100 protein-coding genes are annotated in these 101,199 nt (G+C 69.4%); 43 read left to right on the top strand and 57 right to left on the bottom strand.

What is annotated here, in order from left to right; translation table 11 throughout:
* Positions 1 to 528 precede the first annotated feature (528 nt).
* Positions 529 to 1,095 carry an AAA family ATPase gene (locus ACFWN2_RS41435; RefSeq protein WP_382436092.1) on the top strand — a complete coding sequence of 189 codons (567 nt, stop codon included), beginning with the start codon at positions 529 to 531 and terminating at the stop codon, positions 1,093 to 1,095.
* On the opposite strand, the gene ACFWN2_RS41430 is transcribed toward ACFWN2_RS41435, so the two are convergent.
* The 4 genes from ACFWN2_RS41430 to ACFWN2_RS41415 all read right to left on the bottom strand — a co-directional run bounded on the left by ACFWN2_RS41430 (position 1,028) and on the right by ACFWN2_RS41415 (position 4,754).
* Entirely contained in the window at positions 1,028 to 1,291 is a 264-nt protein-coding gene (locus tag ACFWN2_RS41430; RefSeq protein ID WP_382436091.1) for a DUF397 domain-containing protein, read from the bottom strand. The genes ACFWN2_RS41435 and ACFWN2_RS41430 overlap by 68 nt on opposite strands.
* Positions 1,292 to 1,380: 89 nt before the next feature.
* Positions 1,381 to 2,394 (bottom strand): ketol-acid reductoisomerase, encoded by a 1,014-nt coding sequence (gene ilvC / locus ACFWN2_RS41425; protein ID WP_382436090.1) that lies wholly within the window; start codon positions 2,392 to 2,394, stop codon positions 1,381 to 1,383.
* A gap of 21 nt (positions 2,395 to 2,415) precedes the next feature.
* Entirely contained in the window at positions 2,416 to 2,922 is a 507-nt protein-coding gene (gene ilvN, locus ACFWN2_RS41420) for an acetolactate synthase small subunit (RefSeq protein WP_030467896.1), read from the bottom strand.
* Positions 2,922 to 4,754: an acetolactate synthase large subunit gene (locus ACFWN2_RS41415; RefSeq protein ID WP_382436089.1), complete on the bottom strand. Its 1,833-nt coding sequence runs from the start codon at positions 4,752 to 4,754 to the stop codon at positions 2,922 to 2,924. The genes ilvN and ACFWN2_RS41415 overlap by 1 nt, the downstream gene beginning before the upstream one ends.
* 232 nt (positions 4,755 to 4,986) lie before the next feature.
* Between ACFWN2_RS41415 and ACFWN2_RS41410 the strand changes: the two genes are divergently transcribed.
* From ACFWN2_RS41410 to ilvD, 3 genes are all read left to right on the top strand, one after another.
* Positions 4,987 to 5,427: a PH domain-containing protein gene (locus ACFWN2_RS41410; protein ID WP_382436088.1), complete on the top strand. Its 441-nt coding sequence runs from the start codon at positions 4,987 to 4,989 to the stop codon at positions 5,425 to 5,427.
* The gene (locus ACFWN2_RS41405) at positions 5,424 to 5,849 is read left to right on the top strand and encodes a vitamin K epoxide reductase family protein (protein WP_382436087.1); all 426 of its coding nucleotides are present in this window, start codon (positions 5,424 to 5,426) and stop codon (positions 5,847 to 5,849) included. The genes ACFWN2_RS41410 and ACFWN2_RS41405 overlap by 4 nt, the downstream gene beginning before the upstream one ends.
* Before the next feature lie 77 nt (positions 5,850 to 5,926).
* Positions 5,927 to 7,771 carry a dihydroxy-acid dehydratase gene (gene ilvD / locus ACFWN2_RS41400; protein ID WP_382436086.1) on the top strand — a complete coding sequence of 615 codons (1,845 nt, stop codon included), beginning with the start codon at positions 5,927 to 5,929 and terminating at the stop codon, positions 7,769 to 7,771.
* Positions 7,772 to 7,798: 27 nt separating this feature from the next.
* Here ilvD and ACFWN2_RS41395 read toward each other — a convergent pair whose 3' ends face one another.
* The 4 genes from ACFWN2_RS41395 to ACFWN2_RS41380 form a co-directional block, all read right to left on the bottom strand.
* Entirely contained in the window at positions 7,799 to 8,851 is a 1,053-nt protein-coding gene (locus ACFWN2_RS41395; RefSeq protein WP_382436085.1) for a hypothetical protein, read from the bottom strand.
* 85 nt (positions 8,852 to 8,936) lie between these two features.
* Complete coding sequence (locus ACFWN2_RS41390) at positions 8,937 to 9,179, bottom strand: hypothetical protein (RefSeq protein WP_382436083.1); 243 nt, start codon at positions 9,177 to 9,179, stop codon at positions 8,937 to 8,939.
* A gap of 11 nt (positions 9,180 to 9,190) precedes the next feature.
* On the bottom strand, positions 9,191 to 9,922 hold the full coding sequence (locus tag ACFWN2_RS41385; RefSeq protein ID WP_382436082.1) for a DoxX family protein: 732 nt from the start codon (positions 9,920 to 9,922) through the stop codon (positions 9,191 to 9,193).
* 233 nt (positions 9,923 to 10,155) lie between these two features.
* The gene (locus tag ACFWN2_RS41380) at positions 10,156 to 11,100 is read right to left on the bottom strand and encodes a 2-hydroxyacid dehydrogenase (RefSeq protein ID WP_382436081.1); all 945 of its coding nucleotides are present in this window, start codon (positions 11,098 to 11,100) and stop codon (positions 10,156 to 10,158) included.
* Here ACFWN2_RS41380 and ACFWN2_RS41375 point away from each other — a divergent pair.
* Both ACFWN2_RS41375 and ACFWN2_RS41370 read left to right on the top strand, forming a co-directional pair.
* The gene (locus ACFWN2_RS41375) at positions 11,099 to 11,977 is read left to right on the top strand and encodes an alpha/beta fold hydrolase (protein WP_382436079.1); all 879 of its coding nucleotides are present in this window, start codon (positions 11,099 to 11,101) and stop codon (positions 11,975 to 11,977) included. The two genes, ACFWN2_RS41380 and ACFWN2_RS41375, sit on opposite strands and share 2 nt — an antisense overlap.
* Positions 11,978 to 12,013: 36 nt before the next feature.
* Positions 12,014 to 13,174, top strand: a complete 1,161-nt coding sequence (locus tag ACFWN2_RS41370) for a PQQ-dependent sugar dehydrogenase (RefSeq protein WP_382436078.1) — start codon at positions 12,014 to 12,016, stop codon at positions 13,172 to 13,174.
* 1 nt (position 13,175) lies between these two features.
* Here ACFWN2_RS41370 and ACFWN2_RS41365 read toward each other — a convergent pair whose 3' ends face one another.
* Positions 13,176 to 14,123 (bottom strand): LysR family transcriptional regulator, encoded by a 948-nt coding sequence (locus ACFWN2_RS41365; protein WP_382436077.1) that lies wholly within the window; start codon positions 14,121 to 14,123, stop codon positions 13,176 to 13,178.
* 146 nt (positions 14,124 to 14,269) lie between these two features.
* Between ACFWN2_RS41365 and ACFWN2_RS41360 the strand changes: the two genes are divergently transcribed.
* The 3 genes from ACFWN2_RS41360 to ACFWN2_RS41350 are packed head-to-tail and all read left to right on the top strand — an operon-like array spanning position 14,270 to position 15,515.
* Entirely contained in the window at positions 14,270 to 14,794 is a 525-nt protein-coding gene (locus tag ACFWN2_RS41360) for a hypothetical protein (protein ID WP_382436076.1), read from the top strand.
* Entirely contained in the window at positions 14,791 to 15,159 is a 369-nt protein-coding gene (locus tag ACFWN2_RS41355) for an SgcJ/EcaC family oxidoreductase (protein WP_382436075.1), read from the top strand. The genes ACFWN2_RS41360 and ACFWN2_RS41355 overlap by 4 nt, the downstream gene beginning before the upstream one ends.
* Positions 15,156 to 15,515: a VOC family protein gene (locus tag ACFWN2_RS41350; protein WP_382436074.1), complete on the top strand. Its 360-nt coding sequence runs from the start codon at positions 15,156 to 15,158 to the stop codon at positions 15,513 to 15,515. The genes ACFWN2_RS41355 and ACFWN2_RS41350 overlap by 4 nt, the downstream gene beginning before the upstream one ends.
* 99 nt (positions 15,516 to 15,614) lie before the next feature.
* On the opposite strand, the gene ACFWN2_RS41345 is transcribed toward ACFWN2_RS41350, so the two are convergent.
* From ACFWN2_RS41345 to gatC, 7 genes are all read right to left on the bottom strand, one after another.
* Positions 15,615 to 18,101, bottom strand: a complete 2,487-nt coding sequence (locus ACFWN2_RS41345) for a M14 family zinc carboxypeptidase (RefSeq protein ID WP_382436073.1) — start codon at positions 18,099 to 18,101, stop codon at positions 15,615 to 15,617.
* Positions 18,102 to 18,279: 178 nt separating this feature from the next.
* A complete protein-coding gene (locus tag ACFWN2_RS41340; RefSeq protein WP_382436072.1) occupies positions 18,280 to 20,853 on the bottom strand; it encodes a CHAT domain-containing protein in 2,574 nt (857 codons plus the stop codon).
* Positions 20,854 to 20,935: 82 nt separating this feature from the next.
* A complete protein-coding gene (locus ACFWN2_RS41335) occupies positions 20,936 to 21,223 on the bottom strand; it encodes a hypothetical protein (RefSeq protein WP_382436071.1) in 288 nt (95 codons plus the stop codon).
* A 281-nt stretch (positions 21,224 to 21,504) separates the two neighbouring features.
* Positions 21,505 to 23,007 carry an Asp-tRNA(Asn)/Glu-tRNA(Gln) amidotransferase subunit GatB gene (gene gatB, locus ACFWN2_RS41330; RefSeq protein WP_382436070.1) on the bottom strand — a complete coding sequence of 501 codons (1,503 nt, stop codon included), beginning with the start codon at positions 23,005 to 23,007 and terminating at the stop codon, positions 21,505 to 21,507.
* The gene (locus ACFWN2_RS41325; RefSeq protein ID WP_307790108.1) at positions 23,004 to 23,201 is read right to left on the bottom strand and encodes a hypothetical protein; all 198 of its coding nucleotides are present in this window, start codon (positions 23,199 to 23,201) and stop codon (positions 23,004 to 23,006) included. Before ACFWN2_RS41325 ends, gatB begins: the two co-directional genes overlap by 4 nt.
* Positions 23,198 to 24,682, bottom strand: a complete 1,485-nt coding sequence (gene gatA / locus ACFWN2_RS41320) for an Asp-tRNA(Asn)/Glu-tRNA(Gln) amidotransferase subunit GatA (protein ID WP_191301074.1) — start codon at positions 24,680 to 24,682, stop codon at positions 23,198 to 23,200. The genes ACFWN2_RS41325 and gatA overlap by 4 nt, the downstream gene beginning before the upstream one ends.
* Entirely contained in the window at positions 24,679 to 24,978 is a 300-nt protein-coding gene (gene gatC / locus ACFWN2_RS41315; RefSeq protein ID WP_189154510.1) for an Asp-tRNA(Asn)/Glu-tRNA(Gln) amidotransferase subunit GatC, read from the bottom strand. The genes gatA and gatC overlap by 4 nt, the downstream gene beginning before the upstream one ends.
* A 230-nt stretch (positions 24,979 to 25,208) precedes the next feature.
* On the opposite strand from gatC, the gene ACFWN2_RS41310 reads away from it, so the two are divergent.
* Complete coding sequence (locus ACFWN2_RS41310) at positions 25,209 to 25,862, top strand: ACT domain-containing protein (RefSeq protein WP_382436093.1); 654 nt, start codon at positions 25,209 to 25,211, stop codon at positions 25,860 to 25,862.
* On the opposite strand, the gene ACFWN2_RS41305 is transcribed toward ACFWN2_RS41310, so the two are convergent.
* The gene (locus ACFWN2_RS41305) at positions 25,859 to 26,542 is read right to left on the bottom strand and encodes a 3-keto-5-aminohexanoate cleavage protein (RefSeq protein ID WP_382436068.1); all 684 of its coding nucleotides are present in this window, start codon (positions 26,540 to 26,542) and stop codon (positions 25,859 to 25,861) included. The genes ACFWN2_RS41310 and ACFWN2_RS41305 overlap by 4 nt on opposite strands.
* 60 nt (positions 26,543 to 26,602) lie before the next feature.
* Between ACFWN2_RS41305 and ACFWN2_RS41300 the strand changes: the two genes are divergently transcribed.
* Together ACFWN2_RS41300 and ACFWN2_RS41295 are read left to right on the top strand one after the other, a co-directional pair.
* The gene (locus ACFWN2_RS41300) at positions 26,603 to 26,728 is read left to right on the top strand and encodes a hypothetical protein (protein WP_382436066.1); all 126 of its coding nucleotides are present in this window, start codon (positions 26,603 to 26,605) and stop codon (positions 26,726 to 26,728) included.
* A gap of 73 nt (positions 26,729 to 26,801) precedes the next feature.
* On the top strand, positions 26,802 to 27,026 hold the full coding sequence (locus ACFWN2_RS41295) for a hypothetical protein (RefSeq protein WP_093593770.1): 225 nt from the start codon (positions 26,802 to 26,804) through the stop codon (positions 27,024 to 27,026).
* Here the strand turns inward: ACFWN2_RS41295 and ACFWN2_RS41290 are convergent.
* On the bottom strand, positions 27,023 to 27,478 hold the full coding sequence (locus tag ACFWN2_RS41290; protein ID WP_382436065.1) for a GNAT family N-acetyltransferase: 456 nt from the start codon (positions 27,476 to 27,478) through the stop codon (positions 27,023 to 27,025). The genes ACFWN2_RS41295 and ACFWN2_RS41290 overlap by 4 nt on opposite strands.
* Positions 27,479 to 27,495: 17 nt before the next feature.
* Here ACFWN2_RS41290 and ACFWN2_RS41285 point away from each other — a divergent pair, with 17 nt between their 5' ends.
* Complete coding sequence (locus tag ACFWN2_RS41285; RefSeq protein WP_382436064.1) at positions 27,496 to 27,912, top strand: SWIM zinc finger domain-containing protein; 417 nt, start codon at positions 27,496 to 27,498, stop codon at positions 27,910 to 27,912.
* On the opposite strand, the gene ACFWN2_RS41280 is transcribed toward ACFWN2_RS41285, so the two are convergent.
* The 6 genes from ACFWN2_RS41280 to ACFWN2_RS41255 are packed head-to-tail and all read right to left on the bottom strand — an operon-like array spanning position 27,901 to position 32,834.
* Positions 27,901 to 28,407, bottom strand: coding sequence for a hypothetical protein (locus ACFWN2_RS41280; RefSeq protein ID WP_382436062.1), 507 nt, complete (start codon positions 28,405 to 28,407; stop codon positions 27,901 to 27,903). The genes ACFWN2_RS41285 and ACFWN2_RS41280 overlap by 12 nt on opposite strands.
* A 60-nt stretch (positions 28,408 to 28,467) precedes the next feature.
* Positions 28,468 to 28,971 carry a GNAT family N-acetyltransferase gene (locus ACFWN2_RS41275; protein ID WP_382436061.1) on the bottom strand — a complete coding sequence of 168 codons (504 nt, stop codon included), beginning with the start codon at positions 28,969 to 28,971 and terminating at the stop codon, positions 28,468 to 28,470.
* Positions 28,964 to 31,072 (bottom strand): NAD-dependent DNA ligase LigA, encoded by a 2,109-nt coding sequence (gene ligA, locus ACFWN2_RS41270; RefSeq protein ID WP_382436060.1) that lies wholly within the window; start codon positions 31,070 to 31,072, stop codon positions 28,964 to 28,966. Before ligA ends, ACFWN2_RS41275 begins: the two co-directional genes overlap by 8 nt.
* A gap of 33 nt (positions 31,073 to 31,105) precedes the next feature.
* Entirely contained in the window at positions 31,106 to 31,759 is a 654-nt protein-coding gene (locus ACFWN2_RS41265; RefSeq protein ID WP_382436059.1) for a hypothetical protein, read from the bottom strand.
* A 5-nt stretch (positions 31,760 to 31,764) separates the two neighbouring features.
* Positions 31,765 to 32,322, bottom strand: coding sequence for a YdeI family protein (locus tag ACFWN2_RS41260; protein ID WP_382436058.1), 558 nt, complete (start codon positions 32,320 to 32,322; stop codon positions 31,765 to 31,767).
* On the bottom strand, positions 32,319 to 32,834 hold the full coding sequence (locus tag ACFWN2_RS41255; RefSeq protein ID WP_382436057.1) for a hypothetical protein: 516 nt from the start codon (positions 32,832 to 32,834) through the stop codon (positions 32,319 to 32,321). Before ACFWN2_RS41255 ends, ACFWN2_RS41260 begins: the two co-directional genes overlap by 4 nt.
* Before the next feature lie 65 nt (positions 32,835 to 32,899).
* Here ACFWN2_RS41255 and ACFWN2_RS41250 point away from each other — a divergent pair, with 65 nt between their 5' ends.
* Complete coding sequence (locus tag ACFWN2_RS41250; protein WP_382436056.1) at positions 32,900 to 33,379, top strand: GNAT family N-acetyltransferase; 480 nt, start codon at positions 32,900 to 32,902, stop codon at positions 33,377 to 33,379.
* On the opposite strand, the gene ACFWN2_RS41245 is transcribed toward ACFWN2_RS41250, so the two are convergent.
* The 3 genes from ACFWN2_RS41245 to ACFWN2_RS41235 all read right to left on the bottom strand — a co-directional run bounded on the left by ACFWN2_RS41245 (position 33,366) and on the right by ACFWN2_RS41235 (position 37,482).
* A complete protein-coding gene (locus ACFWN2_RS41245) occupies positions 33,366 to 34,448 on the bottom strand; it encodes a hypothetical protein (protein ID WP_382436055.1) in 1,083 nt (360 codons plus the stop codon). The two genes, ACFWN2_RS41250 and ACFWN2_RS41245, sit on opposite strands and share 14 nt — an antisense overlap.
* Positions 34,449 to 34,486: 38 nt before the next feature.
* Entirely contained in the window at positions 34,487 to 36,340 is a 1,854-nt protein-coding gene (locus ACFWN2_RS41240; protein WP_382436054.1) for a glycoside hydrolase family 9 protein, read from the bottom strand.
* Between the two features lie 92 nt (positions 36,341 to 36,432).
* Positions 36,433 to 37,482, bottom strand: a complete 1,050-nt coding sequence (locus ACFWN2_RS41235) for a methionine synthase (RefSeq protein WP_382436052.1) — start codon at positions 37,480 to 37,482, stop codon at positions 36,433 to 36,435.
* Positions 37,483 to 37,622: 140 nt separating this feature from the next.
* Here ACFWN2_RS41235 and ACFWN2_RS41230 point away from each other — a divergent pair, with 140 nt between their 5' ends.
* A complete protein-coding gene (locus ACFWN2_RS41230) occupies positions 37,623 to 38,951 on the top strand; it encodes a cellulose binding domain-containing protein (protein WP_382436051.1) in 1,329 nt (442 codons plus the stop codon).
* Between the two features lie 274 nt (positions 38,952 to 39,225).
* Here ACFWN2_RS41230 and ACFWN2_RS41225 read toward each other — a convergent pair whose 3' ends face one another.
* Complete coding sequence (locus tag ACFWN2_RS41225) at positions 39,226 to 40,431, bottom strand: RNA-guided endonuclease InsQ/TnpB family protein (protein ID WP_382436050.1); 1,206 nt, start codon at positions 40,429 to 40,431, stop codon at positions 39,226 to 39,228.
* Positions 40,432 to 40,465: 34 nt separating this feature from the next.
* Here ACFWN2_RS41225 and paaI point away from each other — a divergent pair, with 34 nt between their 5' ends.
* Positions 40,466 to 40,852, top strand: a complete 387-nt coding sequence (gene paaI / locus ACFWN2_RS41220; protein ID WP_382436049.1) for a hydroxyphenylacetyl-CoA thioesterase PaaI — start codon at positions 40,466 to 40,468, stop codon at positions 40,850 to 40,852.
* Here paaI and ACFWN2_RS41215 read toward each other — a convergent pair.
* Positions 40,791 to 41,189 carry a hypothetical protein gene (locus tag ACFWN2_RS41215; protein ID WP_382436048.1) on the bottom strand — a complete coding sequence of 133 codons (399 nt, stop codon included), beginning with the start codon at positions 41,187 to 41,189 and terminating at the stop codon, positions 40,791 to 40,793. The genes paaI and ACFWN2_RS41215 overlap by 62 nt on opposite strands.
* 38 nt (positions 41,190 to 41,227) lie before the next feature.
* Complete coding sequence (locus ACFWN2_RS41210; protein WP_382436047.1) at positions 41,228 to 42,370, bottom strand: hypothetical protein; 1,143 nt, start codon at positions 42,368 to 42,370, stop codon at positions 41,228 to 41,230.
* Between the two features lie 36 nt (positions 42,371 to 42,406).
* On the opposite strand from ACFWN2_RS41210, the gene ACFWN2_RS41205 reads away from it, so the two are divergent.
* Positions 42,407 to 42,910, top strand: a complete 504-nt coding sequence (locus ACFWN2_RS41205) for a DUF6584 family protein (RefSeq protein ID WP_382436046.1) — start codon at positions 42,407 to 42,409, stop codon at positions 42,908 to 42,910.
* Positions 42,907 to 43,758, top strand: coding sequence for a pyridoxal-phosphate dependent enzyme (locus ACFWN2_RS41200; RefSeq protein ID WP_382436044.1), 852 nt, complete (start codon positions 42,907 to 42,909; stop codon positions 43,756 to 43,758). The genes ACFWN2_RS41205 and ACFWN2_RS41200 overlap by 4 nt, the downstream gene beginning before the upstream one ends.
* A gap of 213 nt (positions 43,759 to 43,971) precedes the next feature.
* On the opposite strand, the gene mnmA is transcribed toward ACFWN2_RS41200, so the two are convergent.
* The 7 genes from mnmA to ACFWN2_RS41165 form a co-directional block, all read right to left on the bottom strand.
* Positions 43,972 to 45,054 (bottom strand): tRNA 2-thiouridine(34) synthase MnmA, encoded by a 1,083-nt coding sequence (gene mnmA, locus ACFWN2_RS41195; RefSeq protein ID WP_382436043.1) that lies wholly within the window; start codon positions 45,052 to 45,054, stop codon positions 43,972 to 43,974.
* The gene (locus tag ACFWN2_RS41190) at positions 45,051 to 46,220 is read right to left on the bottom strand and encodes a cysteine desulfurase family protein (RefSeq protein ID WP_382436042.1); all 1,170 of its coding nucleotides are present in this window, start codon (positions 46,218 to 46,220) and stop codon (positions 45,051 to 45,053) included. The genes mnmA and ACFWN2_RS41190 overlap by 4 nt, the downstream gene beginning before the upstream one ends.
* Entirely contained in the window at positions 46,220 to 47,563 is a 1,344-nt protein-coding gene (locus ACFWN2_RS41185) for an MFS transporter (RefSeq protein WP_382436041.1), read from the bottom strand. Before ACFWN2_RS41185 ends, ACFWN2_RS41190 begins: the two co-directional genes overlap by 1 nt.
* On the bottom strand, positions 47,520 to 48,392 hold the full coding sequence (locus tag ACFWN2_RS41180; RefSeq protein WP_382436040.1) for a lysophospholipid acyltransferase family protein: 873 nt from the start codon (positions 48,390 to 48,392) through the stop codon (positions 47,520 to 47,522). The genes ACFWN2_RS41185 and ACFWN2_RS41180 overlap by 44 nt, the downstream gene beginning before the upstream one ends.
* Complete coding sequence (locus tag ACFWN2_RS41175; RefSeq protein WP_382436039.1) at positions 48,389 to 49,162, bottom strand: GNAT family N-acetyltransferase; 774 nt, start codon at positions 49,160 to 49,162, stop codon at positions 48,389 to 48,391. The genes ACFWN2_RS41180 and ACFWN2_RS41175 overlap by 4 nt, the downstream gene beginning before the upstream one ends.
* A gap of 183 nt (positions 49,163 to 49,345) precedes the next feature.
* On the bottom strand, positions 49,346 to 50,299 hold the full coding sequence (locus ACFWN2_RS41170; protein ID WP_382436038.1) for an electron transfer flavoprotein subunit alpha/FixB family protein: 954 nt from the start codon (positions 50,297 to 50,299) through the stop codon (positions 49,346 to 49,348).
* 13 nt (positions 50,300 to 50,312) lie between these two features.
* Positions 50,313 to 51,095, bottom strand: a complete 783-nt coding sequence (locus ACFWN2_RS41165) for an electron transfer flavoprotein subunit beta/FixA family protein (protein ID WP_382436037.1) — start codon at positions 51,093 to 51,095, stop codon at positions 50,313 to 50,315.
* Between the two features lie 215 nt (positions 51,096 to 51,310).
* Between ACFWN2_RS41165 and ACFWN2_RS41160 the strand changes: the two genes are divergently transcribed.
* Both ACFWN2_RS41160 and ACFWN2_RS41155 read left to right on the top strand, forming a co-directional pair.
* Positions 51,311 to 52,153 (top strand): DegV family protein, encoded by an 843-nt coding sequence (locus ACFWN2_RS41160; protein WP_382436036.1) that lies wholly within the window; start codon positions 51,311 to 51,313, stop codon positions 52,151 to 52,153.
* A 64-nt stretch (positions 52,154 to 52,217) separates the two neighbouring features.
* Complete coding sequence (locus ACFWN2_RS41155) at positions 52,218 to 52,367, top strand: hypothetical protein (protein WP_170176162.1); 150 nt, start codon at positions 52,218 to 52,220, stop codon at positions 52,365 to 52,367.
* On the opposite strand, the gene ACFWN2_RS41150 is transcribed toward ACFWN2_RS41155, so the two are convergent.
* From ACFWN2_RS41150 to ACFWN2_RS41135, 4 genes are all read right to left on the bottom strand, one after another.
* Positions 52,364 to 53,170, bottom strand: coding sequence for an isocitrate lyase/phosphoenolpyruvate mutase family protein (locus ACFWN2_RS41150; protein WP_382436034.1), 807 nt, complete (start codon positions 53,168 to 53,170; stop codon positions 52,364 to 52,366). The two genes, ACFWN2_RS41155 and ACFWN2_RS41150, sit on opposite strands and share 4 nt — an antisense overlap.
* A gap of 123 nt (positions 53,171 to 53,293) precedes the next feature.
* A complete protein-coding gene (locus ACFWN2_RS41145; protein ID WP_382436033.1) occupies positions 53,294 to 53,998 on the bottom strand; it encodes a hypothetical protein in 705 nt (234 codons plus the stop codon).
* 11 nt (positions 53,999 to 54,009) lie between these two features.
* Positions 54,010 to 54,564 (bottom strand): hypothetical protein, encoded by a 555-nt coding sequence (locus ACFWN2_RS41140; protein ID WP_382436032.1) that lies wholly within the window; start codon positions 54,562 to 54,564, stop codon positions 54,010 to 54,012.
* A complete protein-coding gene (locus ACFWN2_RS41135; protein WP_382436030.1) occupies positions 54,561 to 55,511 on the bottom strand; it encodes a hypothetical protein in 951 nt (316 codons plus the stop codon). Before ACFWN2_RS41135 ends, ACFWN2_RS41140 begins: the two co-directional genes overlap by 4 nt.
* Positions 55,512 to 55,826: 315 nt before the next feature.
* Here ACFWN2_RS41135 and ACFWN2_RS41130 point away from each other — a divergent pair, with 315 nt between their 5' ends.
* Entirely contained in the window at positions 55,827 to 56,669 is an 843-nt protein-coding gene (locus ACFWN2_RS41130; protein WP_382436029.1) for a DegV family protein, read from the top strand.
* Here the strand turns inward: ACFWN2_RS41130 and ACFWN2_RS41125 are convergent, their stop codons facing one another.
* Positions 56,670 to 57,308, bottom strand: coding sequence for a TetR/AcrR family transcriptional regulator (locus ACFWN2_RS41125; protein ID WP_382436027.1), 639 nt, complete (start codon positions 57,306 to 57,308; stop codon positions 56,670 to 56,672).
* 122 nt (positions 57,309 to 57,430) lie between these two features.
* Here ACFWN2_RS41125 and ACFWN2_RS41120 point away from each other — a divergent pair, with 122 nt between their 5' ends.
* The 6 genes from ACFWN2_RS41120 (at position 57,431) to ACFWN2_RS41095 (ending at position 62,959) form a co-directional block, all read left to right on the top strand.
* A complete protein-coding gene (locus ACFWN2_RS41120; protein WP_382436026.1) occupies positions 57,431 to 58,060 on the top strand; it encodes an SRPBCC family protein in 630 nt (209 codons plus the stop codon).
* 245 nt (positions 58,061 to 58,305) lie between these two features.
* The gene (locus tag ACFWN2_RS41115; protein WP_382436025.1) at positions 58,306 to 58,692 is read left to right on the top strand and encodes a hypothetical protein; all 387 of its coding nucleotides are present in this window, start codon (positions 58,306 to 58,308) and stop codon (positions 58,690 to 58,692) included.
* Between the two features lie 10 nt (positions 58,693 to 58,702).
* Positions 58,703 to 59,431 carry a class I SAM-dependent methyltransferase gene (locus tag ACFWN2_RS41110; protein ID WP_382436024.1) on the top strand — a complete coding sequence of 243 codons (729 nt, stop codon included), beginning with the start codon at positions 58,703 to 58,705 and terminating at the stop codon, positions 59,429 to 59,431.
* On the top strand, positions 59,428 to 60,894 hold the full coding sequence (locus tag ACFWN2_RS41105) for a 1,4-alpha-glucan branching protein domain-containing protein (protein ID WP_382436023.1): 1,467 nt from the start codon (positions 59,428 to 59,430) through the stop codon (positions 60,892 to 60,894). Before ACFWN2_RS41110 ends, ACFWN2_RS41105 begins: the two co-directional genes overlap by 4 nt.
* A gap of 4 nt (positions 60,895 to 60,898) precedes the next feature.
* The gene (locus ACFWN2_RS41100) at positions 60,899 to 62,146 is read left to right on the top strand and encodes a glycosyltransferase family 4 protein (RefSeq protein WP_382436022.1); all 1,248 of its coding nucleotides are present in this window, start codon (positions 60,899 to 60,901) and stop codon (positions 62,144 to 62,146) included.
* A 48-nt stretch (positions 62,147 to 62,194) separates the two neighbouring features.
* A complete protein-coding gene (locus ACFWN2_RS41095) occupies positions 62,195 to 62,959 on the top strand; it encodes an SGNH/GDSL hydrolase family protein (protein ID WP_382436021.1) in 765 nt (254 codons plus the stop codon).
* Positions 62,960 to 62,963: 4 nt separating this feature from the next.
* On the opposite strand, the gene ACFWN2_RS41090 is transcribed toward ACFWN2_RS41095, so the two are convergent.
* Positions 62,964 to 63,716 carry an acyltransferase gene (locus ACFWN2_RS41090; protein ID WP_382436020.1) on the bottom strand — a complete coding sequence of 251 codons (753 nt, stop codon included), beginning with the start codon at positions 63,714 to 63,716 and terminating at the stop codon, positions 62,964 to 62,966.
* A gap of 37 nt (positions 63,717 to 63,753) precedes the next feature.
* A complete protein-coding gene (locus ACFWN2_RS41085) occupies positions 63,754 to 64,245 on the bottom strand; it encodes an SRPBCC family protein (RefSeq protein WP_382436019.1) in 492 nt (163 codons plus the stop codon).
* A gap of 52 nt (positions 64,246 to 64,297) precedes the next feature.
* Here ACFWN2_RS41085 and ACFWN2_RS41080 point away from each other — a divergent pair, with 52 nt between their 5' ends.
* From ACFWN2_RS41080 to ACFWN2_RS41065, 4 genes are all read left to right on the top strand, one after another.
* On the top strand, positions 64,298 to 65,152 hold the full coding sequence (locus tag ACFWN2_RS41080) for a nucleoside hydrolase (protein ID WP_382436017.1): 855 nt from the start codon (positions 64,298 to 64,300) through the stop codon (positions 65,150 to 65,152).
* 58 nt (positions 65,153 to 65,210) lie between these two features.
* Positions 65,211 to 68,468, top strand: coding sequence for a GH92 family glycosyl hydrolase (locus ACFWN2_RS41075; protein ID WP_382436016.1), 3,258 nt, complete (start codon positions 65,211 to 65,213; stop codon positions 68,466 to 68,468).
* A 79-nt stretch (positions 68,469 to 68,547) separates the two neighbouring features.
* Entirely contained in the window at positions 68,548 to 70,377 is a 1,830-nt protein-coding gene (locus tag ACFWN2_RS41070) for a hypothetical protein (RefSeq protein ID WP_382436015.1), read from the top strand.
* A 24-nt stretch (positions 70,378 to 70,401) separates the two neighbouring features.
* Entirely contained in the window at positions 70,402 to 71,127 is a 726-nt protein-coding gene (locus tag ACFWN2_RS41065; protein ID WP_382436014.1) for a nucleotidyltransferase domain-containing protein, read from the top strand.
* On the opposite strand, the gene ACFWN2_RS41060 is transcribed toward ACFWN2_RS41065, so the two are convergent.
* The gene (locus tag ACFWN2_RS41060; RefSeq protein ID WP_382436012.1) at positions 71,063 to 71,452 is read right to left on the bottom strand and encodes a DUF4267 domain-containing protein; all 390 of its coding nucleotides are present in this window, start codon (positions 71,450 to 71,452) and stop codon (positions 71,063 to 71,065) included. The genes ACFWN2_RS41065 and ACFWN2_RS41060 overlap by 65 nt on opposite strands.
* A 92-nt stretch (positions 71,453 to 71,544) precedes the next feature.
* On the opposite strand from ACFWN2_RS41060, the gene ACFWN2_RS41055 reads away from it, so the two are divergent.
* Positions 71,545 to 72,132, top strand: a complete 588-nt coding sequence (locus ACFWN2_RS41055; RefSeq protein WP_382436011.1) for a TetR/AcrR family transcriptional regulator — start codon at positions 71,545 to 71,547, stop codon at positions 72,130 to 72,132.
* On the opposite strand, the gene ACFWN2_RS41050 is transcribed toward ACFWN2_RS41055, so the two are convergent.
* Genes ACFWN2_RS41050 through ACFWN2_RS41035 form a run of 4 tightly spaced genes read right to left on the bottom strand, consistent with a single transcriptional unit; the run spans position 72,091 to position 75,876 of the window.
* The gene (locus ACFWN2_RS41050) at positions 72,091 to 73,251 is read right to left on the bottom strand and encodes a class I SAM-dependent methyltransferase (protein ID WP_382436010.1); all 1,161 of its coding nucleotides are present in this window, start codon (positions 73,249 to 73,251) and stop codon (positions 72,091 to 72,093) included. The genes ACFWN2_RS41055 and ACFWN2_RS41050 overlap by 42 nt on opposite strands.
* Position 73,252: 1 nt before the next feature.
* On the bottom strand, positions 73,253 to 74,209 hold the full coding sequence (locus tag ACFWN2_RS41045) for a methyltransferase domain-containing protein (protein WP_382436008.1): 957 nt from the start codon (positions 74,207 to 74,209) through the stop codon (positions 73,253 to 73,255).
* On the bottom strand, positions 74,199 to 74,978 hold the full coding sequence (locus ACFWN2_RS41040) for an enoyl-CoA hydratase/isomerase family protein (RefSeq protein WP_093592942.1): 780 nt from the start codon (positions 74,976 to 74,978) through the stop codon (positions 74,199 to 74,201). Before ACFWN2_RS41040 ends, ACFWN2_RS41045 begins: the two co-directional genes overlap by 11 nt.
* Positions 74,979 to 75,033: 55 nt before the next feature.
* On the bottom strand, positions 75,034 to 75,876 hold the full coding sequence (locus ACFWN2_RS41035) for an ABC transporter ATP-binding protein (protein WP_382436007.1): 843 nt from the start codon (positions 75,874 to 75,876) through the stop codon (positions 75,034 to 75,036).
* 89 nt (positions 75,877 to 75,965) lie between these two features.
* Here ACFWN2_RS41035 and glgX point away from each other — a divergent pair, with 89 nt between their 5' ends.
* From glgX to ACFWN2_RS41015, 4 genes are all read left to right on the top strand, one after another.
* Positions 75,966 to 78,080: a glycogen debranching protein GlgX gene (gene glgX, locus ACFWN2_RS41030; RefSeq protein ID WP_382436006.1), complete on the top strand. Its 2,115-nt coding sequence runs from the start codon at positions 75,966 to 75,968 to the stop codon at positions 78,078 to 78,080.
* Positions 78,081 to 78,325: 245 nt separating this feature from the next.
* Positions 78,326 to 78,925: a cysteine dioxygenase gene (locus ACFWN2_RS41025; protein WP_382436005.1), complete on the top strand. Its 600-nt coding sequence runs from the start codon at positions 78,326 to 78,328 to the stop codon at positions 78,923 to 78,925.
* Positions 78,922 to 79,311, top strand: a complete 390-nt coding sequence (locus tag ACFWN2_RS41020) for a rhodanese-like domain-containing protein (RefSeq protein ID WP_382436003.1) — start codon at positions 78,922 to 78,924, stop codon at positions 79,309 to 79,311. The genes ACFWN2_RS41025 and ACFWN2_RS41020 overlap by 4 nt, the downstream gene beginning before the upstream one ends.
* Positions 79,312 to 79,345: 34 nt before the next feature.
* A complete protein-coding gene (locus ACFWN2_RS41015) occupies positions 79,346 to 80,473 on the top strand; it encodes a hypothetical protein (RefSeq protein WP_382436002.1) in 1,128 nt (375 codons plus the stop codon).
* Between the two features lie 76 nt (positions 80,474 to 80,549).
* Here ACFWN2_RS41015 and ACFWN2_RS41010 read toward each other — a convergent pair whose 3' ends face one another.
* The 5 genes from ACFWN2_RS41010 to ACFWN2_RS40990 form a co-directional block, all read right to left on the bottom strand.
* On the bottom strand, positions 80,550 to 80,873 hold the full coding sequence (locus ACFWN2_RS41010) for a hypothetical protein (protein ID WP_382436001.1): 324 nt from the start codon (positions 80,871 to 80,873) through the stop codon (positions 80,550 to 80,552).
* 240 nt (positions 80,874 to 81,113) lie between these two features.
* The gene (locus tag ACFWN2_RS41005; protein ID WP_382436000.1) at positions 81,114 to 81,665 is read right to left on the bottom strand and encodes a hypothetical protein; all 552 of its coding nucleotides are present in this window, start codon (positions 81,663 to 81,665) and stop codon (positions 81,114 to 81,116) included.
* Positions 81,666 to 81,963: 298 nt separating this feature from the next.
* Positions 81,964 to 84,552 (bottom strand): alpha-glucan family phosphorylase, encoded by a 2,589-nt coding sequence (gene glgP, locus ACFWN2_RS41000; RefSeq protein ID WP_382435999.1) that lies wholly within the window; start codon positions 84,550 to 84,552, stop codon positions 81,964 to 81,966.
* Between the two features lie 104 nt (positions 84,553 to 84,656).
* The gene (locus ACFWN2_RS40995; protein WP_382435998.1) at positions 84,657 to 85,937 is read right to left on the bottom strand and encodes a serine/threonine-protein kinase; all 1,281 of its coding nucleotides are present in this window, start codon (positions 85,935 to 85,937) and stop codon (positions 84,657 to 84,659) included.
* 98 nt (positions 85,938 to 86,035) lie between these two features.
* Complete coding sequence (locus tag ACFWN2_RS40990; protein ID WP_382435997.1) at positions 86,036 to 87,613, bottom strand: protein kinase; 1,578 nt, start codon at positions 87,611 to 87,613, stop codon at positions 86,036 to 86,038.
* Between the two features lie 242 nt (positions 87,614 to 87,855).
* Between ACFWN2_RS40990 and ACFWN2_RS40985 the strand changes: the two genes are divergently transcribed.
* From ACFWN2_RS40985 to ACFWN2_RS40965, 5 genes are all read left to right on the top strand, one after another.
* Positions 87,856 to 89,832, top strand: coding sequence for an alpha-1,4-glucan--maltose-1-phosphate maltosyltransferase (locus tag ACFWN2_RS40985; RefSeq protein ID WP_382435996.1), 1,977 nt, complete (start codon positions 87,856 to 87,858; stop codon positions 89,830 to 89,832).
* A gap of 32 nt (positions 89,833 to 89,864) precedes the next feature.
* Entirely contained in the window at positions 89,865 to 91,673 is a 1,809-nt protein-coding gene (treS, locus tag ACFWN2_RS40980) for a maltose alpha-D-glucosyltransferase (protein WP_382435995.1), read from the top strand.
* A gap of 8 nt (positions 91,674 to 91,681) precedes the next feature.
* Positions 91,682 to 92,992 (top strand): aminoglycoside phosphotransferase, encoded by a 1,311-nt coding sequence (locus ACFWN2_RS40975; protein ID WP_382435994.1) that lies wholly within the window; start codon positions 91,682 to 91,684, stop codon positions 92,990 to 92,992.
* Between the two features lie 3 nt (positions 92,993 to 92,995).
* Complete coding sequence (gene glgB, locus ACFWN2_RS40970; RefSeq protein ID WP_382435992.1) at positions 92,996 to 95,170, top strand: 1,4-alpha-glucan branching protein GlgB; 2,175 nt, start codon at positions 92,996 to 92,998, stop codon at positions 95,168 to 95,170.
* A 123-nt stretch (positions 95,171 to 95,293) separates the two neighbouring features.
* Positions 95,294 to 96,664, top strand: coding sequence for a neutral zinc metallopeptidase (locus ACFWN2_RS40965; protein ID WP_382435991.1), 1,371 nt, complete (start codon positions 95,294 to 95,296; stop codon positions 96,662 to 96,664).
* A 3-nt stretch (positions 96,665 to 96,667) separates the two neighbouring features.
* Here ACFWN2_RS40965 and ACFWN2_RS40960 read toward each other — a convergent pair whose 3' ends face one another.
* Genes ACFWN2_RS40960 through ACFWN2_RS40950 form a run of 3 tightly spaced genes read right to left on the bottom strand, consistent with a single transcriptional unit; the run spans position 96,668 to position 98,408 of the window.
* Complete coding sequence (locus ACFWN2_RS40960) at positions 96,668 to 97,384, bottom strand: hypothetical protein (RefSeq protein WP_382435990.1); 717 nt, start codon at positions 97,382 to 97,384, stop codon at positions 96,668 to 96,670.
* Entirely contained in the window at positions 97,381 to 97,827 is a 447-nt protein-coding gene (locus tag ACFWN2_RS40955) for a DUF6114 domain-containing protein (RefSeq protein ID WP_382435989.1), read from the bottom strand. The genes ACFWN2_RS40960 and ACFWN2_RS40955 overlap by 4 nt, the downstream gene beginning before the upstream one ends.
* Positions 97,818 to 98,408 carry a DUF6230 family protein gene (locus ACFWN2_RS40950; protein WP_382435987.1) on the bottom strand — a complete coding sequence of 197 codons (591 nt, stop codon included), beginning with the start codon at positions 98,406 to 98,408 and terminating at the stop codon, positions 97,818 to 97,820. The genes ACFWN2_RS40955 and ACFWN2_RS40950 overlap by 10 nt, the downstream gene beginning before the upstream one ends.
* A 181-nt stretch (positions 98,409 to 98,589) precedes the next feature.
* Between ACFWN2_RS40950 and ACFWN2_RS40945 the strand changes: the two genes are divergently transcribed.
* Entirely contained in the window at positions 98,590 to 100,032 is a 1,443-nt protein-coding gene (locus ACFWN2_RS40945; RefSeq protein ID WP_382435985.1) for a neutral zinc metallopeptidase, read from the top strand.
* A 33-nt stretch (positions 100,033 to 100,065) separates the two neighbouring features.
* On the top strand, positions 100,066 to 100,872 hold the full coding sequence (locus ACFWN2_RS40940) for a helix-turn-helix domain-containing GNAT family N-acetyltransferase (protein ID WP_382435984.1): 807 nt from the start codon (positions 100,066 to 100,068) through the stop codon (positions 100,870 to 100,872).
* Positions 100,873 to 101,199 lie beyond the last annotated feature (327 nt).

Here is a 101,199-nt window from a genome sequence, read left to right as displayed (position 1 = left end):
GTTCCAGCGGGGTTGGTCGCGTTTGTGGGGTCGGGTCGCGTTGCGAGGGTGCTTGCGCGGGTCTTGACGAGTTTGTGTGTGCGATTGGGGCTTGACCTTGAGCCTCTGGCGGGGTGCTTGACGGCCGGAAAGGCCGGGCTGAAAAGCGCCCGGCCGTGCCCAGAGGGGTAGCACCCCGCCCCTCAAGGTCAAGCCCCAATCGCCCTGGTTGGTGTGCACCGCTGCCCATCGCCTCATAGTTCGGACGGCTCGCTGCGCATCGCCACGCCAGGCCTCGTAGGTGGTCGGCTTGCGCCGTCGGCTGTCCGGGTGGCACCACGCGGAGGGCCTGCATGCGCGGTCGCCTTGCTCGGGCGGCCTGCGTCGGCACCGCGCGCCGGGCTTGCGTGCGTGGTCGTGTTGGGTGGGCGACTGCGGTTGCCACCGCGCGCCAGGCCTGCGTGCGCGGCCACCCCACCCCGGCGACCACGGCAGGACCGCGCCGAAAACCCCTCGCGCAGCCCCCACGACCACCACCATGCTGCTCGAATGCCACTGGTGTGGGTGACCGGCGCGTCCGGCGGCGGCAAGTCCGCCGTCTGCGCGGTGTTGAGTAAACGAGGAGAGCTGGCGGTCGACACCGACTGGGAGGGCTACAACCAGTGGGTGGACAGGGTGAGCGGGCAGCCAGTCGCGGACCCTCCCGACCCGGTGCCGCCGGGCTGGCTCGACCGGTACGCGTGGCGGATCCGTCGTTCGCTGGTCGAGGACCTCGCCGCGAAGGCGCTGGAGCGGGACGTGTTCCTCTGCGGGTACGTCGAGAACGAGGCAGAGGTGTGGGATCTGTTCGACCACGTTGTCTGCGTGGTGATCGACGACGAGACGATGCGCGAGCGGTTGCGGACTCGGACCACGAACTCCTTCGGCAAGCATCCGGAGGAGTTGGCCGCCGCGCTGGAGCACAACGCGCGCCTGGAGGCCACCTACCGGGCGCTCGGTGCGGTGGTCGTGGACGGGACGCTGCCGTTGGAGGAGGTGGCCGACGCGGTCACCAGGGCTCGTCGAACTCCCCGTCCTTCGCGCCCAGCACGAACGCGTCCCACTCCGCCATCGTGAACGTCAGGACCGGCTCTAGCTGCTTGGAGTTGCGCATCGCGACGTAGGTGGCGCCGTCGGTGTGCTCGATGAAGGCGATCTCGACGTGGCCGTCCTCGGGCTCTGGCTCCGGCGGGCGCTTCCACTGCGCGTCGCGGAGGTCCAGCTTGCCGCGCACGTGGGCCTTGTCGTCGTAGATCGGCGCACTCTCGGTCATGCCAAGAAGCTAGCGGATGGAACGAAACGAAAAGCGGAAAGGCCCGCTGAGCGTCACACGCGCTCTGCGGGCCCTCCCAGAGGAAAGACTCAGGCGGTCTCGGTGATCGGGCGGTCGACCCACGACATCATGTCGCGGAGCTTCTTGCCCGTTGCCTCGATCGGGTGGTTCTCACCCTCCTGCTGCAGCTTCTTGTAGTTCGCGCGGCCGTTGTCGTCCTCGGCCACCCACTCGTTCGCGAAGGTGCCGTCCTGGATCTCGCCCAGGATCTTCTTCATCTCCTCCTTGACCGCAGGGGTGATGACGCGCGGGCCGCGGGTCAGGTCACCGAACTCGGCGGTGTCGGAGATCGAGTAGCGCATGCGGGCGATGCCGCCCTCGTACATGAGGTCGACGATCAGCTTGAGCTCGTGCAGGCACTCGAAGTACGCGACCTCGGGGGCGTAGCCCGCCTCGGTGAGGACCTCGAAACCGGCCTGGACGAGGGCCGACGCGCCACCGCAGAGGACGGCCTGCTCGCCGAAGAGGTCGGTCTCGGTCTCTTCCTTGAACGTCGTCTTGATGACGCCGGCGCGCGTGCCGCCGATGCCCTTCGCGTACGACAACGCCAAAGCCTGGGCGTTGCCCGACGCGTCCTGCTCGACCGCGATGAGCGCCGGGACGCCCTTGCCGTCGACGAACTGGCGGCGGACCAGGTGGCCGGGGCCCTTCGGCGCGACCATGGCGACGTCCACACCGGACGGTGCCGTGATGAGGCCGTAGCGGATGTTGAAGCCGTGGCCGAAGAAGATCGCGTCGCCCTCGTTGAGGTTCGCGGCGATCTCGTTGGCGTAGATGTGGCGCTGCGCGGTGTCCGGCGCCAGGATCATGATGACGTCGGCCCACGCGGAGACCTCGGCCGGAGTACCGACCTCCAGGCCGGCTTCCTCGGCCTTGTCGCGGGACTTCGAGCCCTCCTTCAGCCCGATGCGGACCTCGACGCCCGAGTCGCGCAGGGACAGCGCGTGGGCGTGGCCCTGGCTGCCGTAGCCGATCACGGCCACCTTGCGGCCCTGGATGATGCTCAGGTCGGCATCGTCGTCGTAGAAGATCTCGACGCTCACAGTTACTTCCTATCTCTTGAATTAACGAACCGCGGTGGCGGTGATGGAACGAGCGCCACGGCCGATGGCGACCATGCCGGACTGGACGATCTCGCGAAGCCCGTAGGGCTCCAGCATGCGCAGCAACGCGTCGAGTTTTTCAGACGTGCCGGTGGCCTCGATCGTGACCGCTTCCGGGGACACGTCGACGACCTTCGCGCGGAAGAGCTGAACGGTCTCGAGGACCTGCGACCGCACCGTCGCGTCCGCGCGGACCTTGATCAGCACCAGTTGCCGCTGAACGGAAGCCGTCGGCTCCAGCTCCACGATCTTGATGACGTTGATGAGCTTGTTGAGCTGCTTGGTGACCTGCTCCAGCGGCAGCTCGTCGACCGACACCACGATCGTCATGCGCGAGATGTCGGGGTACTCCGTGCGGCCGACCGCGAGCGACTCGATGTTGAAGCCGCGGCGGGAGAACAGACCGGCGACGCGTGCGAGCACACCGGGCTTGTCCTCGACCAAAACGCTCAGCGTGTGCCTGGTCATCACAGGTCCTCATCGAACAGGGGGCGGATGCCGCGGGCGGCCATGATCTCGGAGTTGCCGGTGCCGGCCGCGACCATGGGCCACACCTGCGCGTCCTTGCCGACGACGAAGTCGACCACGACCGGCCGGTCGTTGATCTCCAGCGCCTTCGCGATCACCTCGTCCACCTCCTCGCGCGACTCGGCGCGCAGGCCCACGCAGCCGAGGGCTTCCGCCAGGAGCTTGAAGTCTGGGATGCGGTGCTTGTGCGTCCCCAGATCCGTGTTGGAGTACCGCTCGCCGTAGAACAGCGTCTGCCACTGGCGGACCATGCCCAGGTTGCCGTTGTTGATCACGGCGATCTTCACCGGCAGGCCCTCGATGGCGCAGGTGGCGAGCTCCTGGTTGGTCATCTGGAAGCAGCCGTCGCCGTCGATGGCCCACACCGTGCGATCGGGCTCACCGGCCTTGATGCCCATGGCGGCGGGAACCGCGAAGCCCATCGTGCCGAGGCCGCCGGAGTTGATCCACGTGCGCGGGTGCTCGTACTTGACGAACTGCGCCGCCCACATCTGGTGCTGGCCGACGCCCGCCGTGTAGATCGTGTCGGCCGGCGACAGCGCGCCGATCCGTTCGATGGCGTACTGCGGCGACAGCGTGCCGTCCTCCGGCCAGTCGTAGCCCAGCGGGAACGTCTCGCGCAACGACTTCAGCGTCGTCCACCACGGGGCGAGGTCGACGGCCTTGGCCGTCTCGCGCTCGGTGCGGACGGCGTCGATCAGCTCGGTGATGATCTCCTTGCAGTCGCCCACGATCGGGACGTCCGCTCGGCGGTTCTTGGAGATCTCGGCCGGGTCGATGTCGGCGTGGATGATCTGCGCGTCCGGCGCGAACGAGCCGAGCTGGCCGGTGACGCGGTCGTCGAACCGGGCGCCCAGGGCGATCAGCAGGTCCGACTTCTGCATCGCCGCGACGGCCGCGACGGTGCCGTGCATGCCGGGCATGCCCAGGTGCTGGTCGTGCGAGTCGGGGAACGCGCCGCGCGCCATCAGCGTCGTGACGACCGGGATGCCGGTGTCCTCCGCCAGGCGCAGCAGCTCGGCGTGCGCGTCCGCCTTGATCACGCCACCGCCCACGTAGAGAACGGGCTTGCGGGCGTTGACGATCAGCTTGGCGGCCTCGCGCACCTGCTTGCCGTGCGGCCGGGTCGTCGGCCGGTAACCGGGCAGGCGCATCTCGGGCGGCCACGAGAAGCTGGTCTGCTCCTGCAGCACGTCCTTCGGGATGTCGACGAGGACCGGGCCGGGTCGGCCGGTCGCCGCGATGTGGAACGCCTCCGCGATCGCGCGCGGGATCTCCGCGGCGTCGGTCACGAGGACGTTGTGCTTGGTGATCGGCATCGTGATGCCGCAGATGTCCGCCTCCTGGAAGGCGTCCGTGCCGATCAGCGGCCGCGACTGCTGGCCGGTGATCGCGACGACGGGCACGGAGTCCATGTTCGCGTCCGCGAGCGGGGTGACGAGGTTGGTCGCACCCGGTCCCGAGGTCGCCATGCAGACACCGACCTTGCCGGTGGCCTGCGCGTATCCGGTCGCCGCGTGTCCTGCGCCCTGCTCGTGGCGGACGAGGATGTGCCGGACCTTCGTGGAGTCCAGCAGCGGGTCGTACGCGGGAAGGATCGTCCCGCCGGGAATGCCGAAGACCACTTCGCAGCCGACCGCCTCAAGGGAGCGGACGAGCGACTGAGCACCGGTTACACGGATCGGTGCGCCCGTCGGCGGGGCCGGTTTGGGCCGCGGACCTGGACGTGGCGACGTGGGCTCGGAAGCCTGTCGCGATGGTGCGCTGGTCATCTCATTGCCTCGTGGGTATCGGGGTCCGGACACGAAAAAACCCTCGACAACCCGGAGACGGGTCGTGCGAGGGTCGCGCGTCGACGCAGGCTGTTCGGCTCAGGCGTCGACGCGCCTGAGAAGTACGAGAACGAGCGTGCGCTGCATGAAGCGGACGTTATCCCCTCGCGCAAGAGTGCGTCAACTCTGCGAGATGGAATTCCCGGATCGTGGACGTGGAACAATCGTCCGGGTGAAGAAGCTGGTCTTTCGCATCCCGGCAACGGCCCTGCTCGCAGCGGCTTTGATCGTCATCTGCGTCACCCCTGTGGCGTGGGTCGCTCCTGGGCTGCAAGCGCTCTACGTGCTGCCGCTCGCCTACGCGTACTGGGTGCTGCGCAACCGCACGACGGTCACCGAGGAGGAGATCGTCGCGCGCGGGGTGTTCGGCACGACGACGCTCCCGTGGTCCGACGTGAAGTCGATCCGGCTGGTCCAGAAGGGCTGGCTGCGCGCGGTCAAGGCGGACGACTCCGAGGTGACGCTGCCCGCGGTGCGGTTCATGCACCTGCCGGCGCTGTCGGTGATCAGCGGCGGGCGCGTGCCCGACACGACCGTTCCCGAACCGGTCGAGGAGCCCGCCGAAGAGCCTGCGGAGGAGAAGGGCGCTGAGGTCGTAGAGTCGGAGAAGTGATCAAACGAGTTCCGCTGCTGAGCCTGCTGCTGTCCATCGCAGGCCTGCTGACCTCGGCTTATCTGACGTACACGCACTTCGACGCGAACGCCCTGCTGTGCTCGGCGGACGCCGTCATCGACTGCGAGACCGTGACCACGAGCGAGCAGTCGGAGCTGCTCGGCATCCCCGTCGCGTTCCTCGGACTGGCGTTCTTCGCCTTCCTGACCGTGATCTGCCTCCCGTTCGCGTGGCGGGTCGACGCGCTGAAGTGGGTGCGTCTCGCGGCCGTCGCGATCGGCGTGCTGATGGTCGTTTACCTGGTGGCGGCCGAGTTCCTCATCATCGGCAAGATCTGCCTGTGGTGCACCGTCGTGCACGTGATCACACTCGCACTGGCGTATCTGCTGGTCTCGGCGAGCCTGCGCACAAGTAACCTTTGAGGCACCGCTCCCAGACTGGTGGACGCCTCACCCCCGCGTCCCGCGCGCATTTTTCTTGAACTGAATCTGGAGGAGCAGTGCCTCAGCTCCGCTCTCGCACCACCACGCACGGTCGCAACGCCGCCGGAGCCCGCGCCCTCTGGCGCGCGACCGGCATGACGGACAGCGACTTCGGCAAGCCGATCATCGCGATCGCCAACTCCTACACGCAGTTCGTGCCGGGTCACGTGCACCTGCGTGACCTCGGGGACATCGTGGCCGAGGCGGTGCGCGAGGCGGGCGGTGTCGCACGCGAGTTCCACACCATCGCCGTCGACGACGGCATCGCCATGGGCCACAGCGGAATGCTCTACTCGCTGCCCAGCCGCGAGATCATCGCCGACTCCGTCGAGTACATGGTCAACGCGCACCAGGCGGACGCGATCGTCTGCATCTCGAACTGCGACAAGATCACGCCCGGCATGCTCAACGCTGCCATGCGCCTCAACATCCCCGTCGTGTTCGTGTCCGGCGGCCCGATGGAGGCCGGCAAGGCCGTCGTCGTCGAGGGTGTCGCCGTCGCGCCGACGGACCTGATCACCGCGATCTCTGCGTCCGCCTCCCCCGCCGTGAGCGAGGAGGGGCTGTCCGAGGTCGAGCGCTCCGCGTGCCCGACGTGCGGCTCGTGCTCCGGCATGTTCACCGCGAACTCGATGAACTGCCTCACCGAGGCCCTCGGCCTGTCGCTGCCGGGCAACGGCTCGACGCTGGCCACGCACGCCGCGCGCCGCGAGCTGTTCTCCGAGGCCGGCCGGGTCGTCGTGGAGCTGTGCCGTCGCTGGTACGGCGAGGACGACGAGTCGGCGCTGCCGCGGTCGATCGCGAACCGCAAGGCGTTCGAGAACGCGATGGCGCTCGACATGGCCATGGGCGGTTCGACGAACACCGTGCTGCACATCCTCGCCGCCGCGCAGGAGGGCGAGATCGACTTCACGCTGCAGGACATCGACGACCTGTCCCGCCGCGTGCCGTGCCTGTCGAAGGTGTCGCCGAACTCCGACTACCACATGGAGGACGTCCACCGGGCCGGCGGAATCCCCGCCCTGCTGGGCGAGCTGTACCGCGCGGGCCTGCTGAACGACGACGTCACGTCGGTGCACACGCCGACTCTCGCGGAGTGGCTCGGCAAGTGGGACATCCGCGCCGCATCACCGTCCGCTGAGGCCATCGAGCTGTTCCACGCGGCTCCCGGTGGCGTGCGCACGACCGAGGCGTTCTCGACGTCGAACCGCTGGTCCTCTTTGGACACCGACGCCTCGAATGGTTGCATCCGCGACGACGAGCACGCCTACACCCGTGACGGCGGCCTGAACGTGCTGCGCGGCAACCTGGCCGAGCGCGGCGCGATCATCAAGTCCGCGGGCATCGACGAGGAGCTGTGGCACTTCGAGGGCCCGGCGCGCGTCGTCGAGTCCCAGGAGGAGGCCGTCTCGGTGATCCTGAAGAAGGAGATCCAGGCGGGCGAGGTCCTGGTCGTGCGCTACGAGGGCCCGTCCGGCGGCCCCGGCATGCAGGAGATGCTGCACCCGACGGCGTTCCTCAAGGGCTCCGGCCTCGGCAAGAAGTGCGCGCTGATCACGGACGGCCGCTTCTCCGGCGGCTCGTCGGGCCTGTCGATCGGCCACATCTCGCCGGAGGCGGCGGGCGGCGGCACGATCGGCCTGGTCCAGAACGGCGACCGGATCCTGATCGACGTGCACGAGCGCAGGCTCGAACTGCTGGTGGACGCCGACGTGCTGGCCGAGCGCCGCGCCAAGATGGAGGCGTCGGAACGGCCGTGGCAGCCGGTCGACCGCGTCCGCCCGGTCACGGCGGCGCTGCGGGCGTACGCGCGGATGGCGACGGACGCGTCCACGGGCGCGGTGCGCGACCCGAACAAGTAGAACGATGCCGTGCTGCCCTGACCCCGGTCAGGGCAGCACGGTGAAGATCCCGCGCGCCCACTGCCCGCCGTCCTGGCACTGCCCGACCACGTCGTAGTCGTTGGCCCCCGTGCCCGGCGGGATCGTGAACTGCGCGTCGAACGTGCCGTCGGCCTTGATCGGCGCCGTGGTGCTGAGTCCCATCGCGCTGATGCTGACGCTCACCGACCGGGTGCCGTAGTCGGGACAACCGTCGTAGTTCCTGCCCCGCACGCTGAGCACCTGCCCTGACCTCAGCTTGTTCGGACTCGCCGTGACGACGAGTGGCGGGGACACCGTGAACGTCGTCCGGCCGGTCAGTGCGGAGTCGCCGGCGCACTGACCGGCGAGCTGGTGGTCGCCGGTCGAGGCGCTCTCCGGCACCGTGACCCGCACGCCGAACCTGCCGTCCTGCTCGACCGGCACCGCGGACTCGACGACGGCGCCGTCCCACAGGACGTTGACGGTGCGGCTTCCCGGGCAGGCGTTGTAGCCGGTTCCGTAGAAGTTCACCGACGTGCCCGGCAGCCCGCGGGTCTGGGACGCGGTCGTCGCCAGTGAGGACCTGGGTTCCGGGGTCTTCGTCGGCGTCGAGGTGGAGGTGGCCGTCGGCGGAGTGGTGCGCGACGAAGGGATGAGCGGCGGGACCAGCGGCGCGCCACTGCCCGTCGGCGCTCCTGTGCCGGTGTCCGGCGGCGGGGTCGTGACGACTGCCGAGTGCCTGTTCTCCGACGGCGGCTCTGGCGTGCGGCCGGGCAGGAGCGTGATCGCGCCGAGCGTCCCCGCCGTGACCAGCAGCACCGCGACGACCACGATCGTCGTCCGCTTCTTGCCGCCCTTGCGCGATTCGCGCAGGACCTCGTGCAGCAGAGCGGTGAACTCGGCGTCCTTCGCGGCCCGCGTCTCCAGTTCGTCCGGGCCCGCGTCCTCACCGACGATGTCGACGAGTTCGCGCAACCGCGGCGGCACCGGCCCGTCGTCCCTCGCCGCCGCGATGAGTCTGGCGACCTCGCCCAGATCCGCGGCGCCCGTCACCTCGATCCTGATGTCGCCGAGCGCCACGAACGTCCCCTCGCCTTGCCGTCTTTCACCGAGATGTCGGCGTTCACGACGAGCGGCTTGAAGGGGAAACAGTGCCAATAAGCGGTCAAACGACGAACGCGAGCGCCAGGCAGACCCCGAACACGAGCCAGCCCGTCAGCGGTCCGCTGACGGGCTGTTCCGTTCTCTTGACCATGACCCCCGCGACGACCAGCCCGGCGAGCAGGCCGAGCGGCGGCAGCAGGGACTTCGCGGTGAGCCCGAACGGGAACGCCACCAGGTAGACGACCGGGATGCCGACCACCAGCAGGGCGAGCTGGAGCACCGCTCCCGTCACGTTCTTCCGCATGCTGGGGATTCTTACCGGAAGACGAAGTACGTGACGGCCGCGCCGCCGGCTCCGATCACCAGCGCGATGAAACCGGCCGCCAGCGGGTGGCGGAACCAGCTGCGGTTGTAGTCGAGCGCGGCCCGGCCGGGTCCGGCGAACAGCGCCGCGAACGCCATGCCCGCGAGGGCCAGTTCCAGTTCGACGCCGTTGGGGCCGAAGAAGCCGCCCTTGTACTGCAGCGCGATGACGTTGGCCATCACGGCGAGCAGGCCGGCCGCGGCCAGTGGTGTGAAGAGTCCCAGTACGAGCAGGCCACCGCCGGCCAGTTCGGTGATGCCGGTGACCCAGGCGAGCACCACGGACTCGCGGTAGCCCATCTTCTCGAGCGACTGCGCGAACCCGTTGATGCCGGGGCCGCCGAACAGGCCGAAGACCTTCTGCAGGCCGTGCAGCAGGAAGATGCCGCCGAGCACGGCGCGCAGGCCGAGCAGGCCGATGTCCGGACCGGCCGTCCAGCCGAACTTCCTGCGGTCGTCGTCGAACGGGTCGTCGTCGTCCCGCGGGTCCACAGTGGACGTCGCCAGCGGCGTGTAGCCCGTGTTGTCGAACGACTTCGTGGTGGAGTCGTACGACTGGACGGTGTCTCCGCCGACTCTGCCGGTGCTGTCGTCGAAGTGGTGTACTCCCCCTCCGCTGCCCGAGTAGAACGAGTCTTCGGAGAAAGCGCTCGAGCTGGTCGAGCCTTTGTCGTGAGTGGCCACGCCCGCACGCTAGGGGCACGCGTGCGGGCGCGCGAGAGCCGAACGGCAGCTCGGTTTCACCCGGATGGACTAGGGCCTGTGTCGAAGTCCGGTTCGATGACAGTCGCGCTTGAGGTGGTTCCTGGTGGTGCGGCCGGGACGGCCGCGTACCGGTGTTGTACGTGGTCGTCCCGGCCGTGCCGCCAGGGGCCGCCTCGGGCCCGGCTGTCGCGGACCGGGCTTCGACACAGGCCCTAGTAGGTGCCGTGCACGAGATTGCGGGGCTCCTCCCCCGCGACGAACCGGGAGAGCTCCGCGACGACGACGGCGTAGGCGCGCTGCGTGTGCCCCGTGCAGGACCCGGCCACGTGCGGGGTGAGCAGCAGGCCTGGCGCGGTCCACAGTGGATGGTTCTCGGGCAGCGGTTCGGGGTCGGTCACGTCGAGGGCCGCGCGCAGTCGCCCGGAATTCAGTTCGGCGAGCAATGCTTCGGTGTCCACGACAGGGCCGCGCGCGCCGTTGACCAGGATCGCGTTGTCCTTCATCGCGGCCAGGAACTTGGCGTCGACGAGGTGGCGGGTCTCCTCGGTCATGGGCGTGAAGACGACCACGGCGTCGAACTCCGGCAACAACTCCGGCAGCTCGTCCTGGCCGTGCACCCCGTCCCGCGCCGTGCGACCGACGAGCACAGCCGTGGCGTCGAACGGTTCCAGACGCCTGCGCAGCTGTTCACCGAGGTCACCGGCGCCGACGATCAAGACCTTCTTGTCCTGCAACGTGTCCGTGAGGTGGTAGTCCCACCGGCCCTCGGCGCGGGCGCGTTCGAAGACGAGAAGGTCTCGATATATGGCGAGGAGAGCGCCGATCGCCCACTCCGCGGTGCTGCCGCCGTGCGCGCCGCGGCACGTGGAGAGCAGCACGCCGTCGGGGATCTTGCCGACGAAGTTCTCGGCACCGGCGCTGAGCAGCTGCACGAGCCTGAGGTTCGGCAGCTGCGCGAACACGTCGCGCGGATCGGTGCCGGCGAGGAACCTCGGGATCAGGACCTCGGCGTCCAGCCCGTCGGAGGGCAACGGCTCGCCTGGCACGTACCGGACCGGCCGGACACCGTCCACCTGGGACAGCGCTTGAACTCCGAAATCATCTGGCACGAGCACGGTGAGCGTCACCTGAGCAAAGTACGTCAGAATGTCTGCCATGCGGGAGCACGACATCATCGCCTGGGACGGTACGAAGATCCGGACGTGGCAGGTGCCCGGCGAGGGGACACCGGTGCTGCTGTGCCCCGGCGTGGGCTCCGGCCCCGAGTCGTGGCCGTCGCTGACCGGCCGCGCCGGCCTGGTCAGCTGGTACATGCGCGGCACGATGGGGTCGGACCGGCCCGTCGACGAGCGCAACATCTCGCTGGACGACCACGTGTCGGACGCGATCGCCGTGCTGGACGAGGCGGGCATCGAGCGGTGCGTCGTCATGGGCTGGTCGATGGGCGTGACGGTCGCGTCCGAACTGGCGTTGCGTCATCCGGAACGAGTCGCGGGCCTGCTGCTCGTCGCGGGCGCGCCGGGTGACTCGTTCGACGCCATGCTGCCGTTGGTGCCGAAGAACGTGCGCCGGATCGTCGGGCTGACCGGCACGAAGCTGCTCCAGCAGGCAGGGCCGGTGCTCGACAAGGTGCTGCACCGCCTGCCTGTGACGGACGCGACGACATTCCTGTTGCGGCACAGCGGCGTGATCAAGCCGTCGAGCGACCCGAAGGACGTCGCGCACGCGGTGAGCCGGTTCCTGCAGCACGACTGGCGCTGGTACTTCACGCTGGCGCTCGCGCTGGGCGCGACGCCGCGCCAGGACCTCTCCTCGATCGTGTGCCCCGTCACACTGCTGGCGGGTCGTGACGACGTGCTGGCGACGACGGAGAGCATGTCCGGGCCTGTCGCCGCGTTGCCCCAGGCACGGCTGCGGGTGCTGCCGTGCAGCCACTACCTGCCGCTGGAAGCGCCCGAGGTCGTCAGCGCCGAACTCGACCTACTGCTCGGCCGCGTCGAGTCGGTCGACTTCGCCACGTCCGAGAGAAGTTGACTTCGGGTTCACGGTCGCGCGCCTAGCCTGGGTGCCGTGGTTCGTTCCGTTGCGTTGCTGACCGCCGCCTGCCTGCTGGCAGGGGGCTGCGCGAGCTTTCCCGACGAGCCGGCGCCGACGCAGTGGAGCGCGCAACCACAGCTGACCCCGCAGGCCGGTCCGCGTCCCGAGCTGCCGGGCGAGTACCGCCCGACGCCCGGTGACCAGGGCCGCAACCCGGCGCCGCAGAGCGTGCCGCCGCCGCAGGGCTGCAAGGACTACCACCCGGCCGTCGTGGCCACCTGCCTCAACACCGTCACGGGCGTCGCCCCGATCGGCGGGGACGCGCAGGGCGGCGTCGCGGCGTACGCGACCGAACGCGGCGGGCGCCTGCTCAAGGTCACCAAGGACGTCGACCCGGTCGTGATCTCCCAGCTGGAGGTCGACGCCTCGACCGACGGCGGGCTGACCGGTCTGGCGCTGTCGGCGACGTTCGCCGAGGACCAGCTCGCGTACGTCTACGTGACGACGGCGACGGACAACCGGGTGCTGCGCATCGCCCCTGGTGACACGCCCAAGCCGATCCTCACCGGCATCCCGAAGGGCCCGTCGGGCAACCGGGGTGTGCTGGCGAGCGACCGCAAGGGCGCGATCCTCGTCGCGACCGGTGACGCCGGGAACCCCGCGCTGGCCGCCGACCCGAACTCGCTGGCGGGCAAGGTGCTGCGCATCGACGGCTCCGGCCAGCCCGCCCAGGGCAACCCGACCGCCGGCACCGCCGTGGTGTCGTCCGGCCTGCGGCTGCCCGGTGGCCTGTGCGTCTCGGCCGACACGCAGAAGATCTGGGTGACGGACTGGGCCACGAGCGCCGACGTCGTCTACCGCGTCACGCCCGGCAAGCTCGGCGAGGCCGCGTGGACGTGGCCGGACCGGCCCGGCGTGATGGGCTGCTCGTCGTACTCGGACCAGCTGAGCGTGAACACGTCCAAGTCGCCCGGCTACCAGTCGCTGTCGATGAACGCCGCCGGCGCGTTCACGGGCAAGCCCGAGATCGCGATGGCCGAGGACGGCTTCGGCCTGCTCGGGCCGATGGAGATGCTGAACGAGTCGGCGTCGCTGGTCGGCACGGTCAACAAGAACGGTGGCCAGCCCGTCTCGTCCGACGACCGGGTCGTGATCATCGTGCGGCCGAACAACGGCGGCGGGACCAAGGACTGAGCTACGGGCTGAGGGCGAAAGCCTCCCCTCCGTCGCGCCACCACCGCGCGTAGACCTCGCTCTCCTCAACGAGTTGCAGGTAGCCCGCGGCGACCTGCTCGCACAGGTCGTCGACCTCGCCGGCAACCGGCGCGTCCGTGCGCCAGGCCAGCACGACCTCGCGGACCAGCGGGTTCCCGATGACCGGCAGACGGGCGACGCCGGACGGGGTGCCGCCGACCGGGTAGAGCGGGCACACCGCGCCGGACTCCCTGATCAGCGTCAGCGCGACGTGGGCCTCGCTGCTGAAGTGCGCGATCCGCTGTTCGAAGCCCTCGGCCGCGCACTCCCGCGCGAAGTGGGCGTTCATGCCGCTGTCGTCGGGTTCGGGCATGACCCACTTGTCGCCGGCGAGCGCCCCGAGCCCGATCTCCTGCTCGTGTGCGTGCGGGTGGTGCTCGGGCACTCCGACGAACAGCGGCTCGCGGGTGAGCAGGCGGTGTCCGACGTTCGGCGGAAAGGTCAGCGGAGTACCGGGAAATCGGCGCATCACCGCGATGTCGAGTTCGCCGGTGGTGAGCAACGCGGTGAGCGTGCCCGTCTCCTTGATGGTGCGGCTCGTGACGTTGTCCTTTAACGCACCGACGAGTAGTCCGAAGTGATAGGCGGGGATTCCGGCGAGCCTGGTGGGAGCACTGGGACTTTGCGCGTTACGGCGCGTTACGCGTTCCAGGGTGACCAGTTGACTGAGCATCGACCGGGCTTCCTGCACGAAGTCCTGACCGGTCGGCGTGAGCGTGACGCCATCGGCCGCGCGGAGGAACAGCACACCGCCCAGATGGTCCTCTATGCGTTTGAGCTGCGTCGTCACCGCGGGCTGGGTCAGGTGCAACCGCGCGGCGGCCTTGCGCAGGCTGCCGCAGTCGGCGATCGCCACGACCAGTTCGAGGTGCCGCACTTCCAGACGCATGCGACCGATGTTATCGCTGAATGTAATAGGGCCAATACCCTCCGGAATCTCGCGTGGTACGTCGTGGTCTCGATACGTTCGCTCGCGTGATGGAATTGGCCGAGCGCCCGGCGCGCACCGACGCGGTGCTGTTTTCGGATCGGGCCGTGAAAACGTTTCTGGAGGCCGCGTCCGCCGAATACTCGTTCATCACCGAGGACGAGCCGAGACCGTGTTTCGCGGTGCTGCTCGGCCGGTCCGCCGGCACCGAGGCCGTGGTGTCGGAGGTGGCGTTCGGCCGCAACGCGCGCCTGACGGACCCGTCGGCGCGCGAGGAGTTCGCGACGGCGATCGTGCCGAGGTTCGGCACGGCGTACGAGAACCCCGTGCGGGCGTGGTGGCTCGACCCCGCCGACCTGCTCACGATCACGCGGGCGGCGGACGCGCGGGACCTGGACGTGCTCGGCTCGATCCACCTGCACCCGGACTGGCACCGGCTCGGTCCCGAGTGCGAGCGCGACCGGCCGTTGAGCGACAGCCCGACGCCGATGGACGAGCACATGTTCCGCAACAGCGGATGGCCCGTGAACGTCGTCTGCTACCTCGAACGCCGCCACGGCGGCCTCTACTACTCGCTCGCCGCGTGGGACGCCCGGTGCCTGCGCCTGCCGTTGAGGATGAACCACACATGACCGAAGACATCTACGCGCTGTGGCAACGCATGGAGCAGGGCTGGGCCGTCGGGGACGCCGACGCGTTCGCCTCCGTCTTCGCCGAGGACGTCGACTTCGTGACGGTGCGCGGTGAGGAGCTGTTCGGACGGCGGGCCGTGGCTTCTGGACACGGTCAGCTCTTCGCGGGCCCGTACCGCGACACCAAGCTCACGACCGAGATCAGCCTGGTCAGGCCGTTGACCGACACCGTGTCGGTCGTGCACGTCACGTCGTCCATCGCCCCGGCGGGCATCACCACCCACGCGCAGGCCGTCGTCGTGCGGCGCGCGGACGGGTGGGAGATCGCCGCGTTCCACAACATGATCCCGAAGGGACGGTCATGACCAGGCCTCGGTTGCGGCACATCGCGTTCGTCGTGCAGGACGCGAAGGAGATGGCCGACTTCTACACCTCGCGGTTCGGGATGTCGTTGTTCCACACCGATCCCGACGGCAGCCACTTCGTCACCGACGGGTACATGAACCTGGCGTTGATCCAGCAGCGGCTGGACGGGGACGTGCCGGCCGGGTTCAACCACTTCGGGTTCCAGGTCGACGACGTCGCCCCGTACCTGGAGACGCTGGAGCCGCGGCCGGCGCTGCGGGGCGGCGACCGGCCGTTCGCGGAGTACCGGGCGATCGATCCCGAGGGCAACTGGTTCGACCTGTCGGCGCACGGCTTCCTGCCACCGGGGGTCTGACCAGGGGTTTCCTCCGGCGATCTTCCGGGTAACCCCGATGTGGGGTATTGCAGGAAGGGCGGGGAAGGCTGTCGGGGCCTCCCCGCCCCTAGCCCTTTCCTAGCGCGTTCCGGCCCAGAAGAGAGCCCGCGCGACCTGCGCGTACAGGCCCTTCGGGTGGTTGCGGAACATCGGCTCGGTGCCGAACAGGACCACCTTGGCCCCGTTGGCCGCCGTGCCCGAGACCACCGCCGCCTGGCCCGCTGCCGCGTCCTGGCCGCCCGTGCCGTTGTCCCGCGCGTGCCAGTGGCCCGCGGCGATCACCGTGCCGCCGTAGCGCTGTTCGACCGTCACGCCCGTGCCGAGGTTCGTGAACCACTGCGGCGAGTAGACGAACGAGTGCGGGAGCGCTCCCGTGCCGACCGGCCCGGCGCCGTTGACGACGTTCACCACGCCGTTCGCGTCCTCCCAGCCGGCGACCGGGGTGGCCTGCAGGAGCTTGGCGTCGGTGTTGAACCTGCTGCCCGTCGCGCCGCGCGTGACCACACCACCACGCTTGAGGAACTCGTCGAGTGACGCCTTGGCAGTGGCGTTGAGCTGGCTGTGGTTCAGGCCCGCGCCCACGTACAGCGCGTCGATCCGCGACCAGTCGAAGCCCGCGTTCAGCACGGCCGTGGAGATCGTCCTGACCTCGAAGCCGGACTCGCGCAGCACCTGCAGCTCGTCGGCGGAGACCGCGGCCGCGATCACCTTGCGCTGCAACGCGACGCCACCGGCCTTGGCAGTGCCGAACCGCACGCCGTAGCGGTCGGCGACCTCCTTCGCGGCAGCCCTTTCCCCTGCCGGGACGACGATCGTGCCGTCGTCCTGGCGGCGCAGCTCAAGACCGCGCGACAGCAGGTCGTTGACCGCGCTGACGTCCTTCTGGTCGGTGAGGGTGATGGCGAGGTCCTTGCCGGGTGCGGCATCGACGTCACCGATCGGCGCGGCGGCGGTGACGCGCTTGCCGTCGAACCGGAAGTCGCCGCCCTTGTGGATGTCGACCGACGCGCCCCAGAGCAGGCGGTGGCTCCAGCCGGAGATGTCGTACATGACCGGTGCCTTGTCGGAGATGTCGCTGCCCTGCTCCAGCATCACGTTCGCGAGGCCGCGCTTGGGCTGGTGCATGTCCACGACGTACGACCCGGCCGGATAGCGCTTGCCGCCCAGCGTGAACGACCTCTCGGCCCGTTCGACGCGGACGTCGTGCCGGACGAGCTGGTCGACGAGCCGTGCGGCGGCGGGCGCGGACCGGTCGTTCGTGATCACGTAGGCACGCGGGAACTCCGTGCTGAAGCGGTCTTCCGGCCCGAATCCGGGCACGAACCCGTCGGGGATGTTCCGCTGCTTCTCGCCCGCCGCGCCACGGCGGAACATCTCCGTCTGGTTCGCGATGAGGCTGCGCCGGTTGTCGTCCACGTAGTCGAGCGTGGTCTTGATGGTGGCCTCGACAACGTCGGTGTTGATCTTCGAACGCCGCTGCAGCTCGGCCACGGGCAGGGTGTCGTAGTCGCCCCGGTTGACGCGCATCGGGATCTCGATCGTGTACGAGACCGCACCGTGGTACATCGAGTACTGCGCGGTGTAGATCGGCGCCCAGCCGTCCCACTCGCCGACGGGGTAGTCGCGGAACGGGATCTCCGGCTTCGCCACCTCGGGGTGCCCGAGCGCCTGCACGGCCTTCTCCATCAGCAGGCCGCCCGCGTACCCGTGCTTGATGTACAGGTCGAAGTCGTAGTTCTGGCCGTGCGGCGGCGTGGTCGGCTCGATCAGCGTGTTCGCCACGTAACCGTGCTCGTCCAACATCATCAGCGGCTGCGTGCGTTCCACGATGTCCTGCATGGCCCGGTTCTCGGGCTGGGAGCTCGTGACGAAGTCGCGGTTGAGGTCGAAGCCCGCGTTGTTGGCGCGCGTGCCGGCGACGCGCCCGTCCGGGTTCGCGGTGAGGTTGAAGTAGATCCTGCTGCGCTGCAACAGGTTCCGCGTGTCCTTGTCGTTGCTCGTGGCGAGGTGCTCGATGACGCGCAACGCGCCGTCCGTGCCCTCCCACTCGTCGCCGTGGATGTTGTTGTTGATCCAGATCGGCGCCTTGTAGAGGCTCTGCGGAACGGTCCGTCCTTCTTCGATCGAGGCGCGGAACCCCTCCTGCAACCGGGTCTCGACCGGACTCTCCGGCGCCGTCAGCGTGACCAGGTACAGGTCGCGGCCGAGTCCTGACTGGCCGACGACCTCGACGGATACCCTGTTGCTCTTCCGCTGCAACGCGTTCAGCTTCGGCGCGAGCTCGTGGTAGGCAGCGAGACCGAGCTTGATGGACTTGTCGGCCGCGTTCTCCGGGTACGTCCGCAGCGTCGTCCTGCGCGGATAACCCTGGTATCTGTCGGCCCGGTTCTCCCCCTGGGCCAGTGCGGACCGCGCCTGGAAAGCGTTGTCCAGGGTGGCGATCTCGTTGCGCTCAGGCCCGTTGCCGGGCTCTCGGTCCGTACTCGACGGTTGCGCTGATCCGTGGGCGGGCGCCGCCACCACCGCGGCGGCCGCCAGGAGAACAGCGAGCAGGTTTCTGCGCATATGACCGTTTCTCGCACAACGGCCCGCGCATCGACTAGAGCCGATAGGCGGGCCGTTGTGTCCCCTCGGTCCAGTCCAAGATGGCACAGCCTCGGGGGAAGTTCACCAACCGCGTTGGCGGGCAGGCCAGAAATCACCACTGACCAGCGCGTTCCGCGGCATGATTCACTCGTTCGGTCTAGCCGGACCCCAGGCACAGGAACGGCCGCCGGAACGGGTCCTTCGCCATCGCCTCGGCCAACGCCACCGCGGGCGCCGCCCCGGCAGCCAGCGCGCGGTGGTAGTCGGCCATCGCCGCTGCGCTGACCTCGTCCCCGACCTTGCTGGCCGCCGCGACCACCGTCCGTGTCCCACCCGCGAGCATGGCGCCGGCGAAGCCGAGCGCCTCGTCGCCGGGCCGAATCCGGTTCAACGCCAGCGAACAGGCGGACAGCACCACGTGGGCAGGGGGTGTCCTGAGCCGACCGAGCTCGTGGGCGAACAACGGCCCGTCGTCGAGTTCGAGCCGCGAGAACAACGCGTTCTCGTTCTCGTGCTCCCCGTGAGCCGCCACGTGCACGAGATCGGCGCCATCGAGGTGCGCCAGGACCTCCGCCGCCGTCGCATCCTGCCCCGACAGCACCGTCGCCTTCTCGTGGTACGCAGCCAGCCGATCCAGTTCACCGTCCGCGAACTGCAGACTCGGCCCGCGGACCAGCAACACCCTGTCGGTCTTCGGCCGGTCCGCCTGGCTCGCGGCCAGCCACGCCGTGGCGCTGGGCGTCGTGACGACCGGTCTGCCGTGCAAGCTCGGAATGACACCCCAGGGCACCGCGTAGAGCGTGCCCGTCGGCACCACGATCAACTCGCGCTCGCCGATCAGGTGGATCAACGGCGTGATCAGCAGCGCGTCGAGGGCGTCAGCCTGCTTGCGCGCCGACGCCCCGATCACCTCCACCAGCGGCGTCGGCAAGTGGTCAGGCGCCAGTGCGTTGAGGTCGATGTGCAGCTTCTGCGCGCCTTCCAGCGCGTCGGCGGCGGCACCGAGCCGCACCATCCGCACCTGCCCGCCGGCGATCACGACGGCCACCATGTCCCCACCGGACACGACGAAGCTGACCATCGCGCGCTCGCCCAGTTCGGCGATCACCTCACTGATGGTCGCCATCGGACGTGTGCGTCCCCACCGCTGTGAATGCCAGCCCAGTCGCGTCGCCTCGCGCTGGGCCTTCAGCAGCTCGTTGCGCAGCTCGGTGGTCGGCCGTCCGTCGAGACCCGCGCGCATCAGCTCACGGCCGAGCCCGCGCACCTCTGCGATGCGCGTGGCCAGCTCGCCGTCCTCGATCAGTTCCTGCGGCTCGTAGCGGTACGCCTGTGCTCGCGTGCGTTCCAGCCACCCGAACACCTGGCGCGCGTTGTTGCTCTCCAGCGCCAGGCGGATCACGAGCTCCCGCAACTCGCGTCCGTGCACCGCGGTCGCGGACACCAGTTCCAGCCCACCGAGCTGGTCGCGCACCTGTCCGAGTTCGTCCAGACCCTTGCGCGCGTGCAGCAACGCGGTGCGGCGATCCCCTTTGGCGAGAGCGAGTTCCGCCAGCACGAGCCGGCGTTGCATGCGGTGGTCGAGCGGCGTGACGGCACGGGGAGCCGGCAGGCTGCTCAGCAGTTCCTCGGCCTCGGCGATCCGGCGCCGACGCACCTGAAGCCGGACGGCGAGCATGCCCGCGAGCCTGGCCTCGTCGATCAGGTGATTGGCCGCGAGGTGCTCGGAGAGCGTCAACGCCTTCTGCACCAACGCGTTCGTGACGCGCTTCACGTGCATGGAATGAGCCCACAGCTCGATCAGCGCGGCCATCATCCACCAGGTGCTGCCGCGCTTCTCCAGCTTGCGCATGGAGGCCTTCGCCATGCGACGGGCCAGGTCGAAGTGGTCGTCCAGCAACGCCGCCGACGCCCGGTACATCTCGACCTCGGCGATGTCCTGGCTGACCTTGTTCTTGCGCAGCACCGGCAACGCCTCGTCGAGCATCTTGCCGACGTGGTCGGACATGCCGACCATGAGCAGGCATTCCGCGTGCAGGAGCCGTGAACTGGCCAGCAGCGACGGCTTCTCGTGCGCGCGGTAGAGACGTTCCGCTTCCTCGTAGTGCCGCAGGGCCTCGACGACTCGCCCGCTCTGCTTGTAGGTGTTGGCGAGCGCGGCGATCACGTAGGGGTAGAGCCGGTCCAGGCTGTGCTCACCGCTGAGAACCGCCACCCGCTCCAGGTCGGTGACAGCGGCGTCACTGCGGCGGATGGCCGCGTTCGCGAGAGCCCTGGAGATCAGTGACGACGCGAGCCGGTTGACCCACTCCGCGTCGACCCGCTCCGGCGAGGTCCGCAACGCGTTCTCCGCGAAGTCGATGAACGGGTCGAACCACGGGACCGCCTGCTCGGGTTGCCCCATGCGCAGGACGATGCAGGCCTGGTAGTAGTCGGCGGAGCCCTTCAGCAGGACGCGCAACCACGGGTCCTCAAGGCGTTCGAGTTCCTGGCGCGCCCGGTCGAAGTACCCGACGGCGGCGGCGAGCCCGCTGGCTTCGCCCGTGGCGTCGCCGAGGCAGAACAGGATGCGGGTCCGCAGCTCTGTCCGTTCCGGACTGTCAGGCGCGCGATCGGCGTGCACGAGTGCACGCTGGTGAAGGCGGATGGAGGACGGGAACCGGTAGTGGTCCTGCTCCGTCCACCCCTTCTGGTACAACTCGCGCGCTCTTTCCAGGGCACGAGCGGGCATGTGATCATCACACCACATGCGCCCGAACGGCGCTGTCCGCCAACCAGGCGCAGAGCCCGGCGGCGGACAGCGCGGAGTGTGACTAGGCGGGTACTTCCGCGGCCGCGTTGTCCGGGTGGTTCGGGCAGTTCGCGTCGTGGTGCACCGAACCACCGGTCGTCAGTGCCGCGGCGGAAGACATGAACTTCGGAGTCTGGCCGCAGCACATCGGCGTGACTTCGGGGTCTTCCTTCTTGTCCGGCCGCGGCACCTCGGTCGGCGGCGCCGGGACCGGGTCCGGCTCGACGACCGGAGTGCCCTCGAGCACGGACTCGGCTTCCTTGACGACCTCGTTCGCCGCGTGGTCCACGTTCTCGCGCTGGAATGCCATGAGGTTCCCCCCTCGTTTGGACTATTACTTTCCATCCCCCCAGATGGATTGCACCGAGAGAGTCGCACACACAGCTACACACACGCGTCTCATTTAGCTAACAGCCACTCGTCTGGCCTAAGATCACCAACTTTGACCTGCACAAACAGGTGGCCGGTTGTGATTTTTATGTCCATTTTGTATCTGCGCGCAGTGCGACGGTACGCAGGTTCGTTTCTTTGCCCGCAAACGAAACAGGAGCTGGACACCGACCCGGTGTCCAGCTCCTGTTGCCGGAAGATCTACGAGCAGCGTGCGAGCACGATCTCGCGCACGCGGGCCGCGTCCGCCTGGCCCTTGGTGGCCTTCATGACCGCGCCGACGATGGCACCGGCCGCCTGGACCTTGCCGTCGCGGATCTTCTGGGCCACGTCCGGCTGGGCCGCGAGGGCCTCGTCGACGGCCTTCTCCAGCGCCGAGTCGTCCGAGACGACCTTGAGGCCGCGCTTCTCCACGACCTCGTCCGGGGAGCCTTCGCCCTCCAGGACGCCGTTGACGGCCTCGCGGGCGAGCTTGTTGGTCAGGGCGCCGGAGTTCACCAGCTCGATGACGCGCGCGACCTGGGCCGGGGTGATGGGCAGGTCGGTGAGCTCGACGCCGCGGGTGTTCGCCTGCTGCGCGAGGTACGACACCCACCACGGACGGGCCTCGTCCGGCTTCGCGCCCGCCTCGACGGTCGCGATGATGAGGTCCAAGGCGCCCGCGTTGACCAGGTCGCGCAGGACCTCGTCGGTGAGGTTCCAGTCCTTCTGGATGCGCGCGCGGCGCTCCCAGGGGAGCTCGGGCAGGGTGCCGCGGAGCTCCTCGACCCACTCGCGCGACGGCGCGATCGGGACCAGGTCGGGCTCCGGGAAGTAGCGGTAGTCCTCCGCCGTCTCCTTCTTGCGGCCCGGTGACGTGCTGCCCGACGACTCGTCGAAGTGACGCGTCTCCTGGGTGACCTCGCCACCCGACTCCAGCACCGCCGCCTGGCGCGTCATCTCGAAGCGCACGGCGCGTTCGACGCTGCGCAGCGAGTTGACGTTCTTGGTCTCGGTGCGGGTGCCCAACGCGCCGGTGGTCTTCGGCGACAGGGACACGTTCGCGTCGCAGCGCAGCGAGCCCTGGTCCATGCGGACGTCGGACACGTCGAGCGCCTTCAGCAGGTCGCGCAACGCCGTGACGTACGCGCGGGCCACCTCGGGCGCGCGTTCCTTGGTGCCCGGGATCATCTTCGTGACGATCTCGATCAGCGGCACACCGGCGCGGTTGTAGTCGAGCAGCGAGTGCTCGGCGCCGTGGATGCGACCGGTCGCGCCGCCGACGTGCAGCGACTTGCCCGTGTCCTCCTCCATGTGCGCGCGCTCGATCTCGACGCGGATGACCTCGCCGTCGTCCAGCGTCACGTCGAGCCAGCCGTTGAACGCGATCGGCTCGTCGTACTGCGACGTCTGGAAGTTCTTCGGCATGTCCGGGTAGAAGTAGTTCTTCCGGGCGAACCGGCACCACTCGGCGATCTCGCAGTTGAGCGCGAGGCCGATGCGCATCGCGGACTCGATCGCCTTGGCGTTCACCACCGGCAGCGCGCCCGGCAGGCCGAGGCACGTCGGGCAGGTGTTCGTGTTCGGCTCGCCGCCGAAGACGTTGGCGCAGCCGCAGAACATCTTCGTGTTGGTGTGCAGCTCGACGTGCACTTCCAGGCCCAGGACGGGGTCGTACTTCTCGATGACCTCGTCGTAGTCCATCAGCTCAACCAGTGCGGTCATGCCAGGTCGTCCTTCCGCAGAGCACGGACGGCCAGGGCCGCACCGGTGATCGCCACGGCGATGCTCGCGATCGCGTTCGCCAGGGCCAGCTTGTCGTTCTTCGCCCGCGCGTTCCGGAAACCGGAGAACGCGCCCGCGGCACCCGCGACGGCGCCGGCGAGGCCGAGCAAGCCCCTTGCCTTCTTGATGTTCACAGCGACGGGCCTCCAAACGCTCCGCGCGCCGCTTCGTAAGCCGCCGCGACGCGGTACATGCGGTGGTCCTGCAGTGCCGGGGCCATGATCTGCAGACCGACCGGCATTCCGTCCTCATCGGACAGACCGCTCGGCACGCTCATGGCCGGGGTGCCCGCGAGGTTCGCGGGGATGGTGCAGAGGTCGGCCTTGTACATGGCCATCGGGTCGTTCGCGCGCTCGCCGATCTTGAACGCCGTGGTCGGCGTCGTCGGGGAGATGAGCACGTCGAAGTTCTCGAACGCCTTCGCGAAGTCCTGCGTGATCAGCGTGCGGACCTTCTGGGCCGAGCCGTAGTACGCGTCGTAGTAGCCGGACGACAGCGCGTACGTGCCGATCATGATGCGGCGCTTGACCTCGGGGCCGAAGCCGGCCTCGCGGGTCAGCGACATGACCTCCTCGGTGCTGCGCGTGCCGTCGTCGCCGACGCGCAGGCCGTAGCGCATGGCGTCGAACCGGGCGAGGTTCGACGAGCACTCGCTCGGCGCGATCAGGTAGTACGCCGGGAGCGCGTAGTCGAAGCTCGGGCACGACACGTCCGCGATCTCCGCGCCGAGCTCCTTGAGCTGCGACACGGCGGCCTCGAAGCTGCGCGCCACGCCCTGCTGGTAGCCCTCACCGCTGAACTGCGTGACGACACCGATGCGCAGGCCGGACAGGTCGCCCGACAGGCCCTCGCGGGCAGCGGCGACGACCGGCGGCACGGGCGCGTTGATGGACGTGGAGTCCATGTGGTCGTAGCCCGCGATGACCTCGTGCAGCAGTGCGGCGTCGAGCACCGTGCGCGCACACGGACCGGCCTGGTCCAACGAGCTGGAGAACGCCACGAGGCCGTAGCGCGACACGCCACCGTAGGTGGGCTTCACGCCGACGGTGCCGGTGACGGCGCCGGGCTGGCGGATCGAGCCACCGGTGTCGGTACCGATCGCGAGCGGCGCCTGGAACGCCGCGAGCGACGCCGACGAGCCACCGCCGGAGCCGCCGGGGATGCGGTCGAGGTCCCACGGGTTGTGCGTGGGGCCGTACGCCGAGTTCTCGGTCGACGAACCCATGGCGAACTCGTCCATGTTCGTCTTGCCGAGGATGACGACGCCGGCTTCCTTGAGCTTGCGCGTCACCGTCGCGTCGTACGGCGGCAGCCAGCCTTCGAGGATCTTGGAACCGACCGTGGTCGGCACGCCCTCGGTCGTCATGACGTCCTTGAGCGCCAACGGCACACCGGCGAGCGGGGAGACCTGCTCGCCTGCCTTGACGGCCTCGTCGACCCTGCGGGCCTGCGCGAGCGCGCCCTCGGTGTCGACGTGCAGGAAGGCGTGGACCTTCCCGTCGGTCTCGGCGATGCGGTCCAGGTGGGCCTGCGTGACCTCGACCGACGAGACCTCACCGCTGTGGATCTTCGCGGCGAGCTCGGCCGCGGTGGCGTGGATCAGGTCGTTGGTCATGCTTCCTCACCCAGGATGCGGGGCACGCGGAACCGGCCGTCCTCGGCCTCAGGAGCGCCGGAGAGCGCCTGCTGCTGACCGAGGCTCGGACGGACCACGTCCTCGCGGAAGACGTTGGTCAGCGGAACGGCGTGCGACGTCGGCGGGATGTCGGCCGTGGCGATGTCGCCAACGGAAGCCACCGACTGGAGGATCACGTCGAGCTGGCCGGCGAACAAGTCGAGCTCGTCCTCGGACACAGCCAGCCTGGCGAGCTTCGCCAGGTGCGCGACCTCGTCGCGGGAGATGCTGGGCACTCCTGTCAACCCCCGTAGGGTCGGGATACGAATCGGGAACCCCGTGAGTCTATGGGCTGGTCAGACGCGCCTTCGAACGGGTTACCGCCACTACGGTTGACTGGCACGTCAACTTAACCGTTCCGCAACGCGGACAGCAGGTCATGCGTTGACTATGCGTCTGCGAGAATCACCGACCGGCAACGGCGCGAGACGCGGGGTCTCTCGCACGAGCTATGGAGGCGTTCACCTTGTCGTTCCTGATCCGGGTCCAGCTCCCGGACCGTCCCGGCACCCTCGGCGCGGTCGCAACGGCATTGGGCGAGATCGGGGCGGACATACTCAGCGTGGACGTGGTGGAACGCGGTTCCGGCCTCGCCATCGACGACCTCGTGGTGGAGCTCCCCTCCGGCCGTCTGCCCGACACCCTGATCACCGCCGCCGAGTCGATCGAGGGCGTCGAGGTCGACGCGGTGCGCCCGTACGCGGGCATCCTCGACACCCATCGCGAGCTGGAGCTGGTCGAGGAGATCGCCGAGGAGCCCAAGAAGGGCCTCGGGATCTTCACCGAGGGCGTCCCCAAGATCATCCGTGCCGGCTGGGCCATCGTGGTCGGCCCGAACGGCACCGGCATCAACCGCCTGACCGCGTCGTCGGCCGCCCCGGAGACCCGGATGGCGGACGTGCCGTGGTTCCCGCTGGAGCGCGCGACGGTGCTCGACGGCGAGGAGGAGTGGGTGCCGGAGACCTGGCGCGAGCTGGGCACCGAACTCGCCGCCACGCCGCTGGGCAAGCCCGACCGCGTGCTCGTCGTCGGACGGCCGGGCGGCCCGATGTTCCGCGCGGCCGAGGTGGCGAGACTGGCGCACCTGGCCGGCATCGTCGCGGTGGTTCTGCCCGACTAGCTCGGGGCCCTGGTTCGCTGACGTCTCCTGGCGAGTGCGATCAGTTCGGCGTTGTTCTTGGCCCGGCGGCCGTCGGGCAGGTGGAGCGTGTCCTCCAGCCCCATGCGCACGTGGTGTTCGAGCACCGCGGCGTAGTCGAGAACGGGCCAGGCGTCGCTGTCGCGGCCGTACAGCAGCACGGGTAGGCCGAGCGGTTCCACGACGCTGAGCAGGCTTTCCGCTGTCTCACGCGTCGCCGTGACGGTGAGGCGGGAGACGCCCGCGGGCAGGTCTTGCAGCTTCGCCGGCGCTTCCACGACGAGCTCGACCTTGACGTTGACCCGGTGCAGGGCCTCGGCGAGATCTCGCCACCCCGGTTCCGCGACGCGCACGCAGGCGACGTCCGGCCGCCCCGCCGCGAGCGCCGCCCAGCTGGCGATCAGGGGCGCTCGGTTGCCGGGCACGTCGGTGGACACGCTGATCTCGATGCCCGGCACGGCGGCGCGGACCGTGGCGATCGTCGTGGCCACCTCCGGCCCGACGAGCGTCAGTGCGCCGATGACGTCACGCGGACGGATGTGCACCGACGTGACGCCGAGCGCGGCGACGTCGGCCGCGTCCTCGGCGAGGCGCTCGGGGGACAACGGCAGGGCCGGGTGCTCCTCAGCTGTGCGGGAGCCGTTCAGACAGGCTTGCAGCACACCTCATACGGTCCCACACAATCCTCGGCGTGGCGTTGCTCCAAGGGTTACGTTGGGGACATGCGACTGGCCCTGGTGCTCGCCCAAGCCGACGACCTGGCGATCGGCGACCTGGCGCTGGGGGTGGCCGGGTTGCTCGCGCTGGTGACGGTGGTCGTGGTCGCGATCAAGCGCCGCAGGCCCTGACTCGCCCAGCGGGATTCCGGTTCTGACCCCAGAATCTGCCGTGATCGCCCCACTTCCCGGAGGTATGAAGATCATGGCCATCACCGTGAACCTCGACATGCTCCTCGACAAGGCTTACGAGAACCTCCCGCTCACCGAGATCCTGGACGCCCCGGTCGACGCGCTGCAGGGCGTGAGCCCCGGCGACGCGGAGAAGCTGAAGGCCGCGTTCAACATCAAGACGGTGCGCGACCTGGGCACCAACAAGTACTTCCGCGCCGCCGTGACGTTGCTCGACCTGGAGGCGACCGCCCGTTAGAGCACGATGCGGTAGTGGACGAACGGCGTCCTCTCCGCCACCTGGTCGTAGAGCCGGCGGGCCGTTTGGTTCGACTCGCCGGTGTGCCAGTAGACGCGGGCGCAGTGCTGCTGTTCCGCCCAGTTCGTGACCGCCTCGATGAGCGCGCGGCCTGTTCCCCGGCCGCGCGCCTCGGCGGCTGTGAAGAGATCCTGCAGGTAGCAGACGTCCGGGCCGGACGTGCTGGGGTGCTTGAAGAAGTGCGTGATGCCGACCACGCCGGTCTCGTCGCGGGCGCACAGGGCGTGCAGGGAGTCGCCCTTCTGGAACGCCTGCCACTTCTCGTCGTAGGTCTCGGCGGGCAGCGTGCGTCCGTAGAAGGTGTTGTAGCCCTCGAACAGGTGCTGCCACCTGGGGCGGTCCGCGGGTTCGAGCGGGCCGATCGCGATCATGTTGATCCTCTCTGCGGTCACCCGGTTGGATGACCCCCGTGTCGACGACCCTCACCACCGAGCTGCTGCTGCACCGCGCGGGCACCAAGTCGTACTGGCGCGGGCTGACCTATCGCGAGGCCGTGCTGTCCCTGCGGGTGCACAGCCGTCACGTGGCCGCGCGGGTGCGGGGTGGTGACGAGGACGCCTACGCGGTGGAGCTGTCGTGGTCGGGGACTCTGCTGGTGGGGTCGTGCAGCTGCCCGCACGGGTCCGAGGGGTTCTTCTGCAAGCACTGCGTGGCGGTCGGGCTGGTGCTGCTGGACCGCGGTGAGACGGTGCCGCCGCCGGACGCCGAGGACGTCGAGCTCAAGGACGTGCTGAGATCGCTGCCGCCCGAGGTGCTGCGCGACCTGCTGTACGAGCAGGCGGCGGGTGACCTCAAGCTGCGGGCGCGGATCATCTCAGCACTCTGAGGGCCGCTGGGTCTCCGGCAGCAGCGCGCAGTGCTTGTAGTGCCCGAGTGCGACGTCGGTGAGCACCCAGCCCTTGCCGTCGCGGGCGAAGGTGAGCAAGTGCGACAGGCCGTAGGCGGTGTGCGGCACCGGGCTCGGCTCGGCGAAGTGCAGCTCGGTGTGCTCGTGCACCCTGGCCACGACGGTCCGGCCTGTCTGGTCGGCGTGGAACCGTTCGGCGCGGGTCCTGACCACCGCCGTCCGGTAGCGCGTCACGGCCGACGCCCTCGCCGCGCCGAGCGCCGCCTCGTGGCCGGCCAGCCTCGTGGCCAGTGCCGGTGCGGCCGGCACGCCGAAGCCGGAGACCTGCGGTTCGTCCGTCACCTTGGCCGCCCGCCGTTGCAGGTACGTGTGGGCCAGCTCGGCGATCTGGCTCCGGTCGTCGTCCGGCAGGTGCGCCGGGGCGGCCGAGGCACCCGCCAGCAGGGCCGGTACGAGCAGGACGACCGGTCTCATCGGCGAACCCCCATCCGCGGCAACGTGCCCTGTGGACGCGCGGCCGCGGACGCGGGTTGCTCACAGCGGTATGCCGTAGGCGTACGCGACGAGCTGGAAGCCGGGCAACGGCGACCAGTCGCGGTCCGGCAGGCGCGTGAACCCCAGCCGTTCGTAGAGCCGGTGCGCGGCCAGCATCTTCTCCGACGACGACAGGACGACGTGGGTCGCGCCGGCCTCGCGGGCCTTGTCGATCACCGCTCGCACCAGGGTCTCGCCGACGCCACGGCCACGTGCCGCCGCCGTGACCGCCAGCATGCGGAACTCCAGCTCGCCCGGCCGGGAGATCTCCGCGTAGGGCGTGCCGGGGCGCACCACCGTCACCGAGCCCAGGACCGTTCCCGACTCGTCGTCCTGGGCGACGATCAGTTCGGCGTCGCGGAAGCGGGAGGCCGCGTCGGCGAGGATGGACGCGTAGTCGTCGTGGGCGCCCACGAAGCCGTCCGCCGTGTACGCCTCGACCGTGACGGCGCCGACCGCTTCCAGGTCGGCCTCCGTCGCCGGGCGGATGATCAGATCAGCCATCTGTGCCTTCCTCGGTGGGCAGGGCGACCTCCGCCGCCGCGTCAGGGCCCTGCTCCAGCAGGACGCGGAAGCCCGCCTCGTCGAGGACGGGGACCTTCAGCGAGACGGCCTTGTCGTACTTCGATCCTGGCGAGTCGCCGACCACGACGAAAGCCGTTTTCTTGGACACCGAACCGGCCGCCTTGCCGCCGCGGGCGAGGATCGACTCCTTGGCCGAGTCGCGCGAGTACTCCGTCAGCGAGCCGGTGACGACGATGGACAGGCCTTCGAGGTTGCGCACGATGGACGCGTCGCGCTCGTCCTCCATCCGCACGCCCGCGGCCCGCCAGCGCTCCACGACGCCTTGGCGCCACTCCGTTTCACGCCACTCGACCACGGCGGTGGCGATGGTCTGCCCCACGCCCTCCGCGCCGGCCAGTGCCTCCTCGGGAGCGTCGAGGATCGCGTCCATCGAGCCGAACTGCTGCGCCAGCGCGCGGGCCGCGGTCGGGCCGACGTGCCGGATGGACAGCGCGACCAGCACCCTCCACAGAGGACGTTCCTTCGCCTCCGCCAGGTTGTCGATCAGCTTCAGCGCGTTCGCCGACAGCTCGCCCTTCATCGTCATGAAGCGCTCGACCTGCCGCAACGCCTCCGCGTCGAGGTCGAACAGGTCGGCCTCGTTCTTGTAGACCGTGGACTCGGTGATCGCGGCCGCCGCCTCGTAGCCGAGCACCTCGATGTCGAGCGCTTTGCGGGAGGCCAGGTACGCCAGGCGTTCGCGCAGCTGACCGGGGCACGTCTCCGCGTTGGGGCAGCGGATGTCGACGTCACCCTCCTTCATGGGCCGCAGCACCGAGTTGCACTCGGGGCAGCGCGTCGGCATCTCGAACTCGCGCGCGTCGGCTGGCCGCGCGGCCAGCACCGGGCCGAGCACCTCGGGGATCACGTCGCCCGCCTTGCGGATGACGATCCTGTCGCCGATCAGCACGCCCTTGCGCTTGACCTCGGACCCGTTGTGCAGCGTGGCCCGCGCGACCGTGGACCCGGCCACCTTCACCGGTTCCATCAGCGCGAACGGCGTCACGCGGCCCGTGCGGCCGACCTGCACCTGGATGTCCAGCAGCGTGGTGGTGGCCTCCTCCGGCGGGTACTTGTAGGCGATGGCCCACCGCGGCGCGCGGGACGTGGTGCCCAGGCGCCGTTGCAGCGCCACCTCGTCGACCTTGATCACCAGGCCGTCGATCTCGTGCACCGCGTCGTGCCGGTGCTCGCCCCAGTACTCGACCTTCTCGCGCACGGCGGCCGGGTCGGTGAGCACCTCGGTGTGCGGCGACGTCGGCAGGCCCCACGCCTTCAGCGCCTCGTAGGCGAGCGACTGGCTGGCGGCGTCAAAGCCCTGCGTCTTGCCGATGCCGTGGCAGATCATCCGCAGCTTGCGCGACGCCGTGACCTTCGGGTCCTTCTGCCGCAGCGAGCCCGCGGCCGTGTTGCGCGGGTTCGCGAACGGCGGCTTGCCCTGCTCGACCAGCGAGGCGTTCAGGGCCAGGAAGTCGTCCACCGCGAAGAACACTTCGCCGCGCACCTCGACCAGGTCCGGCACCGGGAACTCGTCGGAACCCTTCAGCACCACCGGGACGTCCGCGATCGTGCGGACGTTCAGCGTCACGTCCTCGCCCGTGCGGCCGTCGCCGCGGGTCAGCGCCCTCGTCAGCCGGCCCTTCTCGTAGAGAAGGTTGATCGCGAGGCCGTCGATCTTCAGCTCGCACAGGAAGTGTGTGCCCTCGCCGATCTCCTTGGCGACGCGTTCGAACCAGCCCGTCAGCTCGTCCTGCGCGAAGACGTTGTCGAGGCTGAGCATGCGCTCCAGGTGGTCGACCGCCTTGAACTCGGTCGAGAACGTGCCGCCGACGAGCTGCGTCGGCGACTCGGGCGTCGCGAGACCGGGGTGGTCGGCCTCCAGCGCTTCGAGGCTGTTGAGCAAGGCGTCGAACTCACCATCGGTGACGATCGGATCGTCCAGCACGTAGTAGCGGAACTGGTGCGAGCGCACCTCTTCCGCGAGCACGGCATGCCGCTCGCGCACCTCTGCCGGAACGTCTTCAAGGCTCTCGCTGGTCACGTCCCACAGCTTAGTGACCAGGTCCGACAGTTTTCAGCGCTCGGCCTGCCCCGCGAGTTCGCGCACCAGACTCCTCAGCTCCAGCAGGCTGATCGTGCCCTGCGGCTCCAGCTCCGCGGTCTCCACGCGCCGCAGCCGCTCCCCCGCCAGCCGCTCGCCGAGAGTGACGTCCAGCGGCAGGAACGTCATCGTCTGCCGCTGCTGGTCGCTCAGGTCGGTGAGCGCCGGGTGGTAGACCGCGACGTCCACGACGTCACCGTCCACCTGCGCCACCACGCGGTAGTCACCGAGCCGCATCCTGACCTTCCCGAGGTTCACGATCACCTCGGTCGGGTCCGGCACGGGCGGCACCGAGTCGTGGAACTCCCACACCATGTCCGACGGCGGCGCGTCGTTGATCCACGCGTCCGTGTACGGGCGCAGCCTCGGGTCCTCCTGGCCGGTGATCACCAACGCGTACATGGCCAGGTGGCCCTGTTCGAGAGAGAACATCAGGTCCGGGTGCAACGCGCTCACGAGGTCTTTCAGGTCGTCCTCGACCCGGTGCGGCTCGCCGTCGCCGAGCGCCGCGCTGACCACCGGCACCAGCTCGAACCACCGCTCCCAGAACCTCTGGGCGGCTTCCTCGGCGTTCGGCAGGTGGGCGGGGACGACTTCTTCTGCTTTGCGGCGGCGGAACCACTTCATGATGCTCAAGAGTAGAGCTTTCGGCCCTCCGCCAGCATTTGAACGAACTGGGCGATGCGCTTCTGCCGCGTCTCCTGCCTCTTCGCGTCGTGGATGCGCAGCAGCACGGCATACCGGTTCTGGCTGTTGAGGGTCTTGAAGAACTCGGCGGCCGCGGGATTGGCGTTCAGGGCCTCGATCAGGTCGTCCGGCACCTCGATCGTCGCCGGGCCCGCGTAGGCCGCGTCCCAGCGTCCGTCCGCCTTGGCCTTCTCGATCTCTTTCAGCCCCGCCGGCAGCATCTTGCCCGCGGCGATCAGTTCCTCGACCTTGCCGCAGTTGCGCTTGGACCACTTGCTGCGCGCCTTGCGCGGCGTCCAGCGCTGCGAGTAGTAGGTCTCGTCCACGGACCGCACGAGCCCGTCGATCCACCCGTGGCACAAGGCGACGTCGAGCGCCTCGTCGTAGGTGATGGTCCTGAGCCCCGAGCCCTTCTTGGCGTACTTGATCCACAGCTCGGTCTCTTGAGCGCCGTTCTCGTGCAGCCACGCGTCGAACTCCGCGGGACCCTCGAAGACGATCAACGCACCCTCCTCAGGCAGAGCGTCATGTCCTCATAGGGAACACCGAGTTCGGCCTCTTCGGGGCAACTTCGCGCCGCGAGGTCCACGACCTGCACGTTCACCCGTGGCGCCGCGCAGTCGAACTTGGACACCACGGACCGCTGAAGGTCGTCGGTGTCGAACTCGAAGCAGTCGCCCCTGGCGGCGTTCGGCATCAGGCACAACGCGGCGTCGTGCCTGGTGTCGCGCAGCACCTTGTAGTCACCGCGCGGGCATTCGGCGCTGGTCTCGGCGAGGACCGCGCCCACCTTCAGCGCGGCCTTCCTCCCGCCGCAGTCGACGACGGTCAGGCCCTGGTCGTTCTCGCCGGGGCCGGTGAACCCGACGCAGTCACCCTTTCTGACCTTCGAGTAGTCGGTGACGAACGCCTGTGTCGCCTGTGCGGGTTCGTCTTCTTCGGTAGACAACCACCACACGGCGAGATAAGCCACCACGGCAAGCACGCAGACCATCAAGGTCCGTCTCACGACCACGTCGCGGAGTATGGCGGCGAAAACTGAGTGGCGCGCGGCGACGCGTTTGGCCACAGTGCGGGGTCATGCTGATCCGGCGGGAGACGCCCGCAGACATCGATGCCATCCGCGACGTCACCAACCTGGCCTTCGAGGACGGCCCGGAGGCTCCGCTGATCGACTGGCTGCGGGAGGACGAGGGCTGGATCCCGGAGTTGTCGCTGGTGGAGGACAACGTGCTCGGCCACGTCGTGTGCACGCGCGGGTACGTCGGCTCCACGCCCGCGCTGGGGCTCGGCCCGATCGCGGTGCACCCGTCGCACCAGCGGGCGGGCATCGGATCGGCGTTGATGCACACCGTGCTGGGCGCGGCCGAGGCCCGTGGTGAGCGTGCGGTGATCCTGTTGGGTTCGCCGGCCTACTACTCGCGCTTCGGCTTCCGGCTCGCGTCGGAGTTCGGCATCACGCCGCCGGACCCGTCGTGGACCTCGGCGTTCCAGGCGCGGCTGTTCGGGGACGTGGCTCCCGGCGCGTTCCGGTACGCGGAGCCGTTCAACCGACTTTGAGCACCTTGCCTTCGGCCGTGCGCGCGTAGACCGCGCCATCGGGTTCCGCGGACACCGTGTCGATGAAGCGGGCCTCGCTCAACGGTTCCCAGGTGGTGGTGAGGCGGTGCGGGCGGCCGTTGATCAGCGCGTGGACGGCGACCGTCCCGTCTGGACGGAGGACCGCCTCGGGCGAGGCGTCTAGGCCTGCGGCGAGTTCGCGCCAGGTGCCGGCGGCGCTCGCCATGAGCTTGTCGCCTGAGCGGACGTAGAGGGCCACGGAGCCGTCGGGGTGGGCGATGGCGGACGGTTTGCCGGTGGCGAAGGCGGGCGGGCTGAGCGGCTGCCAGCCCTGACCGAGCACGTTCACACTGCCGTCGGCGAGCACGGCGTACACCTCGACCGTCCCATCAGGACGCACCACCGCCTCGGGGTCACCGCCCACCCCCGACGCCACCACCCGCCAGGCACCGTCGACGACCACCCTGACCTCACCCCGAGCCGTCCGCGCGTACACGAGCAGCCCGGCCACCGAAGGCCGTCCGACGAAGTCCCCGGACGTGCTCAGCCGCCGCCCGCCGGACCACACGTCGCCGTCCTCCACCACGTGCACGACCCCGCCCACGACCTCGGGCCCGCCCTGCCAGGCCTGCCGCAGCATCGACTCCGCCCGGCCGAGCGCCTGGTCGTACCGCTCCGGGCAACAGGACCGCTGCACAGCGTCAGCGAGCAGCCCCGGTGACAGATCAGGCCGATCCACCCGGACCGCGTACTCGAAGAACCGCCGCGCCGCGTACGACACGTCCATGATCTGCTCGGGCGTGCCCCACCCCATCGACGGGCGCTGCTGGAACACGCCGAGGGAGTCGCGGTCGCCGCAGGCGAGGTTGTTCATGTGCGACTCGACCCAGCCCGCCTCGAAGCCCGCGAGCATCACCTTGTCGCTCACGCGCAGAGAAAGACCAACGGCGTGCACGGCGCGGATGACGTCCGCGTCGTGCACGCCGGGAACACGGCATTTCACGTCCAGAGGCAACGCATGTGCCGTACCCGACATGAGCAGCACGAAGACCAGCGCGAGCCTGAGCACAAGTCCGAATTGGACACCCCGGCCCGCGCCGGCGCCACTCAGGAGTTCGCGATCAGCGAGAAGCCGAGCACGCCCGTCGCCGTGAAGTCGATGGCCGGTTCGGAGCTCGGCCACGAGCGCAGGTCGTCGGCGAACACGGACTTCGCCGAGTTGAACTCCAGCGTGTACGGCTTGGTGCAGTCGACGGAACCCGGCGGCATCTCGCCGAGGTCGCCGAACAGGGAGGCGTCGTTCGGGCCGTTGATCACGGCGCCCACCAGCACCTTCGAGCCGCCGTTCGGAGAACCGGAGAGGTTCGCGGCCTGGTGGTGCGGGCACTCGGGGAACTTCGTGCCGACGCCGACGATCAGCGAGGTGCCCCAGGCGTTGGTGCCGAGGGCGAAGCCGCGCTGCTGCGTGCCGAAGGTCGCGTACTCCTTCGAACCGGTCAGCTTCTGGTAGAGCGCGGCGGTGGTGATGTAGCCGAACGTGCGCGAGCCGACGTCCCAGGTCTCGACGTTGGCGGCCGTGCGGAACGGCGAGGTCCGCGCCGCGTCGGCACCCTTGCGGAGCTGCCGCTGGATGTCGCCCACGACCTGCTTCTCGGTCACCTCGGCGCCGGGGATGCCCTTCTTGAGCAACGGGGCGAGGTCGGCGTGGCCCAGGGCGGAGATGTTGTAGACGTTCAACGTGTCGGGGTCGCCCGTGGCCAGGAACTCCTTGGCCCAGTGGGTCGCAGCGCGCGCGAACTGGCCGTAACGCTTGTCGTTCAACGCCTTCGCGGCCAGCGCGAGCTGGGTGGCGCCGAACTCCATGTCGTCGGTCCAGGACTCCTCGGGGTAGTACGCGTGCGGGAACGCCGTCACGAGCTCACCGACGTCCGTGGTCTTGGCCAGGGCGAAGAGCTGCGCGGCCTTGTCCAGGTACGAACGCGCGACCCGCGGGTTCTTGCGCGACTCGATCTGCGCGGCCAGCGCGAACGACCCGGCCACGCGGCCGACGAGGTTCGGGCTGATCTTGTCGCCGGCGACGTTCGCGCGGAACACCGGACGGTGCTTGATGTAGTACTCGCTGTCGCCCGGCTTCACGTTCAGCTTGTCGTCGGCCTCGGGCAGGCGCCACACGTCGTGGTCGCCGACGAAGCCGAACTCCTCGGAGCCGGTGCCGATGCCGACCTGCGCGTAGAGCGTGCCGGTCTTCTCGTCCCACGCCTTGTCGAGCCACTTGAGCCCGAACTTGGCCTCTTCGTACAGGGCGTCGTCGTGCTTGTTGCGCAACGCCAGCAGCATCGACGCGGTCGAGTACGACGAGGCGTGCGTGAACTTCACGAAGTCACCCGCGTCGAACCAGCCGCCTTCGAGGTCGACCTTCGCGCCCGTCGGCTTCAGCGGCGCCGCGATCTGGTCGCCGCCCTCGCCCGCGAACACCGGCGCCTCGTAGACCAGCGCTTCGCGGTCGGTGAGGTGCGCGGGCTTGCGGTTCAGCCTGCCGGGGATGACGTCGGCGCCGTCGCGCTGCGCCTGGAAGAACTCGACGGTGTTGTGCGCGACCGGCGCGAACAGCTTCTTCAGCGAGTCGACCTTGAACGCCGGCGAGGTCGTGGTGCCGACCTTGATCCGGTAGGTGCCCGACTTCTTGAGCTGGGAGAAGTCGATCGGGTGCACCGCCGGGTACTTGTCGCTCCACGAGCCGGTCGACGCGCCCGTCCTCCCGGTCAGCACGGTGCGGCCGCGGCTGTCCACCACGGAGAACTTCGTGTTCGCGGCGCCCCCGAGCACGTAGGCGTGCTTCTGCTCGGAGGTGCCGAAACCGACCTGGTCGAGCCTGATCTGGCCGCTGGGCGCGGCGTGTGCGGGCGCCACGACCACACCTGTGAGCACTGCGGCGACGAGGGCCGCACGTCTGATGCGCATGAGAGGAACTCCCGGTCCAGGCCTCGGCGTTCGGCCTTCGGTTAAGAAAGTTTCCTAATAGTTCGCAGCAGACTAGCCGCACAAACCGGACATCACCAGCCCTCGGGCGGCTCCGAGAACGCCGAGGACAGGTCACGGGTCAGCGAGAGCGCCCGTTTGACCCAAGTGGACGATGCGCCCGCTAGACCGCACGTCGGAGTGGGCAGCGCCTTCTCCGCGAGGATCGACCGGGGGAACCCGAGGCGGTCGACCAGGGTGAACGCCCGCTGCCCGACGTCCTTCAGCTTCACCGGGGTGCCGGGGTCGAGACTCGGCACCAGCCCGAGAGCGAGCGTCGTGCCCGCCTCCCACGTCTCGCCGATCTCGTCGAGCGCCTCTGCCCCCTTGATCAACGTGGCGTCGAACGCGATGGCGTTCGCGCCCGCCTCACGCAGCAGAGTCAACGGCGGGTGCGGCGCACAGCAGTGCACCATCACCTCGTGGTCCTTCAACGCCTCGATGACCGTCGCAAGGACCGCACGGGCGTCAGGTCCGGGCACAGCGGGCACGGTGCCGAGCTTCGACGGCGTCGGCAGCAGGCCCTGCAGCACGGCGGGCAGCCCCGGTTCGTCGAGCTGCACGACGACCTTCGCCTTGGTGCGCTTGGCGACCTCGGTCGCGTGCTGCCGCAGTCCCTCGGCGAGCGACTCGGCGAACTCCTTCACCGCGCCGGGGTCCGTGAGCACCCGATGGCCACGCATCAGCTCGATGTTGGACATGAGCGTCCACGGCCCGACGGCCTGCACCTTGACCGTCTCCGGCCGCGCGCCCGCTCGTTCCAACGCCTCGTCGAACGCGTCCAGGTCGCCGCGCAGCAGGTCGACGGCACGGCGGTGGTCACGGCCGGGGCGCGGGTTCACGCGGTAGCCGGAGGTGATGACCTCGATCGCGAGGTCGACGAGCAGGCCGGCGGTGCGGCCGATCATGTCCGCGCCGACTCCCCGCGCAGGCAGCTCCGGGACGTGCGGCAGCTCAGGCAGTTCTCCGACGACGACGCGCGCCGCCTCGTCGATGTCGGTTCCGGGCAGCGATCCGATTCCAGTTGCTCCACGCACCCACCGAATTGTTCCACTGTCCGGCGGACAGAAGAGGTCTAGACCCATTGACGCTATGGTCTAGGCCACTTACCGTGATTGAGCAGGCGCTGAACGTACGGGCGCCTCCCTGTACGTGGTGCAGGACCGCGACGCGCCCCGCGGTCCTGCACCACTCCCTTCCTCCCCTGCCGGAAGGACCACACCCGATGTCTCGCTTCGCCGTACTCGCGGCCGGGGCCGCCACCGCACTGGTGGCCGGACTCGTCGCGATCGCTCCCTCCGCCTCGGCCGCAGGCGAATCCGCCGCGTTCAGCCAGGACTCGAACTGGGGCTCCGGCTACCAGGGCAAGTTCACGATCAGCGCAGGCTCGACCGCGCTGACCGGCTGGAAGCTGGAGTTCGACCTCGCCGGCGCGACGCTCGGCTCGTTCTGGGACGCCACCGCGACCAGCAGCGGCAACCACCACACGTTCACCAACCGCGAGTACAACGGCAACCTCGGCGCGGGCGCGTCGACGAGCTTCGGCTTCCTGGTGAGCGGCTCGGCCCTGCCCACGAACTGCAAGCTCAACGGCGTCCCGTGCGGCGGTGGCGGCGGCACCACGACCACCACCACGACGACTGGCGGCCCGACCACCACCACGGGGTCTGATGTGCCGCCCACGCCAGGTAGCGCGCGCGTCGCCCCGTACGTCGACATCACGATGCCGACGCCGTCACTGATGGACGTGGCCAACGCGACCGGCCAGAAGCACTTCACGCTCGCGTTCGCCCTCGGCTCGTCCGCCGGCTGCGACCCCGCGTGGGGCGGCACGGTCCCGTTGAACGACAGCCGCATCGTGAACGACACCAAGGCGTTGAAGGCGGCGGGCGGCAGCGTCATCGTCGCGACCGGCGGCGCCATGGGCCCGTACCTGGAGCACGTCTGCTCGACCGCCGACGCGCTGTACAACGCCTACGTGAAGGTGCTCGACGCCGTCGGCTCGAACAGCATCGACGTGGACGTGGAAGCCACCATCCCGCAGGCGATCGTGAACACGGCGCTGAAGCGCCTCCAGGACACCCGCGGCACGACCGTCAGCTACACGATGCGCATCCAGGGCCAGGACTACGGCATGGACCCGTACTCGGTCGACGTGCTCAAGGACGCGGCCGCCAAGGGCGTCACCGTCCTCGTGAACCCGATGCTGATGAACTTCGGCTACACGGGCAACTGGGGCGACGCGATGGTCAACGCCGCGAACGCCACCCTCGGCCAGATGCGGGCCATCTGGCCGTCGAAGTCCGACGCGCAGTTGAAGGCTTTGCTGGGCCTCACGCCGATGATCGGACGCAACGACACGGGCCCGACGACCACGCAGGACGACGCGCGCAAGGTGCTCGACTACGCCAAGGCTAACCACGTGGGCCGCGTCGCGTTCTGGTCCGCCGGTCGCGACAAGGGCTGTCCCGGCGGCGGGGTTTCGCCCACGTGCAGTGGAATCTCGCAGGCCACTTGGGAGTTCACGAACCTGTTCAAGACCTACACGGGCTGATCCACCCTGCAGAGCGAAGGCCGTTGCGGGAACTTCCGTCCCCGCAACGGCCTTCCTCATGCCGTCAAGACGCTCAGCAGGAGCTGCAGCATCCGCAGCCCGGACCCGTGCAACCGCCACAGCAAGAACAACCACCCATGGTGCCCACCTCCGATGTTGAGCGATCAAGCCTTTCGGACAGTAAGGCCGCTCGAACGCTGCGTGACACCACCGCCAGGGTGATTAGGCTGCCACGATTGGCTTGTCCTCCGCCCGAGGACGGAGCTCACCTGGCTCACGCCAGGCAATTCCTGCTTCCTGTCCCACAAGCGGGAGTTCGCGACAGTTGCCTCGACGGCTCGCGCCGGCTCGGTCTGACACCGTCTCCACAGGCTGCGACCGCCAGCCCGGCGGCCAGGATGTTCTTCGCCGCGTTCACGTCTCGGTCGTGCACCGCGCCGCATGGACAGGTCCACGTCCGCACGCTCAACGGCAAGTCCCCGACCAGCTGCCCGCATGTCGAGCAGGTCTTGGAAGACGGGAACCACCGATCGATCGTGATCACCTCGCGGCCGTACCACGCAGCCTTGTACGTGAGCATGCGACGTAGCTCGGACCATGAGGCATCAGAGATCGCAGCCGCCAGCGAACGACTGCGCAGCATGCCGCGCACGTTCAGATCCTCGATCACGATCGCTTGGTTTTCGCGAACGAGCCGAGTGCTCAGTTTGTGCAGCAAGTCGCGCCGCTGGTCGGCGATGCGCACAGCCAGCCGCGCCACCTTGCGGCGGGCTCTCCGCCGATTGGCCGATCCCTTCTGCTTCGCGACGAGAGCACGCTGCGCCTTTGCCAATCGCTGCTGGAGCTTCTTCTCATGCCGAGGATTGGCGATCTTCTCCCCTGTGGAGAGGGTCACCAGTGCACTCAGTCCGACGTCAACCCCCACAGCGGAGGTGACAGGCGGGTAGCGATCCACACCGGTCTCGACCAGAATCGACACGAACCAGCGTCCAGCGCTGTCGCGGCTCACAGTGACGGTAGAGGGTTCGGAGCCCTCCGGCAGTGGCCGAGACCAGACGATCGCCAGCGGTTCGACCATCTTGGCCAGCGAAAGCCGGCCATCACGCCAGCGGAACGCCGATCTCGTGTACTCCGCTGACGCACGAGATCTCTTGCGCGACTTGAATCGCGGATGACGTGCTCGTTTGGCGAAGAAGTTTCCGAAAGCGCTGTTCAAATGCCGCAGCACCTGTTGCAACGGCACGCTGGACACGTCACGGAGGAACCCCAGTTCCTCCGTCTTCTTCCACTCCGTGAGCATGGCCGACGTGTCGTTGTAGGTGATCCGCCGCCGTTCGCAGTTCCACGCGGTGGAGCGAGCAGCCAACGCCATGTTGTAGACCAGACGCACACAGCCGAAGGTGCGCGACAACTCCGCCGCTTGCCCCTCGGTCGGGTAGAAGCGGTACTTGAACGCCCGCTTCACCTCCGTCTTGACCACAGCCCGCATTGTCGCAAAACCCCTGGAGTGACGAATGAATGGTCCTGCGGACATGCTGGCCGCCGACAAGGCCTCGTCCGGCCTCGGCATAGCGCTGATCGAGGTGCGCGACGGCTACGCGCGGCTGCGGATGACGGTCACCGAGAACATGATCAACGGCCACGGCATCGCGCACGGCGGCTTCGTGTTCCTGCTCGCCGACTCCGCGTTCGCCTACGCCTGCAACAGCGCCGGGTCCGTCACCGTCGCCGCCTCCGCCGACATCGACTTCGTCCTGCCCGCGCACGAGGGTGACGAGTTGGTGGCGGAGGCGGTGGAACGGACCCGGTTCGGCCGCAGCGGGATCTACGACGTCACGGTCAGGCGAGGGACTGAGATCGTGGCCGAGTTCCGCGGTCGCTCGCGGACGCTGCGCTCCTGAGGCCGATGAACTGCAGCACCGCGAAGCCGAGCACCGCGAGCCCCTGGGCGAGCACGAGTGCGACGCCGGCGTCGGTCAGCGGGAACCAGTCCATCGTCGCGGTGAGAACGCTGTCGAGCGCCCACACGCCGTTTCCGATGATGACGAGGAGAACGATTCGGCGGTCGGGAACGGCGCGGGTTCCCAGGAAGAACACGCCCACGCCGTAAACGACGCAGAACGAGCCGAGTCCGATCTGCCATCCCACCGGCATTCCTACTTCCGGGCGGATCAGCAGGGGCAGCAGGCCGAGGGCGAACGAAGCGACACCGTCGAGTTTCAAGGCGAATTTCAACATGGCCCGACGATCGCCCTCCCGACGCTGCCAAAGCCACGTCAAGCGCTGCCAACTCCTGCCATCAGGTCCGCCGCGACCAGGCGCGCGGCGGCGTTCTGCCAGTTGTGGAGGGTGCGCTCGGGCACCTGTGTCACGAACCACTGCAGTGCGCGGCGGTCTTCGGCGTCGAGGTCCTCGCGTTTGGTCCGGACCGAATACGGGCGGATTCCCTTGACGTAGTAGAAGTAGACGGCGTTGTAGTAACGCCATTCGTCGCTCGTGCCGAAATCGCCTTCCAACGGCTTCAGCCGTTGAATGCTCGCGAGCAGCATGCTCTTCAACTGCGCGGCCCGGTCCAAAGGCGGGCCTTCGTCGGTCAGGGCGATCAACGGGCTCGCGACGAGTTTCCCGAGATCGCCGTACTGGCTCAGCGCCTTGCGGGTCAGGCGGGCGAACTCGGCCTCGTCCTCGGTGACGAGCGGGCGCCTCTTGGGCAACGAGTCGGCGGCCTCGCGCAGTTCGGCTCGTTCGGCCGCGACGGCGGGCACGGCGAGACGGTCGGCCACGGACGCGAGGGGGTTCGCGAGCACCTGGACCGCGATCGCCGCCGCGACCGTCGTGAAGGCGAGCAGGTCGGGGCCGCCGAAGAAGACCACCTGCGAACCGAACAGCACCGCGGTGAAGGCGGAGATCACCAGCGACCGCAGCATGTCCGCGCGGATCGCCTCGCCCTCCTCGACGGCGTCCGTGACGGCGACCAGCACCCCGAACACGACGAGGTCGAAGCCGATCATCGGCAGCGTCACCACGTCCGGCAGGAGTTGCAGCAGGAAGGCGGCAGCCGAGAGGCCGAACATCACCCCTACGAGTGAAAAGTAAGCACGTTTCCTTATGGCCAGAGCCACGGATACGACCAAAGGGAGCAGCACGATCCACGGGAACCAGAACGACGCGGCGAAGAACACCACCGCCCCGCCGGTCCACCACCTGATCAACTCGGGCCTCGCGAGCAACAGGATCGCGCCCGTCCAGGCGAGCGCCGGCACCCCTACCACCACGGGATGTGGCACGACGACCGCCACCGAATAGCCGATCAGTCCCGCACCCGCCCACCACAGCAGCGGCTTGCGGGGATCGCGGGCGAGCAGGTAGAGCCCCAGCCACCAGGCGAGGCCGGAGACCAGCAGTGATAGGCCGAACACGGGTCAAAGCTAGCCCTACCTGCAAAACTGTTTCCCATGCCGGTAGAGCTGACGCTCCACAAAGCGGCCGAGGAGTTGCGACGAGGCGACCTCGCCAGCGTGCTTCGCGCACGTCAGCGCGTCGCCGGACTCGTGGGCACCTACCCGCGGCGGCTCGACCTCCGCGAACGCCTGGCCGAGGTCTACCGGGTGCTCGGCCAGCCGGCCCAGGCGGGCCGCTGGACCTATCTCTCCGACGAGCGCGACCCCGAGGAGCTCCAGGCGTTCGAACACGCTTACCGGCGCGCTGACGCCCGTCTGGTCGCGCTCTCATGGCAGGGCCGCATCGACGAGGCACCGACCGAGACCGCGCGCACGCGCCTCACGTCGTTGCACCAGGACGCCCAGCTGGAGCTGCAGCGCGAGCTCGACGCGACGCCGGACCAGGAGACGTCCTGGGGCGCCTGCCTGATCGTCATGGTCGGCGGCACGTTCGTCCTGGTGTGTTTCATCCTGGGCATCGTGACTCTCGTGCAGTTCTTGTGGAAGCTGGTCTCATGAGAACGCTGTCGCAGTACGTCCGCCGCACCCCGATCATGCGCGTCACGGTCGACGGGCGCCCGCTCGTGCTCAAGCTCGAGCACCTCCAGCTCACCGGGTCGTTCAAGCTGCGCGGCGCCGTCAACACCCTGCTGTCCCTGAACGTCTCCGAGGTCGTCACCGCGTCGGGCGGCAACCACGGCATCGCCGTCGCGCAGGCCGCCCAGCTCCTCGGCGCGCACGCCACCGTGTTCGTCCCGGTGACCGCGCCCGAGACCAAGACGAGGCGCATCGAGGCGTTGGGCGCCAAGCTGATCCGCCACGGCGCCAACTACTCCGAGGCCGCCGCGGCCGCCCGTGAGCTCGACCTGCCCTACATCGAGGCGTACAACGCGCTCACGGTCATCGAGGGCCAGTCCACGGTGACCCAGGAGATCGTCGAGGACGCCCCGGACGTGGACACGATCTTCGTCGCGGCCGGCGGCGGCGGACTGGTCTCCGGTGCCGCGCTGGCGTCCGGCGGACGCCACATCATCGCCGTGGAGCCGGAGAACTGCTGCGCGGTGCACAACGCTTTGGAGGCAGGCGAACCCGTCGACTCCGTGGTGGACTCGGTGGCGGCGGACGGTCTGGGCGCCACCCGCGCGGGCTCGTTGGCGCTGGAAATCCTTCAGCAGCACAAGGTTTCTTCACTGCTGGTGCCGGACGCGGAGATCCTCTCGGCACGCGACCGCCTGTGGGAGGAGTTCCGGATCGCCGTCGAACCGGCAGGCGCGACGGCGTTCGCGGCGTTCCTCAGGGGCGGCGTGACGACTGAGCTGCCCTGCGTGCTCCTGTGCGGAGCGAACTCGGAGTGGCGTCCCAGCTAGTCCGCCGGAACCGGCGCGCACCCAGCCTGCGCAACGGTGACACCACCCAGACCGGCATGTCGTCGCGACGGGCCTGCCCGCTCAGCTTCCGCCGGTCCGCTGGACTGACGAAGCACCGAAACGCGGTGCGAGCCCGCGCGGCGAGGTCGAACTCCGTGTCAATGAACGTCACGCGGCGAACGCTAGATCCGCTTTCCCGGCGCTACAACCGAATTAGCGGGTCGCGTCGATGGTTGCGCTGGCCAGGACGATGTCGCCCGCCGCGTCCTCGCGGTAGATCGCCACGGCCTGGCCGGGCGCCACGCCCTTCAGCGGCTCCCGCAACTGGACCCGCAGCACGCCGTCGACCAGTTCGGCGACGGCGGGCGCGGTGCCGCCGTGCGCGCGCACCTGGGCGACGCACTCCACGGGCCCGTCGAGCTCGACGTGCGCGACCGGTGCCGACGCCGAGATCTCCGTCACCGCGAGCTTCTCGACCGCGCCGACCCGCACGTTGCCGGACACCGGCTCCAGCGCCAGCACGTACCGCGGGCGGCCGTCTGCGGCGGGACCGTCGAGACCGAGGCCCTTGCGCTGCCCCACGGTGAACTCGTGCACGCCCGCGTGCCGGCCCAGCACCGCGCCGGTCGCGTCGTCGATCAGCAGACCCGGCTTGGTCTCCATGCGGCCCGCCAGGAACTTCTGCGTGTCGCCGTCCGGGATGAAGCAGATGTCGTGGCTGTCCGGCTTCTTCGCGACCGACAGGCCGCGCGACGCCGCCTCGACGCGGACCTCGTCCTTCGTCGTGTCACCGAGGGGGAACATCGCGTGCGAGAGCTGCTCCTCGGTCAGAGAGGCCAGCACGTACGACTGGTCCTTGCCGAGGTCGGCGGAGCGGCGCAGCTCGGGACGGCCGCCGACCATCTCCAGCCGCGCGTAGTGGCCGGTGCAGACGGCGTCGAAGCCGAGCGCGATCGCCTTGTCCAGCAACGCCTCGAACTTGATCCGCTCGTTGCAGCGCAGGCACGGGTTCGGCGTGCGGCCGGCCGCGTACTCCGCGACGAAGTCCTCCACGACCTCTTCGGTGAAGCGCTCGGCGAAGTCCCAGACGTAGAACGGGATGCCCATCAGGTCGGCGGCACGACGGGCGTCGTGCGCGTCCTCGATCGTGCAGCAGCCGCGTGCGCCCGTGCGCAACGTGCCGGGCTTCGCCGACAACGCCAGGTGCACGCCCGTCACGTCGTGCCCCGCTTCGACGGCCCGTGCCGCCGCCACCGCGGAATCGACACCGCCGCTCATCGCCGCGAGGACCTTCACTGCTTGACCACCTTCCGGGAACGCCTCATGCCTGCCAGTCCTGCCGTACGCGCGCGCTCGACCACCGGGCCAATGACCGCCGCGAGTTTTTCAACGTCCGCGTGCGTCGACGTATGCCCGAGGGAGAACCTCAGAGATCCGCGCGCCAACGCCGGTTCGACGTCCATCGCCAGCAGGACGTGCGAAGGCTGCGCGACGCCGGCCGTGCACGCGGAGCCCGTCGAGCACTCGACGCCCTGCGCGTCGAGGAGCATCAGCAGGCTGTCGCCCTCGCAGCCGGGGAACGTCAGGTGCGCGTTGCCGGGCAGGCGATCGACCGGGTCGCCGTTGAGGACCACGTCCGGCACGACGGTGCGCACCGACGCGATGAGCTCGTCCCGCAACGCCGCGATCTCCACGGCCCGGGAGGCCTGTTCGTCCACCGAGATCCGCACCGCGCGGGCCAGGCCGACGATCGACGGCACGTCCAGGGTGCCGGACCGCACGTCGCGCTCCTGGCCGCCGCCGTGCATCAACGGCGTGCACTTCACGTCGCGCGCGAGCAGCAGCACGCCCACGCCGTACGGGCCGCCGACCTTGTGGCCGGTCATGGTCAGCGCGGAGGCGCCGGACGCGGCGAAGTCGACCGGGATCGCGCCCACGGCCTGCACGGCGTCCGTGTGGAACGGCACGCCGCGCTCGGCGCACACGCGGGCGATGTCGTGCACGGGGTTGATGGTGCCGACCTCGTTGTTCGCCCACATCGTGGTGACGAGCGCGACGTCGTCGTCCAGTGCCTCGGCGACCGACTCCGCCGACACCCGCCCGAAGCCGTCGGTGGGCAGCCAGGTGACCTCGGCGCCCTGGTGCTCCAGCCACTCGACGGCGTCGAGCACGGCGTGGTGCTCCACGGCGGAGGCGAGCACGCGACGACGGCCGCGGGCCCAGTACATGCCCTTGACCGCGAGGTTGTCGCTCTCCGTGCCGCCGCCGGTGAACAGCACCTCGGACGGCCGGGCGCCCAGGGCGTCGGCGATGTTCTCGCGGGCCTCCTCGACGGCGCGGCGCGCCCGCCTGCCGGAGGTGTGCAGCGACGAGGCGTTGCCCGTGGTGGACAACGCCTCGGTCATGGCCGCGACCGCCTCGGGGTGCATGGGGGTCGTGGCCGCGTGGTCGAGATAAGCCATCAGGGCTCAAGGGTAGCCCGCATGCGGGGCCCGGTCAGAATCGCTCCCACCACCGCCAACGCCGCCATCGACAGGTTGAGCACCACCACGCCCGCGGTGGGCGCCGTCGCCAGGACGAGCACACCGCCGAGTCCGATCATGGTCGCGGAGAAGAGCATGTCCGAGATCTGCAGCGCGGCGGAGTTGAAACCCCGGTCGGCCTCGGGTGATGCGGCCATCATCAGCACGCCGACGCTGGACGTCGCCATGCCCATGCCCGCGCCCGCCACGGCCCACAGGACCGGTGTGAGGAAGGCGGGACCCCACGTGGGTGCGATGAGCGTCACGGCCGCGACACCGCCGGCCACGAACAGGAACCCGGTGCGCACGAGCGTGTGGCGTTCGATCTCGGGGTGCCGCGACGCCCACATCGACGCGCCCGCCCAGCCCAGCGCGCTCAGCGTGAGCGGAATGCCCGCTTCGAGCGGCGAGTAGCCGTGCACGACGCTCAACGTCAGCGGGATGAAGCCCTCGACCGCGAAGAACGTGCCCGCGAGCAGGCCGCGCGCCAGGATCGTGACGGGAAGGCCGCGCCGGGCGAGGAGCGTGCCCTTGGGCAGCAGAATCCGCAGTGCGGGAGCGATCAGCAGCAACGCCACCGCGATCAGCCACCACGTGCGGTGCTGCAGCCCCCAGCTCAGACCTGCCACGCCCAGCCCCACGGCCACCGCGGCGAGCGGCAGGTACTTCCTCGTCGGCGGGGTCTCGGCGTGCGGGGGGACCTTCCTGAGCACCGGCACGAGCAGCACGATGCCGAGAAGCACCAGCGGGATGATCGCGAGGAACACCCACCGCCAGCTCAGGTGCTCGGTCGCCCAGCCCGCGACCGCCGGCCCCACCAGCGACGGGATCACCCAGGCCGCGGACAGCGCGCCGAACACGGCCGGCCGGCTGTCCTCGGGGTAGGCGACCGCGATCAGCACGTACACGGCGACGATCAGGAAGCCCACGCCGAAGCCCTGCAGCACCCGGCCTGCGAGCAGCACCGCCATGTTCTCGGCGACGCCCGCGACCACGAGCCCGGCGAGGAACAGCACCACGCCGATCAGGATCGACGGCTTGGGGCCCCTGCGGTCCGAGAGCCGTCCGGAGAAGACCGTGGCCATGACGCTCGCCGCGAGGTTCGCGAGGAACGGCCACGCGTACAGCGCCTCGCCTCGCAGCTCGCGGACCATCGTGGGCATCGCCGTGCCGACGCCCATCGCCTCGAAGGCGAAGAGCGTGACCAGCAGGAGGATCCCCGTCGTGGGCCAGCGGCGTTCAGGCGACCAGAGGCGTGATGGTGCGGGCTCGGTGAGTGTCACCTGTAGATGGTGCAATCTCCAGTTCGGTCGAGGTCAAGCGGTTTGATTGCTCTTCGGCAAGTTTCGCCAGTTCGCGCCGGGTTCCGGCGCGTCCGGGAGCGATCTCGTCCAGCACGTGGACCTCGACGACCAGATCGCGGACCTTGAGCACGCGGCGGATCGAGTCGACCAGCGTGTCGGTGCCGATGAACGCCGGCTGCGTCGTCAGGTGGTCGCCGATCCGGTAGCGCAGCACGATCGGCCGCACCGGCACACCGGCGTCGAGCGCGGCCTGGAACAGCGCCGGCTTGTAGTGCCCGGACGCGAGTCCGCACCACGTCGTTCCCTCGGCGTGGATGCCGACGGCGCTGCCGTTGCGCAGCGTGGTGGCCAGCTCGTCGACCGTCCTGGGCAGTTCGCGGAGCTTCTCGCGGTCGAGGTAGACGGTGCCCGCGGCCGTGATGATCGGCCCGAGCACCGGCCAGCTCTTGATGTCCTTCTTCGCCACGAGCTTGATCGGCTGCACCGAGTCGATCGCGAGCTCGTCGAGCCACGACACGTGGTTGCTCGCGACGAGCACACCGCGTTTCGGCACCGCCTGGAACCTCCTGGCGCCGTGCACCTCCAGCCTCACCCCGAACGCCCGGAGCACGGCGTGGAACCACAGGCGCACAACGCTTTCGCGCTGCCTGCTGGGCAGGAGCAGCGCGAGGGCGATCCACGCGCCGCAGAGGATCGCGGTCACCGCCGTGACCGCCCGCCAGGTCTGGCGGAACCTGCCGACCTCGTCCGGTGCGCTGCCGACGCACCCGTCACCACAGGGCGACGCGGGCATCCAGGCGTGACTCATGGTGTCTCCCCCAGGAAGAACTTCAGGTAGCGCTGATCCATGTGGTCCATGCCGAGCAGGATGAAGAGGTCGGCGACGCCGAAGTCCGCGTCGAGCGCGGGCCGTCCGCAGATCTTGGCGCCGAGCCGCAGGTAGCCCTTGAGCAGCGGCGGCAGCACGGTCTTCTCCGGCCGCGCGACCGCGTCGACGTCCCACGGGTTGTGCGGCGTGACGCGGTACTGCTCGGGCGCGTAGTGCTTGGCGTGCACCGTGTCCCAGACACCGGCCGCGAGGCTGCCACCGTCGTGCAACGGGATCGACGCGCACCCGACGAGCCACTTGTGGCCGCTCAGCAGCATGTAGCGCGCGATGCCGGCCCACACGAGGCTGACGACGGCACCGTTGCGGTGGTCGGGGTGCACGCACGAGCGGCCGGTCTCGACCGTCGAGGAGCGGATCGGGTCGAGGTTGCCGAGGTCGAACTCGCCGTCGCCGTACAGCCTTCCGGCCTCCCTGGCGCGCTCGGGAGGCAGCATCCGGTAGCCGCCGACGATCTCGCCGTTGCGGTCGTCGCGCACCACGAGGTGGTCGCAGTACTGGTCGAACTCGTCGACGTCGTGGCCGGGCACGCCGGTGTGCAGCGTCGCCCCCATCTCACCGGCGAACACCTCGTAGCGCAGTCTCTGCGCGGCGACGACTTCTTCGCTGTCACGGGCGACGAGGAGGGAGTAGCGGGGTGCGTCCGCGTCCTGCTGGACGGGGGTGCTGACAAGCAGTTCCGGCTGCGTCATGCGAACCAGGGTGAAGCCGGGTCGGCTAATCGCAGCAGGTCAGAACGATGACCGGTCAGTGGCAGGTGGGTTAACCCCTGGTTGTCCGCGCCACGACCTGGGTGATTTGCGCGCTTTCCGTTCCCGGACAAGACGAACGGCCGCCCCACCGCGGTGGAACGGCCTTCCGTCGAGCGGGAGTGCTCAGCCCTTGCGCTTCTTGACGTCCTCGGTCAGCTGCGGCGCGACGTTGAACAGGTCGCCCACCACACCGAAGTCGGCGATCTCGAAGATCGGGGCCTCGGGGTCCTTGTTGACCGCGACGATCGTCTTCGAGGTCTGCATGCCCGCGCGGTGCTGGATGGCACCGGAGATGCCCAGCGCCACGTACAGCTGCGGCGAGACCGTCTTACCGGTCTGGCCCACCTGGAACTGGTGCGGGTAGTAGCCGGAGTCGACGGCGGCGCGCGAGGCACCGACGGCGGCACCGAGCGAGTCGGCGAGCTCCTCGACGACGGAGAACTTCTCGGCGGAACCGACGCCGCGGCCACCGGAGACGACGACCGAGGCCTCGGTCAGCTCCGGGCGGTCGCCACCGACGACGGTCTCGCGCGAGGTGACGCGGGCGGACTTGGCGGCGTCCACGGAGACGGAGACCGACTCGTCGAGGACGGCGTCCGCGGCGGACTCCTCGGCCTCCACGCCGCCGGGGCGGACGGTGATGACCGGGGTGCCCTTGCTGACCTTCGCCTTGACGACGAACGCGCCACCGAAGATGGACTGCACGCCGGTGCCGTCGGCCTCGACGTCGACGACGTCGACCAGCCAGCCGGAGTCGATGCGCACGGCGAGGCGGCCCGCGACCTCCTTGCCCTCGATCGTCGCGGAGACGAGCACCGCGGACGCGTTCGGGGCGAGGGCGGCGAGAGCGTCGACCTTCGGGGTGACGAGGAAGCTCGCGGCGTCGTCGGACTCGACGGCGTACACCTTGGCGGCGCCGTACCTGCCGAGCGACTCGCGGATCTTGGACGCGGTGCCGGCGGCGCCCACGACCACGGCGGACGGGGTGCCGAGGCGGCGCGCGGCCGTCAGCAGCTCGTAGCTGACCTTCTTGACCTCGCCGTCGACGTGGTCGACCAGGACCAGTACTTCAGACATGACTTCCCCTCCCTCAGATGAGCTTCTGGCCGACGAGGTACTCGGCGATCTTGGAACCGCCGTCGCCACCGTCCTCGACGCGCTGACCCGCGCTGCGCGGCGGCTTCGGCGAAGCCTCCTGCACCTGGGTGTACGCGCCGGACAGGCCGACCTCGGAGGCGTCGATGCCCAGGTCCGCCACGGTGAGCGTGGAGACGGGCTTCTTCTTCGCGGCCATGATGCCCTTGAAGGACGGGTAACGCGGCTCGTTGATCTTCTCGGTCACGGAGACCACGGCCGGGAGCGAGGCTTCGAGGAACGCGACGCCCTCGTCGGTCTCGCGCTCGCCCTTGATCGTGGTGCCCTCGACGGTGACCTTGCGCAGCTGGGTGACCTGCGGCAGGCCGAGCAGCTCGGCGAGGATGGCCGGGACAGCGCCCGCGCGGCCGTCGGTCGCCTCGTTGCCCGCGATGACCAGGTCGACGTTCTCGACCGTGCCGATCGCCTTCGCGAGGACCTTCGCCGTCGCCAGGACGTCCGAACCGTGCAGAGCCTCGTCGCTCACGTGGATCGCCTTGTCCGCACCCATCGACAACGCCTTGCGAATGGCGTCGGTGGCGCGGTCCGGACCCATCGCGATCACGGTGACCTCACCGCCGTGGGCCTCCTGCAGCTGCAGGGCCTCTTCGACGGCGCGCTCGTTGATCTCGTCGAGCACGGCATCCGCGGACTCGCGGTCAAGGGTGTGGTCGGCGTCGGTGAGCTTGCGCTCGGACCAGGTGTCAGGCACCTGCTTGACCAGGACAACAATGTTCATAGGTCCTCTTCGACCTCCTGCGGACGGGCGGCGACGCTTGCGCGGAGGACTTCAGAACCGCGCCGCCGGGTGTTCAGAACCCTGCCATCACCCGGATGTTACCCGCCAGTAGCACGCCTGCAAACAGCAGCAAGCACCCCGCTAGCGTGACAGTTATCACCGGTTAACGCCACCATTTGAGATGTAACCCATTCGGGGGTCTAGGCTGCGCTGACATGTACCGGCGAGTAGCTATTGTCACCGACTCCACGGCCTGTCTCCCGGCGCAGCTGACCGATCGACTCGGAATCGAAGTGGTGCAGATCCAGGTGCGGATCGGCGACCACACCGACGACGAGTCCCGCATCCCCGTTCCCGACCTGGTCTCGGCCATGCGTTCGAACGTGCCGGTCTCGACGATCCCACCCGATCCGGGCGCGTTCTTCTGGACGTACAACGAACTGGCCGCGCAGGGCGTTCGCTCGATCGTGTCCGTGCACGTGTCGAGCCGCCAGTCCGCGACGGTCGAGGCCGCCCGCGAGGCCGCCGCCAAGGTCCGCGTGCCGGTGCACGTCGTCGACACGCACACCTGCGGGATGAGCATCGGTTACGCCGTCCAGGCCGCCGCGAAGGTCGCCGAGGCTGGCGGCAGCGTCGAGAAGGTGCTCGCGACGGCCCAGCGGCGGTTCGACAGATCCACCGAGCTGATCTACGTCGACACCCTTGAGTACCTGCGCCGCGGCGGCCGCATCGGCGCCGCCGCCGCGATGGTCGGGGGCATGCTGTCGATGAAGCCGCTGCTGACCATGGCCGACGGCCAGATCACCCCGCTCGACAAGGTGATCGGCGCCGACCGCGCGCTCAACCGGATGATCGACATCGCGATCAAGCGCGCGGGCACCGACACCGTGGACGTCGCCGTCGAGCACTTCGACGCCGAGGAGAAGGCCTCGCGGCTGCTGCGGACGTTGCGGCGCAAGGTCCCCAACGTCCGCCAGTTCATGTTGACGCAGGTCAGCTCGGCCATCGGCGCCCACGTCGGGCCAGGTGCGTTGGGGATCACCGTTTCGCCGGTGTGACCGTCGGGAACTCCGGGTGCGGTTTCGTCCGTTGAAATGGACGTAACGGACACCTGGAGGACCGATGGCCGGCTTCATGGACAAGATCACCAGGTTCCTGCGCAGCCCGCAGGGCCACAAGCTGCAAGCCAAGGCTCGGCAGATGGCGCAGGACCCGCGCAAGCGCGCACAGGCCGAACAGCTGCTGCGGAAGTTCCGCGGCAAGAAGCACTAGTTCCCGAAGAGCGCGTTCAGCTCGCCGTAGCCCAGCCCGTCGCTGGTGCTGTCGTACGTGCCCTTCACCAGCAACTCCTCGGCGGCCTTCTTGGCCACCGCGTAGGCGGCCGACGCCAGCGCGGTGCCGACGCTGATCCTGGCGGCGCCCGCGGTCCCCAGCTCGTGGACCGCGGGCGCGCCCGGCCCGGCCAGCACGTTGAGCGGGGCGTCGATCGCCCTCGCCAGCTCCTCGACCGACGCCAGATCGGTCACACCCGGCACGAAGATGCCGCTGGCCCCCGCCTCCAGATAGGCCCGCGCACGGTCGATCGCCAGCTGCAGACGACCTTCGGGCTCCCCGATCCCGCGCAGGAACACGTCGGTCCGCGCGTTGATGAAGAGATCCGGCGCCGCCGCCCTGGCCGCCGCGAGCCGCTCCTGCTGGTCCCCGACCTCGCGCAGCCCGGCGCCGTGGCCGTCCTCGATGTTGACGCCGGACGCCCCCGCCTCGACGACGGCCCGCGCCGTGTCCCCGACCTGCGCCGCGTCCTCGCCGAAGCCCGACTCGATGTCCGCGCTCACCGGAACCCTGACCGCCCTGGCGATCCGGGCGATGAGACCGATGGCCAGTTCGCGGTCGAGCGCGTCACCGTCCGGGGCGCCGAGGCTCCACGCCACACCGGCACTCGTGGTGGCGACGGCCTTGGCGCCGGCCGCCTCGACGATGAGGGCGGACGCCACGTCCCAGGCGTTGGGGAGGGCGAGCGGGCCGGACTGGTGGAGGGCGTGGAAGAGCTTGGTGCGGTCAGCGACAGAAGTCATGAACGATTGATATCAGCGGGCGGCGGCGCGGTCCGGCGGATTCCGGACAGGAACCGACGACTTTCCGACATGGCACCGGATTCGTTCGGGTGAGCCGGCTTCGCCTGCGGCGCCGTTCGCGCCTCAGTTGCTGCCGGCCTTGCGGCGCACCTCTTCGAACGTCCTGAGGTAGCGCTGCCGGAAGTCCTCGCGCTCCACCCACGTCGTGTGCTCGGCGGGCTGGGGCGAGGCGGGCGGCGGAAGCGTGGCGCGCGTGACGGGCGGCGCGGACGGCTCCGGCGCGGGCTGGACCTCGGGCTCCGGCGGGGACTCGACCTGGGCCTCGGGCTCAGCTGTGGGCTCGGATCGGGTCACGGGCTGGGCTTGGGGTTCAGGCGGCAGTTCGGGTTGTGCGACCGGCTCGTGCTCCTCGGCGGGCCCCGAAGTGTCTGCGACCCCAGGAATGTCAGTGCTCGCCGCTACGCTCGATTCGGGGGCTTCGACAACCCCCAAGGGGGGATCGAGGTCCCCATCCCGATCGTATCGAGCGGCACCGACAGTTTTCGGCTCAGCACGCTCGGCCAGCCGCGCCAGCGCCGGTTCCTGGTGCGGCAGCCCGACCACCGGGTTGCGGTGGATCGGCCGCGTCTCGTAGTCGGCGTCCACCGGCTCGACAGTCACGGGCTTCTCCACCCACGTCCGGTCGACCGGCGCCTCCGACGGCGCGGAGACGTCCGACGCGGCCGACGCGGCCTCCTCGCGGCGCCGCACCAGCACGTACATGAGGGCCGCCCCCAACGTGAAGGACAGCACGCACAGTCCGAAGACGATCCCGACTGCCCCTGCCATTGCCAAGGCTCCTAGTTCACGAGGACGTCGATCTGGGGTCCGAAGTCCGAGGGAGGGCCCCAGACGGGGTCCACGACCACCCGCGTGGTGATCACGCTGTCCACGCCCTGCTCAGCCAGGTACTGCCGCAGCAGGCCTGCCCGTTCCATCGCGAGCACGTCGCAGCGGTGCGACGCCGTCTCGCCGTTCCACGCGTGCGCCACCAGCGTCACCGAGCCGGTCACGTTGCGCAGCACGCCCGCCAGCGACCGCCGCACGTCCTCGCCGCGGCCCACCAGGGAAGCGGTGCCCGGCGCGAACGTGATGCCCTTGACCGCGTGCGACGTGAACAGCTCGCGCACGGTCTGCTGGGCGACGGCCGCCGGCACCATCAGCGGCGCCGGGGGTTCCATTCGCAGCGGTGCGACGAAGTCGGTGACCGGCACCGGGCCGGCCAGGACGACGGGCACCGCCGGCGAGGACGACAGCGCCGTCGTGAGTTCCTCGCCGTACACGGAGAACCCGAACGCCGTCACCGACGCCGGCACCATCAGCGCGCCGACGACGAGCGGGACCCAGCGCTTCACGATGCGGCCACCTGTTCCGGGATGTGCACGGGCGCAACGCGTTCCGCGGCCGCGGACAGGGCAGCGCGGGCGGCGGACAGTTGCGAGTGGACGGAGCGGCGCAGCTCGTGCAGTTCCGCGGTCCGGTCGGCGACCTCGGCGAGGCGGCGCTGCGCCTCACGGCTCGCCATCTTCACCACGAACTCCGAGCGCGCCCTGGCCAGCGCCTCCTGCTCCTGCAGGTGCTGCGCGACCTCGTTGGTGCGCCGGGTGGTCGTGAGCTCGAACAACTGCTGGGCCTGCTCGCGCTTGCGTTCGGAGTCGGCCTCCAGCGAGTTGCACTGCAGCGCGGTCTCCCGCAGCAACCTGTCCGCGTCGACCTGCGCCTGCTCGACGGCGTCGGCGCACTCGCGCTCCACCTCGTCGGCGCGCTGGCGGTGCTGGGCCTCCAGATCGGCGCCGCGGCGTTCCATCTCCAGCTCGCGGCGCTCCATGGCGGCGGCACGCGACGCGCAGTCCTGACGCGCGGCGTAGAGCTCGGCCTCGGCCTCGCCGCGCATGGCGGCGGACTCGCGTTCCGCACCGGCCCGCAGCGCGGCCATCTCGGCGTCGGTGCGCTCGCGGAGCTCCGTGCACTCGCGTTCGGCCTGCAGGTGCATCTCCGCGGTCTCGTCCTCGGCGAGGCGCAGCATGCGGTGCATCCGCTCGGTCGCGCTTGCGTGCGAACCGGACGTGGTCTCCAGGCGTTCGATCCTGGCGCGCGCCTCTTCCAGGTCCTGGCGCGTCATTTCCAGGAGCTTGCGCAAATCGGCGGCCTGCGCCAGCGCCTCGGCCCGGTCGAGGCTCGTGAAGCGCAGCTGCTCCTCGAGATTCTCGATGTGCTCGATGACCTGACGTCGATGAAATCCTCGGTAGACAACGTCGAAACCGGCGTGCAGCGGAACTAGTTCCTGCTCTTTTGCACCCATGGTCACCTACTCACTCAACCGGGCTGAAGATTGTGCGAGCTTACCCACGGCCGATGGGGTCAACCAGCGTCTAAAGTGGACGAACTTGTGTGCCGCAGCGCGTGGAATAATGGCTCTTTCCTGCACAAACAAGACGTCCCTAGATCAACACTCGACCGCGTCCAGTCACCCGATTGTGTCAACCGGGGCGCCATTCCGGGGTGTTCACTCCGTGCGTTCGCCGTGCACGGAAAGCAACCGCCCAGGCCTAGATCACACGAATTGCCATCCATCGGTCGTGGCTACTGCGATCACCCTTGGTTAACCTTCTCGTTCGTGTCCTCACGAGTAGCCGTCGTCACCGACTCGACCGCGTCACTCCCGTCCCGCCTGGCGGACCGGTTCGACATCATCACGGTCCCCATGCAGCTCAAGATCGGGTCGGAGCTGATCGACGAGGCCTACGTGCCGACCGACAGGCTGCTGCGGGCGATGGAGGCGCAGATCCCGATCACGACGCAGCCGCCGGCGCCGGACGCGTTCTTCTGGGCCTACCAGGACGCGTGGGCCAAGGGCGCGGAGACGATCGTCTCGGTGCACGTGACGCCGAAGCTCTCCCCCGCGACCGACGCCGCGAAGCAGGCCGCCGCGAAGTCGCGCGTGCCGGTGTTCATCGTGGACTCGCACTCGTCGGGCATGACGCTCGGTTTCGCGGCGCTCGCGGCCGCCCGGATCGTGCAGGGCGGCGGCAACGTCCAGAACGCGCGCAGCGTCGCCGAGCAGCGCGGCCGGGACGCCCACGTGCTCATCTACGTCGACACGCTGCACTACCTGCGCCAGGCGGGCAGGGTCAGCGCGGCGGCGAAGCTCTTCGGCGACGCGCTGTCGGTCAAGCCGCTGCTCACGGTCGTGAACGGCGAGGTGGAGCCCTTCGACAAGGTCGTGGGCCGTGACCGGGCGCTGACGAAGCTCGTGGACAAGGCCGTGGCGCTCGCCTACGGGCGCAACGTCGACCTCGCGGTCGAGCACTTCGCGGCCGAGAAGGAGGGCCACGAGCTGCTCCAGATGCTGCAGAAGCGGATCCCGCACGCCCGCGACGTGGTGTTGACGCAGGTCAGCGCGGCCATCGGCGCGAACGTGGGACCGGGCGCGCTGGCCGTCACCGTCTCGCCGTTCTGATCAGAGTTCCGCGACCTCTTCGGCCAGGAACAGCCCCGGATCGAACCCCAGCGGCGCGAGGTGCCCGGCGAGCTCCAGCGACAGAACGCCCTGCACGCGCGTCCAGAACGACAGCGCGCGATGCACCGTGGGCGCCGACGCCGGAAGAGCGCCCGCCCACCCTCGGTTCAGGCCAAGGACAACGTCGAACGGGGTCTTCGGCGGGTCGTCGGACTCCCCTGCGCAGACCTCCAGCAGCACCGTCAGGATCTCGTCCGAGATCGCGGTGATGTCGTCGGGCGCCTCGTAGCCGGGCACCGGCGTGCCGTAGATGAGCAGGTACCGCTGCGGGTCGCTCAGCGCCCACTCCCTGATGACCCCGGCGAGCGCCACCGCGGTCGTGCCCGCCTCGTGCGCGGCGCGGACGGTGTCGGCGAGGCTGCGGTAGGCGTCCCTGATGAGTGCGGTGATCAGCTCGTCGCGGCCGGCGAAGTACCGGTACAGCGCCGGCCCGGTCATGCCCATCTCCTTGGCGATGGCGTTGAGTGACAACGCTGTCACGCCGTTGGACGCGATCTGCTCCCACGCGTGCTTCTTGACCTCGTCACGCACCTGAGCCCGGTAGCGCTCACGCGGCTTCTGCGCCGACTCCGCCGTCATGGTTAGACCCTCTCACAGTTGTTATTGACAGTCACGGTCGTCTCGGTTTAGCTTCTGCATGTCACAACAGTTAGAGCCTCTAACCAACGCTACTGAGGCTAACGAACCGAAGGGGTTCTCTCATGACTCGCACGCGCATCGCCCTCTCAGTGGGTGCCGCACTGCTCGCCGTCACCGCGTGCCAGAGCGCGCCGTCCAGCTCTCCCGCACCGAGCAGCAGCGCGGCCGCACCGGACTCGGTGACCTGCGAGGGCCAGGGCATCAACCCCGCCGCCCAGCTGCACCACAGGACCGAGACCCGGATCAACGCACCGCTGAGCACGGTCTGGCAGGCGCAGACCGAGGTGGAAGGCTGGCCGGCCTGGCAGAAGGCCGTCACCAGCGCGAAGAGGCTCGACGAGGGCGAACTGCGGGCGGGTTCGCGGTTCGAGTGGACCACCCCGGCGCCCGCGACGCCGACCACGCCCGCCACCACGCTGAACATCACCTCGACCGTGCTCGGGGTGAGGACCGGCGAGTGCGTGCGCTGGAGCGGGCCCGCCGTCGGCGAGGGCCTGGGCATCGACGAGGGCGTCCACGTCTGGACGTTCACCGAGGTGGACGGCGGCGTCCTGGTCCGCACCGAGGAGAGCTGGACCGGCGCCCAGCTGGAGGCCGACCCGGCCACGGCCATCAAGATCCTCGCCCCCGGACTCGACTACTGGCTGGCCGACCTCAAGGCGGCCGCCGAGGCCCGTCCCGCGCAGAGGTGACGCCTGCGGCCGACGCTCGTCCCATCCAGAGCCGACGTCACGACCGGCGCCCGCCGCCCCCAAGACCGACGTCCGCTACCGAGGCCACCCGCCCCGGGCCGCCGCCGCGACCGAGGCCAGGCCTGCTCAGCCGAAGTCCGCGAGAACTCCCGCCCACCCAGAACCGAAATCCCCAACCAACGCCCGCCCCACCCACAACCGACCTCCGCCACGAAGCCGGACCAGCACCCCAGAGGGAGAAGACCATGTCCACCACCCCCGCCTCCACCACCGACCGCACGCCTGACAGCACCCCCGACCGCACCTCCGTCCACCCGTCCACCTCCACGCTGATCGCGGCCTGGGCCGTGCCCGTCATGGTGATCGGCCAGTTCGGCCTGCTGTCCGGCGTCCCGATCGCCGTCGTGCTCGTCGCGAGCCTGCGCGACGGCCGCTCGAAGGCCCTGCGCTGGTGGTCAGGGGCCCTGACACTGGCCTACGCCACGCCGTTGACGCTCTGGCTGACCGGGCCGAGCGAGGCACCCAGCCTGTCCAAGTACATGAGCCCGGCGACGACCGCGGCCCTCGCCGCGGCCGGTGTCGTCACCGCGATCGCGCACCAGGTAGTTCGCAGGCGGTCTACTCACAAGTAACCTGGCGGGCGTGACCCTCCCCCTGACCGGCGAACGCACGGTGCCCGGTATCGCGGAAGAGAACTACTGGTTCAGGCGCCACGAAGCGGCCTATCTGCACCTCATCGGCCACTGCGCGGACGCGGTCGTGCTGGAGGCGGGCTGCGGCGAGGGCTACGGCGCCCAGCTGATCCGCACGGTCGCGCGGCGGGTGGTCGCCCTCGACTACGACGAGCTGACGTCGCGGCACGTGTCGCGCTCGTACCCGCAGCTCGACGTGTTGCGCGGGAACCTGGCGTCGTTGCCGTTGCGCGACGGAAGTGTCGACGTCGTGGCGAACCTGCAGGTCATCGAGCACCTGTGGGACCAGGAGGGGTTCCTGGCGGAGTGCCGGCGGGTATTGCGTCCCGGCGGGAAGCTCATCGTGACGACGCCGAACAGGATCACGTTCTCACCCGGCCAGGACACTCCGCTGAACCCGTTCCACACCAGGGAACTCGCACCGTCCGAACTGGACGAGATGCTGCGCGGCGCTGGTTTTCGCGTTGACGAACTGACGGGGCTGCGTCACGGACGCAGGCTTGACACGCTCCTGAACGGACAGATCATCAACGCACAGGTCGAAGTCGCCCTGTCCGGTGCGCCGTGGCCGGTCGAGCTCAAGGAGGCTGTGGAGTCGGTGACGGTGGAGGACTTCGACATCACCCCTGACGACATGGACGCCTGCCTCGACCTCGTGGCCGTGGCGGTGCGCACGTGACCCAGCCGAAAACCTCAGAGGGCACGTTCTGCCTGGTCCTGCACAGCCACCTGCCCTGGCTCGCGCACCACGGCGCGTGGCCGGTCGGCGAGGAGTGGCTCTACCAGGCGTGGGCGCACTCGTACCTGCCCGTCGTGGACATGCTGCGGCGGTTCGCGGACGAGGGCCGCGAGGACGTCTTGACGCTCGGCGTCACCCCGGTCCTGGCCGCTCAGCTGGACGACCCGTACTCGTTGCGGGGCATGCACGACTGGCTCGGCAACTGGCACCTGCGCTCGCACTTCGCCGGGGAACGGCTGCCGGAGCTGTCGGCGTACGAGCACCGCGCGTCGTCTTGGGCGCTGGAGAAGTTCGAAACGCAGTGGCGGCACGGGTTCTCGCCCGTGCTGCGGTCCCTTGTGGACTCTTCGACGATCGAGCTGCTCGGCGGTCCTGCGACGCATCCGTTCCAGCCGTTGCTGGATCCGCGGGTCAGGGCCTTCGCGCTGCGGACCGGCCTGGACGACACCGCGCTGCGCGTCGGCCGTGCGCCGGAAGGGATCTGGGCGCCGGAGTGCGGTTACTCGCCCGGTATGGAGGCGGGGTACGCGGCGGCGGGTGTCCGGAGGTTCATGGTCGACGGGCCCGCGCTGCACGGCGACACGTCGTCCGCGCACCCGGTCGGGTCGTCGGACGTGCTGGCGTTCGGGCGCGATCTGGAGGTCTCGTACCGCGTCTGGTCGCCGAAGGTCGGCTATCCGGGTGATGCCGCGTATCGGGATTTTCACACCTACGACCACCCGACGGGCCTCAAGCCGTCGCGGGTGACGGGCAAGAACGTGGCGCCGGAGGACAAGCGTCCGTACGACCCGTTGCTGGCGCGTGAGGCTCTCGACAGGCATGTGGCCGATTTCGTGGAAACCGTCGTGCGACGGCTACGCGCGATCGACGGCGGGCTCGTCGTGGCGGCCTACGACACCGAGCTGTACGGGCACTGGTGGCACGAGGGTCCGTTGTGGCTGGAGGCCGTGCTGCGCGCGTTGCCGGAGGCGGGTGTGCGCGTGACGACGTTGCGCGGCGCCGTCGAGGCCGGGCACGTGGGGGCGCCGGTCGAGCTGCCGGCGTCGTCGTGGGGCAGCGGCAAGGACTGGCGCGTGTGGGACGGCGCGCAGGTCTCGGACATCGTGTCGTTGAACGAGTCGGTGCAGAAAGAGCTGCTGGGACTGGACTTCTCCTCCGACGTGAGGGATCCGGTGCTGGACCAGGCGGTGCGCGAGGCGCTGCTGGCGTTGTCGAGCGACTGGGCCTTCATGGTCACGAAGGACTCGGCCGCCGACTACGCCCGGTACCGCGCGAAGATTCACAGCGACCGCTTCAGCGAGCTCGCGGCGTTGGCGCGGAGCGGTCGTGGACTGGGCAGAGCAACGGAGCTCCGCGCGGCAGACGGCCCGTTCGGGCACCTGGACGCGCGAGGAATGGGGTAACGGGATGCGCGTGCTGATGTTGTCGTGGGAGTACCCGCCGGTGGTCGTCGGCGGGCTGGGCAGGCACGTCCACGCGCTCGCGACACAGCTGGCCGCGCAGGGGCACGACGTCGTCGTGCTGTGCCGCCAGCCCTCCGGCACCGACGCGATCACGCACCCGACGGTCGACGTGGTGAGCGAGGGCGTGCGGCTGGTCCGCGTCGCCGAGGACCCCGCGCACTTCGTGTTCGAGAAGGACCTCCTGGCGTGGACGCTCGCGATGGGCCACGCGATGACGCGCGCCGGCCTGGCTTTGGGTTCGTGGCGGCCGGACGTCGTGCACGCGCACGACTGGCTCGTCGCGCACCCCGCCGTGGCGCTGGCCGAGGCCTTCGAGGTGCCTCTGGTGGCGACGATCCACGCGACCGAGGCCGGCCGGCACTCGGGCTGGCTGTCGCACCCGCTGAACCAGCAGGTGCACTCGGTGGAGTGGTGGCTGGCGAACCGCGCCGACTCGTTGATCACCTGTTCGTCGGCGATGCGCGGCGAGGTGGCGCATCTGTTCGAAGTGGACACCGCCGACGTTTCCGTGCTGCACAACGGCATCGAGCCGGGCGGTTGGAAGGTGCGCGCGAAGGACGTCGGCGCGGCACGGCGCACGTACTCGCCGCACGGTGATCCGCTGCTGTTCTTCTTCGGCCGCATCGAGTGGGAGAAGGGCATCCAGGACCTGATCGCCGCACTCCCCCGCATCCGCCGCTTCCACCGCGGCACGCGCGTCGTCGTGGCCGGTGGCGGATCGCAGACCGAGTGGCTGCAAGACCAGGCGCGCAAACACCGCGTGCTGCGCGCCGTGGAGTTCGTCGGGCACCTCTCCGACAGGACTTTGGCGGCGTTGCTCACAGCGGCCGACGCCGTCGTGCTGCCCTCCCGCTACGAGCCCTTCGGCATCGTGGCACTGGAGGCCGCGGCCGCCGGCACACCCCTGGTCGCGTCCACCGCCGGCGGGCTCGGCGAGGTCGTGCTGGACGGGGTCACCGGACTGTCGTTCACCCCCGGTGACGTGGACGGACTCACCCGCGCCGTGCGCAAGGTGCTGTCGGATCCCCCGGCCGCCGCATCCCGTGCGCGGGCGGCGAAAGCCCGTCTGGCCACCGACTTCAACTGGGCCACGATCGCGTCCGACACGGCCTCCGTGTACTCGTCCGCCGTCGTGCGCGAGCCCCGCGTCCTCGGCCGCCCCAAGATCGCCACGGGCAATCTGTTCACCTAGATCCGCTACAGTCGCCGGTCCCGTTAACAAGAGGTGACCGAGGACTGAATGAAATACCAACGCTTCGTGGCGCTCGGAGACAGCTGCACCGAGGGCCTGGACGACCTGCTGCCCGACGGCCGGTACCGCGGCTGGGCGGACCGGGTCGCGTCCGCCCTGGACGCGCCGGGCTTCCGCTACGCCAACCTCGGCGTGCGCGGCCGCCGTCTCGACCAGATGCTGGTGGAGCAGGTCCCGTCCGCACGGGCGTTGGAACCCGACCTCGTCGTGCTCTTCGGCGGCGGCAACGACGTCATGTCCGGCGCCACCGCCGAGCAGTTGGAGCAACGGGTGGACGAGGTCGTGCGCGCCGTGACGTCGTTCGCGCCGACCGTCGCCGTGTTCACGTTGAGTGACATCTCGCACCGCATGCCGTTCGGCTGGCGCATGCGCCCACGCATCGAGGCTCTGAATTCCGCCGTGCGTGGTGCGGCTTCACGTCATGGCGCGATTCTGGTCGACGTCGAGGCCGACGAGTGCGTGCACGACTCGCGCTACTTCGGGCCCGACCGGCTGCACCTGTCGTCGTTGGGGCACAGGCGGTTGGCCGGCCACCTGCTGTCGACGCTAGGCATCCCGTTCGACCCGGCCTGGCTGACGCCGCTGGACGGCACGGCCGCGTCGGCGTCGGTGCTGGACCACTGGCGGTGGCTGCGCGACCAGGTGCTGCCCGTGGCGTACACGCGGACGCGGAACAAGCTCATCGGGCGGCAGCCGGGCGACGGTTTCGTGCCCAAGCGCCCGCAGCTCTCACCTCTGCGGGTCGCTCGCTGACGCGTCAGGCCGACGCGTCCTCCGCCCGCTTGGCCAGCGCGTCCTTGGCCTTGCGGGCCATGTCCGCGATGTCCGCACGCCGCTGCGCGTCAGCCTCGTAGTCGGCCCGCCGGTCCCGCACCACCCGAGCCGGCATCCCGACCGCGATCTTGAAGTCCGGGATGTCCCCGCGCACGATCGCATGCGCCCCGAGCACGCACCCACGCCCGACACGGGTACCGCGCAGCACCGTCACCTTGGCCCCGAGCCAGCAGTCAGGCCCGATCCGCACCGGCGACTTCACGATGCCCTGGTCCTTGATCGGCAGCGTGATGTCGTCGACCTTGTGGTCGAAGTCGCAGATGTAGACCCAGTCCGCGACCAGCGACGACGCGCCGATCTCGATGTCGAGGTAGCAGTTGACGGTGTTGTCCTTGCCGAACACGACCTTGTCGCCGATGCGCAGCGAACCCTCGTGGCAGCGGATGGCGTTGCCGTCGCCGATGTGCACCCAGCGGCCGATCTCCAGGCGGCCGAAGCCGGGGCGGGCCATAACCTCGACGCGCTTGCCGAAGAACACCATGCCGCGCAGCACGACGTGCGGGTTGAGCAGGCGGAACTTCAGCAGCCGCCAGTACCGCACGAGGTACCAGGGGGTGTAGGCGCGGTGGCGCAGCACCCAGCGCAGGGAGGCCATCGTGAGGAACCGCGCCTGCATCGGGTCACGGCGCGACCTGCGCCAACGCGTCCAGACGGGTGCGCCCCACATCGAAGTCATGCCGGGACTTTAGACCGGGGCAGCGGGACCGAGCAGCTCAGTCCTCCCCTTCGCGGACGTCCTTTCCCGACTCGACGAACGCCTTGAAGTCCTCCATGTGCCGCAACGACTGCTTGCGGAACGTGCCGGGCATCAGGGCCCCCACCAGCCGCATCACCACGCCGCTGAACCGGTACTCGTTCTCGCTCACCCAGAGCGTCGTCTCCGGGCCGGCCTCGGTCAGCCGTTCGCGCGCGGCGCTCCACATGCCCTGACCGGCGATCTCGCGTTCGAAGTGGACGACGGTGTCCGCCGGGATGTCGTGCAGGTCCGCCGGCTCCCTGCGGGTGATGGTCTCGGTGGCCTCGAAGGTCTGGTTTCCCGACCGCAGCACGACCCTCGACTGAGTGCCGACCTCGCCGTGCTGCCCGTTCAACGGCTCGTGCGTCACGAGGCCGCGCAGCCACTTCGGCATCTGTGCCGGGTCGGACAGCAGCTGGACCGTCTTCTCCCTCGGCGCGGCGATCTCGATCGAGACGGTGTACTTCATGCGCGGCACTCTAACTTCGGCTGACGGGGTGCGTCTCGGGCAAGCTGGCGGCATGGCGACTCCTCTCATCATCGACACCGACCCCGGCGTCGACGACGCGTTCGCGATCGCGCTCGCTGCCCGCAGTCCCGAGGTCGAGCTGAAGGGGCTGACCACGGTCTTCGGCAACGTCGGGCTCGACCTCACGACGGCCAACGCGTTGCGGTTGCTCGCGCATCTCGGGCGGACGGACGTGCCGGTGGTCAGGGGCTCGGAAGGGCCCGGTGGGGCCGCGGACGTGCACGGTGAGGACGGGCTCGGCGGGCAGGCGCTCACGTTGCCGGAGAACCCCCGGGGCATCCGCGGTGACGACGTCGTGCGGTTCTTCGCCGACACCATCACGCCGGACACCGTGGTCGCGGCGATCGGGCCGCTCACGAACATCGCCGCCGCGCTCGACGCCGGGGTCGAGTTCCCGCGGCTGGTCGTCATGGGCGGTGGGCTCGGCATCGGCAACATGACGCTGCGGGCCGAGTTCAACTTCTGGGCCGACGCGAAGGCGGCGCGGACGGTCATCCGCAAGGGCAACCCGGTCGTCGTGCCGCTCAACCTCACCCAGCGGTGCATCGCGGACACCGAGTTCCTCGCCAACGTCGACCCGGTGCTGAGCAACCTCACCGGCACGTACCGGGCCTACCTGGCCGCGCACAAGGACCAGAACCACTCCGACCGCGAGGAGGGCATCCTGATCCACGACGCGGTCGCCGTGGCGGAGGCGGTCGTGCCCGGCAGCCTCACGCTCAGGACGCACGGTCTCGACATCGACGACGAGGGCGCGCTGGTCGGGGGAAAGCACCAGGTAGAGGTGGCGGAGGACTGCGATTGGCCCGCGCTGAGGGCCTTCATGGAGCAGCGCTTGTCCGTTTGACGACAACTTCGGGTTGCTCTCTGGGGTTGCGCGGGCACGGTAAGTAGGGTCCGCGACCATGCAGCGAAGAGTCCTCACGACAGCTGCGGTAGTGGCGGCCATGACGTTCGGAGTGGTCCCTGCCTCCGCTCAGCCCCAGATCCAGGTGGTGCCGGATCCGGCAGCACATGTGAACCCGTTCATCGGCACGACCAACCTCGGGAACACCTTCCCCGGCGCGGTCGTGCCGTTCGGCATGTTCTCCTTCAGCCCGGAGGCCAGCCGCGGCAACACCCTGCGCGCGGCCGCTCCCGGCGGTTACCGGTACGACGCCACGAAGATCCGCGGCTTCAGCCTCACCCACATGTCGGGCACGGGCTGCGCGGGCGGCAGCGGTGACATCCCGATCTTCCCGCACGTCGGGACCGTCCCCACGTCGCCGACCACGGACGCGACGGACGCCATCTACGCCAGCGAGTTCGCGCACGCCGACGAGGTGGCCAAGCCCGGCCGCTACGACGTGACGCTCAAGTCCGGCGCGAAGGCCGAGCTGTCCGCCACCGAACGCACCGGTGCGGCGCGGTTCAGCTTCCCCGCCGACAAGCCCGCGACGGTGCTCGTCAACACCTCGAAGTCGCAGGTCGGCAGCAGTGACGCGCAGACCGTCGTGGACAAGGACAAGCGGACCATCACGGGTTCCGTGACGTCCGGCAACTTCTGCGGCTACATCAACCAGGTCGGCCGCCGCAGCTACTACACGCTGCACTTCGTGGCGGAGTTCGACCAGGCGTTCACCGAGGTCGGCACGTACCAGGACAACGTTGTCACGCCCGGAAGCACGACCTCCCAGGGCGGCACGACGTACGGCACGAACGGCTGGCCGGTGCTGGGCAAGGGTTCCGGCGCCTACCTCGGGTTCGCGCCCGGCAGTCAGGTGGGCGTCAAGGTCGGCATCTCCTACGTCAGCCTGGACAACGCCAAGGCCAACCTGAAGGCCGAGAACAAGGGGCAGTCCATTGAGGACATGAGGGACAACGCGTACATCGCGTGGCAGAAGCAGCTCAAGCGCATCGAGGTCGGCGGCGGCTCCGATGACGAGCGGACGAAGTTCTACACCGCGCTGTACCACTCGCTGTTGCACCCCAACCTGTTCAGCGACGTCAACGGCGAGTACGCCGGGTTCGACGGCAAGGTCCACAAGATCGACAAACGCCGGCAGAAGGCCCAGTACGGCACGTTCTCCGGCTGGGACATCTACCGCTCGCAGCTGCAGCTGCTCACCCTGCTCGAACCGCAGATCGGCTCGGACATCGCGCAGTCGCTGCTGAACCAGGCCGAGCAGAACAACGGCGTGTGGGACCGCTGGACGCACGCCGCCGGCGGCACGCACGTCATGAACGGTGACCCGGCGCCGATCTCGCTGGCGGCCATCTCCGCGTTCGGCGGCGAGGGCTACGACATCAAGTCGTCGCTGAAGTCGTTGGTGAAGGCCGCGACCGTGCCCACGGCACTGGACCTGAGCAAGGACGGCTGGGCCGTCATGTCGGTCGGGCAGCGGCCGTCGCTCGACAAGTACCTGCAGCACAAGTACATGCCGGCCGTGACGAACGCGTGGGGTGGCGCGGCGGAGACCCTGGAGATCTCCGCGGCGGACTTCGCGATCAGCCAGCTGGCCGAGCGCACCGGCGACAAGAAGATCGCCAAGACCTTCGCCGAACGCGCGCAGTGGTGGCAGAACAACTTCGACCCGGTCGCGGACTCGACCGGCGGCTACATCCGCAACCGCAACGCCGACGGCACGTGGGTCAAGGACTTCACGCCCGACACCGGCAACGGGTTTGTGGAGGGCAGCAGCGCCCAGTACACGTGGATGGTCACGCACAACGTCGCCGGGCTCGTCGAGTCCCTGGGCGGCCGCGAGCGCGCCACCAAGCGCCTGGACGACTTCTTCCACAACGCCGACGGCAGCTGGGCCCTCTCGGGTCACGGCGGCGCGAAGTCCGAACTGGACAACGAGCCGTCCGTGAACGTGCCGTGGCTCTACAACTACACGGGCCAGCCCGCCAAGACGCAGGAGACGTTGCGCGAGACCGTCAACACGCTGTGGAAGAACGCCCCCGGCGGCATTCCCGGCAACGACGACCTCGGCGCCATGTCGTCGTGGTTCGTGTTCACCTCGATGGGCATCTACCCGCAGGTGCCGTCGCGCGCCGAACTCGTGCTGAGCGCCCCGCTCTTCACGTCGGTGAAGATCAATCGCGGCGGCGGCAAGGACATCACGATCAACGCCCCGCAGGCCAACACGGCGACCAAGTACGTGCAGTCGCTGAAGGTCAACGGTAAAGCCGCCACGAAGACCTGGCTGCCCGAGTCGTTCGTGCAACGGGGCGGCAAGCTCGACTTCGTGCTGGGCAAGGCGCCCTCGTCGTGGGGCACCGGCGCTTCCGACGCACCGCCGTCGTTCCGCGAGGGCGAGAAGCCGATCACGCACGACCAGCCGTACTTCCTGACGGTCGAACCGCGCCAGCTCGTGGTGGAGCCCGGCAAGACGGTCACGGCGAAGGTCAACTCGGTCAAGCTCTACGACGGCGACCCGAAGGCCACCTTCACGATCACCGGCTCGGACGCCCTCACGTTCACGCCGGCGACCGGCGCCGTGCCGGGCGAGTTCACGGTCACGGCCAAACCCGATGCGGCACAGGGCTTCTACGACATCACCGTGACGGTGAACGTCGAGGGGGCCCAGAAACCGGTGGTGCTGCCGCAGATCGTGAAGGTCGCGCCCGCGGGCAGCATGCTCGCCGCCGTGAACAACGTGGGCGCCTCGGCGGACGCCACCGGCGAGGGCGACTTCGACGGCGGCGGCTACAGCTACTCGCGGGAAGCGCTGGCCGCGGCCGGACTCCCGCCGGGTGGCACGGCCACCGTCGACGGCCTCACCTTCACGTGGCCGTCGTCGCCCGCCGGACGTCCCGACAACGCGACAGCTCAGAAGCAGACGCTGACGCTGTCCGGCACCAAGCTCGCGTTCATCGGCTCCGCAGCGAACGGGGCACGGGCCAAGGCCGCGACGGTGACGTTCACCGACGGCACCACGGCGGCCGTCGAACTCGGGTTCAGCGACTGGACGCTGGGCGGCGGCGGTGCGGCACCGAGCTTCGGCAACGTGATCGTCGCGAACACGCCGTACCGCAACCAGTCCGGCGGCGGCAACGAGAAGGTCGCCACGCACATCTTCGCGACGAAGACGTACGTGGCCCCGGAGGGCAAGACGCTGGCGAGCGTCGTGCTGCCGGACGACGTGAACATGCACGTGTTCGCGGTGGCACTGGGATAGAGGCGCTGGGTTAGGCCATCCCGGTGGGGCGGCTCGGTTCCTCGGACCGGGCCGCCCCTGCCGCGGGCATGATCCGGACGTGACCGACATCGAGCAGCGGCTCATCACGGCGGCCCGCGACGGCGAGTGGCTGGTCTGCGGCGAACCCGACGACGTGGTGCCGGCCGAACTGATCAGGGAGTTGCTGCTGGGACGTCACGGCGAGCTCGATCCGCACGGCGTGAGGCTGAAGGGCGCGCGGGTCGACGGCACCCTGAACCTCAACCGCGTGACGGCCTCGTCGGGCCTGAGCTTCAGCGACTGCACGATCGAAGAGCCGATCACCGCCCTCTACGCGAGCCTGCCGAGCCTGATCTTCAACGGCGGCCGGTGCGCGGGACTTCACGCGGACAGCCTCCACGTCGACAGCGTCCTCTTCCTGCGCAGCGGCGTGCGGATCGTCTCCGACAGCGGACTCGGTGCGGTCAGGCTGGTCGGCGCCCACGTAGGCGCGGACCTCGACCTCACCGGCGCGCAGATCACCAACACCGCCGGTCCCGCGCTGGAGGCCGGTGGTCTCGAAGTGGACGGACTCCTCCTCTTCCGGGACGGAGTCCGGATCCTCGGCCACGGATCCCGCGGCGCGATCAACCTCACCGGCGCCCACATCGCGTCGGACCTCGACATGGCGGACACGGAGATCTCCAACGCCACCGGGCCCGCGGTGGTCCTGCAGAACGCCGTGATCGACGGCACCTTCACGCTGTGGCGCAACATCCGCGTCAACGGGCACGGCGTCGGACTCGACCTCCGAGGTGCGCACGTCTCAGGACAGTTCGGCCTGAGGGACACGGAGATCAGCAGCGGTGCGGGGATCGCGCTGGACGCGAACAGCGCCGTGTTCGACGGCAGTCTCATGCTGAGGAACGGGGTCCGCATCACGGGCCACGACGAGAACTGCGCGGTCAACCTGCTCGGCGCCCGCATCGGCGGGATCGTCGAGCTGACCGACACGACGGTCGTCAACCCCGCCGGCCCCGCGATCACCGCCGATCGTGTCCGCGTGGGTGGAGATCTCACCCTTCGCGGCCGGACCCGGCTCTCCGCGGGCGGTGACGGCTCCACGATCGAGATGACCGGCGCCCACGTCGAGAGGTTCCGCTGCGGTGAAGCAGTGGCACTGGAGACGAAGTCGGCTCCACTGCTCGACCTCCGCGACACGACGGTGGGCGTCGCGGTGGGGCTGCCGCACTCCGCCCTGTGTCCGGACCGCGGACGCGGCACGACGTGCGAGCACAAGAACTTCGTGCGCCTCGAACACTTCGGCTACGCGTCGCTCGCGTCGAGCTGGGACTGGGAGGAGTGGCTGCACGTCATCCGCTGCCACACCCCGGCCTACCACGCGTCCGGCTACCAGCGGCTGGCCGCGGTCGAACGGGCCGCCGGGCACGACGGCACGGTGCGGCGGATTCTCATGGCGCAGCAGACGGATCTGCGGCGACGGAGTCCGCGGTCGCTGGGCGGGCGGCTGACGCGGTGGTTCCACTGGCTGTGGGGCGCGCTGGCCGGGTACGGGTACCGCGCTCGCCGCACCGCTGCCGCGTTGCTGCTGGTCCTCGTCGTCGCCGGCGCGCTCGGGTGGTGGGCGGGGCAGGTGCCGACGCGGCCCGGACATCTTGTCGCGGAACGGGTCGCCACCGCGCCGGTCGGGGCCGGGACGCCGTGTTCGGCGGTGGAGCTGGTCGGGCTCGGGCTGGATCGCGGGCTGCCGCTGGCCATGACCGGGATGCGGGCCCGGTGCGACCTCGACACGGCGTCGCGGAAGGGGCAGGCGTTCACGGCGGCGATCTGGCTGGTGCAGCTCGCGGTGTGGGGGTTGGCGACGCTGGCGCTGGCCGGGTACACGAACCTGGTGCGCAAGCCCGGCTGAAGTCGTGGCGCATAAGGTTGTGAGGTGTTCACGGTTTCTGAACGCGACCAGCTGCGTCGTGACCTCGTCAACGCCGCCGACGTCGATCCGCGGGTGGTCGGGGCGGCGCTGACCGGGTCGGTCGCGGTCGGCAGGGAGGACCGCTGGTCCGACATCGACTTCGCGTTGTCGGTCGACCGCGAGATCGACGCCGTGGTCGTCGACTGGACGGCGTTGATGTACGCGTGCGGTGCCGTCGGCCATCTCGACGTGCGGCGCGGGACGGTGTTGTTCCGCGTGTTCCTGATGCAGTCGACCTTGCAGGTGGACGTCGCGTTCTGGCCGTCGGACGAGTTCGGGGCGACCGGGCCCACGTTCAAGCTGTTGTTCGGGGAGGCCAACGAGCTGCCGCAGTCGAAGCAGCCCGACCGCGACGAGCTCGTCGGCCTGGCCTGGTTGTACGCGCTGCACGCGCGGTCGTCGATCGCGCGCGGGCGGGTGTGGCAGGCGGTCTACATGATCAACGGGATGCGCGACCACGTGATGTCGTTGTGGTGCCTGCGCGAAGGCGTGAACGCGGTGCAGGGGCGGGGGCTCGACGACCTGTGCGAGGCGGACGCGTTCGCCGGGACGCTGGTGTTGTCCACGCATCCCGACGAGCTGCGGCGGGCGTTCCAGGCGTTGACAGGACTGTTGCTCGGGGAGATCACCGAGCCGGAACTGCGTGAGGCCGTTCGGGTGCTGGCTCACGGAGCAGCAGGAACGCGGTGAACAGCACGAGCACGGCCGCCGAGCCGTGCACCGCGAGCGCGTAGCCCACCGTGCCGCCGTGCGTCATCACGGCGATGCAGTCGCCGATCGGGATGATCGAGTCCGCGAGGACCACCCAGCCCAGGGCCCGGCGCTGCTTCATGAGCAGCAGGATCAGGGCCGTTAAGGCGTATGCGATGTCTCGCACGCCCTTCACGACGTAGTAGCCGGTCGGGTCGACGATGCCGAACCCGGCCGCGGCACCGTCCCCGTTGAGCAGGTAGCCCAGGCCGAAGTAGAAGCCCGCCGCGACGACGAGCCAACCCATGATCGTGGCCAAGCGCATTGCATCCCCCCAAGAAATCTAGCACTGCTAGCGACACGAGCGACGCTAACACTAGGAGCGCTCGGATGTCTAGCAGTGCTAGATTCAGTGGTGTGACGATCCAGAACCGGCGTGAGCGCGAGCGGGCCGAACGCCACCAGCTGATCATCAACACGGCCAGGGACCTGGCCGAGGCGGAGGGCTGGGACGCGGTCACCACGCGCAGGCTCGCCGAGAAGGTGGAGTACAGCCAGCCGGTGCTCTACAGCCACTTCAAGGGCAAGGACGCGATCGTGCGCGCGGTCGCGGTCCAGGGCAGCGGTGAGCTGGCCCGGCTGTTGCGGAAGGCCCGCCCGTCCCGTGGCGAGTCACGGCTGCGGGCGGCGGCGGAGGCCTACCTGAAGTTCGCGAGAGAGAGGCCCGCGCTCTACGACGCGATGTTCGTGCAGCACGTCGATCTGCCGTGGGGCACGAGCGAGGTGCCGCAGGAGTTGCTCGACGCGTTCGGGGAACTGGTCGCCGCGGTCGAACCGGTGAAGGGCGATCGCGACCTGGACGCGCTGACGGAGGTCTTCTGGAGCTCGCTGCACGGCATCGCCACGCTCATGCGGGGCGGCAGGCTGCGTCCGGACCTCGACGAGATGCGCCTCGACCTGCTGCTAGGTGCGCTCAGCCTCACACAGGACGAAGACCGGCTTTGAGCCGATCCGCGTCAGCACGACCGTCGCCGAACCGGACCCGGAGAGCTTGAGGCGCTTGCGCATCGTGTTCGGGTCGACGTCCAGGCCGCGCACGAGGATCTCCAACCGGCCGATCCCCCGCGTCTTGAGCAACGACTTGAGCGACTTCTCCGTGTAGTGCCCGTGTTCGAGCACGCGGAACGCCCGGATTCCGGGAGGGGGCTCGGAGCCGCTCAGGTACGCGATGCGTTCGTCGAGCTGCCACAACCCGTGCCGCGCCGCGTAGTGCCGCACCAGACCGGCACGCACGACCGCACCGTCCGGATCGATGAGCCACGCACCGGGCGGGGCGACGGGGCAGTCGTCGGGTTCGGCGTCCGTCAGGGTCCACGACGACGAGCCCTGCAGCACGGTCGCCCGGCGCGAAACCCCTGGCGTGGCAAGGCCTCGCGTCCACAAGCAGGCCTCGCGGACCGCGCCGTCCAGCGACACGACCTCGATCTCGTCCGCCCACGGCGCGACGGCGAAGTCGATGCCGGGAGCGCACTTCACCGCGAGGTCCACTCCCGCGTACACCTCGGACAGCTCGTCGAGCGGCGGCACGAAGTCCGAGGGATTCCACTTGCGGCGGCCCGAGGAGTCACGGCGGGCGGGGTCGGCAGTCACCGCGGACGCACGGGACACCGGCCGCAGCGCGTCGGCCTGGACGACCAGCTGCCCCGGAACGTTGTTGCGCGCCATGGCGAGCCGCACGGGGTCGAGGTCCGAGCCGATGCACCGCGACGCCACCGCGTTCAACGCGAAGAGGTCCGCGCCGACCGAACACGTGACGTCGTGGACCGTGCGGCCGGCGAACCGCTCCGCGCGATGCCGGGCCACAGCGGAAGCCGTGGCCTGCTGCAGCGCGTCGTCGGTGAAGAGCCACGACTCCGCGGAGTCCAGTTTGGACACCGCACGACGTCGCAGCAGCACGGTTTCCACGACCGGGGCGAACGACGACCCGAGGAGCTTGCGGGCCGTCTCGACGTCACGCACCCGGGAAGCGTCCGAAAAGGACAACGCGTCCACCTCGGCCAGCGCGGCGGTTCCGGCGGCGGAGCGCAGAAAGGCCACGTCGGACGTGGTGAACGCGTATCCCAACTTACGAGGACTTCTTACCGGTGATCGCCACGTTGTAGAACACCTCGCGCGGCAGCACCTTCGACAGCACGTTCTGGTCGACCCACGACAGGTTCTGCCAGGTGCGGTAGGCGAACATCGCCCACCCGAAGCCCAGCTTCTCGCGCGGCACAGCGGCCTCGAACGTGCGGACCGGCCAGCCGAACAGGGCCGCGGACAGCTCGTCGGTCACCGCGCGGACGCCGACGGCACCGGCGCGACGAGCCGTGGCCTCCAGCTGGTCCGGGTCGAACGTGTGCAGGTCCACCACGGCTTCGAGGGCGGCCGCGCGGGAGGACTCGTCGAGCTCCTCCTGCGGACGGCGCCAGTCGCCGAGCACCGGCACGGCCTTGGTGATGTTGGTGGTGAGCCACCACGTCGCCTGGCCGAGCTTGCGGGCGTAGAAGTTGCCGATGTTCGTCGGGTCGCCCGCGAACACGAACTTGCCGCCGGGCTTCAGCACGCGCAGCACCTCGCGCATCGCCGCCTCCACGTCCGGGATGTGGTGCAGCACCGCGTGGCCGACGACGAGGTCGAACGTGTCGTCGTCGTACGGGATCCGCTCGGCGTCGGCGACACGGCCGTCGACGTCCAGCCCGAGGTGCTCGGCGTTGCGCAGCGCGACCTCGACCATGCCGGGCGACAGGTCGGTGACCGAGCCCTTCTTGATCACTTCGCCCTGCATCAGGTTCAGCAGGAAGAAACCGGTGCCGCAGCCCAGTTCCAGCGCGTGCTCGTACGGCCCGACGTCACCGGCGGCGGCGCGGAAGCGGTCCGTCGCGTAGGTGATGCAGCGGTCGTCGTAGGAGATCGACCACTTCTCGTCGTACGTGCCCGCCTCCCAGTCGTGGTAGAGCACCTGGGCGAGCTTGGTGTCCTTGTACGCCGCCTCGACCTCTTCGGCCGTCGCGTGCGGGTTCGGTGCCGGATCAGTTGCCACTGAACTTCGCCTTTCCGGGACCGTTCGCGATGAACGACTCCACGCCGTTCTTCTTGTCCTCCGTCGCGAACAGCGCCGCGAAGAGGTGGCTTTCGAGCTTCAGGCCCGACTCCAGGTCGGTGTCGAGGCCACCGTCGACGGCCGCCTTCGTCGCCGCCAGGGCGAGCACCGGCCCGTTGACGAACTGCTTGGCCCAGCGCACGGCCGCCGCGTACACGTCGTCCGGCGCCACGACCTCGTCGACCATGCCGATCTCGAGCGCCTCCTGGGCGCCGACGAACCGGCCGGTGTAGAGCAGGTCCTTGGTCTTCGACGGACCGATCAGCCGGGCGAGGCGCTGCGTGCCGCCACCACCGGGGATCAGGCCGAGCAGGATCTCGGGCTGGCCGACCTTCGCGTTGTCACCGGCGATGCGGCGGTCGCAGCCGAGCGCGACCTCGAAGCCGCCGCCGAGCGCGTACCCGGTGATCGCGGCGACCGTCGGCTTCGGCACCGAGGCCAGCGCGCCGAGCGCGTCCGACAGGCCCTTGGCCCGCAGCGTCATCTCGGCGTGGGAGATCTGCGCGAACTCCTTGACGTCCGCGCCGGCCGCGAAGACCTTCTCGCCGCCGTAGACGATGACCGCGTAGACGTCCGAACGCTCGGAGGCCTCCTTGGCGGCGGCCTGGAGCTCGGTCTGCACCTGCCGGTTCAGGGCGTTCATCGGCGGCCGCTCCAGGCGGATCGTGCCGATCCCGTCCTCGACCTCAAGCCTCACGAACTCAGCCACGCAGCCCTCCATCAGTTGTCGCGACAGCAGTGTCACGTTACCCGGCAGTAGCTTGTCAGACCTTGCGGCGGGCGAAGAAGCGGTCTCCCGACTTCTGCAGCTCCAGGTCCTGCCCGAACGTCTTGGAGAGGTTCTCCTCCGTCAGCACGTCGTCCAACAGACCCTGCGCCACGATCGAACCCTCGCGCAGCAGCAGCGCGTGCGTGAAGCCCGGCGGGATCTCCTCCACGTGGTGCGTGACCAGCACCATCGCGGGCGCGTCCGGGTCCAGGGCGAGCTCCGAGAGCTTCGCGACCAGGTCCTCGCGGCCGCCCAGGTCCAGCCCGGCCGCCGGCTCGTCGAGCAGCAGCATCTCGGGGTCGGTCATCAACGCGCGGGCGATCAGCGTGCGCTTGCGCTCACCCTCGCTCAGGGTGCCGTAGAGGCGGTCGGCGAGGTGGGCCATGCCGAGCGTGCCGAGCAGTTCGCGGGCACGGTCGGTGTCCTCCTTGCCGTACTTCTCGCGCCACCGGCCGAGCACGGCGTAGCCCGCGGAGACGACCAGGTCGACCACCGTCTCGTCGGGCGGGATGCGACCACCGAGCGCCGCGGAGCACAGGCCGATGCGGGGCTTGAGCTCCTGGACGTCGGTCTTGCCCAGGCGTTCACCCAGGAGGTGGACCTTGCCCTTGGTCGGGTGCAGGTCGGCACTGGAGAGCCGTAGCAGGGTCGTCTTGCCGGCGCCGTTGGGGCCCAGCACCACCCAGCGCTCGTCCAGTTCCACGCTCCAGTCGATGTTGCCGACCAGCGTGTTCTTCCCGCGGCGGACCGATACGCCCGCCATGTGCACGACCAGATCTGTCACGTCGACGTCCGCCACGCCCCCATTCTTCCGAACGGCCTCACCCCGACCACTCATCGGGGTGTCCCTCGCGCCGGGTGACCCCGCTGCGCCGCCGGTGTGAACTCTCGAGTTTTTTGTCGGTCGCGGATGCCAAGATCGGGGGCATGGCTACGCGACCCGAGTCCGAGGTGCTGGCAGGCCGACCGTTCCCACTGGGGGCGCACGCCGAAGCCGGCGGTGTCCGCTTCGCGGTGACGTCCCACGTCGCCGACGCGGTCGAGGTCTGCCTGGTCGACGACGACGGCGCCGAGAAACGGGTCGAGCTGACCGAACGGACGTTCGGCGTCTGGCACGGGCTGGTGCCCGGTGTCACGCCGGGTCAGCGGTACGGGTTCCGCGTGCACGGGCCGTACGACGCCGGGCGCGGGCTGCGGTGCAACCCGGCGAAGCTGCTGGTCGACCCGTACGCGCGGCAGATCGAGGGCCGGATCACGAACCTGGAGGCCGCGCTCGGGTACGTCGGCGACCCGATGCACGGGCCGCCGTCCGCGGTCGACTCGCTCGGCAGCGTGCCGCTCTCCGTGGTGAGCTCACCCGGCGGTGCCGACACGGGCGTGAAGCCCGAGGTGCCGTTCGAAGAGGCCGTCGTCTACGAGCTGCACGTCAAGGGCTTCACGAAGAAGCACCCGGACATCCCGGAGAAGCTGCGCGGCACGTACCTGGGCCTCGCGCACCCGGCGGCGATCGAGCACCTCGTGCGCCTGGGCGTGACGAGCGTCGAACTGCTGCCCGTGCAGGCGTTCCAGGACGAGCCGTCGCTGATCAGCAGGGGCGCGAGCAACTACTGGGGCTACTCGCCGCTCGGGTACTGCGCGCCGCACGCGGCGTACGCGAGCGAGCCCGGCAACGAGATCCAGGAGTTCCGCACGATGGTCGCGGCGCTGCACGCGGCGAACATCGAGGTGCTGATCGACGTCGTCTACAACCACACCTGCGAGGGCGGTCCGGACGGGCCGACGATCTGCTTCCGCGGCTACGACGCGCCGGGCTACTACCTGCACGCCGGTGGCGGCAGCACGGTCGACATCACGGGCTGCGGCAACACGCTCGACGCCGGGTCGCCGCAGGTGGTCAGGCTGGTCACGGACTCGCTGCGGTACTGGGCGGCCGAGATGGGCGTCGACGGGTTCCGGTTCGACCTCGCCTCGACCATGGGCAGGCCTGGCGGCGGGTTCTTCGACCGCGACAGCGCCCTGCTCACGGCGATCACCACCGATCCGGTGCTGTGCAGGGCGAAGCTGATCGCCGAGCCGTGGGACGCGACGGGCGACGGTTACCGGGTCGGCGACTTCGGCGTGCAGTGGGCGGAGTGGAACGGCCGCTACCGCGACACGGTCAGGGACTTCTGGCGCGGGCACACGTCCGTGCGCGATCTCGCGTACCGCCTCTCCGGCTCGTCCGACCTGTACGCGGACGACCTGCGCCGGCCGTGGCAGTCGATCAACTTCATCACCGCGCACGACGGCTTCACGTTGCGCGATCTGGTGTCCTACAACGGAAAGCACAACGAGGAGAACGGCGAGGACAACCGCGACGGCACGAACGACAACCGGTCGTGGAACTGCGGTGCCGAGGGTGAGACGTCCGATCCCGAGATCCTCGCGCTGCGGGCCCAGCAGGCGCGGAACCTGCTGTCGACGCTGCTGCTGTCCACCGGCACGCCGATGATGACGGCGGGCGACGAGATGTGGCGCACCCAGGGCGGCAACAACAACGCGTACTGCCTCGACAACGACGTGTCGTGGGTCGACTGGACGACGAGCGACGCGAGCGAGGCGCTGCTCGGGTTCACCCAGCGGCTGATCGACCTGCGCGCGTCGTCACCGGCGTTGCGGCAGCCCGAGTTCTTCGAGGGCCGCACGACGCCCAGCGGCAATCCCGACCTGGTGTGGTTCCGGCCGGACGGGCAGGAGATGGCCGAGACCGACTGGTTCGACGAGGGCCGCCGCACGCTCGGCATGTTCATCGACGGCTCGAACTGCCTCTCGCGCACCCGCGACGGTGAGCTCGTGTCGGACGACTCGTGGCTGATGCTGATGCACGCCGGTGCGGATCCCATCAGCGTGACGATGCCGCACGAGCGGTACGGGCCGTCGTACGAGCCGTTCCTGGACACGACGACAGTGGACGGCTCCCCCGCCAGTCCCGGTTCGCTGGGTGCGCGGGCGAAGCTCACGGTCGCCGCGCGCTCGTTGCTCCTGCTGCGCATTCCACGCTGAACTCCTTGCGGCCATTTGACTCTGTGTCCGACGTTCTTCCGCCAAATGGACGCTCTAGCCACACTCAGAGTGCTTCTGGCACCATCACGGACGTGGTCGTCTACTGCTGGACAGACCGCACGATCGACCTCGTGCTCGTGGCGTCGTGCGGGTGTAGCTCGACGCGACGCACGCGCTGAAGCAAGCGCCCTGCGTCGCGTCTTGATCGCTACCCCGTACCCGACGCGGCCTTCAGGAGCGAGTGCGTGACTTCGACGTATGCAGGAAGCATTCCCGGCCAAGATCAATTCGATCTCCACCCGGTGCTGGACAGCCGGTTGCTGCGCGACGTGATCCACCCCTCGCGCGACCTGTGGACCCCTCGTGAGCTGCGCGACCTGACGTCGTTCGTGGCGAGCGAGCTGACCACCGGACTGCTGCAGATCCTCGACTACTCGACCGAACGCCGCTGGTGGGCGCGCCTGGGCCTGACCGAGGGCGTGGAGCTGTGGCTGCTGTCGTGGCTGCCCGGCCAGGGCACCGAGCCGCACGACCACGGCGGTTCGGCCGGGTCGTTCACCGTGCTCAAGGGGACGCTGCAGGAGGACTACCGCTATCCGGCCGGGCCGGTCCGGTCCGCCGTGCGGAGCACCGGGGACGCGCTGGGCTTCGGGTCAGGGCGCGCGCACCAGGTGCTGAACCCGTTCGACGCGCCGGCCGCGACCGTGCACGCCTACTCGCCGCCGCTCGTTCCGACGCGCGAGTACGCGTCGCTGCTCGACATCCCCGACTCGATCCCGCCGCTGCCCGCGAACCGCCTGCCGCTGTCCGAACTGCGTCAGCTGGCCGACCTGGAGGGCCCGTGAGCAGGCTCGACGCCATCCTCGAAGACGCGCGATCGCACCTGAAGCGGCTGGAACCGCACGAGGTGCTCGCCCTAGAGGACGTGCTCGTCGTGGACATCCGGCCCGCCCACAACCGGCTGGCCGAGGGCGAGATCGAGAACTCCGTCGTGGTCGAGCGGATCGTGCTGGAGTGGCGGCTCGACCCGGCGGGCGACTGGCGGCTGCCGGGCTTCACCGCCGACACGACCGTGGTCGTGGTGTGCAACGAGGGCTATTCGTCGTCGCTCGCGGCGCGGGACCTGCAGCGGGTCGGCCTGCCCCACGCGACGGACCTCGTCGGCGGGTTCCGCGGCTGGCGCGCCGCCGGTCTGCCGATCCGCGAGGGCGGCTCCCAGCCGGTGGTCTGAGTCCGGGGAACCGCTCCCACGCCGGTAACGTCTGGTGACCGTGACGATTGTGCGCACGCTCGTGACGGCACTCGTGGTGGCCGGCACGATCGCCTGGACCCTCTCGGAGTTCTACCTCGGCCTGGCCGGAGCACTGGTCGGCCTGCTCGTGGAACTGACCGCGGCACAGGCGGGCCTGGCGCTCGGCGCCGTCCTGTTCGGACTCCGGATCACGCACGTGATCATCGGCATCGGCGGCGAGCTGAAGTCGTGGACGTGGACCCACCAGCGGCTGGTCCTGCGGCGCATCCCCGTGCTCGCCACGGTCGGGATCTCCGGGCTGAAGCCGGGTGTGCGGCGGCGGACCGTCCTCGCCGGAGCGTTCGCGATCCTGTTCTGCGCGGTGATCGCGGCCCTGGCGTGGCTCACGACCGGGTCGTCGTTCGGCAGGGGCATGGCGCTCGCGGCCACGGCCTGCTTCCTGTTGCAGCTCGTGCCGAGGGACCAGGCTGGCAACACCAGCCTCGGCTGGTTCGTGTTCACGCTGCCGAAGATGACAGGACGGCCGCTCGCCGAACTGGAGGCGCGGCCCGGTGTGGTCGCCGGCATGGACGCCTACCAGCGCGGTGACCTCGACGAGGCCGAACGGATCTACGCGGAGCTCGTGCGGGAGCACCCCGACCTGCTCACCGTCGTCGGGCTCAAGGTCGTGACGTCGTGTGCGCGCGAGAAGTACCTCGACGCGCTGCAGACGGTCATCGGCCTGAGCAGCCGTGAGGACCTGAGCAAGCGGGACCTGGCGTTCGTCATGGCCACCACCGCCGGGGTCGCCGTGCTGGCGGTCGAGGCGGGTCAGTTCCCGGCGGAGGCCGGGCTGGAGACCGCGCGCAGCATGTTCGGCAACGCCTACGAGGCCGGGTACCCGAAGCAGCGCGCGAACGGGACGCTGGCGATCATGGCGTTGATCGAGGGCGACACCAGGAGGGCCAGGGAGCTCGCGGGGTACTCCGCCGAGTCGAGCGAGCACGCGCAGGGCCGGGCGGACGACCTGGTCACGATCGCGCGGGCGTGGATGGCCGACGGCGACAACGCGAAAGCCCGCGAACTCGTGGCCGAAGCGCACGAGCTCGCGGGCTGGAGTCCGCGGGTGGCGGCGACCCGCGCCCGTCTGGAGATCAGCTGATCCGGGGAAGGTGACCGGTGCGGCTCAGCCGTGCCGGTCGTGGACCAGCCGGGTCAGACGAATCCTCCGCGGCGGATCAGCCGGGGAAGCCCGGGGAATTGTTGCCGTTCCCACCCGAGTTGCCCGCGCCGACGTTGTTGCCGCCGCCGCCGTTGCTGTTGCCGTTACCGCCGTTGTTGTTGTTTCCGACGTTGTTGCCGTTGCCTCCGATGTTGCCCGATCCGGTCACGTTGCCGTTGCCGGGAGTCCACGGGTTGTGCGACAGCGCGGTGATGGAGATGGGACCAACCAGCTGCGTGTCCAGCACGTCCCGGCTCGTGGTGGGAGCGGCGTGCGCGGTCGACGCGAAGAGTCCCATGCCTGCGATAGCGGCACCGAGGACGATTGCCTTCTTGATCATCTGCAGTTTTCCGTTCTTCGAGCAGCGGATCGAGCAATTGCAGATTAACCACATCTCCGCGCCGATTACGAATCTGTCGCACCATTGTGTGCTTTACCGGAAAACACTTGAACTGCGACAAATGGGTGACGTCGCAGCTCGATGAGGTTATTCCGATCCAAACGGAATACTACGCTCCGCACACACGGGAAGGGCCCGTCACCGAGACCGGTGACGGGCCCTTCTCACCCCGCGATCGGATCAGCTCTTCTCCACCGGAAGCGGTACCGGCAGGCCGGGCAGCGCGGGCAGGCCGCCGGGAGGCGCCGGCAGGCCGCACTTGCTCAGCAGGTCGGTGACGGTCTTGAGCAGCGTGGTCAGCAGGCCGGTGAGCTTGCCGACGTCGGGCAGCGCGCCGCTCGCGGCGCCCAGGACGGTGCCGCCCAGCCCCGCGACGGACGCGATCAGGTTCATCACGACCGGCAGACACTGGTCGACCGGGCCGGTGTACTCGACGGCCTTGGCGGGCAGCGGCACACCCGGCACGCTCACCGGGGGTGTCGGTAGACAGCCGGAACTCTGCATGGCTGTCACGAGGCCGAGCATGTCACCGATCAACGGTGTCACCGCGCCCACGTTGGGCAGGGGCAGCAGACTGCTGACGGTTTTCGTGAGTTTTCCGGCGAGGTCCGTGACGAGACCGGCGCAGGCGGCTGGGAGTTGTGGTGCCTCGGGAGCGGCACTGGCAGCCGGGATCGATGATGCGGTGAACAGAGCTGCGACGAGCGAGAGTGCGGTAATCGTTTTCTTCACGGCTACCTTCTTCCTCAATGCGCAATTCACTTGGAGCCGCACCGGAAATTCACTCACGAATTCGGAGCGGTTCATTCCATGCCGAGGAGCGTAAGCCTGGATACGAGCGCCTACCAGCGGAGATCACGAATTCACCCACTCGAAAAAGTGGTCATTCGTTTGAGGGAAGGGCCTTGAGGACACAGGCGCAAGGCAGGTCACGAGCAGTGAACGGGCAACGAGGAAGACGAACGCATCAGGGCATCCAGCCCGCCGTTTGAAGACGAACTGGATGCCCTGGGTTGATCTCGTAAAGCGGTCAACTAGCGAGAACGACCCTGCCGAGTTCTGCGGGAGTCGCCAGAAGTCCGTGCCTGGGCAGCACGCGCACGGTGTAGCCGAGCGCACCGGCGTGCGGCAGCGGCACCTCCGCCTCGTAGTTGCCGTTGCCCGCGTAGCTCATGGGCGAGGACACGATGTCCTTCAGCTCGTCGGAGTCGTGCGACACCTTGCCCAGCACGACCTGGACGTCCACTTCGGACGGTTCCAGCCCCGCCAGCTCGACCCGCGCCCGCACGATGACCGGTGCGCCGAGCACCGGCACCGACGAGCCGCCGAGCACCAGGTCGCTGTCGAGCACCCGCACCCGCGTCCACGACGCGCGCAGCCGGTGCCGGTACGACGAGAGCTCCTTGGCGCCCCGGTAGCCCTCACCGACGACGGTCTGCGCGGACGCGGCGGCCGGCGCGTAGTACGTCTCCACGTACTCGCGGACCATGCGCGAGGCCTGCACGACCGGGCCGAGCGAGGCCAGGGTGTGCCGCACCATCGACATCCAGCGGGTCGGCACGCCGTCCTCGCCGCGGTCGTAGAACAGCGGCGCGACCTGCTGGCCGAGCAGCTCGTACAGCGCGTTGGCCTCCAGGTCGTCCCGGCGGACCGGGTCGTTGACGCCGTCCGCGGTCGGGATGGCCCAGCCGTTGGAGCCGTCGTACAGCTCGTCCCACCAACCGTCGCGAATGGACAGGTTGAGGCCGCCGTTGAGCGCCGCCTTCATGCCGGACGTGCCGCACGCTTCGAGGGGGCGCATCGGGTTGTTCAGCCACACATCGCAACCCCAGTACAGGTACCGGGCCATGGACATGTCGTAGTCCGGCAGGAACACGATCCGGTGCCGCACGCCCGCCTCGTCGGCGTAGCGCACGATCTGCTGGATCAGCGCCTTGCCGCCGTCGTCGGCCGGGTGCGACTTGCCCGCCACGACGAGCTGCACGGGCCGTTCGGGGTGCAGCAGCAGCGAACGCAGCCGCTCCGGGTCGCGCAGCATCAGCGTGAGGCGCTTGTACGTCGGCACGCGCCGTGCGAAGCCCACGGTCAGCACGTTCGGGTCGAACACGCCGTCGGTCCAGCCCAGCTCCAGCGCCGACGCGCCGCGCTGCAGCCACGACTCGCGCACGCGGCGGCGCACCTCGTCGACCAGGCGGCCGCGCAGGGTGCTCCTGAGCTCCCACAACCCGGCGTCGGTGACCGGCTCGAACGAGCCGATGCCGAACCCGGAGGTGGTCTGGGTGTCCGCTTCGGACGCTCCGAGGAGCTTGCTCATCTCGGTCGCGGCCCACGTCGGCCCGTGCACGCCGTTGGTGACCGAGCCGATCGGCACCTCGGTGGTGTCGAAGCCCGGCCAGAGGCCGCGGAACATGTCCCGGCTGACCTCACCGTGCAGTTTGGACACGCCGTTCGCGCGCTGGGCGAGCCGCAGGCCCATGTGGGCCATGTTGAACATGCCGGGGTTGTCCTCGGCGCCCAGCGCCAGGATGCGCTGGGTGTTCACGCCCGGCACCAGGTTCTCGGCACCGAAGTAGTGCTGGACCAGGTCGACGGGGAACCTGTCGATGCCGGCGGGCACGGGCGTGTGCGTCGTGAACACCGCACCGGCGCGTGAAGCCGTGAGCGCCTGGTCGAAGTCGAGGCCGTCGTTGGTGATGTACTCGCGGATCCGCTCAAGGCCGAGGAACCCGGCGTGGCCCTCGTTGGTGTGGAACACCTCGGGCTGCGCGTGGCCGGTGAGCTCGCAGAACGTCCGCACGGCGCGCACGCCGCCGATGCCCGCGAGGATCTCCTGGCGGATGCGGTGGTTCTGGTCGCCGCCGTAGAGCCTGTCCGTGACGCCGCGCAGGTCCTCGTCGTTCTGCTCCACGTCCGAGTCGAGCAGCAGCAGCGGGACGCGCCCGACCTGCGCCTTCCAGATCTTCGCGCGCAACATCCGGTCGCCCGGCATGGCCACGTGCACGAGCAGCGGCAGCCCGGACGGCTCGGTCAGCAGCTCCAGCGGCAGCCCGCGCGGGTCGAGCGCCGGGTAGTGCTCGATCTGCCAGCCGTCGAGCGACAGCGACTGCCGGAAGTACCCGGACCGGTAGAGCAGGCCGACCGCGATCAGCGGCACGCCGAGGTCGGACGCCGCCTTGAGGTGGTCACCCGCGAGGATGCCGAGGCCGCCCGAGTAGTTCGGCAGCGCCTCGTGCACGCCGAACTCCATCGAGAAGTACGCGACGCTCGTGGGCAGCGGCGTGTCGGGCGCACCGTGCTCGCGGCGCTGGGTGATCTCGTCCTGACGGCGCTGGTACCAGCGCGGCCCCTGCACGTACCGCTCCAGGTCACTCGCGAGCGCGTGGAGCTTGAGCAGGAACTGCTCGTCTCTCGCGAGGTGTTCCAGTTTCCCCGCGTCCACGACGGACAGCAGGCGCAACGGGTCGCCACCGACCTCGGACCAGACGCGGGGGTCGATCGAGGCGAACAGGTCCTGCGTGGGCGGATGCCACGTCCAGCGCAGGTTGGTGGCGAGCGTGCTCAACGCGGACAAGGGCTCCGGCAGGCTGGCTCGCACGGTGAACCGTCGAAGTGCTCGCATGACGAGCGAACTTACCTGCCACCCCTCAGGGGCTGACAACGTTCCCGGTCAGACCTGCAACGACTTGCAGAACCGGTCAAGACGGAGAGGGGCCGTGAGCAGGCTCAACCAGCCACTTCACGCGCGCTCGTGATGAGCAGCGCCCCGTCGCGGACCATCAGGTCGAGCCGGTGGCGCACGATCGACACGTCGTGTTCGGCCGCCCCCTCCTCGCGCAGCGTCAGGTCGATCTCGACGGCGAAGCGCTCGTCCTGCGCGGTGCTGCTGACCACGGGTTCACCGTAGATCGCGACGACCTCGTAGTGCTGCCAGTACCGGTCGTCGTCCCCCGAGGCCGGCCGGAACTCGGACGCCCAGTCCTCCCGCGCGGCGGCCGCGTCGTGGGGCAGCTTGGCGAAGTGCTGCTTGACGAAGGCGTCCACGTCGGTGGTGGTGGTGGGCGAGGCCTGCTGGCTCGTGCTCTGCTGGGTCGAGCCGGTGGCGACCCGGTCGCGGTTCAGCACGAGCGAGGTGGTCACGACGGCGGCGGCGAACACCACCGCGACGGCAGCGGCGACCAGGACCCCGGTCCGGCGGCCCCCGGTGCCGGTGAGCGCGGCGAGCTCTCCCGCGACCTCGGGGGCGGTCGGCCGGTCCGCGGGCTCGATCGCGAGCAGCCTGGTCAGCAGGGGTGTCAGTGCCCCGGACCGGGTGGGCGGCACGACCTGACCGGTCGAGATCTTGTAGAGCAGGCCGTAGTCGTTCTCGGTCCGCCCGAACGGCGGCTGCCCCTCGGTCATCGCGTAGAGCGTCGCCCCCAGCGAGAACATGTCCGCCGCGGGATCGGGTTCGGCGCCGCGGGCCAGCTCGGGCGCGAGGTAGGCGAGCGTGCCCGACAAAGCACCCGTCCGGGTGACCGACGCGTCGCCTGCCGACCGGGAGATCCCGAAGTCCGTGATCTTGACGGCGCCGTTGTCCCCGATCAGGACGTTGCCGGGCTTGATGTCCCGATGAACGATCCCCGCCTCGTGGGCGGCGACGAGAGCGGCCACGACCTGCGCGCCGATCCGCGCGGCTTCCTCGGGCGGCAACGGGCCCCGCTCCTTGAGCACCGCCGACAGGCTCCTGGACGGCAGGTACTCCATGACCAGGCACGGCCGGCCGTCCTCGACGACGACGTCGAAGACCCCGATGGCGTTCGGGTGGTGCAGCCGGGCGGCGGTCCTGCCCTCGCGCATCGCCCGCAGGCAGGCCTCCTCGACCTGCTTCGGCGGCACGTCGGGCAGCAGGAGCTGCTTGATCGCGACCTCGCGCTCCAGCAGCCCGTCGCGGGCCCGCCACACGACGCCCATCGCGCCGCTGCCGACGCGTTCGAGCAGTGCGTACCGATCGGCGACTGTCTGCACGGCTGCGCAGGCTACTGGTGGCGAGGGCGCCGCGGGGCGGTTCCCGAAGGTTTCGAAAACCGCGGGCCGCCCCACGCCAGGTCGTTCCCGGCGAACGCTCAGCCCCGCTGCTCGTTCGTGATCAACGGCTTGTCGCCCTTGCCCGAGATCTTGAGCGTGTGCTCCTCCACCGTCGCCTTGTTGGTCTCCTTGTCGGTCAGCTCCAGCGCGGTGGTGACGGTGAACGTGCCGTCCTCGCCGGCGTCGACCAGCGGGCCTTCCTTGATCGCGACCTTGGAGTACTTGCCCCAGAACTCCTTCTCGTCCGCCGAACTCGGCGCCCGGTCCGGGTCCCAGTCGCCGCGGGCCGCGTCGACGTTCGACGGCAGCTTCCCGTAGTGCGTCTTCACGAAGGAGGTGATCTGGGCCGGGGTGAGCTTGGTGGCCGGCGGCTTCGTCGTGGTCGTCGGGGCCGGCTTGGACGACGGCGTCTGCTTCTCGGTCGTCTGGGCAGGCGGTTTGCTGGTCGGCTTGTCGTAGGTCGGGTCAGGGGTCTCCGACGTGGTCTGCGGCGTGGAGCTGGGGCCGCCCGCGGTCGAGTTGTCGCCGTAGTTCGAGATGATCGCGTAGGCGACGCCGGAGACCAGGAGCACGCCGAGGATCGCGGCCGCGATGGCGAGGCCGCGGTTGTTCTTCTTCGGTTCGGGCTCTGGCTCGTAGTCGTCGTAGCCGTCGTCGTAGGTCGCGGGCAGCGGGGCCGGCGGGCGGGTGCGCGGCTGCGGCGGCATCGGGCGCTGGGTCTGCGTGCCGGGGCCCGACGCGCCCATCACGGCGGTGCCGGCGGGCGGGGTCATCGGGCGCGGCGGGATCACGCGGGTGGTGGGGACGGGCTGGCCGGCGGCGATCGCCTTCAGCTCCTCCGCGGCCTGGGCGGCGGTCGGGCGCTGCGACGGCTCGTTCGCGAGGAGCCTCGTCAGCAGGCCGGTGAGGGGGCCCGAGCGCATCGGCGGGCGGGTCTCGCCGCGCGCGACCTTGTAGAGCAGGCCGAGGTCGTTCGTGCTCTTGCCGAACGGCGGCTCGCCCTCGGTCATCGCGTAGATCGTCGCGCCGAGCGAGAACACGTCCGAGGGCGGCGCAGGCTCGGCGCCGCGGGCCAGTTCCGGCGCCAGGTACGCGGGGGTGCCCGCGAGCATGCCGGTCTTGGTCACGGCCACATCGCCCAAAGCGCGCGAAATGCCGAAGTCGGTGATCTTGACGGTGCCGTCGCGTCCAATGAGGACGTTGCCCGGCTTGATGTCGCGGTGGACGATGCCGGCGCTGTGGGCGGCGGCGAGCGCGCCTGCCGCCAGCGAGCCGATGCGCGCGGCCTCCATCGGCGGCATGGTGCCGCGGTCCGAGAGGATCGACGAGAGGTTGCGCGACGGCAAATACTCCATGACAAGACAGGGCTTGCCGTCCTCGACCACGACGTCGTACACGGCGATCGCGTTCGGGTGCTGCAAGCGCGCTGCGATGCGGCCCTCGCGCATGGCGCGCTGCACGGCCTCATGGAACTCGTTCGACTCGACGTCGTTGAGAAGCAGCTGCTTGACGGCCACGTCACGGTGCAGGAACTCGTCGCGCGCCCGCCACACGACACCCATCGCACCGGCGCCGAGTTGGTCGAGCAGGACGTAGCGACCTCCAAGCTTGTTCACGCGCGCACGGTACCCGTAGCGCGCGTGTAACACGGTGAGTTGTACGGGAAGAGTCCAATCAGACAGCCACCAAGCATTGAGAACGTGGACAAGAGACCCTGGACACGATCAGCCTCCGAGGTGTGCGATCGAGCCGGGCTGGGTACGGATCTGGGTGGGGTAACCCGCTGTCAGACGGCTTGATCGAGCAAGGCAGGATTCAACGCATTGACGTGGAGTTACACGGCGGAAGGGCGCTGCCGATGAGCGGACGACTCGGTATCGACGACGTATCCCCGGTGGTGTCGGCTGGTAGATATCCAGCCAAAGCCGTTGTGGGAGAACACATTCCGGTCTCAGCCACGGTGTGGCGCGAGGGGCACGACAAGCTCGCGGCCACCGTCACGTGGAGAGGACCGAACGACCGAGTCGCTCGCCAGACCCGCATGCACGAGGTCGGAACCGGCCTCGACAGGTGGGGCGCGACCGTGGTTCCGGACCAGGAAGGCGCCTGGACGTTCCGGATCGATGCGTGGAGTGACCCCTGGGGCACCTGGAATCACGCCGTTGAGGTGAAGATCGCGGCGGGACAGGGGCCCGGTGATCTCGCAAACGATCTTGAAATCGGTGCCGGGCTACTCGATCGGGTGGCAAGGCGACCCGATAGGCGACAAGAGCGAGCTTTGCTCACGTCCGCAGCGGAAGCGCTGCGCGACACGGACAGGCCGCTCGCCGAACGGGTCTCGCCGGCGCTGGCGGCCGACGTCCAGAAGATCATGTTCGAGCACCCGGTGCGCGAGCTGATCACCAAGGGCAAGACGCACAAGATCTGGTGCGACCGCAAGAAGGCGGCGTACGGCTCCTGGTACGAGTTCTTCCCGCGCAGCACCGGCGGGATCGACGAGACCGGCCAGTCGGTGCACGGCACGTTCGCCACGGCGACCAAGGAGCTCGACCGGGTCGCGGCGATGGGCTTCGACGTCGTCTACTTCCCGCCCATCCACCCGATCGGGCGAGTCAACCGCAAGGGCCCCAACAACACGCTCGTCGCGACGCCCGAGGACACGGGATCACCGTGGGCCATCGGCGCGGACGAGGGCGGGCACGACGCGATCCACCCGCAGCTCGGCACGATCGAGGACTTCGACGCGCTCGTCCAACGAGCGAACGAACTCGGGCTGGAGGTCGCGCTCGACTTCGCGCTGCAGTGCGCGCCTGACCACCCGTGGGTGCTCAAGCACCCGGAGTGGTTCACGCAGCTGCCCGACGGCACGATCGCGTACGCCGAGAACCCGCCCAAGAAGTACCAGGACATCTACCCGATCAACTTCGACCTCGACCCGCAGGGCCTGTACCACGAGGTGCTGCGCGTGGTCCTCTTCTGGGCCGAGCACGGGGTGCGGATCTTCCGGGTCGACAACCCCCACACCAAGCCGCCGGACTTCTGGCAGTGGCTGATCTGGAAGGTGAAGGAGGTCTACCCGGACACGCTGTTCCTGGCGGAGGCCTTCACCCGCCCTGCCCGCCTCTACGGCCTGGCGAAGCTCGGCTTCACCCAGTCCTACACGTACTTCACGTGGCGGACGGGCAAGCCGGAGCTGATCGAGTTCGGCGAGGACGTCCGCGACCACTGGGACGAGGCGCGGCCGAACCTGTTCGTGAACACGCCGGACATCCTGCACGAGTCGCTGCAGCACGGCGGTCCCGCGATGTTCGGGCTCCGCGCGGCACTCGCGGCCACGCTCTCCCCCACTTGGGGCGTGTACAGCGGCTACGAGCTGTTCGAGTACGAGGCCGTGAAGCCGGGCAGCGAGGAGTACCTCAACTCCGAGAAGTACCAGCTGCGGCCACGCGACTACGCCCGCGCACTGGCGGACGGCCGCAGCCTCGAACCGTGGCTGCGCAAGCTCAACCACATCCGCAAGGCGCACCCGGCGCTGCAGCAGATGCGCACGCTGAGGTTCCAGAACGTCGAGAACGACGCGCTGGTCGCCTTCTCCAAGCGCGATCCGGAGACGGGCGACACGGTCGTGGTCGTCGTCAGCCTCGACCCGCACAACGCGCAGGAGGGGACGCTGTACCTCGACCTGCCGGAGCTCGGGTTCGACTGGCACGAGCGCGTCATCGCGCACGACGAGGTCACCGGCGAGACGTGGGACTGGGGCCAGGCGAACTACATCCGCCTCGAACCGTGGCGTGCCACCGCGCACGTGGTGAGCCTCCAGCGACGTTTCAGCTGATCAACCGAACAACCCCCGACGAGGTGGGAACAATGGCCGACGACTCCCGTCCCGACGCTGCGCTCGGGTTGGAGGGTGTTCCGCACACCGGAGAGGCCGTCAACGACGACGGCATGCTGGTCGAACCGCAGGCTGAGGACTTCAAGTCCGCCAAGCCGGCCTCCGCGAACCCGGACTGGTTCAAGGGCGCCGTCTTCTACGAGGTGCTGGTCCGCGCCTTCAGCGACTCCAACGGAGACGGCACGGGCGACCTGCGCGGGCTCGCCTCGCGCCTCGACTACCTCGAATGGCTCGGCGTCGACTGCCTGTGGCTGCCGCCGTTCTACGCGTCGCCGCTGCGCGACGGCGGGTACGACATCAGCGACTTCCGCGCGGTGCTGCCGGAGTTCGGCACCGTCGAGGACTTCGTGTACCTCCTGGACGAGGCGCACCGGCGCGGGATCCGGGTGATCACCGACCTGGTGCTCAACCACACCTCGGACGCGCACCCGTGGTTCCAGGAGTCGCGGCAGGACCCGACGGGTCCGTACGGCGACTACTACGTGTGGAGCGACGACGATTCGCGCTACAGCGACGCGCGGATCATCTTCGTGGACACGGAGTCGTCGAACTGGACGTACGACCCGGTGCGCGGGCAGTTCTTCTGGCACCGCTTCTTCAGCCACCAGCCGGACCTCAACTTCGAGAACCCGGACGTGCAGGAGGCGATGCTCGACACGCTGCGCTTCTGGCTCGACCTCGGCATCGACGGGTTCCGGCTCGACGCCGTGCCGTACCTCTTCGAAGAGGAGGGCACGAACTGCGAGAACCTCCCGCGCACGCACGAGTTCCTCAAGAAGTGCCGCAAGGTCGTCGACGACGAGTTCCCCGGCAGGGTGCTGCTCGCCGAGGCGAACCAGTGGCCGTCGGACGTCGTCGAGTACTTCGGTGACCCGGAGGTCGGCGGCGACGAGTGCCACATGGCGTTCCACTTCCCGCTGATGCCGCGGATCTTCATGGCGGTGCGGCGGGAGTCGCGGTTCCCGATCTCGGAGATCCTGGCGCAGACGCCGGCGATCCCGGAGAACGCCCAGTGGGGCATCTTCCTGCGCAACCACGACGAGCTCACGCTTGAGATGGTCAGCGACGAAGAGCGCGACTACATGTACTCCGAGTACGCGAAAGACCCGCGGATGAAGGCGAACATCGGCATCCGCCGACGGCTCGCCCCGCTGCTGGAGAACGACCGCAACCAGCACGAACTGTTCACCGCGCTGCTGCTGTCGCTGCCCGGCTCGCCCGTTCTCTACTACGGCGACGAGATCGGCATGGGCGACAACATCTGGCTGCAGGACCGCGACGCCGTGCGCACCCCGATGCAGTGGACGCCGGACCGCAACGCGGGCTTCTCCAGCTGCGACCCCGGCCGGATCTACCTGCCGGTGATCATGGACCCGGTCTACGGCTACCAGGGCCTGAACGTCGAGGCACAGCTCAACAGCTCGACGTCGCTGCTCAACTGGACGCGGCACATGATCGAGGTGCGCAAGCAGCACCACGCGTTCGCCGAGGGCGACTTCACCGAGCTCGGCGGCTCCAACCCGAGCGTGCTCGCCTACAAGCGGCAGTGGAAGCGCCCGGACGGCCGCGAGGACATCGTGCTCTGCGTGAACAACCTGTCGCGCTTCCCGCAACCCGTCGAGCTGGACCTCTCCGAGCACCGCGACCACACGCCGGTGGAGCTCACCGGAGGTGTCAAATTCCCCGCGATCGGGGAACTCCCGTACCTGCTGACCCTTCCGGGTCACGGTTTCTACTGGTTCCAGCTGGTAGAGGCGGGCGACGATGGCGAGATGAGGTGAATCGAGGCGTGACCGATCCCCACGAGCTCGTCGAGAAGCTCGTCGCCTCACTGCCCGACCTGCTCCCGAACGCACGGTGGTTCGGCGGCAAGGACAAGCCGATCACGGCCGTCCGTCCACTGAGGACGACGGTGGTGGACGGCGATCTGGTGCACCTGGTGTTCGAGGTCGAACAACCGGGCCGCACCGAGAACTACCAGGGCGCGCTGAGCCTGAGCACCGGCGCGTGGGACGTGCTGCTCGACCCCGAGCACAACGGCGTCCTGCTCGACCGGATCGCCACCGGGCACGAGGTCGACGGCATCACGTTCGCGCACGAGCCCGGCACGGACCTGCGTTCCGGCCTGCGCGGACGGCCGATCGGCGTCGAGCAGTCCAACACGTCCCTGATCTACGGCCAGCAGTACATCCTCAAGATCTTCCGCAAGCTCGCCAACGGCGAGAACCGGGATCTGACGATGCACCGCGCGTTGCGGTCGGTGGGCTGCGAGCACATCGCGCAGCCGCTGGGCGCGATCTCGACCGTGCTGAACGGCGAGCAGGTCACCCTCGCGATGCTGCAGGAGTTCCTGCCGGACGCGGTCGAGGGCTGGGACATGGCCAAGACCTCGGTCCGCGACCTGATGGCCGAGGCCGACCTGCACGCGTTCGAGGTGGGCGGCGACTTCGCCGGTGAGGCGCAACGGCTCGGCCACGCCGTCGCGAAGGTGCACGCCGACCTCGCGGAGGCGCTGGGCACGCAGATCGCCGACGACGACGCGATCTCGCGCGCCATCGAGGGCATGCAACGCCGTCTGGGCGTCGTGCTGGAGGCGGTGCCGGAGCTCGCTCGCTACGAGGAGCCGCTGCGCGCAGCGTTCGAGGAGGCGCGTCAGCACGTCGGCGCGCTCCCGATCCAGCACATCCACGGCGACCTGCACCTCGGGCAGGTCCTGCGGACCGTGCACGGCTGGCTGCTGATCGACTTCGAGGGCGAGCCGGCGGCCAGCGTCGAGGACCGGCTGGCACTGCGGTCGCCGTTGCGCGACGTGGCGGGGATGCTGAGGTCGTTCGACTACGCGGCACGGCAGCTCCTCGTCGGCCAGCCCGACGACGACCAGCTCGCCTACCGCGCGATGGAGTGGACGAAGCGCAACAGGGCCGCGTTCTGCGACGGTTACGCCGAGGTGGCGGCCGACCCGCGGGACAACGTGCCGCTGATGCGCGCGTTCGAGCTGGACAAGGCGGTCTACGAGGTCGCTTACGAGCACGCCAACAGGCCGGAGTGGTTGACGGTTCCCCTGTCGTCGATCGCCCGGATGACCAGCGGAGGAGAGTAGACCGTGAAGGCCGACCTGGACCGGCTCCTGTCAGGTGCGCACCACGACCCGCACTCGGTGCTGGGTGTGCACACCGTCGGCGACCAGGTGATCGCGCGGGCCCTGCGCCCCGGCGCGACGTCGGTCGCCATCTCGTGGGGTGACAAGCAGGTCGAGCTGCCACGCATCGCGGACGCGCTGTTCGAGGGCGAGCTGCCCGAGGCGCCCGGCGACTACCGGCTGCTGGTGACCTACGGCGACCACACGGTCGAGGTCGACGACCCGTACCGCTGGCTGCCGACCGTCGGCGAGCTGGACCTGCACCTGATCGGCGAGGGCCGGCACGAACGCCTGTGGGACGTGCTGGGCGCGCACGTCCGTTGCTACGAGACGCTTGCCGGTGACATCACCGGTGTCTCGTTCGCGGTGTGGGCGCCGAACGCGCGCGGTGTGCGCGTGACCGGTGACTTCGACGGCTGGGACGGGCGCGCGAACCCGTTGCGCTCCATGGGTTCCAGCGGTGTCTGGGAGGTCTTCCTGCCCAACGTCGTGGTGGGGTCGCGGTACAAGTTCCGCATCCTCGGCCAGGACGGCGTGTGGCACGAGAAGGCCGACCCGATGGCGTTCGCCACGGAGGTGCCCCCGCAGACGGCCTCGGTCGTCACGCGCAGCGAGTACCAGTGGCAGGACGCCGAGTGGGAGGCCCGGCGCGAGGCCACGAACTGGGCGAACGCGCCGATGTCGATCTACGAGGTGCACCTCGGCTCGTGGAAGCCGGGTCTGAGCTACCGGGAGCTCGCGACCGAGCTCGCGGACTACTGCGAGGACATGGGCTTCACGCACGTCGAGATGCTGCCGGTGTCCGAGCACCCGTTCGGCGGTTCGTGGGGCTACCAGGTCACGTCGTACTACGCGCCGACGTCCCGTTTCGGCACCCCGGACGACTTCCGGTACTTCGTCGACATGCTGCACCAGCGCGGTATCGGCGTGCTGGTCGACTGGGTGCCGGCGCACTTCCCGAAGGACGCCTGGGCGCTCGCGAAGTTCGACGGCACGCCGTTGTACGAGCACGCCGACCCGCGCCGCGGTGAGCAGCTCGACTGGGGCACGTACGTCTTCGACTTCGGGCGCAACGAGGTCCGCAACTTCCTGGTGGCGAACGCGCTGTACTGGATCGAGGAGTTCCACCTCGACGGACTGCGCGTGGACGCCGTCGCGTCGATGCTCTACCTCGACTACTCGCGGCCTGCGGACCAGTGGCTGCCCAACGAGTTCGGCGGCAGGGAGAACCTCGACGCGGTGCGGTTCCTGCAGGAGCTGAACGCGACCGTCTACAAGCGGCACCCCGGCGTGGTCATGATCGCCGAGGAGTCGACGGCGTGGCCGGGCGTCACGCGGCCGACGCACCTGGGCGGGCTCGGGTTCGGCTTCAAGTGGAACATGGGCTGGATGCACGACACGCTGCACTACCTGTCGCGTGAGCCGGTGCACCGCTCGTTCCACCACAACGAGATGACGTTCTCGCTGGTCTACGCGTGGAGTGAGAACTTCGTGCTGCCGCTCTCGCACGACGAGGTGGTGCACGGCAAGGGTTCGCTGTGGACGCGGATGCCCGGCGACGACTGGAACAAGGCCGCGGGTGTGCGGTCGCTGCTGGCGTTCATGTGGGCGCATCCCGGCAAGCAGCTGCTGTTCATGGGCGGCGAGTTCGGGCAGCGGCAGGAGTGGTCGGAGTCGCGGTCGCTCGACTGGCACCTGGTCGAGCAGGAGTCGCTGCACCAAGGCATCCAGTCGCTGACGCGCGACCTGAACTCGGTCTACAAGCAGGCGGCGGCGCTGTTCAGCCACGACGTCACGCCCGAGGGCTTCCAGTGGATCGACGCGAACGACTCCGGCGGCAACGTCCTGTCGTTCCTGCGGGTCGGTGAGGACGGCTCGACGCTCGCCTGCGTGGCGAACTTCTCCGGGTCGCCGCACCACGACTACCGGGTGGGACTGCCGTCGGCAGGGCGCTGGAAGGAGCTCGTGAACACCGACGCCGCGCACTACGGCGGTTCGGGCGTGGGCAACTTCGGTGGCGTCGAGACCGAGGCGAAGCCGTGGCACGGGCGTCCGCACTCGGCGATCCTGCAGCTGCCGCCGTCCGGTGTGCTGTGGCTCGTTCCGGAGGTCCCCGGCGTGCTGGGCGAGGCCGACTGACGCGTCGCGGTGGGCTGACCCGGTCAGGTGAACCTGATCAGTCCACCGCACGTTGCCCCTTGTATGCGCCTGACTTGGACGAGAAGGACGCCCCCCGAGCCGGACGGCAGGCACAATGGGTTCATGCGGCACCGGAGCATCGCGCTGATCGTCGCCACCGCCCTGCTCGCGGTGGGTTGCACCGCTGAGATCCCTGGGCAGCCCCGCGCCGCCAAGGTGGTGAAGAAGGAGGCGTCCGGCCCCACCATCCAGGTGCGGGGCTCGGACAACGGCGCCATCGACAAGCTGGCCGCCACCGCTCTGACGGACATCGAGGAGTTCTGGACCGACTCGTTCCAGAGCACCTTCAACAAGCCGTGGAAGCCGCTGAGCGGCGGTTACTTCTCGGTCGACACCGCGGACTCCACCGCGAAGCCGCCGCCGTGCACGCAGAAGGCCGCGGACGTGGAGGGCAACGCGTTCTACTGCCCGGCCGCCGACGCGATCGCGTGGGACAGGGCGTCGCTGCTGCCGGTGCTGCAGGACCGCTTCGGCGAGGCGGCCGTGGTCGTGGTGCTCGCGCACGAGATCGGCCACGCGGTGCAGAACCGCATGGGCATCACGCCCGAGGCCGAGCGCCGTGAGCCGGACAAGTACCCCACGATCCTCACCGAGGCGCAGGCCGACTGCTTCGCCGGCGCGTTCGTCCGCAACGTGACGGACGGCAAGTCGCCGCGCCTCGACATCAACGCGGACGCCCTGGACAAGGCGCTGGGCGCGCTGATCACGTTCCGCGACCCGGTCGGCACGTCGCCGGAGGACGAGCAGGCGCACGGCAGCGCGTTCGACCGCGTGGCGGCGTTCCAGGACGGCTACGAGCAGGGCACGAAGTTCTGCGCGCAGATGTCGGTGCAGAACCGCCAGTTCACGCAGCGCGCGTTCACGAGCACCACGGACCGCGCGAACGGCGGCAACCTGCCGTTCGACGACATGCTCGAAGCCGTGACGCCGGACCTCGACGGCTTCTTCAAGGACCTGGCGACGAAGTCGGGCAAGACCTGGCCCACGCCGCGCGCCGAGGCCACCCAGACCGAGCCGGACTGCTCCGGTGACCAGGGCCCTGTCGCCTACTGCCCGTCGGACAAGACGATCAAGATCGACACGAAGGACGAGCTGCCGGACCTGCACAAGAAGTACGGCGACTACGCGACGGGCACGCTGATCGCGTCCCGTTACGCCATCGCCGAGCTCGCGGTGCTGGGCAAGCCGACCGAGGGCGAGAAGGCGTCCGAGGCGGCGCTGTGCCTGGCCGGCGCGTACACGGGCGCGGTGTTCCAGCGGCAGGACGGGTTCGGGCTCTCGCCGGGCGACTTCGACGAGGCCGTGACCATCCTGCTGCAGTTCGACTACGCGGCCCGCGACGCGAAGGGCGGCAACCCGGTGGATCCGGGCTTCCAGCGCGTGGCGCGGTTCCGCGAGGGCGTGTTCGAGGGCGCGAAGAAGTGCGGCGTCTGAGGTTCAGCGTCTGGCCGTCGGTGCCTGGTCGGACACCACGGAGATGCGCGCGCCCGGAATCGTGAGCGTGCCGCCCCTGAGATCCGTGTTGCGCACCGTGACCTCGGTGAACGTCGCGAACGGCACGGTCAGCGGCGGCGGGTGGGCCGCGGTGTAGTCGACCGGGATCTTGATGCCGAGCAGGTCGAGGTTCCCCTTGAGCTGGATCGTGTACAGCTCGATGCGGCCCGAAGACACCGTGGACGTGCTGCCCGGCCGTGCCGCTGTGACCAGCTTGGTGCCCGGTGAGACCTCGCCGGTCTGCACGAGGTCCCTGACCTTCATGTCCGTCGCGGTGAACTTCAGGACCTTGACGACCTGCCCGTTCAGCACCACGTCGACGATCCCGGCGTAGTTGAGGCCGCCCAGGTCGAGCCGCGACGCCGTCAGCGTCCACTCGCGCCCTCCACCCGTCACCGGGGCAGGGGCCGGTGGCGGGGGCGCCGACGTCGAGGGTTCCGTGCGCGGCGGCGGGACGGACACGGACGACGACGGCGGTGGAGTGGCACTGGTGCTCGACGCGGGCGGTGGCTCTGAGGTGGTGCTGGTCGGGACCGACGAACTGCTGCCGGGGGCGGACGACGGCGGCGGCTCGGTGCTCGACGGCTCGGTCCTCGACGGTGGTTGCAGCGCCAGCACCGCGACCACCGCCGCGGCCGCCAGCGGATGTGCTCGCATCATGTGGGCTGAACCCTCTGGGTCGGCTCAGGCTCCTCCGCCGCCTTCGGTTCCTGCGGCTTCTTGGGTTCCTTCGGCTTCTTGGGTTCGTCCGTCCACGCCACGGCGAGGGCGCCGCCGAGCAGGCTCAGGACCGTGCCGGCGAGGAAGCCGCCGAGGTTGGTCACGACGAGCGCGACCAGCGACAGCAGCACCGTGACGAGGCCGGCCGCGAGCCGGAACTTGGGCTGCACCCACAGCGACACCGCGCAGATCGCCAGCAACGCGCCGATCAGCAGCGCGGACGTGCCGCCGATCGTCTTGATCGAGATGACCATGTCGCCGAGCTTCACGCCGACGAACGGCGGGAACAGGATGATGAGCGCGCCCGCCGCCACGAAGAGACCGGCCCAGAAGGGCCGGCCACGTCGCCACGCGGTGAAGCCGCGCCAGATCGTCAGAAGCACTCTTGCTTCCCCTGGCGGATCGTGAGGTTCATGCCCTTGAACCTGATGGTCTGGGCCGTGGTGGCCCAGGCGGTCTGCTGCAGCGAGGTGATGTTCGCCGTGTCGGCCTGCAGACCGAACGAGCCCGGCAGGCCCCGCAGGTTCTCCGGTCCCTTGGTGACCTTGTTGGCGTCGATGCCGATCTCGGGGTTGCCGAGGACGAGGTCACCGTTGAGGTCGGTGAGGTTGACGACCAGGTTGTCGGCCGACATGCCGCCCACGCTGTCCGCGGTGATGCGCATCGTGATGTCACCGACGATCGGCATGTTGGCGACGAACACCGACTGGCAGAACTTGTCGAGCCTCGCCGTCTTGAACCCGCTGACCGCGACGACGTGGGTCTTGCCCGCTCCCGCGTCCACCCCGCCGAACTGGACGAACCCCTGACCCACCAGGTTGTCGGCGGACACCTTGAAGTTGGTGCCGGACACCGCGAACGAGGCGGCCAGCGCTCCCTGGGACATGCCGAAGAGGAGGGCACCCGCGCCTACCGCGCCGATGCCGAGCACCCCGACGAACCGTGCCCAGCGCGTTCTACCCATACCCCCGGACTCCTTCCACGCTGAAGGCTTTCGTGAGAGCGACTTTGGGCCCGAAACATCGGTGGGACAACGAAAACGAGTCCGTGCAGTCTTGAAATCACCCCAGGGAGTGAGGAGGTTTCACGTTCGGCCCTGGCACTTGCTGCACGTGGCCGAACGCCGCTTAGTAGGGTCTGACCTCATGGGATTCGGACGAATCGCCGTCGCGCTGGCCGTGACCGCAACTCTGACCGCGTGCGCATCCGTGGTCGAGGGCGCCCCGAAGGGCGAGCGGCCCGACCCCACGAAGGTCGCGGGCCTCGAAATCTCCAACGGCCCGTCCGGCCCGAAGCAGGGCGTGCCCGACGCGGACCTGAGCGTGGAGAACGGCGACGGCGGCGAGATGGACCGCCTGGCGATCAACACGCTCGCCGACGTCCAGGAGTTCTGGAAGGCCGAGATCCCGAACTCGTTCCCCGGCAAGACCTTCGAGCCGGTGAAGCGCTTCCTGTCCTACGACTCCAACGGCAAGGGCGTCGAGGTCTGCAAGCTCAACACCACCGGCATCGCCAACGCGTTCTACTGCGCGCTGGACGACAGCATCACGTGGGACCGGGGCGAGCTCCTCCCGATGCTCCAGGACTCGTTCGGCCCGATGGCCGTCGTGACGGTGCTGGCGCACGAGATGGGCCACGCCGTCCAGTACAAGCTCGGCCCTGCCTCGGGCATCGGCGCCAACACGTCGTCGATCGTCAAAGAACAGCAGGCCGACTGCTACACCGGCGTCTTCATGCGCTGGGTCGCCGAGAACAAGGCGAAGCACTTCGAGCTCTCCACCGGTGAGGGCCTCAACCAGGTGCTGCAGACGATGTTCTTCATCCGCGACAGCGCCGGCACGTCGTTCGAGAAGCAGGGCGCCCACGGCAGCGCGTTCGACCGCGTCTCGGCCTTCCAGTTCGGCTTCGTCCGCGGCGCGGCCCGCTGCGCGGAGATCAACGAGGCGGAGATCAACAAGCGCATCACCGAACGCCCCTTCGACATCACCGACACCGACCAGGGCCAGGGCCGCGGCAACGTCAAGGTCGACGACGAGAGGTACCTCAGGGCCCTGGAGGAGTCGCTCCGAGACGCGTACAAGTCGAGCGGCGCCGTCTTCCCGGCCTTCGACAGGTCGGGCATCAAGTCCTGCGCCGACGCCCAGACCACGTCCCCGGCCTCCTACTGCCCGGCGGTCAACCAGGTCCAGCTGGACCTCCCGCAGCTGCTCAAGATCGGCACACCCCCGAAGAAGGGCGCGAAGGGCGGCATCGGCGACTTCGCGGCGTTCGCCGTCATCGCCTCCCGCTTCTCGCTGTCCATCCAGCACGCCACGGGCTTCAAGCTCGACGACGACGCGGCAGGCCAGCGCACCGCCTGCCTCACCGGAGCCTGGGCGGGCCTCACCAACCGCCCCGACGCGGCAGCGAACCTGAAACTCTCCCCCGGCGACCTCGACGAGGCGGTGGCCGAACTCCTGGCGGACGACAGCCTCATCGCCGCAGACGTGAACGGCAAAGCGGTCCCCTCCGGCTTCGCCCGCGTGGAAGCGTTCGGCGACGGCTTCTTCCGAGGCCTCTCGTTCTGCGTGAAGAAGTACTCGGTTTGATAAATCGATCGACCGCGATCGATACTCGGGAACGTGCTCACCGATGAAGCCACGACCTACGCCTCGTGGTTCGCGACGCTGTCCGACCCGACCAGGGTCCGCCTGCTCCACCACGTGGCCTCGGCACCAGCCCCGGTCACCGTGGGCGAACTGACGACCCTGCTCGGCGTGAGCCAGTCCACCTGCTCACACCACGTCCGCAAACTGGCGGAGGTCGGCTTCCTCCACGTCCAGAAAGAGGGCACCACCACCCTCGTCACGATCAACCCGGCCTGCTGCACAGGCCTCCCCCACGCGGCGGACGCGGTCATGGGCGCCCTCTCCACAGGCACCCTCCGCCCCTCAGCGGGCGTGACGATGCGAGCGATGACCGCAGCGGACTGGCCGGACGTCCGCCGCATCTACGGCGAGGGCATAGCCTCAGGCAACGCGACCTTCGAGACGGAGGTCCCGTCCCGCAGAACCCTGGAGTCGAAGTGGCTGCCGGACCACCGCTGGATCGCCGAGGTGGACGGCTCCGTGGCGGGCTGGGCAGCAGCCACCCCGGTCTCGGCCCGCGAGTGCTACGCGGGCGTGGCGGAGACGTCGATCTACGTGGCCGACGCGTCCCAGGGCAGGGGCGTGGGCAAAACCCTGCTGCACCACCAGGTGGCGGCGGCGGACGCCGACGGCCTGTGGACCCTGCAGGCGGTCATCTTCCCGGAGAACCGGGCCAGCATCGCCCTGCACCACAAGGCGGGGTTCCGCACGGTGGGGCTGCGGGAGCGAATCGCGCAGCACCACGGCGAGTGGCGGGATACCGTCCTATTGGAACGACGGCGGGCAGCGAACGAGGCCTGATGGCCGCGAGGCGGGGCAACGCGCGGCAGGGGTGGAGCAATGCGGGGCTGGACAAGGCGAGGCTCGGGGGCTTGCGGGGCCGAGGCGAGGCGGCACGCGGCCTGGGAGGGGCTGGCTTGGCTGGCGATGTCGGGCACGCCTGATCGCCCGCGAAGCCGAAGGCGAGCCGGATGACAGGTGCGAAGCCGAAGGCGAGCCGAATGATTGCCGCGACGCCGCAGGCGAGCCGTCTTTAGCAAAGAGGAACCGGCGGTGGGGTCCCATCACGAGTCGCGCCATAGCTCTTGCTGCATGTGAGTAGGGGTGTCAACTCGACACGCTTTTCGT

Source organism: Lentzea sp. NPDC058436 (assembly GCF_042721515.1).
Classification (GTDB): domain Bacteria; phylum Actinomycetota; class Actinomycetes; order Mycobacteriales; family Pseudonocardiaceae; genus Lentzea.
This window is presented reverse-complemented; position numbering and strand designations above follow the sequence as displayed.

Bases quoted from the DNA above. Each gene is read 5' to 3' on its own strand.
- ACFWN2_RS41355 (WP_382436075.1), top strand. From the start codon at position 14,791: ATGACCGAAGACATCTACGCGCTGTGGCAACGCATGGAGCAGGGCTGG.
- ACFWN2_RS41335 (WP_382436071.1), bottom strand. From the start codon at position 21,223: ATGGCATTCCAGCGCGAGAACGTGGACCACGCGGCGAACGAGGTCGTC.
- ACFWN2_RS41235 (WP_382436052.1), bottom strand. From the start codon at position 37,482: ATGGGTCTAGACCTCTTCTGTCCGCCGGACAGTGGAACAATTCGGTGG.
- ACFWN2_RS41295 (WP_093593770.1), top strand. From the start codon at position 26,802: ATGGCCATCACCGTGAACCTCGACATGCTCCTCGACAAGGCTTACGAG.
- ACFWN2_RS40960 (WP_382435990.1), bottom strand. From the start codon at position 97,384: ATGATGCGAGCACATCCGCTGGCGGCCGCGGCGGTGGTCGCGGTGCTG.
- ACFWN2_RS40945 (WP_382435985.1), top strand. From the start codon at position 98,590: ATGGGATTCGGACGAATCGCCGTCGCGCTGGCCGTGACCGCAACTCTG.
- ACFWN2_RS41125 (WP_382436027.1), bottom strand. From the start codon at position 57,308: ATGACGGCGGAGTCGGCGCAGAAGCCGCGTGAGCGCTACCGGGCTCAG.
- gatB (WP_382436070.1), bottom strand. From the start codon at position 23,007: ATGACCGCACTGGTTGAGCTGATGGACTACGACGAGGTCATCGAGAAG.
- ACFWN2_RS41365 (WP_382436077.1), bottom strand. From the start codon at position 14,123: ATGCGTCTGGAAGTGCGGCACCTCGAACTGGTCGTGGCGATCGCCGAC.
- ACFWN2_RS41100 (WP_382436022.1), top strand. From the start codon at position 60,899: ATGCGCGTGCTGATGTTGTCGTGGGAGTACCCGCCGGTGGTCGTCGGC.
- ACFWN2_RS41215 (WP_382436048.1), bottom strand. From the start codon at position 41,189: ATGTTGAAATTCGCCTTGAAACTCGACGGTGTCGCTTCGTTCGCCCTC.
- ACFWN2_RS41430 (WP_382436091.1), bottom strand. From the start codon at position 1,291: ATGACCGAGAGTGCGCCGATCTACGACGACAAGGCCCACGTGCGCGGC.
- ACFWN2_RS41300 (WP_382436066.1), top strand. From the start codon at position 26,603: ATGCGACTGGCCCTGGTGCTCGCCCAAGCCGACGACCTGGCGATCGGC.
- ACFWN2_RS41120 (WP_382436026.1), top strand. From the start codon at position 57,431: ATGACTCGCACGCGCATCGCCCTCTCAGTGGGTGCCGCACTGCTCGCC.
- ACFWN2_RS40965 (WP_382435991.1), top strand. From the start codon at position 95,294: ATGCGGCACCGGAGCATCGCGCTGATCGTCGCCACCGCCCTGCTCGCG.
- ACFWN2_RS41190 (WP_382436042.1), bottom strand. From the start codon at position 46,220: ATGGCTTATCTCGACCACGCGGCCACGACCCCCATGCACCCCGAGGCG.
- ACFWN2_RS41165 (WP_382436037.1), bottom strand. From the start codon at position 51,095: ATGAACATTGTTGTCCTGGTCAAGCAGGTGCCTGACACCTGGTCCGAG.
- ACFWN2_RS41150 (WP_382436034.1), bottom strand. From the start codon at position 53,170: ATGACTTCTGTCGCTGACCGCACCAAGCTCTTCCACGCCCTCCACCAG.
- ACFWN2_RS41350 (WP_382436074.1), top strand. From the start codon at position 15,156: ATGACCAGGCCTCGGTTGCGGCACATCGCGTTCGTCGTGCAGGACGCG.
- ACFWN2_RS41200 (WP_382436044.1), top strand. From the start codon at position 42,907: ATGAGAACGCTGTCGCAGTACGTCCGCCGCACCCCGATCATGCGCGTC.
- ACFWN2_RS41280 (WP_382436062.1), bottom strand. From the start codon at position 28,407: ATGAGACCGGTCGTCCTGCTCGTACCGGCCCTGCTGGCGGGTGCCTCG.
- ACFWN2_RS41340 (WP_382436072.1), bottom strand. From the start codon at position 20,853: ATGCCCGCTCGTGCCCTGGAAAGAGCGCGCGAGTTGTACCAGAAGGGG.
- ACFWN2_RS41170 (WP_382436038.1), bottom strand. From the start codon at position 50,299: ATGTCTGAAGTACTGGTCCTGGTCGACCACGTCGACGGCGAGGTCAAG.
- ACFWN2_RS41390 (WP_382436083.1), bottom strand. From the start codon at position 9,179: ATGCGGAAGAACGTGACGGGAGCGGTGCTCCAGCTCGCCCTGCTGGTG.
- ACFWN2_RS41240 (WP_382436054.1), bottom strand. From the start codon at position 36,340: ATGCGCATCAGACGTGCGGCCCTCGTCGCCGCAGTGCTCACAGGTGTG.
- treS (WP_382435995.1), top strand. From the start codon at position 89,865: ATGGCCGACGACTCCCGTCCCGACGCTGCGCTCGGGTTGGAGGGTGTT.
- ACFWN2_RS41415 (WP_382436089.1), bottom strand. From the start codon at position 4,754: ATGACCAGCGCACCATCGCGACAGGCTTCCGAGCCCACGTCGCCACGT.
- ACFWN2_RS41090 (WP_382436020.1), bottom strand. From the start codon at position 63,716: ATGACTTCGATGTGGGGCGCACCCGTCTGGACGCGTTGGCGCAGGTCG.
- ACFWN2_RS41080 (WP_382436017.1), top strand. From the start codon at position 64,298: ATGGCGACTCCTCTCATCATCGACACCGACCCCGGCGTCGACGACGCG.
- ACFWN2_RS41380 (WP_382436081.1), bottom strand. From the start codon at position 11,100: ATGGCAGACATTCTGACGTACTTTGCTCAGGTGACGCTCACCGTGCTC.
- ACFWN2_RS40985 (WP_382435996.1), top strand. From the start codon at position 87,856: ATGAGCGGACGACTCGGTATCGACGACGTATCCCCGGTGGTGTCGGCT.
- ACFWN2_RS41265 (WP_382436059.1), bottom strand. From the start codon at position 31,759: ATGAAGTGGTTCCGCCGCCGCAAAGCAGAAGAAGTCGTCCCCGCCCAC.
- glgP (WP_382435999.1), bottom strand. From the start codon at position 84,552: ATGCGAGCACTTCGACGGTTCACCGTGCGAGCCAGCCTGCCGGAGCCC.
- ACFWN2_RS41175 (WP_382436039.1), bottom strand. From the start codon at position 49,162: ATGACGCAGCCGGAACTGCTTGTCAGCACCCCCGTCCAGCAGGACGCG.
- ACFWN2_RS40950 (WP_382435987.1), bottom strand. From the start codon at position 98,408: ATGGGTAGAACGCGCTGGGCACGGTTCGTCGGGGTGCTCGGCATCGGC.
- gatA (WP_191301074.1), bottom strand. From the start codon at position 24,682: ATGACCAACGACCTGATCCACGCCACCGCGGCCGAGCTCGCCGCGAAG.
- ACFWN2_RS41160 (WP_382436036.1), top strand. From the start codon at position 51,311: ATGTACCGGCGAGTAGCTATTGTCACCGACTCCACGGCCTGTCTCCCG.
- ACFWN2_RS41145 (WP_382436033.1), bottom strand. From the start codon at position 53,998: ATGGCAGGGGCAGTCGGGATCGTCTTCGGACTGTGCGTGCTGTCCTTC.
- ACFWN2_RS41180 (WP_382436040.1), bottom strand. From the start codon at position 48,392: ATGAGTCACGCCTGGATGCCCGCGTCGCCCTGTGGTGACGGGTGCGTC.
- paaI (WP_382436049.1), top strand. From the start codon at position 40,466: ATGAATGGTCCTGCGGACATGCTGGCCGCCGACAAGGCCTCGTCCGGC.
- ACFWN2_RS41075 (WP_382436016.1), top strand. From the start codon at position 65,211: ATGCAGCGAAGAGTCCTCACGACAGCTGCGGTAGTGGCGGCCATGACG.
- ACFWN2_RS41250 (WP_382436056.1), top strand. From the start codon at position 32,900: ATGCTGATCCGGCGGGAGACGCCCGCAGACATCGATGCCATCCGCGAC.
- glgX (WP_382436006.1), top strand. From the start codon at position 75,966: ATGGCTACGCGACCCGAGTCCGAGGTGCTGGCAGGCCGACCGTTCCCA.
- ACFWN2_RS41155 (WP_170176162.1), top strand. From the start codon at position 52,218: ATGGCCGGCTTCATGGACAAGATCACCAGGTTCCTGCGCAGCCCGCAG.
- ACFWN2_RS41375 (WP_382436079.1), top strand. From the start codon at position 11,099: ATGCGGGAGCACGACATCATCGCCTGGGACGGTACGAAGATCCGGACG.
- ACFWN2_RS41345 (WP_382436073.1), bottom strand. From the start codon at position 18,101: ATGCGCAGAAACCTGCTCGCTGTTCTCCTGGCGGCCGCCGCGGTGGTG.
- ACFWN2_RS41205 (WP_382436046.1), top strand. From the start codon at position 42,407: ATGCCGGTAGAGCTGACGCTCCACAAAGCGGCCGAGGAGTTGCGACGA.
- ACFWN2_RS41115 (WP_382436025.1), top strand. From the start codon at position 58,306: ATGTCCACCACCCCCGCCTCCACCACCGACCGCACGCCTGACAGCACC.
- ilvN (WP_030467896.1), bottom strand. From the start codon at position 2,922: ATGACCAGGCACACGCTGAGCGTTTTGGTCGAGGACAAGCCCGGTGTG.
- ACFWN2_RS41060 (WP_382436012.1), bottom strand. From the start codon at position 71,452: ATGCGCTTGGCCACGATCATGGGTTGGCTCGTCGTCGCGGCGGGCTTC.
- ACFWN2_RS41275 (WP_382436061.1), bottom strand. From the start codon at position 28,971: ATGGCTGATCTGATCATCCGCCCGGCGACGGAGGCCGACCTGGAAGCG.
- ACFWN2_RS41035 (WP_382436007.1), bottom strand. From the start codon at position 75,876: ATGAGTGGTCGGGGTGAGGCCGTTCGGAAGAATGGGGGCGTGGCGGAC.
- ACFWN2_RS41085 (WP_382436019.1), bottom strand. From the start codon at position 64,245: ATGAAGTACACCGTCTCGATCGAGATCGCCGCGCCGAGGGAGAAGACG.
- ACFWN2_RS41010 (WP_382436001.1), bottom strand. From the start codon at position 80,873: ATGATCAAGAAGGCAATCGTCCTCGGTGCCGCTATCGCAGGCATGGGA.
- ACFWN2_RS41095 (WP_382436021.1), top strand. From the start codon at position 62,195: ATGAAATACCAACGCTTCGTGGCGCTCGGAGACAGCTGCACCGAGGGC.
- ACFWN2_RS41230 (WP_382436051.1), top strand. From the start codon at position 37,623: ATGTCTCGCTTCGCCGTACTCGCGGCCGGGGCCGCCACCGCACTGGTG.
- ACFWN2_RS41435 (WP_382436092.1), top strand. From the start codon at position 529: ATGCCACTGGTGTGGGTGACCGGCGCGTCCGGCGGCGGCAAGTCCGCC.
- ACFWN2_RS41135 (WP_382436030.1), bottom strand. From the start codon at position 55,511: ATGGGTGCAAAAGAGCAGGAACTAGTTCCGCTGCACGCCGGTTTCGAC.